Below are 83,815 nucleotides of genomic sequence, written 5' to 3'. Positions count from 1 at the left end.
TATCAAGCGCTGTAGCAGCTTTACAGGGTGGTGATAGAATGGTGTCATCTCAATGTCATTATGTGGGATAAAAAGGCTAAACAGTCTGCATCTGCTTTTTGTTCAATGTTAAGACGTAGTGGTTGGTACTTTGTTCCGTGTAAGTATGATCATTAGCGTATTATAGCTTCATTACCAATGCAATTAGTTGAACAAGGATCAAAATATAATTGGTCAAAAGCGGGTTATAGGACTTGGAACAGCCCTTTCTAGCTTAGGTAGAGGTATAAAGACCGTTTCATCAGAAAGTAAAGTTTATTACCAATAATTGGTGAATGGAAAGGAGATTTAAGCTCTCCAGGGAGGCTATTAACTGGCAGACGAGGTCAGATAAAGTATTGGTCACGTTGTGGTGGCGCATTATTACCAGCATTACATGCAACAGCTCCAAATGAGAACTTCAACCTCTGTATAGCAGGAGTTCCTGGATCTGGAAAATCTGTTTTTATGCAAGAAATGATGCTATCAGTTCTGGGCATTGGGGGTAAGGTTTTTGTCCTTGATTATGGAAGATCATTTAAGCGTACATGCTTGATTCTAGGTGGCAGCTACATAGAATTTGATATGAAAAACCCAATGTCAATTAATCCATTTTCAGAAGTACCAGAAAACGATACTGAAAAAGCTATAGAAGCTAGATCAGACTTTTTATCAAGTTTTCCATCTATTTTAGCAACCATGGCTGCTCCTCAATATGGAACAAGTGATTTGCAGCAGCCTATGTTACAAAAAGCTCTGATATCAGTGTGGCAGAATAAGGGCTCTAAGGCTGAAATAACTGATATTGCCGACTGGTTACTAGCTAGAAAAGAATCATATGCTCAGGAGCTTGGCAATATTTCCTTTTACTAAAGATGGACAACATGGTAAGTTTTTTAGTGGCAAAGCTGAGTTGTCATTGAACTCAGATATAGTAGTAATTGAAACTGATCATTTAAGGTCTGTACCGGAGCTACTAGCAGTGATTGTACAAATAATGATTGTTCATATCAATCAAACTATGGTTAAGGGAGATAGAAGTAGACCATTTTTAATTATGATTGATGAAGCCTGGAAGTTACTAGCTGGAAAGCGTTCAGGAGAATTTATTGAAGAAGCTGGCAGAATAGCTAGAAAATATAATGGTTCAATTACTTTAGCTACTCAACACCGGTAAAAAATTTAACTAAAGCTACTGAAAATAGAAGCTGGATATATGATCCAACCTATGTTCAAAAATCTGATATTAAAACAAAAAGTGGTATAATATAGCTAAACCACTATAAAACAGTTATGTTATATACTTTTCGAACAGAGTGTCAACGCCACAATGATATTTCATTCTTCTAGATTTAGCTTGAAACCATTTTTTTTCAATAGGATTTAAATCAGGAGAATAAGGGGGTAAATACTCTATGCCCTTCTTTTTCTAGCATAGTTTTTAAATACGGGCTTTTATGAAAACTTGCATTATCCATCACAACTATAGAATTATTAGGTAATTTCAGTATTAAATCATGTTTTACCCAACCGTTAAAATAGCAGTATTAACAGTCAAAATTGATACGGTTAGCAGCGATTTATTTACTAATGTGCCTATAACTCTTTTTGATGGATGCCAATCATGCATTCCGTAACATCTCATACCTTTTGCTGTATATCCGTAGTTCTAGGAGCACTAGAAATAAAACCGCTCTCTCTAAGACAATAACCTTTCCTTATACCTTTTTATCTTATCCTGAAATTCTAATCTCTCTTCTTCTTTTGCCTTCGGGTGTTGTAAGTTTTTTTTATACGTTCAATCTCTTTAATGCTTTTTGTATACCAGATTTACTTACTCCTAGCCGCTCAGCTCTTTCATATTGGATGGTCACTATATTGTGACACTTTATCAATAGAAATTTTTGTTGGAGCTCGTTCTTTAACGGCAATCTTACTCCATACAAATACTTTTCTCCAAAACCTTTTGATACTCATTCAAAGCTCATTTTCTCTATTTCCCTTATAGCCTTTTTTCTAAAATCTATCGTCATACTAATTTCATTGCATCTTATTATTACTCACTGTTTTATACTAGTTTCGCTATAGTACTCACTTTTTACAGTGTATGATGCGAGTGCTTTTTGAACTACTTTTAGTATATTTAGTTGTAAATTTGAAGTATGATAAGGATTTAAAGAGCTTTGAACTTCTTTTCAAGAAGTTGCCGATTTTTCATAGTTAATATACCTGTAGTTTTTTTGCTAAATAATAGTGTGCCTTCAAAATTTGAATAATATTCTCATTGCATATCTGTTGTATAATAGAACTATTAATAGAATCAATGAATGGCTGTGGTATTTGAATATTAGAGTTGCATAGAATATTTAATGTACATATTGCATAAATAGAATTAGATAAGTCTTGAGGATTAAAGTGTTCAATTATATTAGTGGCCTGATTTATCCAAGCCTGAAGGAATGGCTCTGATGGCTTGATTTTTAATGCCCTAATAATGCCCATATAGAATTAGCTAAAGCTTTATATCGAACTCTGTGGTTTATAATAGATTTTATTCAAAGTATCTGTTTTTAATTTATAATATTTTCATACATTTAGTTGGGTATAGCTATTAGTGCATAGCGTGTTATTCAGTATAGTAGTATTACTTAATAACGCTTTTATAGAGATGAGTAATAGTGAACAACGACAACTGTAAGACGAATTTTGTCATTAAAGCAGCCAATCGTGATAATGTTATTATCAGTGGATATGCTACTGTTTTTAATATTGTTGATAGTTCTGGAGACTGTATCCTTAAAGGAGCATTTAAAAATATTTATCAAAACTATAATCAATCCGATATTAAGTTACTCTGGCAACATGACATGGATTTTCCTATTGGATTAATTACTAATATTATAGAAGATGAATATGGAGTTGAAATTGAAGCAAGTATTAATCAGCATATTCAAAAAGGGCAGGAAGCTATAGCACTAATTCAACAAGGAGTAATTAACAATTTTAGTATTGGTTTTACTATTGAGGATTTTAGTTATAACGAGCAAGGTAATAGAATAATAAAATCTGCATTACTATGGGAGGTGAGTCTAGTTACTTTTCCAGCCAATAAATATGCTAAAATACACAATCTTAAAAACGCTTCAATACTTAACTTTAATCAGCAGCAGCTTATACTGAACTTATTAAGTGAAGCACAAAAATCACTAAACAACATTATCTAAATATATATTATGCAAATCGAACAAATTAATAATAAGATTTTAGAATTATCAAATGATTGGGCTAAACATAAAAATGAATTAGCATCAAAAAATATGATTCAAAAACTTGAGAATAAAATACATAACCTTGAAACTATCATAGCTAGGCAAGATTTTTTAACTAATAGTTATGTTGGCTCAAATTATAGCACCAAGGGATTAAATGAATTTATTAGATTTGGGGAACTAGCTGCTACTCAACTTAATACCAAATCAACTCAACTTACAGCTAGTGGTGAAGAAGGAGGCTACTATTTGACACAGCCAACTTTACATCAAAAAATTATTGGCGGTATTAAACATAAATCTCCAATGCGCCAACTTGCTAATATTGAATCAATATCTGGTAGTGTATTAGATATAGTAATTGAAGATAATGAGTTTGCAACTGGCTGGGTTGCAGAACAAGATGATCGTGTAAGTACTAATTCTTCTGTTCTATTACGTCGTAAAATTGCAGTACATGAACTCTATGCTCAACCTAAAGCTACTCAAAAGCTTTTAGATGATTCTAACATCAATATTGAGAACTGGCTAATTGAGAGATTAGAAGAAAGCTTTGCTAATGCTGAAAATAGAAGTTTTATTTTTGGAAATGGTATTAGCCAACCACGTGGTATATTATATAAGCCTGAAGAATATGCTATTGAAATTATAAAGTGCAATAAAATAGATCTTGAAGCATTACTATTACTAATTAATTCACTTGATGATTATTATCATGCCAATTCAACATTGTTAATGCATCGTACTACTCTATCAAAAATTCAAACTATTCAAGATTCTTTAGGTAGATTTATTTGGCAACCTAAATTATCAACAAGTTTACCACAAACAATCTTAGGAATACCGGTAATATGCGCAAGTGATATGCCAATTGCTCAGCTAACTGATGATGCTACATTTTGTTATCCTATTGTATTAGCTGATTTTAAACTGGCATATAAAATTGTTGATCATGCTACTAACATTAAAATGACACGTGATCCATATACTGAAAAGCCTTTTATAAAATTTTATGCAGTAAAACGAGTTGGAGGAGATATTATTGTTTCTAAAGCAATAAGAATTCTACAACTCAATAAAGACAAGTAATTATATCATTAAAGAGAAGTTTTATTATGGGTGACAATTATTACTACACTATTAGTAGAATACATGAACAACAACTGCTATCTATAGCAGAAATTAAAAATTATTTACGCATAAATAGCAATGACTTTCAGAACGAAGTAGAGAACTCTCTTTTAAATACACTAACTATAGCTGCTATTAGTTATGCAGAGAGATTTTTGCACGCCAGCTTAATTGAAAAAGATATTTGTTATATAATTGAAAGAATTAAAAATACTATGATTTTGCTACCGATTGTGCCAGCAAAAAAAATTCTTATCATTAAAAATGAGAGCGATAATTCTATTATTGATCAGCAACTTTATCAGTTAAATTATAATGGTACTAATATTCAATTTTTAAGCAATAAGTTTATTAATAAGTCGGTTAAGGTTGAATATACTACTGCTACAGCTGTAGATTTTTCGATTATTAACGCAATTAAACCTGGGCTATTACTGCATATAAGTGAGTTGTATGATCGAAGAATTTTAGAGTCAAAAGTCTTTGCTAGTATTAACCAAATATATCAAAGTTATAAAAAAATATTAGTATAAAATACATATTATACAGTAGATTAGAACACAATATTACTTTGAATAATAAATAGCTTGAACAAAATTACTATCTAGAAATTTTCACTCTTAAACTTCATCATAATAAAGAGCCAGAATAATGTATTTATCAGTATTACAACAATTTCAAAATGATTTGTATAATTTACTTAGTACTAACTTAATTTTAAAAAAAAATATTAAAAATATTTATCTTAAATTACAAAAAAATAATCATACTCCATTTATAGTAGTAGAATTTTTAACAGCTAATAATTTAACTAGTGTAGATTTAATAACATATGAATTGAGTTTTAACATAGCCATTTTTACTCATGATTTAACTCATGATAGAATTATGGAAATAGGAGAACAAATTTTAAAAACTGTTACTTCATTATACTTTAATAAACAAAAAAACAAATATTTAGTAGTAAATCTTAGATTTCAAAGCATATCTTGGCATGTTGATAAGCTATTTATTACTGATAAATTTAATATACATTACAAATCAATTTTACAATACTGCGAAAGATATAATGACTAATTTTCACGATGTTAGAATACCAGATTTTATAGCAATACATGCTTATGGAGGGCCGGTATTTAATACTTATCATATATCTACAGTCTCAGGACATGAATATAGATATATAACTGGCCTTATCCGATACAAAAATATACTATTAAAAATTGCTACCTAAGCGAGGAACAGCTTAACTCGCTTAACAGTTTTTTTCGTTCTAGAAAAGGTAAGGCATTTTCCTTTCGTTTAAAAGACCATGCAGACTTTGCTGTTAACAGACAATTAATTAACCCTATATTTATTAAGGATAATATCTTTCAATTAATCAAAATTTATGAAGATGAATGTGAAATAGCTTACCGTAAAATTACCAAGCCAGTAAAAGAATCTATAAAAATAGAGAGCGAAAATAATGAAATAGTCAAATTTGAAGCTGATTATAATACTGGAATTGTGTATTTTGCAAATTCGCTTAATTTAACTAAAAATTTGTATATTACCTACCAATTTGATGTACAAGTGCGCTTTGATAATGATTCATTAGTTTATAGTATTAACTCTGATCAAACAATAATAATAAGTAATCTTGAATTGATAGAAGTTATATAAATTATGCACGTTTTTTCTGATGAATTTGCTAAAAAAATTAGTAGTTCAAACAACATCAACTTTTGTTATAAAATTACCTTATCAACGGGAGAAAAACTATATTTAACCTCATCCCATACTTCAATATTACTTGATAATAATTTGTATTTACCTAACTCAGGATTAATTATTAATAGTATTAGCATAAATGATTCAGGAGAAGCTATAGCTGAAATTGAAGGTATTTTTGATGATTATGGTATAAAATACGATCAGATACTTCATGATTTAAAAATTGAAATATTTGTTACTATCGATCAGGATACTTATAGTGATTTTTTTACTTTCTACTGTACTGAGATTAATCATAACAAAGTTAAATTTTACCTTTATTTATCATCTATTAGCTTCAAACTGTATCAAACTATATTAAAAACATATAGTAAAAGCTGCAGGGCTAATTTAGGTGATAAATATTGCAAAGTTAAGATTGATCAATAATTCAAACCTATAAAGTTGAATGCATTCAAGCTAATAAGATTACAGTTATTAATTGTTGCTCACAAAGCACAAATTACATTTATGGTAAAGCTATATTTTCTTCTCAACAAAATTTGCATTATAAATTTAATATTATTAAACATTATAACATTTCATTGATGAATAGCATAATCGAGACTAATATTACTATTCCTAAGTTTTTATATAATACTACAGATATCAAGCTAATTACTGGCTGTGATAAAACTTTTAGCAGTTGTATTAAAAAATTTAATAATGCAATCAATTTTCGAGGAGAGCCATTTATCGATGCTCTTAAAACTTATAAATAAACAAAGTTAGTTATGTACTTTTTAGCCTATTTGTATAAAATAAATTGGTATTGTAAGCTATTACCTTAAATCATAGCTTTAAGCACAAACAAAATTTATAAAAAATCAGTATGGTACAGGAAGTAAAGCGCAGTTATTTTTTTTATGATGAAAATACTTTAAATAAGGGTTATTCAAAAGATAGCAACTATAAGCATAACTACTATAATCATCCTAGTTCTATTGAATCAATTAAAAATCAGCATAAGTTAGTTTTAAATGCTACGCAGAATATAATTATCAGCTCATTTAAAAAAATGAATTTGATATTTTTATTTGTATCATTAACTATTATTGTTGTTACTTCTTTATATTTAGTTAGTAGTCAGTTATTTAATGAACTCTATATTTTTATTCTAAGCTCTCTTACAATAATGCTGATAGGGTATTTAATTAATATTTATAAAATACAAAAACTAACAAGAATAGAATTAATGTATGATCAGCTTTATAATTCTTCAAACAGCTGTCACTTGCACAATAATTTAAAGTTATAAAAAACGATACCTTAAAGTAAAATTATAGCATATTCAAATAATGGCGTGTTATAGATACAATTATAGGTAGTTATCAAATATCTTAGATTCATTTGTCTTGACACAGTTTTTAACTTTCTTGTATTATTAAAGTTTAAAGCATAGGTTTAGGTCAAATCCCTTAAATATTTTAATAAAATGAAAAGAATTTTTATAGTTGTAATACTGCCAATAATTTTTGCCTATTTTATTATAGAAAAAACTGGTATACTGGAATATATGAAAAAGTCAGATTTGCATGATGAGGATTTTATGATTTACGATGACGATAGTATATATGTTTACACTAAGCCAAACTGTCCATATTGTGTAAATGCAAAGTTGCTTTTAAAGCAAAAATCAGTAGCATTTAAAGAAATAGATATTAGTAGTAATCAGCAACTACATGAAAAACTAAAGCAAGAGACTTTTCAAAATACTGTACCATATATATTTATATATGGACAATTTATTGGTGGTTATCTTCAATTACAAGATCTTGATAATACCAAAAAATTGGATGAATTATTGGCTCAGAAATAAAATTTTTAAGCAAGAGTTTTTACTTCTTTTTTATTAACTTTTGGACAGTAAAGTAATTCTTGTTTAAATCTATATTTTTAATTAATTATGTTTTTTCTTGCAACTGTCTGAGATCCAATTTAGATATTCATTGCTGCCATTTGTTAATTTTAACTGAACAACTTGTGGATTGTCATAATTGCTAAATTGACGAATCACTTGTTCAACTTTTTCATAATTAATATTCATAGTTTTAATCATTAATCTATATTCATTTGACTTGCAAATATTATGCTTCCAAAAATATATGCTACATATCTTATCAATTTGTACACATGCTACAAGATGTAACTCTATAAGCTTATGAGCAATTTTTTTTGCTTTTTGATTAGTGTCAATAGTAGTTAATATAATGCTATAATCTTCTGCATTTACTATATTATTTTCAGAGTTAATCATATATTTCAATTTTGCGCAGAGTCTTTATTGTATTATGGTTATGTTCTTAACATTTTTGCTTATTTAATCTTAGAAAAAATTTTTAAAATTGTTGAATTTATCTAGCATGTCACTACCTTTTATTCCCTTCATTCCCTTTTTAGCAAAAGAAGTTATATTTTGCAATTTTTTTAATAACATATTGACCCTTTGAACTGATGTCCCAGAACCATCTGCAATGCGTTTTTTACGTTTAGCATTAATTATATCTGGATTTAATTTTTCTTGCTTAGTCATAGATAAAATTATTGCTTGCTCTAACTTTATGCTGTCTTGATCAAATGGATTTTGGTTAATTTGTGGCAAAATTTTATTTATTCCGGGTAGAAGATTAAGTATAGCTGCCATTCCACCAATTTTATTAATATTTTGCAATTGATGATAGTAGTCTTCGAGGTTAAAGTTACCTTTTTTTAACTTTTCAACTGATTTAATTGCATTATCTTTACTAATTACTTTAGCTGCTTTCTCTACTAGTGAAACAATATCGCCCTTACCTAATATACGTGAGGCAATTCTTTCTGGATGAAATTCTTCTAAATCATTAGTTTTTTCTCCTGTACCAAGAAATTTTATTGGTTTACCAGTAACATATTTAATACTTAATGCAGCTCCTCCTCTAGAATCTCCATCAATTTTAGTTAATATTATACCAGAAATATTCAGCTTTTGATTGAAATTATGAGCGACATTTACTGCTTCTTGACCAATTAGGGAATCCACTACTAAAAGTATTTCCTTAGGATCAATTATCTTTTTTATATTATCTAATTCTTGCAACATTATTTCATCAATATGTAGACGCCCTGCAGTATCATAAATTACTATATCATAACCAAGTAATTTTGCTTCTTTAGTACTTCGTGCTATAATTTGAAAAATATCTTCATTTGAAATTATAGGTAATGATAATATAGTTTCATGATTTTGTACTAATTTTTCTAGCTGTTCCTTAGCAGCAGGACGATAAGTATCTAGTGAAACCACCATCACTTTTTTGTTTTGTTTAGCTAGTTTCATTGCTAATTTAGCTGTTGTAGTAGTTTTACCACTGCCTTGTAGACCAATCATCATGATGTTAACTGGTGGTTCAAATTGAATATGTAGTGCTTGCTCTGTTTCTGTGCTACTAAGAACCTTTATCATTTCATCACTGATGATTTTAATAACCATTTGTCCAGGTGTTACAGAACGAATAACTTCTTGCCCTGTTGCCCGTTCTACAACATTATTCATAAAGTCTTTAATAACTTTTAACGAAACATCTGCTTCTAGCAGTGCAATTCTGACTTCCCGTGTAATTGTTAAGATTTGTTGTTCAGATAAATAAGCACTACCTTTAATTTTATCAAAGATATCACTAAGTTTTTGAGTTAAAGTTTGAAACATGATTTTCCTTTGAGCTAATTAAATGTATTAAAATATTTTACTGTATATTCTTTTATTTATTACAATATAGCAAATTTTTGCTACCAATACAAAATAATATAGTCTTATAAAATTAAGAATAATATTATCCTTCTCCTTCGTTATATAACTTAATAAGCCTCTGACTTGAACATTTTTCTCCTTTTGAGTACATGCATCCTCTTGAGTGCTTGTAACACCTTCTTCCTCAAAATGCAGCAGCTTTTCAATTCTTCGTTATTTAAATTGTGTATTATTTTTTGTTTCATTTCACTTGGTAAATGAGACCAAGATGCTGTATTTGTTTCCTGTAATTTTAGTCCTCATCCAATGATGTAGTTGCGTCAAGTTTAGCTCTTTCCATTTCTTCTTCAAGATGCCTTTCAATATAAGTCTATATATAGAGAATTTCTTTACTATATTAATATTGAAGCTATAACTCTTAAGCTTAATAATATGAATAACCAATAACTTTATTAGTTGTAGACCTTAGTGGATTTTCAGGAAATTCAGCACAAACCTGCTCTAATGGAGTTTTATTATTGCTTTATTCTTGTATATTAGTGATCTAACAAAATATCTACAAGATTTACATAACCTAACGAAATAGTCTAACTGAAAACGGAAATAGAATCTAAATCAATGGATTACATATAATCTTTACAATGTCCGAGTTACCATTTTCAATAACATAACATATTATTATAGTATACTTGATGTATTTAGTGTATTAAGACTTCTACTAGATAATAAAAGCTTTACTTGATCAACTCTTTGCATTTTACATGTCAAGTATAAAGCGCTATTATTAAAACACAATCTTGTAGGTTAGTATTAACTCTAGAGTTTAATAATAACTTTGCAATATCTGTGCATTATGGTTGAGTAGCCAAATACAAAATAGAGAACACAACCTCATCCGGCAGGTTTATATTGCTATTATCTATCTTAAGTAGTCGTGTTACTTCAGCTAGATTTCTACTTTTAATAGCTAAAAGCAAGTCTACCCATTTGGATTCCTCATGATACCTTTATTTAGTTATTAAAAAATCTGTATAGGATTATGTAGCAATTAAGGACCATTAATATAACTTACTAATCGATCCTATGCAAAACTATATAAATAATAACTATTATTAAGTTGAGCCAAGTAAAAAAGCAATAACAGATATTGTTTCTAAATTTCTACTGTACTTCTATTTTCCTACTTTTTCTATATTCTAAAATTCATATTGCACTCAAATTAAACAAGCATATAAAATATTAAGAATGTTTAAATGAAATAGTTCCCTCGCTGCACTTCTGAATTTGAGGAATTTGCTGTATAGATTCATCTTGTATTAGTTTTGAGTATCCAGTTTGGTCAATATTTCCACCAGAGATAATAACTAAAACCTTTTTAGCAGTATTCTGTCTTAAAAGCCAGTTACATACTGCAGCCATATTAATTGCACTTGAAGGTTCGCAAGTAACTTTTAGTAAAGAAGTAATCCAAGTTGTCCAATAATAGATAGCTTGCTCTGATACAAGTACCATATCATCTAGTTCTTTTATATATTGAAAAGTTCGTTCTGATATATTTAAGGCACTAAGACCATCAGCAAGAGTATTTGGAGATTTTGGTAAGGTGAAAATGCTATTTTGACACAATGATGTAAAAGCATCATTAGCATGTAGTGGTTCTGATCCTATGATTTGAACTGAAGGATAAGTTCTAATTTTAGCTATATATGTTCCTGATAATAACCCTCCTCCACCGCAAGAAGCAAATACTGCATTTGGAACAAAAGGTAATTGCTGTAAAGCTTCATAGTACACAGTTCCAGCCCCAGCAATGATACTATCACTATCTGAGGGATGCAGGTAATAAAATCCATTATTTTTCTCAAACTTAGCTAGTTGTTCTGCTTCAATTCTTTTTTTAGTTAAAATTACTGTTGCTCCAAAATACTTTGCCATATTTAATTTTGTTTTAGAAATACAGTTGGAATATATTTTAACTTTATTTAAGTTTAGTAATTTTGCAACAAGTGCTACTGCTATTCCATGATTGCCAGTAGTATAAGTAGCAATATTCATTGGGAGTAATTGCTTTTCTTGCAATATAAGTAAATGATTAAGTACTCCTCTTATCTTAAATGAGCCAGATTTTTGTAATGATTCAACTTTAAAGTATATTTCATGCCCCAAAATTTTGTTAAGGTAATCTGAATATAAAATTGGAGTTTGATAGATATATGGCTTAATTCGATTATAAGCTTTAGTAATGCTCAACATAATTTTTTCTAGCTAAAAATATGCTTATTATGCAAAATATTCATGTTTAAGAGATATAAGATAATTGAATTTAATTGCATGTGTGATTATATAGATTATCATGATATACTAGTAAATAAAAATTCAATTATATTTAGTGACGCAAATTGATGATATTGATAATAGTGTTTTACCATTATTTCCAATAAGAAACACAGTATTATTTCCTGGACTGGTATTGCCTATATTTATTGGCAGAGATGAGTCGGTTAAAAATTTATTGAGGTTAGGCAATGATTTTGAGGATCAGAATACTATCTTACTTACTGCTCAAAAAAGTCCTGATGATGTAAAACCATCAATAAGTTCCTTATATGAAATTGGAGTATTAGCCAAAATAATTGAGCTAGTTAAATTACCTAATAATAATTACAAAATCTTGATAGAAGTATTGGATCGGGTTAAGCTAACAGTAAGCCATTCACAAGAGCTTTTAGTAGCTAAATATGTAGTTATTCCAGACGATGAAATTAATAATTCTGATGAAGTAAAGGATAAGTTAGCAAATGTAATAGTTCTTTTTAATAAGTATATTAGGTTAAGTAAAAAAATTAATCCAGATTTATTAGTTCATGTTTTATCATATACTAATCAAAGCCATATAGTTAATGCTTTAGCTGCAAATTTGATTTGTAGTATTGCTAGCAAGCAGTCTTTGTTAGAAACAACTAATATTAAGGAGAGGATAGAAAAGCTAACTGAAAACGTCGCCAAAGAGATTGTTATCCTGGAAACAGATGAATTAATTACTTCTAAAGCGCAGAAAAATCTAGAAAAAATGCAACGTGATTGCTTTCTTAATGAAAAAATGAAAATCATTAAGAATGTTTTAGGAGTAGATGATGAAAAATCAGATATTGCTGAATTACAAAAAAAAATCAATAGCTTACGCCTATCGAAAGAAGCAAAAGCAAAAGCTGAAAGTGAATTGAAAAAATTAAAGATGATGAATCCAATTTCAGCAGAAGCAGCATTAACACGTAATTACTTAGATATTTTATTAGGGCTTCCATGGAATAAAGAAAAAGAAGGTAAGGTTAACATTAATATTGATAAAGCTTTACAGGTTTTAAATGCGGATCATCATGGACTAGAAAAAGTAAAAGAAAGAATAACTGAATATTTAGCAGTATTACAGAGAACAAAAAAATCTATAGGAACAATCTTATGTTTTGTGGGCCCTCCTGGAGTCGGAAAAACATCTTTAGTAAAATCAATCGCAAATGCTATAAAACGTAAGTATGCTAAATTTGCACTAGGTGGAGTGCGAGATGAGGCAGAAATTCGTGGACATAGAAAAACTTATATTGGTGCAATGCCAGGTAAAATTATTTCCTTAATAAAAAGAGAGAATAGTAATAATCTTGTTATGTTATTAGATGAAATTGATAAGATTTCTAGAGATTCTCGAGGTGATCCAGCATTTGCTTTATTAGAGGCCTTAGATCCAGAACAAAATAGCCGCTTTCAAGATAATTATCTAGAAGTTGAATATGATCTTTCAAAGGTTATTTTTGTTGCTACAGCAAATAGTTTTAATTTTCCATTACCTTTGCGTGATCGCATGGAAATAATTCAGATCTCTGGATATATTGAAGATGAAAAATTGGCAATAGCTAAACATCATCTTATTCCTAAACAAATGGAAATTAATGGTTTAACAGATACAGAAATTAGTTTTTCTGATGAAGCAATACTAGAACTAATAAGATACTATACACGAGAAGCTGGAGTTAGATCTTTAGAGAGAAATATTGGAGGGTTATGCCGTAAAGTTCTTAAGAAAATTTTAAGTATTCAGGATATAAAATCAGAAAATATTAGCCAAGAAAATATTAAAGATTATCTTGGACCTAGAAAGTATAAGTATGGTCTTATTGAAGATAATAATCAAGTAGGTATTACTGTTGGACTAGCATATACTGAAACAGGTGGAGATTTAATTTGGGTTGAAGCAGTAATGATACCTGGTAAAGGGAAAATTAAAGCTACAGGAAAATTAGGAGATGTCATGAAGGAATCAAGTCAAACTGCATTTAGTTATTTTTGCTCTAGAGCTCAAAAATACAATGTAGAGTATGAGCGGTATCATAAGTATGATATTCACCTGCATTTTCCAGAAGGAGCTACACCGAAAGATGGGCCATCTGCAGGTATAGCTATCTTTACTACAATAGTATCTTTAATGATAGGAGTACCTGTAAAACTTTCTGTAGCAATGACTGGAGAAATTACCTTAAGAGGTAGAATACTACCTATTGGCGGACTTAAAGAAAAATTAATGGCAGCAAAGCGAGGAGGAATTAAAACAGTAATTATTCCAGAAGGTAATACAAGTGATTTAGACGAGATACCTGATAGTATTAAAAATGATTTAGATATTATTCCACTATCAGAAGCTGATCAAGTACTTGATATTGCTTTTGCTAGCCCAGTAATAGATTTACCTGCTAAGAAAAATGGCTTAATTAATGAATTAAAACAATAAAAAAGTATACAAAAAGTTTGTCTATTTAAGAAATTTTTTGAGTAAATGAATAGTGATGTTGCGTTTATACTCTAATGAGTACTTATCAAGTAGTTCTACTGTTTGTTGAATTACACTAAATTCTCTAGTTAGTCTAAGGGCTAAATAGTTAATTATTTTTGTTGATACTTTTAATGAGCGCTCAGAGAATAATTTCATTAAAATAATTTTCGTCATTTCATTGTCTGGCTGATAAAGTTTTATAGTTAAAATAGAACTTATTCTAGAGGCAAGATCTGCTAATATAAAATTAGTAGGATAAGTACAACATGTTAGCATTAAAAATTTATTATTTTCATGTAACATATTAAAAATATGTAATAATTTTTTTTCTGACCAAGGTTTTTTATCTATATCTTCTATAATAAAACTTTGTTTAGCTTGATAAAATTGATCAATATTATTATTAGAGCTAGATATAAAAACTGCATTAGCACATTTCTGCCAGATATTTGCTAAGTAAGTTTTACCAGAAGAAGGTGGACCATAAACAAGTAATGATTTAGAGTATGGTGCTATTCCCCATCTAGAAGGCCAGTTTTTTATTAAATTATATGCGTTAAAGTTAGAGCTTGAGATGATATAGTCATCTTCTAAATATTGAGGATTATTTTGAAAATTTATAATATGCTGCATATTTTTAAACATTAAAACTTTAAAGATAATAGTATATACTTGCTGTAAAGATAGTTTTTATAGCATAAGTTTAGAATAGAGAAAAGATAGAAACAAGAATAACTTTATATTTAAGATATAAATTATAAATTTAGCAATTTAAAAATTATGTCAAAAAAAAGAGCTCCTAAGCTTTTTATTTTCTAAGGTATAAAACTCCAAGGCTATATACAATAACTGCAGTTTAGGCTGTTAGCTATCATATTTAATTGGTCTAAAAATACTACCATGGATAAATTGTTGTACAAACTCATTGCTACAATTTTTAAGATCCTGTGTTTTACCATGCCAAATTATCTTGCCTTTGTAGAGTATAACAGTGTTATTAGCAATTTTATAAACACTGTTTATATCATGAGTAATAATAATAGTAGTTGATTTTAATGTTTTTTGTATTTTTTCAATTAGATTATTAATTATATTAGTCATGACTGGATCTAATCCTGTAGTAGGTTCGTCTAAAAAAATTATTTTAGGATTAGTGCAAATTGTTCTTGCAAAAGAAACACGTTTTTGCATACCTCCTGATAGCTGTGAGGGATACAGATTTACTATATCTTCAGATAATTCAACTAATTTTAATTTTTCAATCGCAAGTTGCCTTTTTTCTGACTTGGATAATTTATATAATCTTTGAGCATAAAATGTAATGTTATCTTCTACTGATAATGAATCAAATAATGCATTACCTTGAAATAGAAAACCACAACTTGGCATTAGTTTAAATTTTTGGTTTATAGATAATTTAGTTATATCGTGACCGTCAACAATAATTTCTCCAGCATCTGGTCGAATCAAGCCAATTATCATTTTAATTAATATTGACTTCCCAGAACCAGATCTTCCTAAAATAGCTGTAGATTGCTTGGTTTTAAATTCCAAGTTTATATTATTTAGGACTACTTTTGATTCAAATATCTTGGAAAGATTTTTAATTATTATACTCATGTAGATTTTATAATATAGTTTATGATACGTATTGAGAAATAAACAATTCTGTCATTATATAATTACTGAGTAGTATTAATATAGATGAATGAACTACTCCATGAGTTGTAGCTATTCCCACGCCTTTTGCACCTTTGCTACAATAGTATCCATGAAAGCAGCTTGTTATTCCGATAATAACACCAAATACAAGCGCTTTAATCAATCCAGAAATTACATCAGTTAAAGTTAAGTGATAAATTGTACTTTGAATATATTCATAACTATTAAAGTTAAGTCTATATACTGCAACTAAGTATCCACCAAATACTCCAATAACGTCACTAGTTAATAAAAGAAGTGGTAATGATAACATTGTAGCTATTAACCGTGGAGTAACTAAATATTTTATTGGATCAGTAGCTAGTGTAAATAATGCGTCTATTTGCTCAGTTACTCTCATAGTTCCTATTTCTGCTACTATGGAAGCTCCTATTCTTCCTACTACCATTAGACCTACTATTACAGGCCCTAATTCTCTAGTAATTGATGTTACTATTATCATTGGTATAGCATGTATGGCAGAAGAACGAACGCCTTCATATGTTTGTAGTGCTAATACTGCCCCAGAAAATATAGATGTTATTGCTACTATTGGTAAAGAGTAGAATCCAATATTAATGATTGCTTGTATTGTAATATTATAATAGTAAGGTGGTGTAAAAATTCCTTTTATAGCTGTAAAGAAAAATTTTTGAAATAGAATTATATTATTAAATATTTTAATGGTTCTTTTCCCAATTATATTTAAGATAAACATTATGCTCATCATTTTTTTAGATTATAGTATTTAAAACTGGCATAGATGATATAAATGAAACTTGAAAAAAGCAATACTCATTTGCATGTTAAAAAATCAAGTAACTGTGTAATAATACATAAAATACAAATTAGAGAGTATATAAATCAAGGTTTAGGTATTGCAGAAGTGATAGAAGATACTATATATAAGTTTTTGAACAAATTAGTACCTGTTAAAGAAAGATATAACAACACTATATTTTGTCTATGATTTTGTTAAAAGTAGTAATTAATGGATTAATAATTCATATGTATCTAAATAATACCAGAAAGCATATATCTGGAATAAGATATTCACAGATTTTAACAATCGTATCTTAATCCAAAACTTTGGTATAAAATATTCTTTTGCTCTTTGCAAACCATTTTATTAAGCTGTTTTTTTTATAATTTGCCTCTCTAAGCCTTCTACCTGTCCAATTTCTAATTCAAAGCCTGTGGGATACAATGTCTTCTATACTCTGTATTTACAGTTTCTTATCTCATTTGCTTATTATTACAATGATCTTAGCTAATCACGTAAAATTATTCAATTTCTATCTTGTGACTATATGTACTAGAGGTATTCATATGCAGTATTTCAACTTAAACTTGCATTTTTTTTCTAAATATATATTATTATTTTATTAGTTCAGGAAGTTTCAAATGATGAATAATCAGATCATAGAAAGCGTATTAGCTAAGCAACTATTTGAAGATTTAGCACTTGTAGGTCTATCGAAAGCTACAAATGAAAATATTCTATTTTTAAGTAAAAATCTTGCTAAAACCTTAAATAGTATTTCTGAAAATCCTTCCACATTGAGTCTAGAAGAATACCAAAAATGTTTTTCTGATTTAAATGATCAGGACTTAAAAAAAGTATTGAAAGTACTGAAAGATATATTTGCAGAAGATGAGCATGAAGAGTTAAGAGAAATTATTGAGTTACCACTTTTAGATAGAATAACTGCAAAATCTAAAATCGAACGTACAAAAGAATTAAGTAATCAACAAGCAAGAAAATTTAACAGTAGTATTATTGAAGAACTACTGCGTGATAAAAACGTTTCTAAACAGAGTGAATTCTCTCAAATAGGAGCTAAGCAACTTGGAGTATCTGCAGGATATGTTGCTAATGAAAAATTAAGTAGTAATACTTTTCTTCTTAAGAAATTTTATAAAAGCGAAGATAGCATTTCAGCCATAACAGATTTAGCAGAAAGAAAAAAAGCTCAGAACGATAGAAGAGATGCAATACAAGAATTACTAGCTTCTTCTATATACCAGTTATTATTATACAATCGCGCTCCTAAAGAAGCATTAGTAATGCCAGATACAGTTAACTCAGATTTACTTTATATTAGATCTAAATTTTTTGATAATGTAGTACTACTTTCAGAATTTTCTGGCTCAAGAAGTTCTGCCCGTATTAATGCAGAGGCGAAAAATCTACAAATATTAGAAGGATTTGAAAAAATGATTGCCTCTTGTCATATTTTAGGAGAAGCAGATTATCATGCTGGTAATGTAATGGTACAAGATGGCAAAACTGTAGTTAAAATAGACCATGGCAGATCTATGATGCAATTTCATAAAGATTTTGAAAGTGTTGTTAAGTCTACATATAACATTTTTAAACACAGTCTAATAGGCTATAATTCAGCAATACAAGCAGGTAACTTATCTTTTAGTATTGAAAAATATAATTCTGCATTAAACCAAATGCTTGCTCAGCTTAATGAAAACCAAATAGATTCTATAATAGAACAAAAAGCTTTTGAGCTAAAAAAAGCTGGATTTAATCCAAAAGGATTAATTGCTAAGGTTAGGTTTGATGATAAAACATTTATAGATACTACAATTAATGGTTATCAAGACTTTATAAAATTTTATAAAGACAATGTAAAAGAAAATCTTAAAAATATGAAAGGAATAGCACAAACAACTGATATAATAAGTAAGTTTAGTAGTGTATCACCTGAATTTAAACATGGAGGATGGTTAAAAGATTTTGCGATTTCTGAGATTAAAGATCCAGTGGTATATGCGTTCTTTCATAATATTGAAATTGAAGGAAAAAATGCTTTAGAATGGGCTAACTTAAATAAGTATCATGCGGTAGAAAATGTTATTAAAGCAGAAAATTTCTAAAAGATCTTGAAGAAGAATTAGATCCTTTAATTCAAAGACTACAAGATGCTCCCATGAAGAAATTAACTTCAAAAGAAATAAAGAAATTTTATGATTCAGTGTTGACTAATTTGGAACAAAAACAATATTTAACTGAACAAGAAATTAAGAATATACAACAATGTTTAGACTATAAAAAACACATTGAAAGTACTACCGCGTTTATAAAGCTAAAAGTAGGATCTATACCGATAGATGATAAAATGCGTTATAAACTAGCAAAGTTTTGTAAAATAATATCTTTGCCTAATAAAGCAAAATATTTTATTAGCAAAATTACTCCTGAAAGTTTATACACAATACAGCAGCTAAAAAAAGATATTGCAAATAGTTCAAGATTTAAACAAATTCTGTTAAAATCTGGTATAGATTACCAATCAAATTTTCCAAGAACAGATTTAATATCTAAATCTAAAAATTATAGCAATAATCAGAAAGGCAAAACAATTACAAAATTATAAGTTATTGTATTAGTTTAACTTGATATAATAACAGCATATTGGAAATTATTACAACAATAGTAATGTTTAGATTAAGTCATTATCATGTATTTAATGATTTTTTTTATTTTTTATGTATCAATATCCATAGAATTTCAGTTTTAGACTAGGAAGTATTAGGCATAGAGATGTAAATTGTGAATAAACAATAACTTAACAAAGCAATTTACAAATGAGAATCTCTATGGAAGATTAAAAAAATTCGCAAAGAGAGAGAATCTTATAAAAAAAGGAATATACATACTATAACTATGTTTTATTACTGACGGGTGTAGAGTCAACTCAGTAACTTTACTATGTGATGATAATAATACCATTCAAGTAAAATATTATGGTTTTTGGCGCAATAAAATAGCAGTATAAAGATACATTAAGATCAGATTTATATAACTATAAATAGCTCATACAAAAATATTTAAAGTTTTTGCAAGGAGAGGCTGATGATATTATAATACTATTGTTAGAATCTATAAATAAATTATTCTAGCATTCTAGTAGGCTTTATTAGTATAAAGTATCCTGGAAAAAGCGCGAATTATTTTGTTGTTAGTGCTGATATACTGCAAACTAAGATGGAGCAGAAAGGTACTGCATAATTTTTTATTTATGAGCACCGCAAATCAAAAAAATTAGCTTTTTCTCTCAAGAGAAATTAATGTAGTGATAACAATTAGGTTTTTATACTGTGTTATTTTAGGCTATTTTTTCATCTACGATGATTTAGTAATAGCATGTATATTATGCCTTCTTATCTTGCTTGCAGAAGGCATAACCAGTGTTACATATTCGATAATAATTTCAGTGTTATGTATACAGTTACTGCATGGCAGTTTAAGTATTTCATCATTTTTTATAATTTGTATTGTTTGTAAACTACCAAGCTCCATATGCTTAACTCTAAAATTAAAATGAGGAGGAATATTATGAACTGCGGCAGGATAAATAGTCATAAAATAGAAATTACCATTGTTATTTGTTGTAGTCATACCTGAGCCAGTGAAAGTGCTTTCTAAATTGTTACTTATTAAAGATTGATCGATAGCGCTTTTTAGTGGAATATAAGGATATTTACCATTAGCATCTACTTGCCACAAATATACTTTTGCATCTAAAACTGGAACACAATTTTTGTCAACAACTGTGCCTCTTATAATAACTATTTTATCTTTTAATTTATAATTTTGTCCAACGTGCCGCAATAAATTATTGGTACTATTGAAAATACCCGGTTCATAATTATTAGTAACTATTTTTGTAGCTTGGCAGGCATTAATCTTATCATTCACATTAATACGTGAGTTAAGATTAGTATTATTATTTATTTCAATAGGAATTGCTTGAATATTGCAAATTGCTAGATAGCAAAATAAATATAAAATCAGCTGCTTTTTAGGGTTGAGCATATTATAATATATGTAATTTAACCATTTATTAATAAAGAAATCTAGCAATAAAAAAGTACTTTATCATATATATTATGTTCCATCAATCTTTAATTCTAAATATTTAAGAGCATAATGATTTAATTTTTAATCTAAATAATTAGCCTTTTTTTTATATAAATATATTCCTATTAAACTTATAACTGAGCAGCTAGCAATGTAATAAGCTACAGAATGAAGGGACCCTGTAGTTTGTACTAAATATTCAAAAATAATTGGAGCTGTTCCACCAAAAATACTTACTGAAATATTATATGATAAAGATAATGCTGTATTTCTAATATTACTGCAATATAGTGCACTTTGCATAGCTGGCTCTGCTCCTATATATAATGCAGCCAAAATTGCTACTGCGATTTGAGCAAAAATAGCTACATTAAAATTTCCTTGTTCAAGTAATTGAGTTATAAATCCAATGGATAATATTACTGATATAATAATTGTTGTGTATAATTTTTTTGCTCCTATTCTATCATATAGCCATCCACTAAGAAGTGTAACTACAGCCATGATTATACAACAAAATTTGTTTAGGTAATCAATTTCTGTTTTGTCAAATCCTTTACTAAATTCTAAGTAGTGTATCAAATAAGCTGCTTCAAAGTAAAATATCACTGAACCAGTAGAGTTAATCATAATGGAGATTAATATATCTCGCCAATGTGATCTTAAAGTTTTTCTAAAAGGAGATTTTTCAATTTTATTAGTGGTTTGCATTTGCTTAAATATTGGAGTATCCTGAATAGCATATTTAATATATATACCTAGCAAAATTATTGGAGAGCCAAGTAAAAATGGAATGCGCCATCCCCAATTATTAAACTGTTCTGAAGTAAGGTTTGCTTTCATTAAGTATGATGTTAATAATCCTAGAAATATACCAATGCATAAACTAAACATCAACAAGCTACCAAGCAGTCCATGATTTTTTTTATTACTGTTTTCAATTAAAAATGATACTGAACCTGTTAAATTACCTCCGACAGATAATCCTTGTAATAATCTAGTTATAGTAATAATAATAGTAGCACTAACACCTATTGATTGATATGTAGGCAAAATGCCAATTATTGTTGTTGGTAAAGAAATGCATATAACTGACATTGCTACTGCTTCCTTTCTACCAAATTTATCTCCTATAATACCAAAAAATATGCCTCCAATTGGCCTAACTAAATATCCAACTGCAAAAACCAGCAATGCTTCTAATAAAGTAGCTGACTGATTAGCTTTTGGAAAAAAATTATTAGCAATTGTAACAGCAAAATGAATGGATAATGTGTAGTCATACCATTCAAAAATAGTAGCAATACAGCTACTTAAAATAATCTTGTAATTTTTACTTAGCATTTCAAAATTAGAATTTTGAGCATATCTTGATATTGTTTTTTTCAGTATAAAATATAAAAGTGGTTGAAAATATTAAAACGACTCCTCCAAGCCAAATATAATGGCTTACTGTTTCGTTAAAGAATAAGAATCCAGCTATGGCAGCAAGTACTAATTCTATGTAACGATAAGGAGCAACAGCGCTGCTATCAACTAAACTAAAAGATTTAAGAAGAAAATAGAGAATTAAATTAGCGCTGCTGCCTAAAACAAAAATTAACGATAGATCAATATAATTCAGAGATCTCCATGAGTGATATGTAAATGGTAATGCTACAATAGTTGAAAAGAAAGAGGAATAGAATAACATTGAAATCATTGATTCACTATTAACAAATTTTTTATTAATAATATCAAGTGTAGAGAAAATAAAAGCTGATAATAACAAAACTATCATTCTAATATCAAATACTGTTTTAGTTGGATACATAGCAATTATTACGCCTATAAATCCTAATATAGTTGCAACCCATCTATACCATTTAACATCTTCATTGAGTACTAAGTTAGCTAAAATTAGTGTAATTGCAGGAATAGAAAAAGATATAATTGTCATAGAAGCTACAGAGGTAATTGTTAGCCCATATACCCATGTTGATAGAGCAAAAAATAATAATATCCCTCTTAAAAAATGTATTTTTAATTTTTTAGTTTTAAGGGTTTTTATGCCACTAAATAATATAAATGGTATCAGTGTTAGAGTACTTCCTAAAGATCTGAGAAATGATATTTGAGTAAAGCTAAATTCTAATCCTATTTTTTTTGATATTATATCATTTAATACACTGCTTAATAATGCTAATAAAAACCAGCTAACTCCTTTAAAATAATTACTTAAGTTAGAATTCATAATTTTGATTTATAAATACATATTTATTTAACTTATCTAGGTTTTATATATCAAAATTAACTTCTATAAAGCAAAATTTTATTTTTAATGTACATAAAAAAGTTATTTTATAGTAATTTTCTAGATAATTTTATCAATCACAAAATTATAGCTTGACACAATGCTAGTAAGTGCTAGTATTTAATGAATTCAGGTATATAAATGGTTAAATATTCAAGGTCAGCATGTCAAGAGTATGTGAATTAACAGGTATAGCTGTGCAATCAGGTAATAATGTATCTCATTCTCAAAGAAAAACTAAGCGTAAATTTTTACCTAATTTACAGAATGTATCTTTATTTAGCGATATTTTAAAAAAAACATTTAAATTTAAAGTTGCCGCTAGAGCAATGAGGACTCTGGATAAGGTAGGAGGGTTGGATTGTTATCTTTTATCTACTAGTGATAAAGTTTTATCTAAGTCAGCTCTTGCAATAAAGAATATTATTAAAAATAACAACAGTTAAATTTATGAAAAAGAATATTCATCCTACTTATAAGAGATTGTTAGTTAAAATTAATGGTGATACTTTTGAAACTATGTCAACATACCCTGGTGATGAATTTTTAATGGATGTAGATTATAGAACCCATCCAGCATGGACCGGAAAAGGCAGAAATATATTTGATACATCTAATAAAGTTGTTAATGAATTTAATAGTAAGTTTCCAGGATTATTTACTCCTAAAAAATAGTTGCTTTTAGTATCATATTATTATACACTGCACTGTAGCATTAGCTTTGCAAGTTTAGGCTGAATGCATATACTAAGTTTTTTTTAGCGCGGAGTGGAGCAGTGGTAGCTCGTCAGGCTCATAACCTGAAGGTCATAGGTTCAAGTCCTATCTCCGCAACCAATTTTTCTTTAAACATAAAATTTAGCAGTACTTTAGTTTTAAATGTAAATATCAATTAAGGCAATTTGTATTGTTAAGCAGAAATAATATTAACTAGGAGTAAAAATGTCTAAAAAAGCTAAAACGGCATCTAGGAATAATCCAACTGTTCGTGAAGTAGCAAAGGAGTATTTTTATAATAAACAAAAAATTAAGCCTGTAAAATTAATAACTTCGTCGAGTTCTTTTTTAGCAGCTGAGTACGAAGATACTGGTGAGGTAGTGTTAGGACCAAGTGGTCAGCCAATTACTTGGCAACAGGCCGCATTGTCTATTGATTAATTAGATAAGCAATTAGATTTTTCTAAAAAAATCATAAGAAATCTTATCATATTTAAGTATCTATATTTTAAAAAATTTTGATCTATTAGATAATATCTTAGAAAAGGCTAGTTATGAAAATTTCGCCTAAGCTTCTCAAAATTTTAGTATGCCCAGTTACTAAAACTCGGTTATTTTATGATGAAAAAAATAATATTTTAATAAGTAGCGAGGCTAGCTTAGCTTATCCCATTAAAAATGGGATACCAATATTATTGCCAGATCAAGCTATAAAAATCAATTGAGAAGTGTTTAAAAACCATAATACTGTCTAAGTAGCAAAAATTTAACAAATTTTTTCTTTTAATTATAGAATACTAAAGTTGAAATATTTAAAATTATAAAGTTTAATAATGCAAAAAACTTAGATATTAGAATATATAAATACAACTCCTCATTTATTAGCATTTTCTTTTAAGAATTTAATTACATCTGCTATATTTTTAGCATCAGAAAACCCAATAAATGACATTCTAGTGCCTGGTATGTATTTAATTGGTTTATGTAAATACAAAAATAGTGATCTTTCATCCCAGCTTCCATTTTGAGCAATCATTGCAGCAGAATAATTATAATTTGGATGACTAGCTTTAATTCTGTTTACAACATTATATAAATTAGGACCAACTCTGTTAGCTCCATCTTTATTGCTAGTATGGCAGGAAGAGCATTTTTGCTTAAAAAGCTTACTTCCAGAATCTGAGCTGGCATTTTTTATTAATTGAGCGATTGTTTGTTCGTTAAAATCAAATATAGAATCCTTAACTGATTTGCTAGAATTATCTTGTTGAGTATTTGTAATAGTAACAGAATAACCACGCTTAGCTGAAGTTAGAAGTGGCTCATACAAAGCGTCAGTTAATATAGTTACTGACATTATTATTACTCCTGTTAATAAAATAGATGCAGCTACTTTATTTAATTCAAAGCCATCCATACTTAAATTATTTTACTTTAAAATATAATCCTTAATCTGTAAAAATTATTTTACTAGTATAAATTAAATTGTTCTTGTAACTAAGTTGATTTTCACTAGTTAGCATAATGATGCATGTTATTAATATGCAACTTATGTTACAATGAATTATATATTCTTGACAATGCAGCATAATTTATTAAAGTATATATAGCAAATTTAAATTAAATTCTAGCAAAACCATCTTACTTAATTGCATCTACATTAGTATTATGGTTTCATAGTAGGTTTTATAGCATTCATAGGCAGGGTATCAGTATGGATATGTTTATATTAGTGGTATTAATCATATTAATTATTATATTTTTTAATACATTTAAAATTGTACCTCAACAGCAAGCTTGGGTAGTAGAAAGATTAGGTAAGATGTATCGAGTCTTACCTGCCGGATTAAACTTTATCATACCAGTAATAGATAGAGTGGCATATAAGCACACTTTAAAGGAGCGAGTAATTGATATTAATGCTCAAACAGCTATTTCTAATGATAACGTTACCTTATCTATTGATGGAGTGCTATATGTTAAAATCGAAGATCCGATAGCAGCTTCTTATGGAGTTAGTGATCCATATTATGCTATTATTCAATTAGCTCAAACTACTATGCGTTCTGAAATAGGAAAGATTACACTAGACAAAACTTTTGAAGAACGTGAAAATTTAAATATAGCTATTGTAACAGCTATCAATCATGCAGCTGCAAACTGGGGAATTCAGTGTATGAGGTATGAGATTAAAGATATTAATCCTCCACAGTCTGTTGTAAAAGCAATGGAGCTTCAGGTAGCAGCAGAAAGACAAAAACGTGCACAAGTACTTGAATCAGAAGGAAAGCGCCAGTCACAAATTAACCTAGCAGAAGCGGGAAAAGCTGAGGTAGTGCTTAGTTCTGAAGCTGCTAAAATCGATCAAGCTAACAGAGCTGCAGGTGAAGCTGAAGCCATATTATTAGTAGCAAAAGCTACATCAGAAGGAATAGAACAGCTTGCAAGAGCGATAAATAATAATGGAGGAAGTGAAGCAGTATCACTACGTATTGCAGAACAGTATATTGATGCTTTATCTAAAATAGCTAAAGAAACTAATACAGTAATTATACCATCAAATCTTAATGATAGTGGTTCAATAGTTACTCAGGCTTTATCGATTTTTGATGCAATAAATCTTTCGAAGTCAAAAAAGACTACAAGTGCAAAATAGCGTACATTATATGATGCATAAAAATACTAACATGCAGTATTACATATAACGTTTCAGAGTTAGTGGTCAAATTTTTTAATAAGGTTTTTATTTTTAATCTTTAATATTTATTAAAAATCAAAGAATATATGAACAAAAAATAATAAAATGTTTATTTCTAATAAAGCATTAAATAACTGTTTCTCTAACGTCTTTTTAGTTAGTTACATTGGTTTTTAAAATATCCATATGTTCCTTTTAAACATATAAAATACAGTTCAATATAGAATGCTTTCGTTATATACTATCTTCCTTATTTACTTATTGCTTTAAGCATACTAAGCATTCTATTAATTCTGAATTTCTAATCCAAAACTTGATGTTTAAAAGTAGCATGGTATAACGACAAAGATGTACTAAAATCATACTAGCATAAGCCTATTTTCCTGAGAGAGCTACTATGTAGCCTAAAATCTTGTGATAGTATGCACTAACTATTATATCTAGTGTTATTATTTATACCAGTAATTAAGTCTTTTATTACGAATTGTACTTCTTCTCTACCATGCCAATAGTTAACCTTAATATTGCCTATTAAATCAACTGGTTCAGTATAACTATTTAACAAGGCATCAAATAGCTGAGCTCTGGGATTAAAAGCAATTGCTTTAGTTGTTTTAACAGTATTAATATTTCCCCACTCAGATAAAGTACAATGAACATATTTGTTAGACAATGAATTTACATACTTTAATTTAATACTAGTTAATTTAAATATCGGTTCTGGATTACCATTACCAAATGGTGCAAGCTTTTGAATTTCATGAACAGTGTTAATATTTAAACTAGCAAGTGAAAGATCTATAACATAATTCTTAGTGTTACAACTAGTTAAATTCTGTATAGCTAAAGCTAATTTCTGATTTAAAAAATTTTTCAAATCATTAATCAAATGGCGTTCAATAGTAAATCCAGCTGCCATAGCATGTCCCCCTCCAGTAATTAATAATCCTTGTAACTTTGCTTCAGCAATTTTACTACCAATATCTATACCTTTAATTGATCTGCATGATGCATGCCCTATGTTATTATTCAAACTTATAACTACTGTTGGTTTTTGAAATAAATCTTTTAATCTACTAGCAATAATGCCAATAACTCCAGGATGCCAATTATTTTTAGCAACAACAATGATATTGTTGCTTGTTTGTTCAAGGGCTATAGAAACTGCTTCTTCAAGCATTATTTTTTCTATTAATTTTCGTTCTGAATTATAACTTTCTAATTCAGAAGCAATATTATACGCTTCTATTTGACATTTGGTAGATAATAATTTACTGCCTAAGTATGATTTTCCAATACGACCACCTGCATTTATTCTAGGCCCTAAAACAAATCCTAAATAGTAACAATCAGAAGAAAATTTTGCTTCACTTAAGTAACTTAAAGCCTTTATGCCAATATTTTGCTGTTGAGCAATGACCTCTAGCCCTTTAGATACAAATGCTCTATTTAAGCCAACTAGTGCCATAACATCACAAACTGTTCCAAGTGCTACTAAGTCTAAATATTTAATTAGACTCGGTTCAGATTTATTAATAAAATATTGTTGCTTACGCAATACAGACCTAAGAGCAATTAAAAATAAAAATGATACTCCAACTGCAGCAAGATAGTTATATGTACTTGTTTCATCTAACCTATTAGGATTTACTATTGCTACAGCATTAGGCAACTGCTCAACGCTTAAATGATGATCAATCACAATAACGTCTATACACTGTTTTTTAGCTTCAGCTAATGCTTCATAAGCACTAGTACCACAATCAACAGTAATAATTAAATTAACATTAGCAGATTTAAGCTTTTTCATAGCAGAAACTGATGGACCATAACCTTCAGTAAGCCTTTCAGGTATATATATAGTAGGTTCTATTTCCAATTCACAAAAATAGTTCTTTAATAAAGCGGCAGAAGTAGCTCCATCGACGTCATAATCTCCTAAAATACATATATGCTCCTGCTGATTAATTGCTTGAATAACTCTATTAACAGCTTTATCCATATCAATTAGATGAAAAGGATCAGGTAAATATTCTTTAAGAGAAGGAGTTAAAAAATGTTCTATCTGTTCTAGATCAATGTTTTGAGCATATAATAATCTTGCTAAAAAATCACTTACTCCATGTTTTTGTCTAATGGTTTCTATGATATATTCATTAAACTCAGTTTTATTCCAATAATTATCTAATACCGATTTTTTATTCTCAGATTTCATAATTTATGATTTTTTAAAATTAAATTGATTTTTAGAATTTTGCATTCGTTTTAAAACTCCTTCAAGAATTATACTTGCAGCAACTCTATCATCTAAGGCATTACGAATTTTGCGTTTAATATTTTGTATTTTAAGCAAATTATTTGCAGCTTTAGATGTTAGTCTTTCATCGTATAAAAATATTGGTAGTAATAATTTATCAGCTAACTTATTAGCAAAGATCTCTACTTTATGAGTTTGAGGTGTTGCAATACCATTTAGCTTAAATGGTAGCCCAATAACTATAGCTCCAATATTATTGGTATTAGCAAGTTCTTGTATTTTATCAAAATTATTCTGCTGTTGAGTAACAAATATAGTTTCTAATGGCATTGCAACAGTATGCTCAACATTAGATATAGCAACTCCTATTTTTTTTTCACCAAAATCTATACCTAAGATCTGCTTTTTGCTATCAACAGCTTCAAGAAACTTAATTATATTATCAATAATCATATTTTTTCTTGCTGTATTAGACTGGCCATTGCAATAAAATTACACCAGATTTGTATATAACCACTAATCCATAAGTATTTTGAGTTAATAGCAATAGTAATAATAGCTATTAATATTGCTGGAGCTGAGGAAAAAGCTCCAAGCCTACAAATATCTTGAAAAGAACATCGTTGTAGAAAAAAGTTAATCAGAGTACCAATAGTTACAATTATTATAATTTTTTTTAATGCTATAAATACTAAAAAACCTAGCGCAACTAATGGACATAACATTAGAATACATACTAAGATTATATTATATTTTTTTTGTAAAGTTTCTGTTAATAAGTTTTTAATAAAAAAACTATCTATTAGTAACTTTTTATTACCTAAGATTGAGTTATAAAATATTTTAGTAGAATGACCAGTTGCTTGATCTACTATCTGAATATTATTCCTGGCCATAACAATGATAGCATTAGATAGTTCTGCACTAGTCATTTTTGATTCAGGATCAATAGCAATTAATATAGTTTGATTATCATCTACGATCAAATATGGAGTTGGTTCAAATAATGAAATCTGCTGATTTTCATAGTATATCTCCGGCCACTTATTTAGTATACTGTCAATTATTACTCCTGCTTGTGATTCTAATTTATTTTTAGTTAAGTAATCATTAATATCTTTAAACATACTTAACTTAACAAGTAGCCAAAATATTGCCCCTAGGCATACTATTGATATAGTATAACGAAATCCATAACCAGTATATCTTTTTCTAACATTATTAGAAAAATCTAGACTCCAAAATGCCATGTAAAGGTTATATATAATTAGCTTTATTGGGTTTATCATATTGTTAGTTATCATAAGACAATTAGTTTTAAATATATCTTAATATTAAAGATTGTAAGCTTAAAAGTAGTAAATATTAATGAATTAACTTTTACTGCTTTCAGGTGGCATATATCTTTCATCGTGTTTTGCTAACAAATTATCAGCTATAAATAATTTTTGACTCATATATCCTTTGGCTACTACTTCTTGCCCTTCCTTGAATAAAGGAGGTAATATTCCCTTAAAGTAAACTTGCAATTCGCTTGTACCATCAGTAATTATAAACTTATTCTCATTGAATGAAATCTTGCTAACTGATCCATATTTGACTTTACCTCCAACTCTAGCAACTATCCCATCTTTACTTTGTGACAGTATTACTGTAGGAGTATAAAAAAATATTATGTTCTGAGAAAAGGCATATAAAATTAACAATACTCCACAACTAATACTCAAGATAAGAAAACAAATAATTTTAAATCTAGAATTTATTTTACAGTACATTTAGTAGTTTCCAAATATTGGCAAAATGAAATTATAAATAAGGCAGCTAATATTGTTAAACTAATACCATAAGAAGCTAATACATGAATCATAAAATTACAATAAATTGGCACATAATGCTAACAATATATATATTATTCAATAAGCTAACAACATATATTTGATATTCCTAGATGAATACATAAAATGTTTGTATATTAAATAATAAGCGCTAATAACAACAATTTTATTTACTATAAAAGTATTTACTATTAAGGAGCAAATTAATAAATAAATTATTATGAATAAACAGAAATTATACCGTATTACCTATGGTAACAGTAAACCAAGTTTTGATTTAGTAGAAGCAAATATTCCAGTTCCAGAAGACAATGAAATATTAATTAAGCATACTGCTATAGGAATTAATTTTCAAGATTATGAACACTATAAAAAAACTTTGACTCCTATATCTTCTATACCTAACCAAACAGATAGTGGACATAAAGTATATACCAATGTTAGGCAAGTAATTAAATCTTTTCTATGTAGTTCTTTTAAAAATGAGAACAAGGCTAATATAGTAAATAATAATATTGTTATAGATAATAAATTTAGTAATATAGTGCAAATTACACCTGGAATAGAAGCTGTTGGTATAGTGCAAAAAATAGGAAAATTTGTTAAAGATTTTCAAGTAGGACAACGTGTTGGTTATTGCACTGTTACAGATGGGGCATATAGCCAATATAGAACCATAAATTCTAACTATGTTTTTAAGATTCAAGATTCAATATCTGATGAGGCTGCAGCAACAAATTTAGTTAAGGGAATGACTGCGCATTATTTGATGAGAAGAACCTTTTATGTACAACCGAACATGACTATATTAATTCATGCTGCTAGCAGTGCGGTTGGCCAAACAATGCTTAGACTTGCAAAAGAATATAAAGCTATAACAATAGCTACTATAGGCAGTGATGATCAAGAAAAGAAGTCAATTCTTAAAAATCTGAAATGTGATTATATATTAAATTACAACAAATCAGATTGGGTAAAGCAGGTAAAAGAAATTACCAATAATAAAGGAGTAAATGTAGTTTATGATTGCTTAGGTGCACAAACTATTTTAGAATCTGTTAGCTGTTTAATGCCATTTGGGCTAATGGTTCTCTTTGGTCAAATTACAGGTAATGTCAATGTTATCAATCCACAATTACTAACTCAAAAATCTCTATTCTTTACAATGCCACAGTTACAATATTATAAGCAGGATGGAATAGAACTTTTGCTTAGTGCGCTTGAAGTATTTGCTCTGATAGAAAAAGGAGTCTTACCTAAGAAAGCAGATAAAATTTATAAGTTTGATAATATACTACAGGCAATGTATGATATAGAAAATCATAGGAATCCAGGTACTAAAGTTGTTCTGTTATAAGTTTTTTTTATAATTGCGACCAAATTTTAATATTTTACTTAACTTAAGTATTTTTCTATGTTGGTTATAAAAAATTATTCTAAACATGTATTGCAATAAGCAAAGCTAAATTTTATGCAGAGACACTAACTCCCAGCTGAGAAACAGAAATAATCTTTTACAATCAATGCTATTAAATATGAAAATTAAAACCTGCTGTTTTGGTTATATCGAGCAGATACTATATTTTTTAATATAGGATTGATTCCATATAGAACAGGATAACATTTTCCTACAATATTATAGTAACGCTCATTAGTATCAATAATACCGTAAAGAGTAAAGCTTAACGAACTACCTGTAGCTTTTCCTTCATGGATTTGAATTACTCCTTTATCATAATCAAATTTAGTATACATATTAGAGAAATATACAGTATCTTGTAAGGTTACAAAGTTAATTAATCCGTGAATAGAAAAGAGAGAAACTAGCCTTGTTAAAAATGATGTTCTTTTTGTAGTAAAGTTCTTCATTATTAAATTACCAGTAATTTTCTCTTGTAGATTATGAGGTATATTAAGTTGTAAAATTAGTTCTCCCTTAATTATATCTTTGCTAATTTTTAATTCTTGAATTAAATTGCTAGCGTTTGGAGTAGTAAGCTCTAGTTTTGTATAATTATCTGCTGTTGTTAACTCTGCAATTAAATTCTGTCCTCCTATCTTTGCTAGCAACTGCCCAGTCAAGTTATTGTTTTGATTCAACGTTAAATAGAAATCTGTTAGTATTATGTTATCCTTAAGTGCTACTTTATTTACATCAACTATAGTATTGCTGTTGTTGAATGACTGAAAAGGTCTATGACCAATTAAATCTTTTAAGTTAATATCAGATAAATCTAAAATATTTCCCTTGATTTTTGTTATAATTTGGTCATCGATTAAGTTAACTTTCACTATAAGATCATTGTTTGCATATTGAAAAACTGGAAAATTAAATTTAGCAGTTTTATTATCATAGTTTATAATACCCTGAATATTTAAATTATTACTACCATGTAATTGAACAGATAATTGGTATGAATCTGAATTAGAAAATTTAGTTAAAATATGCAATCTAGCCTTTTGACCAGCATTTTTAGTAACTAAATTATCATATATTGTAAAGCCTAAATTAGTTAAATCATCATCAATTGAGATTGTAGAATAATTTGACTTTGACTGAATTTTTAAGTTAACAATTGCGCTACCACCTATAATTTGTAAAAAATCAGCATTGAAATTACTTTGATTATTTACTAAGAGTGCAAGGTTTAAAGCATCGCAGAATTTATTTTCTGTATCGACTAGTGCTTTATAATTAAGATTACAATTCATATTGTTAATTTTGCCATTAGCAACAATCATTACTGTGTGACCATCATAGCCTACTTCCATTAATTCATAGAATAACTTAAATTTTTCTTTTAATTTAAGATGAAAATTGCTAACTTGAGTTTTTACACTGTATTTATTTTTAAATTCTGCTGCTATAGGTATTACAATATTAAACTTTGTTGCTGCTGTTCCATAGGCGTCTGCTAAATTAATCTCTGCAGATCGCATTTTGTCAATAAATTCTGTAGGGATAAAGCCAGTAATTAAATCATGAACACAGCCATTTGCTTTTCCAGTAATGTAGATTTTTGTATTTAGAAATTTTTTCCAATCTAAGTGAATTTGAGTTTCAGTAATGCTAGTTTCTAATAACCTGGCTGTTAAGTTTGTAAAGTATAATTTACTGCCTAAAATTTGAACATTTGATTTAATATCTGTAATTCTAGGAATAACATCATATTTAATTGAGGTATTACTTATTGTCATTTGACCATATAAATTATGGTCTTCAATTATACCATTATTGAAAAATTCGTTTCCTAAGTCAAAACTTATTCTAGCATTTGTAATTTGCCCGTGTTCGATTAAATTGGTAACTTTTTTCCATATGTTGTTGTTAGGAAATAAAAAACTAAATTTTTTACTTATTATTAATGGTAGTGATTGACTTTCTACAGTACCATTACATTGAGTTAGAACTCCATTTAAAAATTTAGTTGCAACATTAATATCCAAAATTAATGACTTGCTTCTTCCATAAAATTTACAAGAATTTGTTATTAATGAATTATTTGAATCGACCTCGAAATTACAGATGTTTGTTTTCACCAAGTTGCTAAAACGAGAGTCCGTTAGATTTAATATGCCACTTTCTATATTTCGAATATTTATAGTGCCTATATATTTTCTATCGTGGCTTTGAGTAGAATGAGCATAATCAGCATCAAATGAAACATTGATTAGTGGGGTATCATTGAAGGTAGAATATAGTTTTACTTTATCTAATACAGCATGAATTGTTATTAACCTATTTGGAATTAAAAAGTCTATAAAGTTAATATTTATTCTTATAGAATTAATATTGATACTGTAATTTTTATAAATATCATAGTTAATATTATGCAATTCAATAGTGCTATTCTTAATACTAATATCTTTACTTAGAGAACTGATACTAATTTTATATCCGTAAATACGAGCAGCATAAACTACTATATACTTGATGCTATGATCAAATATTGTAGTCTTTACTATTAAAACCAATAATATGGTAATAATAATTCCAGATATCCATAAAGCTTTAAATAGTTTTTTCATCTAATTTACGGATTATATTAATTTATATTATAGCAGTAATCCAAGATCGCATAGATTTAATTTTTACTTAAATTAAGTAGTTTTTGAAATTTAATGATATACTACAAGGCTAGTAAAATATTGTTATATGTAGTACTTCAAAATTTATTTATAGATAGAATAAATTTTGAATCAAGTTATTTTGCTTAAATGTTTTAACAATTTTTTAAGCTCATTACTAAGTTCCAAATAACTAGCTTTAATAATATGCCTGTGTGGAATAATTAGATATGCTCTAGATAATAACGAGCTATTAGACCTTTTAGTAATATAGCAATCATTATGCTTGATATAACCTTGAGTTGATAATGTACAAGAAATATCATGAGCATTATTTTTATCCCCAAAATTCTCACTAATCACTTGTCTCATGCAAGCTTTTACTCTACGCTTAATTACATTTCTTATAACAGCAGTGCGGCCACACTTTTTACTAACTTTAAGCCCTAAATAAATTTTCATTGGTAAAAGCTGTAACAGCTTTTGTGTTATCTTTCTCTTCTCATAAACTTCTAGAGCTTTAAAATTATCTTGTAGTGAATGAGATATCAAAATTAGGTTTTTACTAACTATCCTTTGTCCATATTTATTGATAACTTTAAAAGCTAACTGACTTTTAAGTGAATCAATAATTAGCCTTCTACAAATCTCCATTTAGGCTGATAAGATACTTCTGCCTTTCATACGGCGTCTCATTAGAACTCTTCTACCACATACACTAGACATACGCTCTAAAAACCCATGTCTTCTTTTTCTAACTAATTTACTAGGTTGATAAGTACGTTTCATAAATTTAAACAGTAATAAATTTAATTTTTTCTACGTTAGCATAAAATATTAGTCTATGCAATGGTATAAAACTAAATAACACAAGTATTTTATAACTAATATGCCATTAATTATAGTCTTATGTTATAATTTTGTGGTAGTAAATTTTATAATTAACAAACATGTTATAATTTATGATCAATGAATTAAAAGATATTTTAAATACTTTAGCAAAAATATGGAGCTTTCCATTAGTTCACATTAGCCAAGATGCGGATATTTATGTAGGCAATATATTTTTGGCTATAATATTGTTATTAATTGGTATAAGGAACTATAAAAGACTTAAAAAATTTGTTAAAACAGCTATAGTTGATCATATTACCACTGAACTTCATACGGCAAAGGTTTTAGGAAGAATATTTGAGTGGTTAATTTCTGCAATTTATTTAATAACAATCTTGCAAATATCTAATATTCCACTCAGCGCCTTTGCTGTTATTAGTGGGGGAATTGGTATTGGTATTGGTCTTGGAGCAAAAAATTTTTTTAATAATTTTATGAGTAGTGTGATTGTTATGGTTGAACGGCCATTTAAAATTGGTGATATAATCAGCATTGCTGGAGTAAGTGGAGTAGTTAGCTCAATTGGAGGAAGATGTATTACTATTATTAATGAAAACAATGTAAAAGTTTTAATTCCTAATAGTAAAATTATACAAGAGAATTTAGTTAACTGGACTTCAGCTACTCAAATAATAAAATGTAGAGCTGAGGTTAAAATTACTAAGCTAGAAAGTGATAAAGATAATCCAAACTATTGCGAAGATATAATTAAGGCTCTTGAAAAGATTATGAAAGAATCTTCACTTATAATTAATACACATATGCCAAGGGTTTTTTTAACTAATATTGATTCCAACAGTTATATTTATCAACTTGAGTTTTTTTGTAGTATAGTAGATATGTCATCAATTTACATGGTAGAAAATGATATTAGTTGTAGCATTTTTAAACACTTAAAAAGTGAATTTACTATTTCATATCATACTGTACTAAAGTAGTTTTTTAAATAAGTATAATTAAATACTTATTTTAATTAGTCTATAATAGCTTTTTAAATGGTATTATTTATTTCTGATACAATATAAAATTAATTTTGTTTAAATATTAAAGTATTAATTTATTTGACAAATTCAGCAAATTTTGCTATTCACTGTATTAAAGCTTCTTGCTTGGTGATGTATAGGTCTTATAAACCTGTTTCTGAAAATGATTATGATTTACCTTATTTAAGAAATTTTTCACCAAGAATTGCAGCGGGGTTATTGGCTTAAATAAAGTTACAAAGGGATTATTTTTTTCATTTTAAATGTTTTATTATATATCCTAAAAGTAGCTAATTTCTATTCCACGCTGGAAAGCTAATACATTATATCCAGCAGTTTAATTAATCCTTAAAAATTATGACCGAAAAAGAACTTACAACCAAAAAACCATCTACAGCTGTAGCTATCATTAATAGAAAACTACCTAGTAGTGAAACTGCAACCTTCCCAGTTGAAATAACAATTCACTTAAGTGAATTAAAGGGAAAGTCTCCTAAAGCACTACAATGCTATGCTGAAAGTTTGGGAATCGATGATGCAAATTTACTATCTAAAGATGAGCTAATATCAGCTATTTTAAAAACAGTAGTAGGACATAATGGTACAGTTGTTGAAGAAGGAGTAATTGAAATCTTAAATGGTGGATTTGGATTTTTGAGGTCGCCAAAGAACAATTATTTATCAGGACAAGGAGATATTTATGTGTCTTTAAGTCAAATTAAACGTTGTGAATTGCGTACTGGAGATGTTGTTGAAGGGCAAATTCGAGCTCCTAAGCCTGGAGAACGCTATTTTTCTTTATTAAAAGTACTAAAAGTAAATGGCGAAGATATTAAAAAATCTATTCAGCGAGTACATTTTGATGATTTAGTAGCTTTATATCCAGAGGAAAAAATTTCTCTTGAATCGAATTTGGATCATAAAAATCTTAGTACCAGAGTTATTGAGCTAGTTGCTCCTATGGGCAAAGGTCAAAGAGCTCTTATAGTTGCTCCTCCTCGTACAGGTAAAACAATCTTATTACAAAGTATCGCACATTCTATTTCTACTAATCATCCTGAAATTTATCTTATAGTATTGCTAATAGGTGAAAGGCCTGAAGAGGTTACTGACATGATTAGATCAGTTAAAGGAGAAGTTGTAAGTTCTACCTTTGACGAACCAGCAGTACGACACACGCAATTAGCTGAAATTGTCATTGAGAAAGCAAAAAGATTAGTTGAGCAAAAAAGAGATGTAGTAATATTACTAGATTCTATCACTAGACTAGCTAGAGCATATAATACTGTTGTTCCATCTTCAGGTAAAGTACTTACTGGCGGAGTCGACGCAAATGCTTTACAAAAACCTAAAAGCTTTTTTGGAGCAGCTCGTAACATTGAAAACGGTGGTTCTTTAACTATTATTGGTACTGCATTAGTTGATACAGGATCTAGAATGGATGAAGTAATTTTCGAAGAATTTAAGGGAACAGGTAATTCAGAAATTGTATTAGATAGAAAGATAGCTGATAAAAGAGTTTTTCCTGCAATTGATATTAATAAATCTGGGACTAGAAGAGAAGATTTATTAGTTGATAAGCCTATATTAGTAAAAATGTGGATGATTAGAAAAATTATTCATTCAATGAGTGCTATAGAAGCTATTGAGTTTTTACTTAGTAAGCTTAAAAGTACTAAATCTAATAGCGAGTTCTTTGATTTGATGAATTCATAGTATTAAATTTTAAAACAGACTTAAAAAAATTAAGATTTTAGCTATCAAATGTGACTTTAATTATCTCGCTAGCAGGAGGTAAAACCTATAAGATAAGATATTTTAATAGCAGGTATATTGATTAGATTTTTCAAGATGTGTATATAAATCCTGGAAGACAAGTAATAAATTCCTGTTTCTTTGCAGATTTTATAAAGAAATTTTTATAGCCCCTTATAGCAAGGTACAAAACAATTGTTAAACAATGATTAAAAGATTCTTTGACTTAATAAATTTATTACTAATTTTAGAATGAATTTTTATAACATTACTATCTATACTATCTATGAAAAATAAATATTATATTACTACTCCCATATATTACGTTAATGATATACCCCATATTGGGCATGCATATACTAGCATTATAGCAGATGTTTATGCCAGATTTATGAGGCTCTTAGGAAAAGAAGTAATATTTTTAACTGGTACTGATGAACATGGGCAAAAAGTTGAAAAAGCAGCTAGTAGTGCAGGAATTTTGCCTCAAGAATTTGTTGATAAGATAGCATCCTCCTTTATAAAACTTAGTATTGACTTGAATTTATCAAACAATGACTTTATTAGAACAACTGAAATAAGGCACGTTAAAGCAGTACAGAAGTTTTGGAATATTCTTAATCAACGAGGGGATATATATCTTGGTAAGTATTGTGGATGGTATTCAATTAAAGATGAAGCTTTCTATTCAGAAGCCGAGCTTACTGCTGATGGTAAAGCCCCAACTGGCACTGAAGTAGAATGGGTAGAGGAATCTAGCTATTTTTTTACATTATCAAAATGGCAGCAAAAATTACTGCATTGGTATGAAAATAATGATAATATTATTAAACCTGCATTTTTCAGAAATGAAGTAATCAATTTTATTAAAAATGGTCTTACTGATCTTTCAATTTCACGTACTACATTTAAATGGGGAATAGCAGTACCTAATGATCCACTACATGTGATTTATGTTTGGCTCGATGCATTGGTAAACTATGTTTCAGCATTAGAATATGCAAGTGATAATAGCACATTAATGGCTAATTTCTGGCCAGCAAATCTTCATATAGTTGGTAAGGATATATTAAGGTTTCATGCTGTTTATTGGCCAGCATTTCTTATGTCTGCTGATTTACCTTTACCTAAAACTATTTTAGTACATGGATGGTGGACTAACGAAGGACAAAAAATTTCTAAATCTGTAGGAAATGTTATTAATCCTGTTGACCTAGTTAATAAATTTGGAGTTGATCAGGTACGTTATTTCTTATTAAAAGAAATTACAGTTGGTAAAGATGGTAATTTTAGCCAAAGTGGTTTTATCAATAGAATTAATAGTGAACTGTGCAATAAACTTGGTAATTTAGTCCATAGAACTTTATCTTTTATTTACAAATATAATAAAGCTAAAATACCACTATTAGATGAAATAAATATTATTGATCTATATAAATCTGAACCGCTGTTAATAAATACTGTTACGTTAAGTAATAGTCTTGTTAGTCTTATTAATAATGAGAACATAACTATCATTCTAAGCAAAATTATGGAAATTGTGAATCAAGCTAATATGTACTTTGATCAACAAGCTCCTTGGAAATTTAAAGATAGCAATGCTCAAAAGGTCGCAAAGATATTATATACATTAATAGAAACTATAAGAGGTATAGCAATTTTATTACAGCCTTTTATACCTGAATCAGCAAGTAAAATTTTAGATTTAATAGCTGTAGATAAAACAGAGAGAAAATTTAATTATATTGATAGTTCTTATGCTCTAAAACCAGGCAAGGTTATTTCTGAACCAATACCAATATTTGTTAAAATTGAAGAAAAAAGTAATAATATATGTTAATTGATTCTCATTGTCATTTAAATATGCTTACTGAGCAAAATACAGTAATTAAAAATGCAAAAGCTAATGGAGTTAAATATATGTTAACTGTTAGTACCAACCTAAATGAATTTCCAGAAATATGTGCTATAACTCGAAAATATTCCAATATATTTTCCTCAGTTGGAGTTCATCCGACTGAAGTGATGAACTATCCGCAAGTTAGTGCTGAGCTATTATCAGACTTAGCTCAAAACCCTACAACTATTGCTTTTGGGGAAACAGGCCTAGATTATTTTCATAATATTTCAAATGAACACAAGTTACTACAAAAAAAATCCTTTATTGAGCACATAAAGGCAGCTCATATAAGTAGACTGCCTGTGATTGTACATACTAGAGATTCTGAAAGTGATACTTATGAAATCTTATATAATGCACGTAAGAAGTATACTTTTAAAGCAGTGATCCATTGTTTTACAGCATCGCAAGATTTTGCTGTTAAAATGCTAGAACTAGGAATTTACATTTCAGTTTCTGGCATCATAACTTTTAAAAATGCAGAAAATCTAAGAAAGACTATTTATAATAATGTACCAACATCAAGCTTGTTGATAGAAACAGATTCCCCTTATCTAGCTCCAGTACCGATGCGTAGTAAACAAAATGAGCCTGCTTATTTGGTGTATATTGCAGATATGGTAAGTAAAATAAAAAATCTTTCAGTTAGCGAATTGGCTAAAATAACTACTAATAATTTTCAAGACCTATTTTTAAAAGCAGTTATAATATAATGATTGATTGTTTAATAATATTTGTGTTCATATTAAATTTGCTATTTAACTAGTATTTTAAACTGCTAATAAGGCATTTATATATGTTTTTGTTGAAGCTCAAGTAAGTCCAGATTATTCGATTGTATTAAGATTGTGAAAATTACGCTTTATCATTACTGGAAAAATATCAAAAAGAAAGAAATAAATTACCACTAGTTATATCTATGGTAGTATATCATAGAAAAAATCCATACAATTTTCCAAGAAAAGCTTATGGGAACTGTTTGATTCCCCTGAATTAGCTAAATAGTTTATGGGCTCTGAATATAAATTAACAGATTGGCAAGCAGGCCAGACACTGAAATCAAGAAAAAATCAACAGTAAGCACTAGCATATTTTATGAAATATGTACATTCAATGCTAGCCAATGGGAAAAATTTTTTGAATTATACAAAGATGCAGTCTTAATAGACTAAAAACGTGGATATATTTACATGACTTCACTTATGGTACACTGGAAATAAGGTTAGTAAAAATGAGCAAAGTAAGTTAGAACAAATACTAGCCAAGAATTTATCAAAGGAGGAGACAGAAACTCTTGTGGGAACAATTGCTGAAAAATATATTGATGAAGGCAGAGCTGAAGGTGTAGAATTTGGCAAAATAGAGACAAAAAAAAGAGCTGGCAATGAAGTTATTAAAATCTGGCTTTCCGAATGAATTTGTATCCGAAAATACTGGTTTATCAAAACAGGAAATATTGGCGCTAAAAGCTCGATTAATTAATATAACATTGTCTACTGAAAAGGCGTCAAGAGGCATATTCAATACAAAGAAGAAGAATTGTAATTCATAATTCTGGCTGTATTTTTGTTGTACCACAGCAAGGTAAAGACAAGCTTTATTTAACATTTACTTGATACTCTTAAACAAGTCCTCTTTTGATCTCTATAAACTGTTTTTTCATTCGGAGTCTACTTAGTAATCTATTTGTAAACTTTAATGCTATTGAAGACATAATTACTATATAATTGATATTATTATTAATAAATACTACATTGTAGTTAAATAACTGATCAATAATTATGCTTTTTTTAGCAATTTTTTTGTGCTAATTCATTCATAATACATCTGACTTGAAAATAGCTGAATTAGCCTTAAGTTACATGCGTTTCTAGATCATTAATTCAACTTTTGAGTTAAAAATTAGCGCTAAATTTCCTAAATTTTATTCTCCTTATATTCGACCTTTTGCATTAATTTTTTTATAATATTGACAAATTTTGCAAATTTAATACAGTTAAGGTTGAATATTAATTACAAAAATTAATAAAAGTTAACACAAGTTAATAGCAGGTTCTATAAAGTGCGAAAGTTAACAAAATTAACTTTTCTTCTTCTTTAGATTGAATATGCCTTTGAGGCCTTTTCAGTAGACAATGTTATAATACTATATATGTACCTGAAAAAAGTTTCAGGTTGACCTGAAATTTCTTTCGCGTTGGAGCGAAAATTTTTTCTGGTAAGGCTTTTCTTTGCTTTTTTCTATACTGCTGAAAATTTTTAATAAGTTTTATACATGGAGTATTACGCTATTTAAGGTTATTTTTATTGTTGTCCTATTTTCAACTTCAATAAAACCAGTGTCTCTTAATTCTACAAACATTGCTTAACCTTGCGTTGACAAACATTTAACTTATCCTCAAAAAGCTTATAACTCTCCTGTAATTCCTCTATATCTTTAATTGTAATAGATCTATAGCCTGTATACTATCAATGATAGAAGTTGTTTAGATGTTTTGCTTAAGGTTTTTCCATTATCTCCTGTTAACTTTCTCCATTCTGAGGAAATAAAATTGCCAATAAAACGATAAAAAATTATACCAATATTGCTGCTGTTATTCTTAGCAATATTACAACCATTAATTATAATATCGTATACTGTATGTTGCATTTTGTGCCTCCAAAAATACAGCTATAGCAGTGATTTTAGAATATTTTTACAAATTATTCTAAAATTTTTATTCAAAAGGTTGAATATAGGGGTCATAATCATTCTTATGCAAAACCTATTTTCATCGTCATACTGATTCTATCTGCCTTACAAGATCAATTTTGCCTATACAATGATACTTGCCATAACATATACTAAATTATATTAGAACTGAGAGAATATATGACAAAAATTACCAAAATGGAGATTGCAGAAGTAGCTTGTTCTTCCTGCTTTATATTACGATCTGGTTAAAGAAAGAAAGTAAATAATAGCAGATTTATAAAGTTTATATATAAGTTAAGAAAATTAATTTTTTTGCTTTTTGGTAGGCAATAGCTTTTTAATAAAAAAAATACTAAGTGATATTATCATCGTTAAAATTATAAAGTGCTTAATTTTTTATAATTTTATTGATATTATTTATATAGTAGATAGTAGTAGGTTAATAATAATATCAACTGCACCGCATGTAAATTATGGAGTATTTAATATGACTTTTTCTAAAATTGCTAATCAAGCAGGTTATCCATTTAAGTTAATGGAGTTACCATATTCAAAAAATTCAATGAAACAATATATATCAAGTGAAGCATTTGATTACCACTATGGTAAACACCATGCCGCATATGTTAATAATTTGAATCGATTGCTTGAACATAATACTGAAATGCAACAAAAATCTTTAGAAGATATCATCTTAACTACTTTTGATAATAAAGAAAGTGCTGCTATATTTAATAATGCAGCCCAAATTTGGAATCATAATTTTTTTTGGCATTCAATAGGTAATAACAGTATTTTTAAACCTAAAGGTGATTTTTTAAAACAAATTACCCAGGATTTTGGTAGCTATGAAGATTTTGCTGATCAGTTTCAAGCATCAGCAGTTTCTAAATTTGGTAGTGGTTGGGCTTGGTTAGTATTGGAAGATAGCAGTTAAAAATTACAACCACATCTAATGCTGAATTACCAATAATTTATAATCAAATTCCATTATTAACTTGTGATGTATGGGAACATTCTTATTATATTGATTATCGTAATAATAGAGCAAAATATTTGCAGCAGTTTATTGAACATTTAGTGAATTGGAAATTTGCTGAACAAAATTTTTTGAATTCTATGTTAAAAGTATAAAGTAAAAAAATAGATAAGAGGACTATGTGATCAGCGATGATTTTTTATTTATCCAGAATGCTGAATATATTGAGTATTTGCATCAAAAATATATTAAAGATCCATTTTCTGTAGATAATAGCTGGATTACTTTTTTCCAGAAATATAATGAGTACAAGTATCCTATTATTAATAAGCCTAATTTTTCAAATTTAGGGTTAGCTACTGATGATTTTGTAGAGGCAAATATATCTCCGTCTGAAAGTCACCATAATAAATATTTAATTCAACTAAGGCAGTTTCAAACTCAGAAATTAATTGCAGCTTACAGAGCTAATGGGCATTTATGTGCTAAGCTTGATCCTTTAGGTTTACAAAAACCAAAAACTAAGGAACAAGCACAACTTAGTTTAAATTATTTTGGATTATCAGAGTTTGATCTTGATGAAAATTTTTGTTTTTCACTGCCTAATAACTTTGTAAAAGTATCAAATTTTAGAACATTGATTAATTATTTAGAACAAATTTACTGTAATAACATTGCTGTTGAATTTAATCATATAACTGATCAAAATGAAATTGATTGGTTATATAATCAATTAGAGCAGATATCTTTAGATTTAGATAATATTGATAGAAATCTATTACTAAAAAATTTAATATCAATTACAGGGTTTGAAGAATTTTTACATACTAAATTTGTAGGTGCAAAGCGCTTTTCTAGTCAAGGAGCTGAAACTGCAGTAGCAGCAATTATTGCAGCTATTGAACAAGCAATTAGTTATGGCCTGAAAGAAGTAGTAATAGGTATGGCCCATAGAGGGAGATTGGTGACATTAGCTGAGGTAGCTAAGAAACCGCATTATGCTATAATAGCAGAATTTATAAATGATGTTCATATAAAAGAAAAAGGCCTTTCTGGAGATGTTAAATATCATATGGGATATTCTGGTATATATACAGGTAAAAATAATAATAATATTAGAATATCTCTAACTTCTAATCCTTCCCATCTTGAAGCTGTAAATTCAATAGTGGCTGGCCAAGTTAGAGCAAAGCAAGATGTATTTAATGATATAACTCGTAAAAATTTTATGGGAATTCTAATTCATGGTGATGCTGCTTTTAGTGGGCAAGGTGTTGTAGCTGAAAGTTTGCTATTATCAGCACTTAAATCTTATAGTGCTGGCGGTATATTGCACTATATTATTAGTAATCAGATAGGATTTACAGCTAATATTGATGAGATTTATCCAGGACAATATACCACTGAAGTAGCAAAGACTATTAAAGCACCTATTTTCCATGTTAATGGAGATGATCCAGAATCAGTACTAAAAGTAACATCAATTGCTATGGCTTATAGACAAAAATTTGCTAAAGATGTTGTTATAGATATAATTTGTTATCGTAAATATGGGCATAATGAAGGTGATGAACCAATGTTTACTCAAGCTACAATGTATAATGTTATTAAAAATAAGGTAAGTGTTACTGAATTGTATGCCCAAAAACTTATTGATCAGAAGTTTATACTTGAATCTGATTATAAAGACATAAGAAATAAATTTAAAAATTTTTTAAATGAACAGTTTGAGATAGCAAAAACTTGTCAACCAATTTTACCATCAAATTATAATAACAATACGTACCAAACAATTTGTTCAAAAGAGTCAGAAAATATATTAACTGGAGTAGAAGGAGATACTTTACTAGCACTTAATGAAAAATTATGCACTATTCCATCTGAGTTTATTATTCATTCACGGCTAAAGAAATTACTGAGTGATCGTTTAAATAAAGTAGCTCTCAATGAGCAAATTGATTGGGCTACAGCAGAACAATTAGCTTTTGCTAGCTTGTTAATTGAAAAAATTCCAATAAGGTTAACAGGTCAGGATGCAATAAGAGGAACTTTTTCTCATAGACATGCAGTATTATATAGTCAATTGAATCAAAGTAATTATATTCCTCTGAATAATTTATCATCAGATCAAGCATATCTGCAAATAGCTAATAGCCCACTATCTGAATATGCAGTACTAGGTTTTGAGTATGGTTATTCGCTAGTTAATTCAAAGCAATTAGTGATATGGGAAGCGCAATTTGGAGATTTTGCAAATGGAGCTCAAATAGTTTTTGATCAATTTATTAGTTCAGCTGAAACAAAATGGCAAATGCAGAGTAATATAGTTTTATTATTACCTCACGGATATGAAGGGCAGGGGCCGGAGCATAGTTCAGCTAGAATTGAAAGATATTTACAGTTAGCAGTTAATAATAATATACTGGTAGTGTATCCAACTACACCAGCGTCATTTTTTCATTTGTTGCGCAGGCAAATTATTAGCACAGATTCTAAACCATTAATAGTTATGTCTCCAAAATCATTATTAAGGCATAAATTGGTAGTATCAAAATTAGCTGATTTGGGTCCTCGAAATTATTTTCAGTTAGTGATTGATGAAGTGGATACGCTTGCAAAAGGAAAAATAAAAAGAATAATTATCTGTAGTGGTAAGTTATTTTACGAACTTTACGATTTTAGAAGTAAACATAAAATTACAGATGTTGCAATTATTAGAATTGAGCAGTATTTTCCTTTTCCAACTAAATTATTATCAGCAATTTTAGCAAAATACTCAGCATACAATGAAATTATATGGTGTCAAGAAGAGCCGCAAAATATGGGTGCTTGGACGTTTATTAAGCCTTATTTAGAAGATATTATTGATAAAGCAAAAAAACTTGTTAAGTTAAAGTATATTGGCAGAGATCAGGCTGCTGCTCCTGCAGTAGGGTATAATAATCTTCATAATCAGCAACAGCAAGAATTAATACGGTGTGCTTTTAATATAGGAGAAAATTTATAATGAAAGAAACAAATATAGTATTGCCATCTCTTGGAGAATCAGTGTCATCAGGAACTATATCTAAATGGTGTAAAAAAGAAGGTGATATAGTTGAACTAGATGAAAAAATTGCGGAAGTAGAAAGTGATAAAGTAGGGATAGATATTAATGCTAATGTACATGGCAAAATAACAAAAATTCTAAAAAATGAGGGGGATGATGTTGAAGTTGGAGAGATAATTTGTGTTATTAGCTCAGATGTTGCACAGAAAAGTGATACTAATATAGATGATAATGAAGATAAAAAAGATGTAAATCTATCACATCTGGAAACTGTCACAAATAAAAAATTATCACCTTCTGTTATTAAAATGGTTACAGAGCATAAAATCAATCTTGAAGATGTTAATGGTAGTGGAAAAAATAATAGAATTACCAAAGGAGATATTATTAATGTTATAAATAATATGAAATTAACAGATGATGTACAGACTCAACAATTGAAAACATCACAGTTAACATCTCAGATGGTATCACCATTAGCTGCAATAAAGTCTGGTAGAATGATAGAGCGTATTAGAATGACTAAGTTGAGACGTACTATTGCACAACGCTTAAAAAACTCTCAAAATAATGCTGCTATTCTTTCTACTTTTAATGAAGTGGATATGTTTAACATCACAGAATTGAGGAAAAAATATAGAGAAGAATTTGAAAAAAAGCATGGAATTAAACTTGGTTTTATGTCTTTTTTTGTTAAAGCAGCAGTTGCTGCTTTGCAAGAACTTCCAATAATTAATGCTCAAGTTGATGGTAGTGACATATTATATCATAATTACTATGATATAGGAGTAGCTGTAAGCACTAATTCAGGATTAGTAGTACCAATAATACGAAATGCAGAGCATCTTTCTTTTTCTGAAATAGAAATGGAAATTTCTCAGTTAGGTAAAAAAGCCAAAGAGGGAAATTTATCCATTAATGAACTTAGCGGAGGGACATTCTCTATTACAAATGGAGGAGTATTTGGATCATTACTATCGACGCCTATTATTAATCCACCACAATCTGCAATAATGGGAATGCATAAAATACAGGATAGGCCTGTAGTAATTAATAGTACAATACAAATTAGACCAATGATGTATATAGTTTTATCTTATGATCATAGAATTATTGATGGTAAGGAAGCAGTAACATTTTTAACAAAGGTAAAAAATTACATAGAGTCACCAGAGAGATTGCTGCTTAGTATTTAATTAATTTATGAAAGGAAGAATTAATGTTGTTGTTATAGTTTTAGTAGCTTTAATTATTACTAGCTTTTTGTTATTGATACAGGTAAAGGGGGTTGTGTTATCTAATTTTCACTAGCAGCTAGAAACTAGGTTTTAATGGTTATAAACACTAAACTTAACAGTAAGTAGAGAGAAGCATCAATAGGCTCTTTTATGTGTATTGCAAGAGCAGGCTATTTTTAACCTAAGCAATTATGGCAAGCTATTAATGCTTTAAAAGTTAAAGATTCTATAACAACTTTTAAGCAAATGTATTTTATTGTAAAAATATCTGGAGCTAATCAAGATGATTCTGCTAAGTTTGATGCTAAAATATTACGTAAAAATTTAGGAGAAGGGACAGAGTTAGATGTACAAGATATTATGGATTAAATTATTTATTTGGCTCAAAGCGCTTTTAATAGAAAAATTGGCGAAGAACGTGGTGAAATAAATGCACAAAGTTGGATGAAAAAGTATAAAAAAGAGTATTTAAAGATAGCAGAAGCTTTACAACTTATAGATCGTGAAAAAAACACCAAGCATCAAAATTATAATGCTGCTTGGATTGCTGGAGCATCTTGTATTAGTACGATATCTAGTATCATCGACTACTATTATACAATATCAAATATAATGTTAAAGTTAATGGTGAAGTAGTAATATTAACAGGAAATCGCAAATTATGGGCTAACATTGATGGTATTGTGCCTTCTGTATTAACAATTAATATTAGCGTATAAAAAAAATCTAGATTTAAATATGTTAAACATTAGTAATTTAGGTGTAGAAAGCCTTGATGAAGGCAAAAAGTATATTATTAAGTTGGCAAAAAATATCATGTAAAAATAAATTCGTTAACACCTTTTACTCAACTAGCTTAGGTGAATGTCCTTCTGGATATTTTTCAAATAGATTATATCCTAATGATAGTGGAGAGATAAAGTTGACTGAAGCCTTAACTGAAGCCTTAATGGTCTATGATTTAGTAGAGACTATTTTCAGTTCTAAAGTTATACTGTAATTGATGAAACAGTAGCTGAAGATTTGCATAGGCCTACTACAGAAAGCACTGCATGTGAAGCAACAATAAAATTTCTTGACAAAGTTAGTGATATTAATGAATATGGCAGTAAGAAGGAATTTATCATCTTGTTTCAAAGTAATAATCCATTTGTGTCAAACAGTTGCTATACAGAGATAGGTAAATGATATGGTAGATTATTATAATAAGTTACATGGAGTATTCAATAAAAATTGATGGTATAGGTTTTAGAAGACATATATAATTCATTCTGAGTTTGCAGCGTTGATATTAGAAAAATGGAAGGATGCTGCTAATATAGGTGGAAGAATATCTTTAAAGCAATCTATTAGTGATTTACAATTCCAAACTCGAGATTTTTCAAGAAAAATTCCAACTATCCCAGTTTAAATCTTAATTTAAGTGTACTAATCTTAGTAGTGACTCATGTTTATTAGAGTACTTTTACCAAAGCTAAAGTTATTTCCGCTAGAGTATAAATCAACTACATGCTTGCTCCACATTGGAGATTTAGTTGTTGTTCCTTTTCGAAATAAGCAAATTACTGGTATTGTATGGGAGATTAATATTATTCCTCAGTGCAAAAATATTAAGGAAATTATAGCCAAGCTATTTCAAATAGAGAATGTTAGACTTTCCAATCTCAAGTTCATTAATATTGCAGCAAGATATTATATGGTGGATTTAGGAACTGTAGCTAAAATGGTTTTACCTGTTGAGTTAAATGAGAAGCCATATGTTGCTCAATTACAAGATATTAACTATAGTTTATTTCAAATGTCAAACTTATCTCTAGAGCAGCAGTTAGCATTTGATACTATTAGAAAGACTACAGGTACGATTTTGCTGCAAGGTATTACTGGATCTGGAAAAACAGAGATATATTTTCATTTAATAGCTGAAGTATTACGACAAAAGGCACAGGTACTTTTATTAATGCCAGAAATTAATCTTGCCAGTCACATAGCACTTAGATTTGCTGATAGATTCAAATTTAATGCAGCTATGTGGAATTCATCTATTAGTAAAGCTTCTAAGAAAAAAATACTACGGGGAATATTAACTAATAAAATAAAGGTAGTTATTGGTACACGTAGTAGTTTATTTTTACCATATTCATCGCTTGGATTAATTATAGTAGATGAAGAACATGATCAATCCTATAAACAAGAGAATAACATAATGTATAATGCTAGAGATATGGCAGTTATGAGAGGGCATATTGCTAATATACCAGTGATTCTAGCTTCAGCAACTCCATCTCTTGAGAGTATATATAATACTTATAATAAAAAATACCGCCTTATTAAGCTTAAAAGTAGATTTGGAGATGCTACTTTACCTCATATTAATATTATTGATATGAGAAAGGAGCATTTACAAACTGGAATGTGGTTATCTAATAGTTTAAAAAATGCCATGATGCAAACTTTAAAACAGAATAAACAAATATTATTATTTTTAAATCGTAAAGGTTATGCTCCTATAATACTTTGCCGTAATTGTGGTTTTCGATTTACATGCACATCTTGTTCTTCATGTTTAGTTTTTCATAAATCTAAAAATATATTACAGTGCCATCACTGTGGTATCTTTAAAGTATTTACATCATATTGCCTTGAATGTAAGAAACAAACATTATCAGCCTATGGGCCTGGAATTGAGAGAATTGCTGAAGAAGTAAAAACTTATTTTCCTAAATATAGGATAGCTGTTGTTAGTAGAGATACTGCCACTGATGATAGTACTAACATTTTGCAAAAAATAGTCAATAGTGAAGTGGATATTATCATTGGTACACAAATGCTTACAAAAGGCTATCATTTTCCAAATCTAAACTTAGTAGGAATCATTGACGCTGATTTAGGGTATGGTGGTGATTTAAGAGCTAATGAAAAAACATATCAATTGCTTAACCAAGTAGCAGGAAGATCAGGCAGAGAAGAAGTGAAAGGGCATGTTTATATACAAACTTATTATCCTGACAGTGCTTTATTAAATTATCTGATTAATTATAAAGATGAAGATTTCATTAATTATGAGATGAACTTACGTATTAACAATAATATGCCACCAGTAACTAAATTTGTTGCTATTAGTGTAATATCTACTTTAGAACAAAATGCTCAATCAGTAGCAGAAAGTATTGTCAAAACAGCTCAACCATGTCAACATTTACGAATATTAGGGCCAGCTCCAGCTTTGTTATATAAATTGAAGAATAAATATCGTTTTAGAATATTGTTGATTTTTAATCGACAACTTAATATTCATAGTTATATTAAGGACTGGAATATTTTGTCTCTACATTCTAAAACTGTTAGCTTGAAAATAGATATTGATCCATATAATTTTTTTTAGATTTTACTAATATATGCGACATAATAAAAATTCGACAGAGACTGTGAAGGTAGCAAGATAGAGTCAAGCATTAATGAAAAAATTTTATAAAATTATTTTTTAGATAAAATGTAATATTAAATTATTGATAGTTTTTTTAATGTTAATGATCTCTTAGTATTGCATCAAATGCTTTCTCTATTGTTGAGATTATATTGCTGCTGATTTCTTTTATTATTAGTTCAGTTAAGGTTTGTTCGTTAGATTGTATTGTTACTCTAAATGCTAAGGATTTTTTATTATTATCTATTTTTTCGCCACTATAGACATCAAACACTTCAACCTTTTTTATTAAATTTTTATTAACTTCCTTAATAGAGGCTGCTATTTCTAATGCTGGTATAAATTTATCCACTATAAAGGCAAAATCTCTTTCAATATGTGGATAATTAGATAGTATGATTTGTTTTTTAGGTTGAGATTTTTTTATTTGCAATGAGTCAATATTTAGCTCTAACGCCATAACTCTATTGTTAATGTTAACATTAGCTAAAATTTCAGGGTGTATCTCACCAAAACAACCGATGCATGTGTTACTTAGCATAATACTGCCAAATCTGCCTGGATGATAGTATTGTCTAGTAGCATTAGTAATAATTTTACAGTTTTCAATATTGATCCCTAACTCAAAAAGGATATTTTCTAAGTCAGCCTTAATATCAAAAATATCCCACTCAAGAATTTGATTATGTGGGTGTATAAGTTCTTTATTGCCGCATTTTACAGCAGCTAGCACGCATTGTTCTTGTCCTATTTTTTTTTCAGAAAAAACTGGCCCTACTTCAAAAAAAGCTTGGTTTTTAATTGATCTAGCTTGATTTTTTGCGATAGACTCAAGCAAATTGGGAATAATAGTAGGTCTCATATAGTCAAGTTCCTGACTGATAGGGTTCAAGATTTTTAATTTTTCATTATAAGTACTAAAATATTTAACTATTTTACTACTAATAAATGACCAAGTAACAACTTCATTATATCCACAAGTTGCTGTAACTTTTTTGAGAGTTGATATTTTTTGTTGTTTATTAGGTAGTACTATGCATGACTGTTGATTTGATTTGATTGGTATTTCAGGTAGAAGATCATAGCCACTTACTCTTAGTAATTCCTCTACTATATCTTCTTTAATGGCAATATCAGAGCGCCACGATGGTATTTTAATTTTTAAAGTGCTAGAAGTGGCATTACAAATAGTAAATCCCAAATTAACTAAGATATTTATTATTGTTGATGTTTCTAACTTAATTCCAGTTTTTTTTTCAAATTCATTAATTGGAAACTCTAATATTTTCGCTGGTGTTATGCTTATATTATCAAATACTATAGTTTCCGATATTTCTCCGCCGCAAATTGAAGTAATTAAATTTAGTGCAATAGTATGAACTTTACTAGCTATACTATAATCAACATGTCTTTCAAAACGATGGCGTGCATCGCTTTCAATATTTAATCTTCGGCCAGTAGTTATAATTTTATTGGGTACAAAATAACCAGTTTCTAAGATTATGTTGTTAGTTTTAGAATTACAGCTGCTATTTAATCCTCCAATAATACCAGCTAATGCAATAATTTTACTACCACAACTTACAACTAAATCTTTAGGTGTTAATTTATAAGTTTGATTGTTTAATGCTGTTATATTCTCATTTGCATAAGCTGTTCTAATTTCAATTTCATTATTTAACAGCTTATCTTTATCATAAGCATGTATTGGATAACCGAAACTGTAACAAACATAATTAGTAACGTCAATGGTGGGAGAGATTGACTTAAGACCGATATTATGTAAAAAATGTTGCAGCCATAATGGACTACTACAAGCAGTATTAATGTTTTGGACTTCAGTAGCAATAAATAATGGACAAGCATCTTTAGCTGATACATGCAATTTTATATTGCTTTGAAAATGTGTATTGTGAATTTTATGAAAACTATTCTCTACTAATTTGCCTAATCCTTTTGCTTGTAGTTCTCTAGCAATGCCATAAACTCCTAAGCAGTCTCCACGATTTGGTGTGACATTAATTTGAATAACTGAATCATCATATCCAAAATCTTCTGCAAATGAGTTGCCTACAATTGCAGTATTTGGTAATTCTATTATACAATTATTATTGCTATTACTGATAAGTAATTCTTTTTCTGAGCATAACATTCCCTGACTTGTAATTCCTCGAATATTAGTTGTTTTGATGATAAAATCACCATTAGGAATTTTAGTGCCTGGTATAGCAAGAACTACCTTAAGTCCTGTTCTTGCATTTGAAGCTCCACAAACAATTTGCAATATTTTTTTTCCGGAATTAACTTCACAAATTTGTAATTTGGTAGCGTTGGGATGAGGTTTTACATCTATAATCTCAGCAATGATAAAATCTTTTAATTCAACAGACCGATCTATTATTGATTCAACCTCTAAACCTAGATTTGTTAATGCTTGAGTGATATCAGTTAAATTTGCATTGGTAGCTAAAAATTGTTTTAGCCACTTTAGTGTAAATTTCATCTGCTTAAACCATATAACATTGTATGTATATCGAAGGCTGAAAAACTATAATATTGTAACCACCTTTGATCATTTTCAAAGAATTTTCTTAAGTCTGTAATACCATACTTTAGCATTGCAAATCTCTCAATTCCTAGCCCAAAAGCTATTGCTTGATATTCGTCAGGGTCAATATTAACATTACGTAGAACATTAGGATGTATCATACCACATCCTAAAACTTCTAACCATTTATTGTTAATCGAACATTTAATATCTACTTCAGCCGAAGGTTCAGTAAATGGGAAAAAACTTGGTCTAAATATTATTTCAATATCTTTCTTCTCAAAAAACATTTTTATGAAATTAATAATTATATATTTTAGATGCCCCATATGAATATTTTTATCTACTATTATTCCATCTATTTGATGAAACATAGGTGTATGAGTTGCGTCAAAATCTGAACGGTAGACACGCCCTGGGGCAACGAGATATATTGGTGGTTTTTGTTGTTCCATAATTCGTATAGAAACATTAGAAGTATGCGTTCTTAATAGCATTTGATTGCTAGTAGCGCTGTTATTTAAATAAAACGTGTCATGCATCTGTCTCGCAGCATGATTACTTCCAATATTCAATGCGCTGAAATTATACCAATCACTTTCTATATTAGGGCCATCAAAAACTTTAAGGTTGAACATGGAAAATATGCTTAACAATTCTTCAGTAACTTGAGAAATTGGATGAATACTACCATGAAATTTTTTTCTTGAGGGCAGAGTTACATCTATTTTTTCGCTATCAAGCAATTTTATCATCTCTTGCTTTTGAATTTCAGCTAATTTTGTGGAAATTAATGTTTCAATTTCTGTTTTGACTAAACTTACTTTACTTTTGTAATCCCTTCTGTGCTCAATATCCAGTTCTGCTATATTTTTAAATTGTAAGGTAATAATGCCTGACTTTCCTAAATAGCGCAATTTAAGGTTATTTAGTGCCTTTTTTTCATTAATATTACTAATTTCTTCTCTAAATTTAGATAAAATTTGATTAAGCATAGAATGAATTAATTGAAGTTAATAAAAAAAGTTAGTCTAACTTCTTTTGATTGTCAACTGAATATAGCCAAAGAGGCAGCAATAAAAACAAACTTTACTTATACCAAAAATTAAAGCTTATGATTATTTCAATAACTAAAAGAAAAAAAGTGATAATCTTTTATTGGAACATTATTCTTTGGATTAAAGCATACAGAATAAAACAATATGGTGAGCCTGCCGGGATTCGAACCCGGGACCCCGTGATTAAAAGTCAAGTGCTCTACCAACTGAGCTACAGGCTCATATAGCTTGATATGAATTACTTCTTTACTTAATGCTATTAAGCTTGAATTAAACCTATTTTTAATAAGCTACATCATATAAACATTATAATAGTTTAAATAATTTAAGATTCTAGATAAACATTTATACACTTTCATATGCTATACTGCTCGGCAAGCATGGAATAAATTTGATATAGAGTCAAGATTTATTATGAAAATTTGTTGTATGTTAAAGATAGAATTGATATTATTACATCTAGTATTTAATATTTAAAAAAATTTAGAGTTAAGGAGTAAACAGAATAAATTCGTAAATTAAATTCAAAATGCTGAAAATATTGGGTATATTTTGAAATATTAAATTTTAAAGCTTTAGTATAATTTTCTGAAAGTGAGTATATAGTTAAGTAATGCAATGATAAACAATAAATTCATTATAGTTACATATTTAATTTTTGTATTGCTAATTTTAGGATCTTGGGGATTAAATAGTGATGTTGTAGTGTGCAAACTTGCTATAAAAGATCATGTATTTGAACCTAAAGAAATACATGCTCAGGCTAATAAAAGAATAGAATTAATAATAGAAAATTTTGATGATTCTGTGGAAGAATTTGAAAGTAAAGATTTGAAACGAGAAAAAATCATTCCTGCTCATAGCACAATTAAATTAATGTTGCCACCTCTTAAGCCAGGTAGATACAAGTTTTTTGGAGAATTTCATGAAGAAACAGCTCAAGGAGTAATTATTGTAGAGTGAAACAAGTAAAATTAAGAAAAGTATTATGGCTAAAGTGTCAGTAATAATTTTTCGAGAAATGTTAGAAATTTCTATTTTCATTAGCATTATTAGTGCTGCTACTTTAGGTATTGCGAATTCTCGAAATTATATTATTTTTGGAATTGTGATTGGTAGCATGATATCTATACTGCTTGCATTCATTTTTGCTCAAATATCACTTATGTTTGATGGGTTCGGGGCAGAGATTTTTTCTATTGCAATAATTTTTTTAACTATAGTTATGGTTGCATATACTATTGTAAAGGTTGTAAACTATAACAGTAAGCTAAAGCAATGGTTCGGTAATTTACAAAATGAGATTTGTATTGGAACTACTTCAAAATGGGCAATATCGTTAATGGTAGCTGCTACCATTATTCGTGAAGGAATTGAGATAATTCTTTTTCTTGGTAGTATCATTGCTACTGATAGAGCAGTATATGTTACTGATTATTTAATAGGTAGTATAATAGGTAGTATAGCAGCTTTGTTAATAGGATATAGTATATATAATGGTTTGATGGTAATTTCCCCGAAATATTTTTTTAAAGTGTCTTTTTGGTTATTGCTATTTATAGCTGCAGCTCTGTCATCGGAAGCTGCTGTTATTATGACCTCATCTGGTATAATCATAAGTGGTTCAGAAGTTTTATGGAATTCTGCATGGTTTATATCTGATGAAAGTTTGTTAGGTAGAGTTCTAAAAGCATTAATTGGATACACTACTACTCCAAATATGGCGCAAGTTGTATTTTATATTTCGACTTTGTTAGGGTTGTATACTCTACATTACTATTGTTCAATAAATGATTGTAATCAATATCAAGAAAAAAGGAAAAGATAAAAAATGTTAAAGATTTTATTAGAATCTGGGCCTGTAATAGTGTTTTTTATAACTTATAATATTGGTAGTGATATGGGTAAGGCAACCTTATTTATTATGATATCTACTTGTATATCACTTCTGATTAATTTTTTTATTTATAAGCAAGTTTCATTGCCGCTATTAATTTCAGGGGGAGTGTTACTTATTTCAGGTATAGCTTCAATATGGTTAAACGATTTTAAATATGTTAAAATGAAGCCAACGATATTATATATGGTTTTAGCAATAATATTATATATTGGCTATTTAAAGAAGCGTCCTCTGTTAAAACCAATGTTCTCTTCAGTATTTCAAATGGATGATCAGCATTGGTTGGTTTTTTCATTACGTTCTGCTTGCTATCTTGTTTTTATGGCAGTAATAAATGAGGTTGTATGGCGCTATTACTCGGAATCTTGTTGGGTTGCTTTTAAAGTATTTGGAGTATTTCCGTTAACTGTATTATTTTTTTTGACACAATTACCATTTTTGCTAAAACATCAAAAGAAGATTGATAAAATTTAAAACTTTTAAGATAGAATATTTTTTGAGTAGTAAAAATTATATAAAAAAGCGCAAAGTGTTGTTGTAATGCATAATGGTTCTAATATAATAGAGGGGTTAATACTTTCTTTAGCACAATTACCAGGATTGGGGCATCGTTCTGCCAGAAGGATAGTACTTTATTTAATGCAGGACAAGGAAATTAGGATAAAAAATCTTTGTAATCAATTGGGTTCTGTACTTGCTAATATTGTAGAATGTCAGTGCTGTGGGAATTTGGATGTTTTTTCTGTTTGTGGGATTTGTCAAGATTCTGCACGTGATTCGTCAATCATAGCAGTAGTTGAATCTGTGGCAGATCTTTGGGCTTTAGAGCGGAGTAGAGTTTTTAAGGGTTGGTATCATGTTTTAGGAAAGACTTTATCTGCTGTTAATGGTAATGATGCTCTTAATAGCTTAAAATTGCCTAAACTATTGAATCGTATTCATAAGCATAAAGTACAAGAAATAATTTTAGCTACTAACTCTACGATAGATGGGCAGATGACTGCTTTTTTTGTTATTGATTATCTAAAAGATGAGAATTTAAAAATATCAAAATTGGCTGCAGGAATTCCGCTAGGAGGAGAGTTAGATTATTTAGATGAGGGGACTTTATTGGCAGCTTTTAAGGCTAGGCAATCTCATGATTTATTATAGTATTAAGACTTTTTCAAATTTTGAAGGAAGTAGAAATTAAGTATATGCTATAAGTTATAAGTAATATTAGATGTTAAAAATGTGATTACTTCTATGAAATTGAAGTCTGCTATTATAGCTTACTTTTGCACTATTTTATTTTTTTTAATCATAGCCATTATAAGTATAGTATTTTTACTTATTATGTTGATTGCGATATTGTTTTCGAGAAATAATTATAAAGTAAAATATTTTATAGCTAAGTTATATGTAAAGTTTTTTGTTACTCTTTTAAGAGTAATTTGTGGATTAAGTTTTCAGGTTCAGTATGATGCTAAATTACCGTTAGGGCCAGCAGTAGTATTATCTAATCATCAGTCTTTTTGGGAAAATGCGGCAGTATTACTACTATTTCCTATGCAAAGTTGGGTAGTAAAACAAGAATTATTTAATATTCCAGTATTTGGCTGGGGGTTGAAGTTAATGGATCCAGTTCATGTTAATCGGAATGATTTTTGGTCAGTAAAAAAAATATTAACTATTGGTCAGCAAAAGATTAAAAATGGTTTATGGATGATAATGTTTCCTGAGTCAAGTCGAATACCAACAAATATAGATAAAAGATTTAAGCCTAGTGGAGTGAAATTAGCTAGCTTAGCTAAAGCACCGATTGTGTTAATGGCGCATAATGCTGGAGTATTTTGGCCTGCAAGAACTTTATTGATTAGGCCAGGAATAATAAAAGTTATATTAGGTCCTGTAATAGAATATAATGATTATAGAATGCTTTCTATTCGAGAATTGAATAATTTAGTCGAGTTTTTAATTACTAAGCGAAAAAAACTTTTATTGAATAATGTTGATAATTAATAAAGAATTGTATATTAATCAATAATAATGCAAAAATTAATTCTTGCAATTGGAGTAAATATTTTGTATTTGTATTAAGTTGAATTTTTCTAAACAATGGTATTTATATACAATAAATATGGAAAACATTATAGTTAATTAGGAATTAAAAATATTATGGCAGAAGCATATTGTAGGGATAAGCCACATTGTAATATAGGGACAATAGGGCATGTTGATCATGGTAAAACATCGCTATCAGCAGCGATAAGCATGGTAGCATCAGAACTTAGTAATGGGGCTATAAAAGTAAAAGGATATGGTGAGATTGATTCAGCTCCAGAAGAGAAAGCTAGGGGGATTACAATACAAACAGCACATGTAGAGTTTATAAGTAAGAAAAGGCATTATGCTCTTGTAGATTGTCCTGGGCATGTGGATTACATTAAAAATATGATTACAGGTGCTTCTCAAACCGATGGTTTGATATTAGTTGTATCTGGTGTTGATGGTGTTATGCCGCAAACAAGAGAGCATGTATTATTAGCAAAACAGGTTGGAGTACCAAGTATTTTAGTATGTATAAATAAGATAGATCAAGCTGATCCAGAGTTGTTGGAATTGATTGAGATGGAAGTAAGGGAGTTATTAACTAAATATGGTTTTCCTGGTGATACTACGCCTATAGTTAGATGTTCAGCTTTAAAAGCATTAAATGGTGATGCAGAGGCTAAAAAAGGTATATTAGAGCTAATGGATGCTATAGATGATTATATACCACAGCCTGCTAGAGTTTTGGATCAGCCTTTCTTAATGCCAATAGAGGATGTATTTTCAATATTAGGGCGTGGAACAGTAGTAACAGGTAGAATTGAAAGAGGTGTTATAAAAGTTGGAGATGAAATAGAAATAGTAGGATTGCGAAGTACACAAAAGACAATATGTACTGGAGTTGAGATGTTTAAGAAGGAATTGGATCAGGGACAAGCTGGAGATAATGTAGGAATATTATTACGTGGAATAAAGCGTGAAGATGTAGAAAGAGGGCAGGTTTTAGCGAAACCAGGCACTATTACTCCGCACGATAGTTTTGAGGCTGAAGTTTATGTATTAACAAAAGAAGAAGGGGGAAGGCATACTCCATTTTTTCAGAATTACAGGCCTCAGTTTTATTGTAGAACAACAGATGTAACTGGAGAAATAACATTATTATCTGGAAAAGAGATGGTAATGCCAGGTGATCATGCAACATTAAGTATTAATTTAGTAGCTCCAATTGCTATGGATCAAGGGTTATCTTTTGCTATTCGCGAAGGTGGTAAAACTATTGGTGCAGGTAAAGTTTCTAAAATTATAAAATAGTTTGCTTGTTTTATAAAAAGGAAAAAATACTCGATATGTTTTTATCTTTTATGTGTGCAATATATAATTTGTTATTGTGCTTTATATGTGATTAGGAGTGTAGCTTAATGGTAGAGCACCGGTCTCCAAAACCGGGTGTTGCGGGTTCAAGTCCTGCCTCTCCTGCCAGCTTTATATAACAATTTTATGAAATAAACTCAATAGGTATAGTGTTGAAAAATGAGAAAAATAATTGAGTTTTATAGACAAGTTAAAAATGAAGCTATGAGAGTAATATGGGTAGATATTAGGGAAGTTTGTATATCTACATTAGTAATTTTAATATCTATAGCTTTTTTTAGTGTATTATGTTTAATTCTTGATTATAGTATTTATAATATTGTACAGCTATTTCTTAATATAGGAAAATAAAATTTTGGTTACTATAAAAAGTTGTTGGATAAGGTAGAAATTGTGGCATATCAATGGTATATAATTCGTACATCAGGTTCCGAGAGTAATGTTAAGCAAATTATTTTAGATAAAGCTGCTAAGAAAGGAATTAGTCATTGTTTTGAAGAAATAATTATACCTGGTATACAGGTAGTAAAAATGAAAAGAGGGAAAGTTATTAATGTTAATAAAAAGATGATGCCAGGTTATATTCTAATTAAAATGGATATGATTGATCAAGTGAAAGATTTTATACAGAAAGTAGTAAAATTAAATCGTTTTCCTGGCAGTGAAAGTAAGATAGTACCAATTGCTGAAAAAGAAGTGCATGAAATGATAGCGCAATTAGGTAATAAAGCGCAAGATTTTTCTTTTGCAGAAAGGTATCAAGTTGGAGAAGAAGTAAAGGTTAATGATGGCCCTTTTGAGACTTTTATTGGTCGAATTGAAGAAATTGATTATGTAAAGAAAATTTTAAAGCTTTCAATTAGTATTTTTCAGCGTTCTACTGAGTTAACTGTAGATTTCTCTCAAGTAGAAAAAGTAAAAGATGACTAAAAAGTTACTGTATTGAAATGCTTATTATTTATGATCATATATAGTGAATTAAGTTAATAAAAATGAAAAAAAAAGCAATTAGTAAAGTCGTAGCTTTAATAAAACTTATTATACCAGCTGGTAAAGCTAATCCTTCTCCACCTATAGGCCCAGCTTTAGGGCAAAGAGGATTAAACATTATGGATTTTTGCAAAGCTTTTAATGCTGATACTCAATCAATGGAGCCTGGTATTCCAGTTCCGGTAGAAATTACTGCTTATGAAAATAAAAGTTTTACTTATATTATTAAAATTTCACCAGTATCTTATTATTTAAAAAAATATGCTAATATTGATAAGGGCTCTGCTGCACCTAAGAAAGATCCTTATATTGCTAAAATTACTATGTCGAAATGTGAAGAAATTGCCAAAATAAAAATGAAAGATCTTAATGCTAATAGTTTAATAACAGCAATTAAAATCATAAAAGGATCAGCTGAATCTATGGGTTTAGAAGTAGTGGAGGATTAGAAAATGTTGAATATAAATACTAATAAAATGATTAAAGAAGATTATGCTTATAGTAAAAATACTAAGCTAGCTAAATCGAAAATTGATAAAAATAAGTACTATGATTTATATGAAGCTTGCTCTATTATTAAGGAAATAGCATTTGCTAAATTTAACGAAACTATAGATATTGCAGTAAAATTAGGAGTTAATCCTAGTCATTCTAATCAGATAGTGCGTGGAATAGCTGCAATGCCATCTGGTACCGGGAAAATAGTAAAAATTGCAGTTATCTGTCAAGAGGAAAAAATTGATGAGTTCAAAACTACAGGAGCTGATATTGTTAGTTCTTTTAATCTTATTGAACAAATTAAATTAGGTAATATCGATTATGATGTTTATATTGCAACTCCTGCTATGATGGTTGCAGTTAGTCAAGTTGCGAGAATTTTAGGGCCTAAGGGATTAATGCCTAATCCTAAGTTAGGTACTGTTACTAATGATATTGCTACAGTTGTAAAAAAAATTAAGAGCGGTCAAGTAGAATTCAAAGTTGATAAGGGTAGTAATATTCATGCTGGAATTGGTAAAGTTTCATTTTCTATTGATGAAATAATAGCTAATGTGAATGCATTAGTTACAGCAATAATAAAAAGCAAACCTTCTGAAGCAAAAGGAGTTTATTTGAAAGGCATCTATTTATCTACAACTATGGGTCCTTCTATTAAATTAGATACTTCTAGTTTTGTTGAAGAAAGTAATAGTAGGAGATAGTTAAATGTTATATTCTAAAAAGAAGGAAGCTGTTAAATTTTTAGAAGAACTGTATAAAAATGTTAATATAATTGTTGTTTTGCATTACCATGGGTTGACTGTGGCTCAGCTAACTCAAATACGTAAAGATTTACGTGTGACTGGTGCTAAACTAAAAATTATTAAAAATACTCTTGCAAAAATTGCAGTAAAAAATTTAAATATAAAGCAAGTTGATATGTTTTCTGGACCAGTAGCTATAGCTTATTCTAAAGAATATATTACTGTTCCTAAAGTTATTTTTAAGTTTACTAATCAGTATCCAAATTTGAAAATAATAGGTGGTTTTGTTGATCAAAAAGTTGCTACAATAGATAATATAAAACAATTAGCTAGTTTTGCTACATCTGAATCTCACAAAATTAATTTTGTAAATTTGCTGCAGTTACCAATAAGAAGATTTGTAGTAGTTTCGCAGTCTTCATTGGTAAAGTTAGTAACTGTACTGAAAAATTATGTAAATAAATCTTAATATTTATCAAGGTAAAAATTATGTCAAAAACTGTATCTGAGAATGTAAAGAAAGCTGTTGATATATTATCAACTTTTTCTGTGATTGAATTATTAGAATTAACAAAAATTCTTGAAGAAGAATGGGGCGTATCATCTATTCCTAGTGGTGTTGCAGTGGCTGCTGCTCCTGCAGTTACTCAAGAAGCTGTAGAAGAAAAAAGTGAGTTTGATGTTATACTTACAGCTATCCCAGAGAAAAAAGTTGATGTTATTAAGATAGTAAAAAATATTACTGGGCTTGCATTAAAGGAAGCTAAAGAAATGGTGGATAGTGCTCCGAAAATTATAAAAGCATCTGTTAGTAAAACAGAAGCTGAAGATATTAAGTCTCAATTAGAGAATGTTGGAGCTAAAGTAGAGTTAAAATAGAATAGAAAAGAATTTATTACGATATATAAGTTTGCTTAACTTTTTTAATTCTATTTACATTGAATATAATAAGGAAATTTTAATTTCTTTATTAAAATCTAAATTAGTTTGCAGAAAATTACATATAGAAAGTTTTTAGTATAAATTTATATATATAACAGAAGACATAAAATATAAAATTAGCTTTTAAAAAGGCCTTAGTTTATACTTATTAGCTATTTGGAAAAATAATATATTATATATGCAATACTCATTATCTAAGAAGCGTATTAGAAAGAATTTTGGAAAAATAAATCTAGTATCTTCAATACCTAATCTGATTGAGGTACAAAAACAATCTTATAATAAAGAATTTTTACAGCTAGATATACCTATAAACTGTCGTGAAAACAAAGGATTGCAAGGAGTATTAAATTCTATTTTTCCTATTTATGATTTAGATGAAAATGCAATATTAGAGTTTGTAAAATATGATTTTGACGAGCCTAAATATGATGTTGAAGAATGTGTTCAGAGAGGAATAAGTTATACAGCTGCTTTAAAAATCACTTTAAGTCTTATTATATTTGATGACAGTGATAGTAAGATTGAATCTAAAGAAATTAAAGGCATAAAAGAGCAAGTAGTTTATTTTGGAGACATTCCATTAATGACTACTAATGGTACTTTTATTATTAATGGCACTGAGAGAGTGGTAGTATCACAGATGCATAGATCTCCTGGGGTGTTTTTTGATCATGATGAAGGGAAAACTCATTCTACTGGTAAATTAATATATTCAGCAAGAGTTATTCCTTATCGTGGCTCATGGTTGGATTTTGAATTTGATGCTAAAGATTTGTTGTATTTTAGAATTGATCGTAAGCGGAAATTGTATGTTACTACTCTGCTTAGAGCTTTAGGTATGTCATTGCATGACATACTAGATTTTTATTACGAATCTGTGGTTTATAAAAAAAGTCAAAATATGTGGATTGTTGACTTTTTACCTGAATTAGTTAGTACCAAATATTTAGTATATAATTTAACTGATGCCCAGACTGGTAAAGTAGTATTGAATGCAGGACAAAAAATTACCTTTAGAATAGCAAAAATGCTTTTTGAAAAAGGAGTAAAACAAATAGTAGTAAATAATGATAGTTTAGTTGGAAAATTATTAGCTGAGGATTTAGTTAATAACCAAACTGGTGAAGTATTATTAGGCGCAGGGGAGGAAATTACTAATGAGGTTTTGACAGTAGTTAATGATTTACAAATTACAACTGTTAAGGTTTTAGCAATAGGGCCTCAATGTGGCCCTTATATTCGAAATACTTTATTTGTAGATAAAAATAAAGATCAAAAATCTTCACTAATTGAAATATTTAAAGTATTAAAGCCTGGTGAAATAGCTACAGTATCAGCTAGTCGTGGACTATTTGATAGTTTATTTTTTGATTTGAATAGATATGACCTTTCTGAGGTAGGAAGAATTAAAATTAATTCTAGACTAAATCTAGATATAGACTTAAAAAATACCTGTATAACTGTGGAAGATATTAAAAGTATAATCAAGCTTTTAATTAATATTAAAGATGGTAAAGCATCAGTAGATGATATCGATCATTTAGGTAACCGTCGAGTTAGATCAGTAGGTGAGTTAGTTGAAAATCAGTTTAGAATTGGTTTGATTAGAATTGCAAAATTTATTGTAGAGAGAATGGGAAATGTTGAGATTGATACTGTCATACCCAATGATTTAGTGAATGCTAAATTGTTGACATCTGTAATAAAAGAATTTTTTGGAACTTCTCAATTGTCTCAATTTATGGATCAAACTAATGCTTTATCTCAGATAACTCATATTAGAAGATTATCTGCACTTGGTCCAGGAGGACTAAATCGTGATAGAGCTGCTTTGGAAGTTAGAGACGTTCATCCAACTCATTATGGCCGTATTTGTCCAATTGAAACTCCTGAAGGGCAGAATGTTGGATTAATTAATTCGTTAGCTATTTTTGCTAAAATTAATAAATATGGGTTTATAGAAAGTCCTTATCGCCGGGTTATAAATAGGAAAATTACAGATGAGGTAGTATATCTTTCTGCACTTGAGGAAGGAAAATATAAGATAGCTCAGGCAGATACATCTTTATATACTAATAATTGTATTGTTGATGAATTAGTTAGTTGTCGCTATGAAGGTAATTTTGTTATTGTTCCTGCTCAAGAAGTAGATTTTATTGATTTAACACCTATGCAAGTTGTATCAGTAGCTGCTTCAATGATTCCATTTTTGGAAAATGATGATGCAAATCGTGCTTTAATGGGAGCTAATATGCAAAGGCAAGCTGTACCATTACTAAGGAGTGAAGCGCCTTTTGTAGGTACCGGAATTGAATCTATAGTTGCTTGTGATTCTGGGACAGTTATTGTTGCTTTACATGATGGTATTGTAGAGCAAGTTGAATCAACTAGAGTAGTGGTAAAAACTTTAATGAAAAATGATATTGTTACTCCTGGAGTAGATATATATAACCTTAAAAAATTTCAAAGGTCAAATTATAATACTTGTATTAATCAAAAGGTGTTAGTAAATGTTGGAGATATAGTTAAAAAAGGAGATGTTATTGCTGATGGTGTAGCTACTAATAAGGGAGAAATAGCTTTAGGAAGTAACGTATTAGTAGCATTTATTGCTTGGAATGGTTATAATTTTGAAGATTCTATATTAGTTTCTGAGAGAATTGTTAAAGAAGATATATATACTTCAATTCACATTGAGGAGCTAGAGCTTGTTGCTAGGGACACACGTTTGGGTCCTGAGGAAATTACTAGAGATATTCCTAATGTTAGTGAAGAAAATTTACACCATTTAGATGAGGTAGGTATTGTAAATATTGGAGCTCAAGTGCGAACTGGAGATGTTTTAGTTGGTAAAGTAACTCCAAAAAATGAATCTCCAATTACACCAGAAGAAAAATTATTAAGAGCTATATTTGGTGAAAAAGCTTCTGAAGTAAAAGATTCATCACTTTATGTTCCTCCTGGAATTACTGGTACTATAATTGATGTGCGAATTTTTTCACGTCGTGGTATTGATAAAGATCAAAGAGCTTTAGCAATTGAGAAACAAAAAATTAGAAAATTAGTTAAAGATTATGAAGATGAATTAGCAGTTATAAAGCGCTTTGCTATTATTAGAGTTAAAGAGCTTTTAATAGGGCAGATATGTGCTGATACTTTAGATAATATTTTGATTGGTGATAAGCTTGATGAAGCCATGCTTAGTAATTTAACTGATGAGCAATTATTTCAATTAAAAATAGCGAGCTCTGGTATTATGACTGAAATCTCAGAAATTAAGAAGCATTATAAAACTACATGTACTCAATTAACAAATCAGTTAAATAGTAAAATAGAGAAAATTCAGGGTGGGGATGATTTACCTCAAGGAGTCTTAAAAATTGTTAAAGTTTTTATTGCAATAAAGCATAGACTTCAGCCTGGAGATAAGATGGCTGGAAGGCATGGTAATAAAGGTGTAGTTTCAAAAGTAGTGCCTGAGGAAGATATGCCATTTCTTGAAGACGGTACTATTATTGATATAGTATTAAATCCACTAGGATTACCAGGTAGAATGAATGTTGGACAAATTTTAGAGACTCATTTAGGTTGGGCAGGAGTAAACTTAGGATATAAAATCGGGAAAATGGTTGATAATTATTATTCTAGTAATAGTCAATGTACTGATCAAATTAGAGATTTTATAAAAAAGATATATACAAATAGTGATATTGCTAATACTATTGATAAAGTAAACGATCAACAATTAATGGAAATATGTCAAGAATTGCGCCAAGGAATATATTTTTCAACACCGGTGTTTGATGGAGCTAAAATTGCAGATATAAAACAAATGTTAGAGTTAGCTGATGTAGATAGATCTGGTCAAGTGAAGCTTATTGATGGTAGAACTGGAGAATATTTTGATAGAAGATGTACTGTAGGTTATCAATATTTACTAAAATTACATCATTTAGTTGATGAAAAAATTCATGCTCGTTCTATTGGACCTTATAGTCTTGTTACACAGCAACCCTTAGGAGGTAAATCTCATTTTGGAGGGCAAAGATTTGGAGAAATGGAATGTTGGGCATTAGAAGCTTATGGGGCTGCTTATATATTGCAGGAGCTTTTAACAACCAAATCTGACTCTGTGGAAGGTAGAATTAAAATGTATCAAGCAATAATACGTGGAGATAATAATTTTGTATCTGGTGTACCAGAATCTTTAAATGTAATGATTAAAGAATTGAGATCTTTATGTCTTAATATTCAGTTAGAAGAGAAGGAAAATGATGAAGATGAAAATTATTAGTAGTATTTTTTCAGTACTTACTTATAGTTAATAAAAAAAAGTTTAAATAAAATTTAATAGTGATTTTTTAGAAAGTATTGTTATGGTTGATATTACGGGGTTTTTTAAAAGGACTAGCAAAGTTAGTGGATCACAATTTAATCAGGTTAGGATTAATATTGCTAGTCCTGAACAAATACGTTCGTGGTCTCATGGAGAAGTGACAAAACCAGAGACAATTAATTATCGTACATTTAAGCCTGAAAAGGATGGTTTATTTTGCGCTAAAATATTTGGCCCAGTTAAAGATTATGAATGTTTGTGTGGCAAATATAAAAGAATGAAATATCGTGGTATTGTTTGTGAAAAATGTGGTGTAGAGGTTACTACTTCAAAAGTTAGACGCGACAGAATGGGGCACATAGAATTGGCTAGTCCAGTTGCTCATATTTGGTTTGTAAGATCATTACCTTCTCGTATAAGTATTTTATTAGATATGAATCTTAAGGATTTAGAACGGATAATATATTTTGAAGCTTATATAGTTATGGATCCTGGGTTATCTCCATTGCATAAAGGTGACTTATTAACTGAAGAAATGTTGCAACAAGCACAGAATGAGTATGGTGAGGATAATTTTACAGTTGGAATAGGAGCTGAAGCTATACATACATTGTTAGCTGAATTAGATTTAAAAAATTTACGTAATATGCTTCAAGAAGAAGTTAATAATGTTATTAGCTCTGATTTTAAAAGAAAAAAGATTCTTAGACGGTTAAAACTAATTGAAGATTTTATAAGCTCTGGTAATAAACCAGAGTGGATGATAGTTACTGTATTACCTGTTATTCCACCTGAACTTAGGCCATTGGTAATGCTGGATGCTGGGCGATTTGCGTCTTCAGACTTAAATGAACTTTACAGAAGGTTAATTAACCGTAATAATCGCTTAAAGTATCTAAAAAAAGAAGAGGACGGAGTTCCTGGTATCGTTCTACGTAATGAACAAAGAATGGTTCAATTATCAGTAGATACTTTATTTGATAACGGAAAACGCGGTAAAGCTGTTAAAAACAGCAATAAGCGTCCCTTTAAATCTTTGAGTGATATGCTTAAAGGAAAACAAGGTCGTTTTAGACAAAATTTACTTGGTAAAAGAGTAGATTACTCCGGACGCTCTGTAATAGTAGTTGGGCCAGAATTAAAATTACATCAATGTGGTTTACCTAAACAAATGGCTTTAGAATTATTTAAGCCATTTGTTTATGCAGAACTTGAGCGTTGTGGTATTGCTACTACTATTAAGGCAGCTAAGAGAATAGTTGAGTTAGGTACTGCAGATGTTTGGAATGCCTTAGCAAAAGTAATAAAAAATCATCCAGTATTATTAAATCGTGCTCCTACATTGCATTGCTTAAGTATACAAGCATTTGAGCCTGTATTGATTGAAGATAAAGCAATACAGTTACATCCTTTAGTTTGTACAGCTTTTAATGCTGATTTTGATGGTGATCAAATGGCTGTTCATGTTCCTCTTTCTATTGAAGCTCAGCTAGAAGCAAGAGTATTGATGATGTCAACTAATAATATTCTTAGTCCAGCAAATGGGAGACCTGTTATTGTTCCTGATAAGGATATAGTACTAGGTCTTTATTATTTAACTTTATCTATTGATGGAGAAATTGGAGAAGGTAAGTTATTTACTGATATAGCAGAAATACATCATGCTTTATTTAATAAAATTGTAAGTTTGCATAGCAAGATAAAATTTAGAAAGCTTATTATTAATCCGGATGGAAATGAAGTTATGGCTTTAGTTAATACGACTCCAGGAAGATTAATTTTAGGTGAATTGTTGCCTGATGGTAATAGTATAAGTTTTGATGTAGTAAATAAGGTGATGACTAAAAAAGGTATTTCAGCGGTTGTTGATATGGTATATCGTTATTATGGACAAAAAGCAACTGTTGTTTTTGCTGATAAACTTATGAAGCTTGGATTTAAGTATGCTTGTATTTCAGGGATTTCATTTGGTATGGATGATATGGTGGTACCTGAAACTAAATCCAAACATGTTAATGATACTTTACTTGAGGTACAGGAGTTTGAGAGGCAGTATTCTGAAGGGCTAATTACCTCTGGGGAAAAATATAATAAAGTGATCGATGCATGGTCAAAATATACTGATAAGATAGGAAATGATATAATGAAAGGCATTGCTGTTGGAGATCAAGTTTCTGTTGGATTAACTAATCAAGAAAGATTAAATTCAATTTTTATGATGGCAGATTCTGAAGCTAGATCTTCTGTTACTCAGATTAAACAACTGATAGGAAGTAAAGGTTTAATATCTAAATCTTCAGGAGAAATTATAGATAGGCCTATTCTTTCCAATTTTTGTGAAGGTTTGACAGTTTTTGAGTGTTTTATTGGAATTCCAGGAACTCGTAAAGGGTTAGCTGATACTGCTGTAAAAACAAAAGTTTCAGGCCACCTATCTCGGAAATTAAGCGAGTCAGCACATGGTTACTTTGTAAAAAGAGAGGATTGTGGTACTGCAAATGGGCTTATTATTACTGCTATTGTTGAGGGAGGTATGGTTGTAGTTACTCTAGCAGAACAAGTTTTAGGAAGAGTAGCAGTGAGCAATGTTTATTGTCCAATTACAAAAGCATTAATATTGCAGCCAGGGGAAATAATAGATGAACATAAAGTTGAACTAATTAATACAGCAGGAATAAACTCTATTAAGGTACGTTCAGTACTTACTTGTGAACTAGAAGAGGAAGGAGTATGTGCTAAATGTTATGGTCGTGATTTATCTACTGGTAAGTTAGTTGCCATAGGAACAGCAGTTGGTATCATTGCAGCACAATCTATTGGTGAACCTGGAACTCAGTTAACTATGAGAACATTTCATATTGGAGGTGCAGCAACTAGGGGAGTTGAAGCTTCATCCTTTGAGGCAATAATGGATGGCAAAGTTAAAATTTTAAATCCAAATTTTGTAATAAACTCAGATAATAAGTCTGTTATTATGAGTAGATCATGTGAGGTAATATTACTTGATAATATAGGTCAAGAAATAACAAGATATAAGGCTCAATATGGTTCTATACTACTAGTTACTGATGGTCAAAAAGTAACTAAAGGTATGACTTTAGTGGTATGGGACCCATATGCAATGCCAATAGTTACTGAAAAGTCTGGCTATATTATGTTTAAAGATATGATTGATGGAGTTTCGGTTAAAGATATAATGGATGAGTCTACTGGTATTGTTAATAGAGTAATTATTGAACCTAAACATGGTAGGGGGGAAGTTATCTTAAGGCCTAGAATTTGTTTATTAGATCAGAATGGAGAACAACTTACTTTATCAAACGGATTAGAAGCTGAATACTTTCTTCCAGTAAATTCAATATTAAGTGTTGAAGAAAAAACTCAAGTCAGGGCTGGAGATATTTTAGCTCGTGTTCCCCGAGAGTCTACTGGTACTAAAGATATTACTGGTGGTTTACCAAGAGTGATAGAGTTATTTGAAGCCCGTAAACCTAAAAATCATGCTGTTATAGCTGAGATAGATGGTTGTGTGAAATTTGGAAAAGATTATAAGTCTAAGCGTTCTTTAATACTGCAACCTAATGATAAAAGTCAGCATTCTGTTGAATATATTTTGCCTAAAGGGAGATATATAACAGTAAATGAAGGAGATTTTGTTAAAAAAGGGGATATGTTAATTGAAGGAAGTCCAGTATTACAAGATATTTTAAAAGTTATGGGGGTTGAAGCGTTAGGGTTATATATAGTTAATGAAATCCAAGCTGTTTATAGGCTTCAAGGAGTTAAAATTGATAATAAGCATATTGAAGTTATTATTACACGAATGTTACAAAAAGTAGAAATTACTGACTCAGGTGATAGCAATTTTGTTATTGAGGAGAAAGTTAATAGAAGGGAAGTAATTAGGACTAATAAAAAATTAAAGGCTAATGGATTAAGGGAAGCCAAATACTGTCCGATATTGCAGGGAATTACCAAAGCATCATTGCAAACACAATCATTTATATCAGCTGCTTCATTTCAGGAAACTACAAAAGTGCTTACTGAAGCAGCTATTGCTGGTAAAGTAGATAAACTTGAAGGATTGAAAGAAAATGTTATTGTAGGGCAAACAATTCCTGCTGGAACTGGTTTTTATATAAAAGAAATAAAAAGAATAGCTCGTCAACGTGATAAAGGAGTTATTGCAACAGAAGAGTTACAAAATAATGCTGAAGAAGATACAAGTTTAACTTGATATGTACCTATGTATGATTAGAGGAATTTTGCCTGATAATTTTTTTTATCATAATAAAGGAATTTGAGTAATGCAATTAATGGTTTAATATGCATAAATACAGAACACATACATGCGGGGAGCTTAGTTTAGCACATGTTGGCCTGCAAGTTAAATTATCAGGTTGGTTATATAGAAGGCGTAATCATGGTGGTTTATTATTTATAGATTTACGAGATCATTATGGTATTACTCAACTTGTCTTTAATAATGATTGTTCTTTATTTCAGGCTGAAGCTAGTAAAGTAAAATTTGAAACTGTAATTACTGTTAAGGGGACGGTGGTTGCTAGAAGTAGTGAAACTATTAATAAAAATATTAGTACTGGTACTATTGAAGTAGTAGTAAATAGTTATAGCATTGAATCATTAGCTGAAGAATTGCCATTACAAATTAATGGAGAATATGAAGCTCCAGAAGAAACTAGATTAAAGTATCGGTTTCTTGATTTACGCAGAGACAAGTTACACAAAAATATTATTTTGAGATCGCAGGTAATTCAAGAATTAAGAAATCAAATGCTTAGTCAAGGTTTTATTGAGTTTCAAACTCCTATACTTACAGCTAGCTCTCCTGAAGGAGCTCGAGATTTTTTAGTACCAAGTAGGCTACATCCTGGCAAATTTTATGCCTTGCCGCAAGCTCCTCAACAGTTTAAGCAGTTAATAATGATATCAGGATTTGATAAATATTTTCAAATTGCTCCTTGTTTTAGAGATGAGGATGCAAGAGCTGATCGATCTCCAGGAGAATTTTATCAGTTAGATATTGAAATGTCTTTTGTTACTCAAGAAGATGTTTTTAACTTAGTTGAACCAGTTCTTTATAATACTTTCAGAAAATTTTCGCATAATGGTATTACTAATATACCATTTCCACGTATTACATATAATGAGTCAATGTTAAGATATGGTTCAGATAAACCAGATTTACGTAATCCTATTCAGATTAGTGACGTTACAGATATTTTTAAGTACTCTGATTTTACAGCCTTAAAAAATAGTATTAATATTGGAGCTGTTGTAAGAGCAATTCCAGCGTTAATGTCAGCTAATAAGTCTCGTGGATTTTTTGATAAAATAGTTGAATATGCTAAACAGCTTGGGGCAAGTGGGCTAGCTTATATTAAGTTTACTAGTAATGGTGCTAAGGGGCCCATAGTTAAATTTTTAAATGATGCATTATTAGTTCAGATTAAAAAAGTAGTAAAATGTCAGGACGGAGATGCTGTATTTTTTATTTGTGATAAAGAAAATGATGCTACTAAAATTGCAGCAAAAATTAGAGCTAAATTAGGAGAAGAACTGAATATAATAGAAACAGATTGTTATAAGTTTTGTTGGGTTATTGATTTTCCATTTTTCCAGTTTGATTCTAAGGCAAATAAAATAACATTTAGCCATAATCCATTTTCAATGCCGCAAGGGGGAATAAATGCTTTGAATCAAGCTAAAACTGTTGAGGATTTACTGAGAATTAAAGCATTTCAATATGATATAGTATGTAATGGAATAGAGATATCTAGTGGAGCTATTAGAAATCATCAGCTAGATCTAATGTATAAAGCTTTTGCAATAGCTGGTTATACAAAAGACAGTGTTAAAAAACAGTTTGAAGCAATGATTAAAGCTTTAAGTTATGGTGCTCCACCTCATGGAGGCATTGCTCCTGGAATTGATAGAATAATAATGTTGTTAACTAATGCTGTTAATATTCGTGAGGTAATTGCTTTTCCAATGAATCAACAAGCTGAGGATTTATTAATGTGTGCTCCAGCTATTGTGGGTGAGCAGCAATTACAGGAATTACAGCTAAAATTAATATCTAAATAGTTGAGAGTAAGCTAATGAGAGTTATGAGATTTTTAAATAATTTATTAATACCAATATTAATCTATGTGTTTCCACTACTAATGCAAAAAGCAATAAAAATATTGCTAGAGATATTAGTCGCTACTTAAAGAATATGAATATTAATGCTAGTTATTATATTGCAACTAATAAAATTATTGCTCAAGGAGCAGTAGGATATTTAGATTGCAGTACTAGACATTATAAAATTAAACATGATACTTTAATGCCAATTGCTTCTATTACAAAATCAATGACAGCTGCTGCAATTATGATTTTATATGAGCAAGAAAAATTAAAGCTTAATGATTGTATTACTAAGCATATACCTGAAAATTATTGGCCTGATAATAAACCTCCTACTTGGGCTAATACAGTAAGCATTCATCAATTATTAAGTCATACTAGCGGTATAATAGATCCTCAAGGTATAAATAATTCTGATATTTCTAAAAAATTATTTACACCAGAAATGAGTGATATGGAAATTAAGCAAACTGTATTAAAGACTATTGTTAACCAGCAGCTTCAATCTGCTGGAAAGTATCATTATTCTAATCTAGGATATTTTATTTTGGGCTTAATTATTGAGAATACAAGCAAACAAGATCTAAAAGATTTTTTTTCCGAGAAATTTTTCAAACCTTTACAAATGAATAATACGTATTTGTTAACCTTCCAAGAGGGTTTCAGAATACAAGCGTTAGGTAGTAAAAAAATTCCAGATACATGCATTATTCAGTATAATAAAAATCAACAAGATGTTTCATTAGTAAAAGTACATGGTAGGGTGCTTGCTACTTTTTCAGCTGGAGGAGTTATATCTAATGTTCAAGATTTGCATAAGTGGAATTTAGCTTTACATAATATGCGTGTTGTTAGTAATGATTCTTATAAAAAAATGACAACATCGCATGTTATAGTTGATGATCCAGAAGAAAATAATAAGTTATTCGTAAAGTCACACTATGGATATGGGCTAAAGATTGGATTATTGGCTAATGGAAATAAAATTTATGGTCATAGTGGTAATTATTGCGCTAGAAGTGAGTTATGGTATATGCCATCTAAGTCAGTTAGCATTGCAATATTAAGTAATATTTTTATACCACAGCCATTAGTTAATAATCCTGTTGCAGTGCGGTTTAATGTTCAATCATTATTGAAGTATATAGTAAATAGACTCTAGACTGAGTCTGTTATTTTTTTGTATTTTTGTGTAAGCATATATTTTAACATTTAACAGCCTAGTTTTTCATTGTGTATGGGGTTCACTTTTAACTTGCACAAATAGGTTGTTCTAAAAATTCTTGAAAGTAGTTGTTTTACCATATGTTTGCTTTGCTCTATTTTCAAAAGCTATCATTGTTTTGTATGCAATATCATCAGCTACTAATTTTATAAATTTTTCTAATATTATAGACTTAAGGGTAAGTTTCAAGTCTAAAGTTACTAAAGTATTTTGCTGCTCTTGAAATTGAAATTTCCATATATTACTCAAATGTAATATTGGTCCTTCCCCAATAGACTTTACTATAATGCTATAGTTTTTGTTATTACTTTGCAGCATTACTAAAGAACGGTATCTATCAGAAAATAATTTAAATTTAATAGTTAAATCAGCAATAATAAATTTGCTATTTTTTTTAATTATTTCTACTGCTGAACAGTAAGGTATAAATTGAGGATAAGATTCAATATCAAGCACTAACTGATAAAGATTTTTAGAACTATAAGGTAGAAACTTAGCTTTATTAAAAAACAGCATTTTTATTTTTTAGCCTTATTTGTTTTAATTTCTTAAAATGTTCTTCAGCATGATATGAAGATCTAGTTAGAGGGCTTGAAGAAACCATTAAAAACCCTTTAGCTTGAGCAGCTCTAGCATAATAATCAAATTCTTCAGGGGGAACATAACGATCTACATCTATATGTCTAACGCTAGGACGCAAATACTGTCCAATAGTTAAAAAATCCACTTCAGCGGCTCTTAAATCATCCATGACTTGCAGTATTTCATGTTTGGTTTCTCCTAATCCAACCATAATACCAGATTTTGTAAAAATACTATTATCAAATGTTTTAACCTTATGTAGCAAATTTAATGAGTTATAATAACGAGCTCCTGGCCTAACTTTTGAATATAGAGATGGTACAGTTTCAATGTTATGATTATATACATCTGGATGTGCTTTTGCAATTACTTTCCAAGCATCATGCTTACGTAAAAAGTCTGGTGTTAGTACTTCTATTGAGGTAGCAGCAGATCTTTCCCTAATACAAGTTATACATTTAGCAAAGTGATTGGCCCCACCATCACTAAGATCATCTCTATCTACTGAAGTAATAACTACATGCTTAAGTCCTAGCTTCATTACTGCTTCAGATAATCTATATGGTTCATATTCATCTACTTGTTCTGGTTTTCCTGTATTTACATTGCAAAATGCACAAGCCCTAGTACAAATCGAACCAAGAATCATAACTGTTGCATGCTTTTTAGACCAGCACTCACCTATATTAGGACATGCTGCCTCCTTGCATACTGTATTTAATTTCAAGCTTCTAATAAGCTCACTAGTGCTTTGATATTCATCAGAAAAAGGAGCTTTAACTCGCAACCAACTAGGCTTTGTTAAGCTTGCTGTTGTAATATTGCTATTCATACTTATTTTTTTATAGCAAAAAAATCTTAATAAAATTATTTTGTATTAACTTTCAAAACTTATTTCTCATTATTCTTGCTTGTTGTTTTTTCCACTCCTGCTCTTTGAGAGCATAACGTTTATCATAATGTTTTTTCCCCTTAGCTAACCCAAGCTCAACCTTTAATATATTTTTGCTATTAAAGTAAATAGATAATGGCACTAATGTATATCCTTGAACACTTAGCTTACCAATAATCTTTCTTATTTCTTTTCTATGAAGCAATAGTTTTCTGACTCTACGAGGGATATGATTAAATCTATTAGCTTGCTTGTACTCTGCTATATAAGCATTATATAGAAATATTTCATTACTATTATCTGCAGCATAACTATCTTCAATACTTACTTTTCCACTTCTTATAGATTTTAATTCACTGCCCTGCAATACTATTCCTGCTTCAATTTTATCCTGAATAGAGTAATTAAATTTAGCTTTTCTATTTTGAGCAATTATTTTGTGATAACTCTCCATAATTCAAATCTACTAGTAGTAACTTAGGCTATAAAATATTCTTCCTAGTTATTATACCTAACTTTTTAGCAATCACAAATAATAGTGTTTATTTAAATAAATACATTTTAAAGTATTTATTTAGCAAGAGGTACAGTATTTTGTGACTGCAACTTATCAGTAAGAATTATATTTTTTGAAGATGATAAATTAGCAAGTATAATAGCATTAATAAAAAAGCAGGTTGCTAACACAATAATTACCTGTGTTAAAAAACTATTGGTAGATTTTGGTGTTACAATTCCCATGCTATCACTTCTACTAGATAGCCCACTTAAACTATCTGCTCCAGTTTTATGAAGTAATATTGCTGTAACTAATAATATTGATATTACAATATGTATAAAGAGTAATATATTCATCATTTTATTAATTCAACCCTTGAATTGTTTTTATTATTGTAATTAAATTTTCAAATTTTAAAGATGCGCTACCAACTAATACTCCATCAACTCCAACTTCTATAATTTGACCAACATTGCTAGCTGAAACAGAACCACCATACACTATTTTAACACTATTTTCAATATTATAAGGCCTATATTTATTTCGTATTTCTCTAATCATAGCTACTATCTCATAAATATCTTCAACAGTAGGGATTATACCGCTACCAATTGACCATATTGGTTCATAAGCAATAATGATGTTCTTAGTAAAACAAAAAGAAATATTGTTTAACTGTTCAGCTATATATTGAAGATATGTTTTGTTTTTTCGAATTTCAATTGGTTCCCCCACACAGATAATTGGAACTATTCCATTATTAATACAATTACTTACTTTTAATGCTGTTGTATTATCATCTTCATAAAATAATTGTCTTCGTTCTGAATGTCCTATTATAGCATAGTTTATATCTAAACTTTTTAACATGTTAGCACTAATCTCGCCAGTATATGGCCCGCTATTCTTTGCAACTACGCTTACATCTTGAGCTGAAAAAGTATTGTTAAACTTTAATTTAAGTCCTGATAAATATAAATTTGGTACAGCAAATATTACGTTAGCAACATTTAAGCTGCTATCTGTATTGTTTATTGAGTTAAAATAATTGCATGCTTCAGAAAAAGTAAAATGCATTTTCCAGTTAGAAATTACAATTGATTTCATGTAAATAAAAAAATTACTTGCAGATTTATAATACTTAAATATTGTATTATGTAAATTTCATATATACAAATTTATTAGAGTTGCAATGTTAACTAAACTAAGAGCAGCCTCACGCAGTATTGCATTTAAAATCTTAGTATTAATTCTAGTACTATCATCTATCTGCTGGACTATAGGAACTATGCTTAATACAAGTGATAACACTGACATTATTACTTTTACTAGAGCTAAAAATATTACTAAAAGTGAGTTTATGCAAGCATTAAAACTAGCAATGAGCAAAATGCCACAAACTTCTGATCAAAACCACCTTAATAATATACAAGAACTAGTATTAAATAATTTAATAAATGCTCATGTACTAGAGCAAGTTGCAAATGATTATAACTTAGTTTTAAGCACATTAGCAATTTCAAAGTTTATTCAAAATTCAAAAGTTTTTAATAATAACGATCAGCATTTTGATATTAATATTTTTAAAAGCATGCTAAAAAGTTTGAATATCAGTGAAGATCAATATCTAAAACAAGCGGCAAGACAGCAACTATCAGAAATAATATCCCATCATTTTATTGATAATAATTATGTTCCTAGAACACTTGCTCAAAATATTATTAATTTATCTGCTGAAACAAGAAATATTCAGCTAGTAAGTATAGATTTAGAAAATGAACAACTGCAATCGAGTCTTGTTTCTCCTACAAATGAGCAATTACAAGAATTTTATAATAATAATAAATCTAAGTTTGAAAAACCTGAGCAACGTCACATTAGATATATAGTTCTCGATTATAATTATTTTAAAAATAAAATTGTAATTGATAACAAATTATTAGAAGAGTTTTATCAAACATATAGTGATCAATTCCAAGAAAAAAGTAATTTTGCTAATAATATTGCTGAGGTTAAGGAAAAATATATTAGCTATCAAATGAACAAATTATTTACTGATACTATGACCTTATTAGAGGATGAAGTAGCCTCAGGTAGTAATTTATCTGAAATAGCTAAAATGCTAAATGTAAAAGTATTGACACTAAGCAATATAACTAAGAAAAAATTATCTAGCAATAGAATTTTGGGTAATGTAACTGATGCTATTTTTTCTTTACAAGAACATGAAACATCATATCCACTTGATATTTCATCAAGAATGTTGGTTGTTATAAATATTCAAAAAATCATTCCTAGTACAGTTGAAGAATTTGATAATATACGTAATGATGTGCAGGAAGAATGGAAAAAAAATACTATAAAGAAACTTAACCTTGAGCTTATACATAAATTTCAGCAAACTACAAATGCTGATAATTTTATTACTGAAGCTAAAAAATATAAATTAACTGTTAATCCAAATTTAACAATAACTAGATTAAATAAAAATGCAGTTGATCTTCCTAAAGATTTTGTTGAACAGCTGCTAACTTTAAAGAAAGATGAAGTTTCAGATGTTTATATATCACCACAACATGCTTATGTAGCTCTTGTATCTAAAGTTACAATAGACCGCAACTTAGTAGTTAAACTTTTACTGTCAATGGATGATATTAGAAGAAGTTTTAAGAACTTAATGCATCAAGAGTTGATTGCCTATCTATTTAATTTATATAAAGGAGAAGCTAGATAATACGCCTTCTCCTTTTTTATAGGTATAATTTTAGTAGCTTTATGATATTTCTGGATTAGAATTTAGTATCATAATGTATACTAGGAGCACCCATTGGTCCTGCCTCTATATCACTATCAGAACATTCAACATCAGCATCATAATTAGGACTGCAAGGACTGCATACTGGGCTACTACTATTGTGATCAATGATGTGATGTGTATGTTGTTGACTTGAGCTAATCATACCTGCTGCAGCAGTATAAGTTAGCACCATTGTAGGAGTTGTAGGAGTTGTAGGAGTACTTTTTGATGATGATGATGAATCTGATCCGTCATGATCCTCATCCTTTAGTGGGAAAATAAAGCCCAATTTAGGATGGCATATAGGATCCGTATGATTAAATACCTTAACAGATGAACCACCAAACGAAACATGTTTTCCAGTTTTTGATGTTTGACTTTTTTGATTTTCTTCTTTTGGTGTCTGTTTTTGCGCAGCTTCCATTGCAGCTTGAGAACTAACTGGATGGAAACCTTTTGGTGATAATTTTAAGCATTTTCTTGCTTTTCTCATGCAGACCTTTTTATTAAGTGATAAAATTCAATTAATTTAATCAAAACTTATTACTAGACTATACTTAAATCTAAGTCAAAACTTAACTTTTGATTGAGAATAGTAGAGCAACTACTTAATAAAATCAATAAATATTATTATTATTTCCATAATTATTATAATGCAAAAAAAGAATGCAGATATCATATAATTTGACTTAAATGCTATTCATATTGACATTGCCTAATGAAAAAGCTTTCAAAGCATATCAAATATTAAAAAAGAATTGCTATAAAAAAAAGCATAATTATGGATTAGATTATTTAATGACAGTGTAATATTTATTAATAACATATCGATTATTTTATAAATGAAAAAAAGTTTATAGCTAAGACAGATAAAGGCAACGAAATTAGCTTTGATCCAAGTAAAATCAGCCTTAAACACGGTGATGCTAGTACAATTTATAAGGTACAGGGAGCATCTATAAAAGATGTATTACATGATGGCATAAGCAATAAAAGAAGCTCTTATGTAGCTATGAGAAGGCATATAGAGGATTAAAATTATATTGTAATAAGGAAGCTACTTCAAATTTTAATAGCTTAATTTATCAATTAAGTAAAGATCAAAGCATGAATTTGAAAACTGCTGCAAAATTAGGTGAAGAAACAGTTTTAGGTAAAATTAGTGATTGGTTTAAGTTGTAATATAGCGAAACTAGTATAAAACAGTGAGTAATAATAAGATGCAATGAGATTAGTATGACGATAGATTTTAGAAAAAAGGCTATAAGGGAAAGAGAGAAAATGAGCTTTGAATGAGTATCAAAAGGTTTTGGAGAAAAGTATTTGTATGGAGTAAGATTGCCGTTAAAGAATGAGCTCCAACAAAAATTTCTATTGATAAAGTGTCACAATATAGTGACGCATACCAATATGAAAGAGCTGAAGGAGTAAGTAAATCTGGTATACAAAAAACATTAAAGAGATTGAGCGTATAAAAAAAACTGTACAACACCCGAAGGCAAAAGAAGAAGAGAGATTAGAATTTCAGGATAAGATAAAAAGGTATAAAGGAAAGGTTATTGTCTATGAGAGCGGTTTTATTTCTAGTGCTCCTAGAACTGACGGATATGAAGGCATGAGATGTTATGGAATTCATGATTGGCATCCGTCAAAAAGGAACTATAAGCACATAATAAATCGCTGCTAACCGTATCAATTTATTATTTAACGGTTGGGTAAAACATGATTTAATACCGAAATTACCTAATAATTCTGTAGTTGTGATGGACAATGCAAGTTTTCATAAAAGCCCGTATTTAAAAACTATGCTAGAAAAAGAAGGGCATAGAGTATTTACTCCCTTATTCTCTAAATCCTAGCTAAGGCTGTACTAGTCACTGGAGTCGTTGTAGGTACTGGAACTAACAGCTCGTCATCACCAGACCCAATAGTACTTCAGCTGTTGAATCCAGCTAGTCTTTATGATGAATATAAAACTGATCAAATAAAAAAAGCAATTTTAATTGGCTCTTGTAATGGAGATGTTGCCTCAGAGAGAGCAAAATCCCGATTGGGAACTCTTTCAGTAATCAATAATACCGGAGACATCATCGAAAAGAAAGTTGAAGGCTGGTTGATAGGAGAAGATGGTCGTCCAGGTATTAAAGGAATGGTAGTGGAGAAGTCCTCTAATGCAGTTAGAATGGCAGCGTTAAACGGTGTATTTAGTAGTATAGCTAAATTTCTTCAGGCTAAAGCCAATAATATTTAGTAATGCTTTTGATAAACTAGCCGATTTTGCTATTAAGCGAGCTGACTCCATGAGTCCAGTTATTGTTGTTGCCTCAGATAGAGTTGTGGATGTTGTATTTAAAAAAGGTTTTGACTTATTGGAGCATAATCAAAATTCAACTTATACGATACCAGATGTTAATCAAGCACAACAGGAGAGCAGGTTAAGTTATTACCTTTGTTATTGGTCTGTATAAGCTTAATTGGCTTCTATAGAAGTGATTTTGACTGTAAAATTCCTAAAGGTGTAAAATGTATATCAAAAATAAAGGAAATGGTGCTCAAGGATTTTTTAATTCCGATAAAGTTGTTGAAAAATCAAAACCAAAAAGAGACTGTATTATAAGGCTAATCAAGTTAAATCAAAACATAGAAATACTAGTCTAAAGAAAAAATACCTTATTAATTTATTTAAATCAAAGCGGATCAAAAGTGAGCATACATAAGGATTTTGATCGAGAAAGATTATCAAAACATTTTGTTTATGAATCGTATGATGAAGAGACTCAATTGTTTTTTAATCGTAGTTCAATAGGCTTTGTATTACTTGCTTGGCCACTAGTAGGAGCAACGGTTCAGGCTCAGAATGAAATTGCTGAATTTTTAAAAAACGATGAAAATCTACCAGCTGAAAGCAGCTTACAAGTATTAATGATTGGTAACCATCATATAGAGCATTTTTTGAATAATTGGCAGTCTTATCGTAAAGGTAATATATTTGTTGAGCTAGCAAAAAGAAGAGCTGAATTTTTACATGATAGAGCTAAAAATGCAGGTATGATAAAGGATACAGTGCTTTTGATTTCAGTAACAATACCTGATTTAAATACTGATATCGATGATATGATTCGAAGAAAGGAAGCTCTGCAAGACACGTTTAAGTCGA

Annotated in this window: 79 protein-coding genes, 3 tRNA genes and 4 pseudogenes; 56 read left to right on the top strand and 30 right to left on the bottom strand. The window is 29.2% G+C overall.

Annotated elements, in window-relative coordinates:
• Positions 1 to 1,186 (top strand): annotated as a pseudogene (locus tag OCHUTO_RS05955) (TraG/VirB4 family ATPase); the annotation flags it as partial.
• A 123-nt stretch (positions 1,187 to 1,309) separates the two neighbouring features.
• Here OCHUTO_RS05955 and OCHUTO_RS06990 read toward each other — a convergent pair.
• Together OCHUTO_RS06990 and OCHUTO_RS00375 are read right to left on the bottom strand one after the other, a co-directional pair.
• Positions 1,310 to 1,435, bottom strand: coding sequence for a transposase (locus OCHUTO_RS06990; protein WP_198139645.1), 126 nt, complete (start codon positions 1,433 to 1,435; stop codon positions 1,310 to 1,312).
• Positions 1,436 to 2,238: 803 nt separating this feature from the next.
• Complete coding sequence (locus tag OCHUTO_RS00375; RefSeq protein ID WP_045796906.1) at positions 2,239 to 2,520, bottom strand: hypothetical protein; 282 nt, start codon at positions 2,518 to 2,520, stop codon at positions 2,239 to 2,241.
• Positions 2,521 to 2,696: 176 nt separating this feature from the next.
• Between OCHUTO_RS00375 and OCHUTO_RS00370 the strand changes: the two genes are divergently transcribed.
• The 10 genes from OCHUTO_RS00370 (at position 2,697) to OCHUTO_RS00330 (ending at position 7,992) form a co-directional block, all read left to right on the top strand.
• Positions 2,697 to 3,242, top strand: coding sequence for an HK97 family phage prohead protease (locus OCHUTO_RS00370; RefSeq protein WP_045796905.1), 546 nt, complete (start codon positions 2,697 to 2,699; stop codon positions 3,240 to 3,242).
• A 9-nt stretch (positions 3,243 to 3,251) separates the two neighbouring features.
• Positions 3,252 to 4,376, top strand: a complete 1,125-nt coding sequence (locus OCHUTO_RS00365; RefSeq protein ID WP_045796904.1) for a phage major capsid protein — start codon at positions 3,252 to 3,254, stop codon at positions 4,374 to 4,376.
• Positions 4,377 to 4,402: 26 nt separating this feature from the next.
• The gene (locus tag OCHUTO_RS00360) at positions 4,403 to 4,951 is read left to right on the top strand and encodes a head-tail connector protein (RefSeq protein ID WP_045796903.1); all 549 of its coding nucleotides are present in this window, start codon (positions 4,403 to 4,405) and stop codon (positions 4,949 to 4,951) included.
• Positions 4,952 to 5,069: 118 nt separating this feature from the next.
• Complete coding sequence (locus OCHUTO_RS00355) at positions 5,070 to 5,495, top strand: hypothetical protein (protein WP_045796902.1); 426 nt, start codon at positions 5,070 to 5,072, stop codon at positions 5,493 to 5,495.
• The gene (locus OCHUTO_RS06140) at positions 5,488 to 5,652 is read left to right on the top strand and encodes a DUF2460 domain-containing protein (protein WP_232296884.1); all 165 of its coding nucleotides are present in this window, start codon (positions 5,488 to 5,490) and stop codon (positions 5,650 to 5,652) included. The genes OCHUTO_RS00355 and OCHUTO_RS06140 overlap by 8 nt, the downstream gene beginning before the upstream one ends.
• The gene (locus OCHUTO_RS00350) at positions 5,598 to 6,083 is read left to right on the top strand and encodes a DUF2460 domain-containing protein (protein WP_306305430.1); all 486 of its coding nucleotides are present in this window, start codon (positions 5,598 to 5,600) and stop codon (positions 6,081 to 6,083) included. Before OCHUTO_RS06140 ends, OCHUTO_RS00350 begins: the two co-directional genes overlap by 55 nt.
• 3 nt (positions 6,084 to 6,086) lie before the next feature.
• Positions 6,087 to 6,563 (top strand): DUF2163 domain-containing protein, encoded by a 477-nt coding sequence (locus OCHUTO_RS00345; protein ID WP_045796901.1) that lies wholly within the window; start codon positions 6,087 to 6,089, stop codon positions 6,561 to 6,563.
• 113 nt (positions 6,564 to 6,676) lie between these two features.
• Positions 6,677 to 6,895 carry a phage BR0599 family protein gene (locus OCHUTO_RS00340; protein ID WP_045796900.1) on the top strand — a complete coding sequence of 73 codons (219 nt, stop codon included), beginning with the start codon at positions 6,677 to 6,679 and terminating at the stop codon, positions 6,893 to 6,895.
• 110 nt (positions 6,896 to 7,005) lie between these two features.
• Positions 7,006 to 7,431 carry a hypothetical protein gene (locus tag OCHUTO_RS00335; RefSeq protein ID WP_045796899.1) on the top strand — a complete coding sequence of 142 codons (426 nt, stop codon included), beginning with the start codon at positions 7,006 to 7,008 and terminating at the stop codon, positions 7,429 to 7,431.
• A gap of 177 nt (positions 7,432 to 7,608) precedes the next feature.
• A complete protein-coding gene (locus tag OCHUTO_RS00330) occupies positions 7,609 to 7,992 on the top strand; it encodes a glutaredoxin domain-containing protein (RefSeq protein ID WP_052694596.1) in 384 nt (127 codons plus the stop codon).
• A gap of 81 nt (positions 7,993 to 8,073) precedes the next feature.
• On the opposite strand, the gene cutA is transcribed toward OCHUTO_RS00330, so the two are convergent.
• The 4 genes and pseudogenes from cutA to OCHUTO_RS00315 form a co-directional block, all read right to left on the bottom strand.
• Complete coding sequence (cutA, locus tag OCHUTO_RS00325; protein ID WP_045796898.1) at positions 8,074 to 8,430, bottom strand: divalent-cation tolerance protein CutA; 357 nt, start codon at positions 8,428 to 8,430, stop codon at positions 8,074 to 8,076.
• Between the two features lie 69 nt (positions 8,431 to 8,499).
• Positions 8,500 to 9,858: a signal recognition particle protein gene (gene ffh / locus OCHUTO_RS00320; RefSeq protein ID WP_045796897.1), complete on the bottom strand. Its 1,359-nt coding sequence runs from the start codon at positions 9,856 to 9,858 to the stop codon at positions 8,500 to 8,502.
• A 149-nt stretch (positions 9,859 to 10,007) separates the two neighbouring features.
• Positions 10,008 to 10,166 (bottom strand): annotated as a pseudogene (locus OCHUTO_RS06985) (hypothetical protein); the annotation flags it as partial.
• 973 nt (positions 10,167 to 11,139) lie between these two features.
• Positions 11,140 to 12,153, bottom strand: a complete 1,014-nt coding sequence (locus OCHUTO_RS00315; RefSeq protein WP_045796896.1) for a serine/threonine dehydratase — start codon at positions 12,151 to 12,153, stop codon at positions 11,140 to 11,142.
• A 154-nt stretch (positions 12,154 to 12,307) separates the two neighbouring features.
• Between OCHUTO_RS00315 and lon the strand changes: the two genes are divergently transcribed.
• Positions 12,308 to 14,680 (top strand): endopeptidase La, encoded by a 2,373-nt coding sequence (gene lon / locus OCHUTO_RS00310; protein WP_045796912.1) that lies wholly within the window; start codon positions 12,308 to 12,310, stop codon positions 14,678 to 14,680.
• 21 nt (positions 14,681 to 14,701) lie between these two features.
• Here lon and OCHUTO_RS00305 read toward each other — a convergent pair whose 3' ends face one another.
• The 3 genes from OCHUTO_RS00305 to OCHUTO_RS00295 all read right to left on the bottom strand — a co-directional run bounded on the left by OCHUTO_RS00305 (position 14,702) and on the right by OCHUTO_RS00295 (position 17,150).
• Positions 14,702 to 15,355, bottom strand: a complete 654-nt coding sequence (locus OCHUTO_RS00305) for an HdaA/DnaA family protein (RefSeq protein ID WP_045796911.1) — start codon at positions 15,353 to 15,355, stop codon at positions 14,702 to 14,704.
• Between the two features lie 231 nt (positions 15,356 to 15,586).
• The gene (locus OCHUTO_RS00300; protein WP_045796895.1) at positions 15,587 to 16,342 is read right to left on the bottom strand and encodes an ABC transporter ATP-binding protein; all 756 of its coding nucleotides are present in this window, start codon (positions 16,340 to 16,342) and stop codon (positions 15,587 to 15,589) included.
• Positions 16,343 to 16,361: 19 nt separating this feature from the next.
• The gene (locus tag OCHUTO_RS00295; RefSeq protein ID WP_045796910.1) at positions 16,362 to 17,150 is read right to left on the bottom strand and encodes an MlaE family ABC transporter permease; all 789 of its coding nucleotides are present in this window, start codon (positions 17,148 to 17,150) and stop codon (positions 16,362 to 16,364) included.
• Between the two features lie 45 nt (positions 17,151 to 17,195).
• On the opposite strand from OCHUTO_RS00295, the gene OCHUTO_RS00290 reads away from it, so the two are divergent.
• The 3 genes from OCHUTO_RS00290 to OCHUTO_RS06135 all read left to right on the top strand — a co-directional run bounded on the left by OCHUTO_RS00290 (position 17,196) and on the right by OCHUTO_RS06135 (position 19,815).
• Entirely contained in the window at positions 17,196 to 17,393 is a 198-nt protein-coding gene (locus OCHUTO_RS00290) for a hypothetical protein (protein WP_045796894.1), read from the top strand.
• 434 nt (positions 17,394 to 17,827) lie between these two features.
• A complete protein-coding gene (locus OCHUTO_RS00285; protein WP_232296883.1) occupies positions 17,828 to 19,315 on the top strand; it encodes a hypothetical protein in 1,488 nt (495 codons plus the stop codon).
• Positions 19,316 to 19,368: 53 nt separating this feature from the next.
• On the top strand, positions 19,369 to 19,815 hold the full coding sequence (locus OCHUTO_RS06135; protein WP_232296882.1) for a hypothetical protein: 447 nt from the start codon (positions 19,369 to 19,371) through the stop codon (positions 19,813 to 19,815).
• Between the two features lie 749 nt (positions 19,816 to 20,564).
• On the opposite strand, the gene OCHUTO_RS00280 is transcribed toward OCHUTO_RS06135, so the two are convergent.
• From OCHUTO_RS00280 to OCHUTO_RS00270, 3 genes are all read right to left on the bottom strand, one after another.
• Positions 20,565 to 21,257, bottom strand: coding sequence for a dioxygenase family protein (locus OCHUTO_RS00280; RefSeq protein ID WP_052694595.1), 693 nt, complete (start codon positions 21,255 to 21,257; stop codon positions 20,565 to 20,567).
• 126 nt (positions 21,258 to 21,383) lie between these two features.
• A complete protein-coding gene (locus OCHUTO_RS00275) occupies positions 21,384 to 22,646 on the bottom strand; it encodes an MFS transporter (RefSeq protein WP_045796893.1) in 1,263 nt (420 codons plus the stop codon).
• Between the two features lie 7 nt (positions 22,647 to 22,653).
• Complete coding sequence (locus OCHUTO_RS00270) at positions 22,654 to 23,535, bottom strand: DMT family transporter (RefSeq protein WP_045796892.1); 882 nt, start codon at positions 23,533 to 23,535, stop codon at positions 22,654 to 22,656.
• Positions 23,536 to 23,759: 224 nt separating this feature from the next.
• On the opposite strand from OCHUTO_RS00270, the gene rpmB reads away from it, so the two are divergent.
• The 5 genes from rpmB to OCHUTO_RS00245 all read left to right on the top strand — a co-directional run bounded on the left by rpmB (position 23,760) and on the right by OCHUTO_RS00245 (position 25,037).
• Positions 23,760 to 24,041 carry a 50S ribosomal protein L28 gene (gene rpmB, locus OCHUTO_RS00265; RefSeq protein ID WP_045796891.1) on the top strand — a complete coding sequence of 94 codons (282 nt, stop codon included), beginning with the start codon at positions 23,760 to 23,762 and terminating at the stop codon, positions 24,039 to 24,041.
• Positions 24,042 to 24,045: 4 nt separating this feature from the next.
• A complete protein-coding gene (gene rpmE, locus OCHUTO_RS00260) occupies positions 24,046 to 24,270 on the top strand; it encodes a 50S ribosomal protein L31 (RefSeq protein WP_045796890.1) in 225 nt (74 codons plus the stop codon).
• 87 nt (positions 24,271 to 24,357) lie between these two features.
• Positions 24,358 to 24,432 (top strand) — tRNA-Met (locus tag OCHUTO_RS00255).
• Between the two features lie 105 nt (positions 24,433 to 24,537).
• On the top strand, positions 24,538 to 24,753 hold the full coding sequence (locus OCHUTO_RS00250) for a hypothetical protein (RefSeq protein ID WP_045796889.1): 216 nt from the start codon (positions 24,538 to 24,540) through the stop codon (positions 24,751 to 24,753).
• Between the two features lie 113 nt (positions 24,754 to 24,866).
• The gene (locus OCHUTO_RS00245; protein WP_045796888.1) at positions 24,867 to 25,037 is read left to right on the top strand and encodes a Trm112 family protein; all 171 of its coding nucleotides are present in this window, start codon (positions 24,867 to 24,869) and stop codon (positions 25,035 to 25,037) included.
• A gap of 149 nt (positions 25,038 to 25,186) precedes the next feature.
• Here the strand turns inward: OCHUTO_RS00245 and OCHUTO_RS00240 are convergent, their stop codons facing one another.
• The gene (locus tag OCHUTO_RS00240) at positions 25,187 to 25,729 is read right to left on the bottom strand and encodes a c-type cytochrome (protein ID WP_045796887.1); all 543 of its coding nucleotides are present in this window, start codon (positions 25,727 to 25,729) and stop codon (positions 25,187 to 25,189) included.
• A gap of 297 nt (positions 25,730 to 26,026) precedes the next feature.
• Here OCHUTO_RS00240 and OCHUTO_RS00235 point away from each other — a divergent pair, with 297 nt between their 5' ends.
• Entirely contained in the window at positions 26,027 to 26,968 is a 942-nt protein-coding gene (locus OCHUTO_RS00235; RefSeq protein WP_045796886.1) for an SPFH domain-containing protein, read from the top strand.
• 469 nt (positions 26,969 to 27,437) lie between these two features.
• Here the strand turns inward: OCHUTO_RS00235 and recJ are convergent, their stop codons facing one another.
• From recJ to ccmE, 4 genes are all read right to left on the bottom strand, one after another.
• Entirely contained in the window at positions 27,438 to 29,225 is a 1,788-nt protein-coding gene (gene recJ, locus OCHUTO_RS00230; RefSeq protein WP_045796885.1) for a single-stranded-DNA-specific exonuclease RecJ, read from the bottom strand.
• 3 nt (positions 29,226 to 29,228) lie between these two features.
• Positions 29,229 to 29,720 (bottom strand): Holliday junction resolvase RuvX, encoded by a 492-nt coding sequence (gene ruvX / locus OCHUTO_RS00225; protein WP_045796884.1) that lies wholly within the window; start codon positions 29,718 to 29,720, stop codon positions 29,229 to 29,231.
• Entirely contained in the window at positions 29,717 to 30,517 is an 801-nt protein-coding gene (locus OCHUTO_RS00220) for a DUF1189 family protein (RefSeq protein WP_232296881.1), read from the bottom strand. The genes ruvX and OCHUTO_RS00220 overlap by 4 nt, the downstream gene beginning before the upstream one ends.
• A 123-nt stretch (positions 30,518 to 30,640) precedes the next feature.
• Complete coding sequence (ccmE, locus tag OCHUTO_RS00215; protein ID WP_045796883.1) at positions 30,641 to 31,042, bottom strand: cytochrome c maturation protein CcmE; 402 nt, start codon at positions 31,040 to 31,042, stop codon at positions 30,641 to 30,643.
• A 280-nt stretch (positions 31,043 to 31,322) separates the two neighbouring features.
• On the opposite strand from ccmE, the gene OCHUTO_RS00210 reads away from it, so the two are divergent.
• Complete coding sequence (locus tag OCHUTO_RS00210) at positions 31,323 to 32,459, top strand: zinc-binding dehydrogenase (protein ID WP_045796882.1); 1,137 nt, start codon at positions 31,323 to 31,325, stop codon at positions 32,457 to 32,459.
• A 185-nt stretch (positions 32,460 to 32,644) separates the two neighbouring features.
• Here the strand turns inward: OCHUTO_RS00210 and OCHUTO_RS00205 are convergent, their stop codons facing one another.
• The 3 genes from OCHUTO_RS00205 to rpmH all read right to left on the bottom strand — a co-directional run bounded on the left by OCHUTO_RS00205 (position 32,645) and on the right by rpmH (position 35,959).
• Positions 32,645 to 35,131 (bottom strand): hypothetical protein, encoded by a 2,487-nt coding sequence (locus OCHUTO_RS00205; protein WP_045796881.1) that lies wholly within the window; start codon positions 35,129 to 35,131, stop codon positions 32,645 to 32,647.
• 171 nt (positions 35,132 to 35,302) lie between these two features.
• Positions 35,303 to 35,824, bottom strand: coding sequence for a ribonuclease P protein component (locus tag OCHUTO_RS00200; RefSeq protein ID WP_045796880.1), 522 nt, complete (start codon positions 35,822 to 35,824; stop codon positions 35,303 to 35,305).
• Positions 35,825 to 35,959, bottom strand: a complete 135-nt coding sequence (gene rpmH, locus OCHUTO_RS05000; RefSeq protein WP_084215294.1) for a 50S ribosomal protein L34 — start codon at positions 35,957 to 35,959, stop codon at positions 35,825 to 35,827.
• A 173-nt stretch (positions 35,960 to 36,132) separates the two neighbouring features.
• Here rpmH and OCHUTO_RS00195 point away from each other — a divergent pair, with 173 nt between their 5' ends.
• The 5 genes and pseudogenes from OCHUTO_RS00195 to OCHUTO_RS06980 form a co-directional block, all read left to right on the top strand.
• The gene (locus OCHUTO_RS00195; RefSeq protein WP_045796879.1) at positions 36,133 to 37,002 is read left to right on the top strand and encodes a mechanosensitive ion channel family protein; all 870 of its coding nucleotides are present in this window, start codon (positions 36,133 to 36,135) and stop codon (positions 37,000 to 37,002) included.
• Positions 37,003 to 37,404: 402 nt separating this feature from the next.
• Positions 37,405 to 38,763, top strand: a complete 1,359-nt coding sequence (gene rho, locus OCHUTO_RS00190; RefSeq protein WP_084215292.1) for a transcription termination factor Rho — start codon at positions 37,405 to 37,407, stop codon at positions 38,761 to 38,763.
• A 325-nt stretch (positions 38,764 to 39,088) separates the two neighbouring features.
• On the top strand, positions 39,089 to 40,642 hold the full coding sequence (gene metG / locus OCHUTO_RS00185; RefSeq protein WP_045796878.1) for a methionine--tRNA ligase: 1,554 nt from the start codon (positions 39,089 to 39,091) through the stop codon (positions 40,640 to 40,642).
• Positions 40,636 to 41,415: a TatD family hydrolase gene (locus OCHUTO_RS00180; RefSeq protein WP_045796877.1), complete on the top strand. Its 780-nt coding sequence runs from the start codon at positions 40,636 to 40,638 to the stop codon at positions 41,413 to 41,415. Before metG ends, OCHUTO_RS00180 begins: the two co-directional genes overlap by 7 nt.
• Before the next feature lie 155 nt (positions 41,416 to 41,570).
• A pseudogene (locus tag OCHUTO_RS06980) lies at positions 41,571 to 41,699 on the top strand (Rpn family recombination-promoting nuclease/putative transposase); the annotation flags it as partial.
• 1,455 nt (positions 41,700 to 43,154) lie between these two features.
• Here OCHUTO_RS06980 and OCHUTO_RS06130 read toward each other — a convergent pair.
• Positions 43,155 to 43,352 carry a hypothetical protein gene (locus OCHUTO_RS06130; RefSeq protein WP_045796876.1) on the bottom strand — a complete coding sequence of 66 codons (198 nt, stop codon included), beginning with the start codon at positions 43,350 to 43,352 and terminating at the stop codon, positions 43,155 to 43,157.
• Between the two features lie 532 nt (positions 43,353 to 43,884).
• On the opposite strand from OCHUTO_RS06130, the pseudogene OCHUTO_RS00170 reads away from it, so the two are divergent.
• The 8 genes and pseudogenes from OCHUTO_RS00170 to OCHUTO_RS00150 all read left to right on the top strand — a co-directional run bounded on the left by OCHUTO_RS00170 (position 43,885) and on the right by OCHUTO_RS00150 (position 52,045).
• A pseudogene (locus OCHUTO_RS00170) lies at positions 43,885 to 44,531 on the top strand (superoxide dismutase).
• A gap of 26 nt (positions 44,532 to 44,557) precedes the next feature.
• A complete protein-coding gene (locus tag OCHUTO_RS00165) occupies positions 44,558 to 47,383 on the top strand; it encodes a 2-oxoglutarate dehydrogenase E1 component (RefSeq protein WP_045796875.1) in 2,826 nt (941 codons plus the stop codon).
• Positions 47,383 to 48,621, top strand: coding sequence for a 2-oxoglutarate dehydrogenase complex dihydrolipoyllysine-residue succinyltransferase (odhB, locus tag OCHUTO_RS00160; RefSeq protein WP_045796874.1), 1,239 nt, complete (start codon positions 47,383 to 47,385; stop codon positions 48,619 to 48,621). The genes OCHUTO_RS00165 and odhB overlap by 1 nt, the downstream gene beginning before the upstream one ends.
• A 288-nt stretch (positions 48,622 to 48,909) precedes the next feature.
• Positions 48,910 to 49,032 carry a hypothetical protein gene (locus tag OCHUTO_RS06735; RefSeq protein ID WP_269745465.1) on the top strand — a complete coding sequence of 41 codons (123 nt, stop codon included), beginning with the start codon at positions 48,910 to 48,912 and terminating at the stop codon, positions 49,030 to 49,032.
• Between the two features lie 9 nt (positions 49,033 to 49,041).
• On the top strand, positions 49,042 to 49,299 hold the full coding sequence (locus OCHUTO_RS06125; protein WP_052694594.1) for a hypothetical protein: 258 nt from the start codon (positions 49,042 to 49,044) through the stop codon (positions 49,297 to 49,299).
• A 139-nt stretch (positions 49,300 to 49,438) separates the two neighbouring features.
• Positions 49,439 to 49,663: a hypothetical protein gene (locus OCHUTO_RS06120; protein ID WP_052694593.1), complete on the top strand. Its 225-nt coding sequence runs from the start codon at positions 49,439 to 49,441 to the stop codon at positions 49,661 to 49,663.
• Positions 49,664 to 49,686: 23 nt separating this feature from the next.
• On the top strand, positions 49,687 to 49,851 hold the full coding sequence (locus tag OCHUTO_RS06115; RefSeq protein ID WP_232296880.1) for a hypothetical protein: 165 nt from the start codon (positions 49,687 to 49,689) through the stop codon (positions 49,849 to 49,851).
• A gap of 259 nt (positions 49,852 to 50,110) precedes the next feature.
• Positions 50,111 to 52,045, top strand: coding sequence for a primosomal protein N' (locus OCHUTO_RS00150; protein ID WP_045796873.1), 1,935 nt, complete (start codon positions 50,111 to 50,113; stop codon positions 52,043 to 52,045).
• Between the two features lie 142 nt (positions 52,046 to 52,187).
• Here OCHUTO_RS00150 and pheT read toward each other — a convergent pair whose 3' ends face one another.
• The 3 genes from pheT to OCHUTO_RS00135 form a co-directional block, all read right to left on the bottom strand.
• Complete coding sequence (pheT, locus tag OCHUTO_RS00145) at positions 52,188 to 54,590, bottom strand: phenylalanine--tRNA ligase subunit beta (protein WP_045796872.1); 2,403 nt, start codon at positions 54,588 to 54,590, stop codon at positions 52,188 to 52,190.
• A complete protein-coding gene (gene pheS, locus OCHUTO_RS00140) occupies positions 54,587 to 55,630 on the bottom strand; it encodes a phenylalanine--tRNA ligase subunit alpha (protein WP_045796871.1) in 1,044 nt (347 codons plus the stop codon). Before pheS ends, pheT begins: the two co-directional genes overlap by 4 nt.
• A gap of 208 nt (positions 55,631 to 55,838) precedes the next feature.
• Positions 55,839 to 55,914: transfer RNA gene (locus OCHUTO_RS00135), tRNA-Lys, on the bottom strand.
• Between the two features lie 397 nt (positions 55,915 to 56,311).
• On the opposite strand from OCHUTO_RS00135, the gene OCHUTO_RS00130 reads away from it, so the two are divergent.
• From OCHUTO_RS00130 to OCHUTO_RS00050, 17 genes are all read left to right on the top strand, one after another.
• Complete coding sequence (locus OCHUTO_RS00130; RefSeq protein ID WP_045796870.1) at positions 56,312 to 56,656, top strand: cupredoxin domain-containing protein; 345 nt, start codon at positions 56,312 to 56,314, stop codon at positions 56,654 to 56,656.
• Positions 56,657 to 56,681: 25 nt separating this feature from the next.
• Entirely contained in the window at positions 56,682 to 57,521 is an 840-nt protein-coding gene (locus OCHUTO_RS00125) for an FTR1 family iron permease (protein ID WP_045796869.1), read from the top strand.
• A gap of 3 nt (positions 57,522 to 57,524) precedes the next feature.
• Positions 57,525 to 58,067 carry a septation protein A gene (locus OCHUTO_RS00120; protein WP_045796868.1) on the top strand — a complete coding sequence of 181 codons (543 nt, stop codon included), beginning with the start codon at positions 57,525 to 57,527 and terminating at the stop codon, positions 58,065 to 58,067.
• A gap of 66 nt (positions 58,068 to 58,133) precedes the next feature.
• Positions 58,134 to 58,745: a recombination mediator RecR gene (gene recR, locus OCHUTO_RS00115; protein WP_045796867.1), complete on the top strand. Its 612-nt coding sequence runs from the start codon at positions 58,134 to 58,136 to the stop codon at positions 58,743 to 58,745.
• 93 nt (positions 58,746 to 58,838) lie between these two features.
• Complete coding sequence (locus tag OCHUTO_RS00110; protein WP_045796866.1) at positions 58,839 to 59,594, top strand: lysophospholipid acyltransferase family protein; 756 nt, start codon at positions 58,839 to 58,841, stop codon at positions 59,592 to 59,594.
• A gap of 156 nt (positions 59,595 to 59,750) precedes the next feature.
• Complete coding sequence (gene tuf, locus OCHUTO_RS00105) at positions 59,751 to 60,935, top strand: elongation factor Tu (RefSeq protein ID WP_045796865.1); 1,185 nt, start codon at positions 59,751 to 59,753, stop codon at positions 60,933 to 60,935.
• A 93-nt stretch (positions 60,936 to 61,028) separates the two neighbouring features.
• Positions 61,029 to 61,103, top strand: a tRNA-Trp gene (locus OCHUTO_RS00100).
• Between the two features lie 51 nt (positions 61,104 to 61,154).
• Positions 61,155 to 61,346: a preprotein translocase subunit SecE gene (gene secE / locus OCHUTO_RS00095; RefSeq protein ID WP_045796864.1), complete on the top strand. Its 192-nt coding sequence runs from the start codon at positions 61,155 to 61,157 to the stop codon at positions 61,344 to 61,346.
• Between the two features lie 42 nt (positions 61,347 to 61,388).
• Complete coding sequence (nusG, locus tag OCHUTO_RS00090) at positions 61,389 to 61,925, top strand: transcription termination/antitermination protein NusG (protein ID WP_045796863.1); 537 nt, start codon at positions 61,389 to 61,391, stop codon at positions 61,923 to 61,925.
• A gap of 62 nt (positions 61,926 to 61,987) precedes the next feature.
• Positions 61,988 to 62,434 carry a 50S ribosomal protein L11 gene (gene rplK, locus OCHUTO_RS00085; protein WP_045796862.1) on the top strand — a complete coding sequence of 149 codons (447 nt, stop codon included), beginning with the start codon at positions 61,988 to 61,990 and terminating at the stop codon, positions 62,432 to 62,434.
• A gap of 3 nt (positions 62,435 to 62,437) precedes the next feature.
• The gene (gene rplA, locus OCHUTO_RS00080; RefSeq protein WP_084215290.1) at positions 62,438 to 63,187 is read left to right on the top strand and encodes a 50S ribosomal protein L1; all 750 of its coding nucleotides are present in this window, start codon (positions 62,438 to 62,440) and stop codon (positions 63,185 to 63,187) included.
• A gap of 4 nt (positions 63,188 to 63,191) precedes the next feature.
• Positions 63,192 to 63,698: a 50S ribosomal protein L10 gene (gene rplJ, locus OCHUTO_RS00075; protein ID WP_045796861.1), complete on the top strand. Its 507-nt coding sequence runs from the start codon at positions 63,192 to 63,194 to the stop codon at positions 63,696 to 63,698.
• Positions 63,699 to 63,718: 20 nt separating this feature from the next.
• Complete coding sequence (gene rplL, locus OCHUTO_RS00070; RefSeq protein ID WP_045796860.1) at positions 63,719 to 64,108, top strand: 50S ribosomal protein L7/L12; 390 nt, start codon at positions 63,719 to 63,721, stop codon at positions 64,106 to 64,108.
• 241 nt (positions 64,109 to 64,349) lie between these two features.
• The gene (gene rpoB / locus OCHUTO_RS00065; RefSeq protein WP_045796859.1) at positions 64,350 to 68,468 is read left to right on the top strand and encodes a DNA-directed RNA polymerase subunit beta; all 4,119 of its coding nucleotides are present in this window, start codon (positions 64,350 to 64,352) and stop codon (positions 68,466 to 68,468) included.
• Between the two features lie 82 nt (positions 68,469 to 68,550).
• Complete coding sequence (gene rpoC / locus OCHUTO_RS00060; protein WP_045796858.1) at positions 68,551 to 72,747, top strand: DNA-directed RNA polymerase subunit beta'; 4,197 nt, start codon at positions 68,551 to 68,553, stop codon at positions 72,745 to 72,747.
• A gap of 89 nt (positions 72,748 to 72,836) precedes the next feature.
• Positions 72,837 to 74,618: an aspartate--tRNA ligase gene (gene aspS, locus OCHUTO_RS00055; RefSeq protein ID WP_045796857.1), complete on the top strand. Its 1,782-nt coding sequence runs from the start codon at positions 72,837 to 72,839 to the stop codon at positions 74,616 to 74,618.
• A gap of 133 nt (positions 74,619 to 74,751) precedes the next feature.
• Positions 74,752 to 75,825 (top strand): serine hydrolase domain-containing protein, encoded by a 1,074-nt coding sequence (locus tag OCHUTO_RS00050; protein ID WP_232296879.1) that lies wholly within the window; start codon positions 74,752 to 74,754, stop codon positions 75,823 to 75,825.
• A gap of 111 nt (positions 75,826 to 75,936) precedes the next feature.
• On the opposite strand, the gene OCHUTO_RS00045 is transcribed toward OCHUTO_RS00050, so the two are convergent.
• The 5 genes from OCHUTO_RS00045 to tpiA form a co-directional block, all read right to left on the bottom strand.
• Positions 75,937 to 76,404 carry a type II toxin-antitoxin system RatA family toxin gene (locus OCHUTO_RS00045; RefSeq protein ID WP_045796856.1) on the bottom strand — a complete coding sequence of 156 codons (468 nt, stop codon included), beginning with the start codon at positions 76,402 to 76,404 and terminating at the stop codon, positions 75,937 to 75,939.
• The gene (lipA, locus tag OCHUTO_RS00040; RefSeq protein ID WP_045796855.1) at positions 76,391 to 77,302 is read right to left on the bottom strand and encodes a lipoyl synthase; all 912 of its coding nucleotides are present in this window, start codon (positions 77,300 to 77,302) and stop codon (positions 76,391 to 76,393) included. The genes OCHUTO_RS00045 and lipA overlap by 14 nt, the downstream gene beginning before the upstream one ends.
• A 52-nt stretch (positions 77,303 to 77,354) precedes the next feature.
• On the bottom strand, positions 77,355 to 77,816 hold the full coding sequence (gene smpB, locus OCHUTO_RS00035) for an SsrA-binding protein SmpB (protein WP_045796854.1): 462 nt from the start codon (positions 77,814 to 77,816) through the stop codon (positions 77,355 to 77,357).
• 116 nt (positions 77,817 to 77,932) lie between these two features.
• The gene (secG, locus tag OCHUTO_RS00030) at positions 77,933 to 78,220 is read right to left on the bottom strand and encodes a preprotein translocase subunit SecG (protein ID WP_045796853.1); all 288 of its coding nucleotides are present in this window, start codon (positions 78,218 to 78,220) and stop codon (positions 77,933 to 77,935) included.
• 4 nt (positions 78,221 to 78,224) lie between these two features.
• Positions 78,225 to 78,968 (bottom strand): triose-phosphate isomerase, encoded by a 744-nt coding sequence (gene tpiA, locus OCHUTO_RS00025; protein WP_045796852.1) that lies wholly within the window; start codon positions 78,966 to 78,968, stop codon positions 78,225 to 78,227.
• 85 nt (positions 78,969 to 79,053) lie between these two features.
• On the opposite strand from tpiA, the gene OCHUTO_RS00020 reads away from it, so the two are divergent.
• Positions 79,054 to 80,595 carry a SurA N-terminal domain-containing protein gene (locus OCHUTO_RS00020; RefSeq protein ID WP_045796851.1) on the top strand — a complete coding sequence of 514 codons (1,542 nt, stop codon included), beginning with the start codon at positions 79,054 to 79,056 and terminating at the stop codon, positions 80,593 to 80,595.
• A gap of 55 nt (positions 80,596 to 80,650) precedes the next feature.
• Here OCHUTO_RS00020 and OCHUTO_RS00015 read toward each other — a convergent pair whose 3' ends face one another.
• Positions 80,651 to 81,151: a hypothetical protein gene (locus tag OCHUTO_RS00015; protein WP_045796850.1), complete on the bottom strand. Its 501-nt coding sequence runs from the start codon at positions 81,149 to 81,151 to the stop codon at positions 80,651 to 80,653.
• A gap of 1,359 nt (positions 81,152 to 82,510) precedes the next feature.
• Between OCHUTO_RS00015 and OCHUTO_RS06975 the strand changes: the two genes are divergently transcribed.
• From OCHUTO_RS06975 to OCHUTO_RS00005, 3 genes are all read left to right on the top strand, one after another.
• Positions 82,511 to 82,909, top strand: a complete 399-nt coding sequence (locus OCHUTO_RS06975) for a TrbI/VirB10 family protein (protein ID WP_410518037.1) — start codon at positions 82,511 to 82,513, stop codon at positions 82,907 to 82,909.
• 49 nt (positions 82,910 to 82,958) lie between these two features.
• Positions 82,959 to 83,126, top strand: coding sequence for a hypothetical protein (locus OCHUTO_RS06970; protein ID WP_370664233.1), 168 nt, complete (start codon positions 82,959 to 82,961; stop codon positions 83,124 to 83,126).
• 235 nt (positions 83,127 to 83,361) lie between these two features.
• Positions 83,362 to 83,815, top strand: a 454-nt coding sequence (locus OCHUTO_RS00005) for a TraC family protein (protein WP_045796849.1), incomplete at its 3' end; no start/stop codon positions are given.

It is taken from the genome of Orientia chuto str. Dubai, assembly GCF_000964595.1.
GTDB lineage: Bacteria > Pseudomonadota > Alphaproteobacteria > Rickettsiales > Rickettsiaceae > Orientia > Orientia mediorientalis.
This window is presented reverse-complemented; position numbering and strand designations above follow the sequence as displayed.

Coding starts and splice junctions, on each gene's coding strand:
- secG (WP_045796853.1), bottom strand. CDS start 78,220: ATGATGAATATATTACTCTTTATACATATTGTAATATCAATATTATTA.
- OCHUTO_RS00220 (WP_232296881.1), bottom strand. CDS start 30,517: ATGGCATTTTGGAGTCTAGATTTTTCTAATAATGTTAGAAAAAGATAT.
- OCHUTO_RS06735 (WP_269745465.1), top strand. CDS start 48,910: ATGTATTTTATTGTAAAAATATCTGGAGCTAATCAAGATGATTCTGCT.
- odhB (WP_045796874.1), top strand. CDS start 47,383: ATGAAAGAAACAAATATAGTATTGCCATCTCTTGGAGAATCAGTGTCA.
- OCHUTO_RS00285 (WP_232296883.1), top strand. CDS start 17,828: ATGATGAATAATCAGATCATAGAAAGCGTATTAGCTAAGCAACTATTT.
- OCHUTO_RS00180 (WP_045796877.1), top strand. CDS start 40,636: ATGTTAATTGATTCTCATTGTCATTTAAATATGCTTACTGAGCAAAAT.
- OCHUTO_RS00345 (WP_045796901.1), top strand. CDS start 6,087: ATGCACGTTTTTTCTGATGAATTTGCTAAAAAAATTAGTAGTTCAAAC.
- OCHUTO_RS00335 (WP_045796899.1), top strand. CDS start 7,006: ATGGTACAGGAAGTAAAGCGCAGTTATTTTTTTTATGATGAAAATACT.
- OCHUTO_RS00280 (WP_052694595.1), bottom strand. CDS start 21,257: ATGCTCAACCCTAAAAAGCAGCTGATTTTATATTTATTTTGCTATCTA.
- OCHUTO_RS00330 (WP_052694596.1), top strand. CDS start 7,609: ATGAAAAGAATTTTTATAGTTGTAATACTGCCAATAATTTTTGCCTAT.
- OCHUTO_RS00015 (WP_045796850.1), bottom strand. CDS start 81,151: ATGAGAAAAGCAAGAAAATGCTTAAAATTATCACCAAAAGGTTTCCAT.
- ccmE (WP_045796883.1), bottom strand. CDS start 31,042: ATGTACTGTAAAATAAATTCTAGATTTAAAATTATTTGTTTTCTTATC.
- OCHUTO_RS00360 (WP_045796903.1), top strand. CDS start 4,403: ATGGGTGACAATTATTACTACACTATTAGTAGAATACATGAACAACAA.
- rpmE (WP_045796890.1), top strand. CDS start 24,046: ATGAAAAAGAATATTCATCCTACTTATAAGAGATTGTTAGTTAAAATT.
- OCHUTO_RS00125 (WP_045796869.1), top strand. CDS start 56,682: ATGGCTAAAGTGTCAGTAATAATTTTTCGAGAAATGTTAGAAATTTCT.
- OCHUTO_RS00365 (WP_045796904.1), top strand. CDS start 3,252: ATGCAAATCGAACAAATTAATAATAAGATTTTAGAATTATCAAATGAT.
- rpmH (WP_084215294.1), bottom strand. CDS start 35,959: ATGAAACGTACTTATCAACCTAGTAAATTAGTTAGAAAAAGAAGACAT.
- OCHUTO_RS00235 (WP_045796886.1), top strand. CDS start 26,027: ATGGATATGTTTATATTAGTGGTATTAATCATATTAATTATTATATTT.
- rplK (WP_045796862.1), top strand. CDS start 61,988: ATGAAAAAAAAAGCAATTAGTAAAGTCGTAGCTTTAATAAAACTTATT.
- OCHUTO_RS00150 (WP_045796873.1), top strand. CDS start 50,111: ATGTTTATTAGAGTACTTTTACCAAAGCTAAAGTTATTTCCGCTAGAG.
- OCHUTO_RS00275 (WP_045796893.1), bottom strand. CDS start 22,646: ATGCTAAGTAAAAATTACAAGATTATTTTAAGTAGCTGTATTGCTACT.
- OCHUTO_RS00270 (WP_045796892.1), bottom strand. CDS start 23,535: ATGAATTCTAACTTAAGTAATTATTTTAAAGGAGTTAGCTGGTTTTTA.
- rpmB (WP_045796891.1), top strand. CDS start 23,760: ATGTCAAGAGTATGTGAATTAACAGGTATAGCTGTGCAATCAGGTAAT.
- rpoB (WP_045796859.1), top strand. CDS start 64,350: ATGCAATACTCATTATCTAAGAAGCGTATTAGAAAGAATTTTGGAAAA.
- OCHUTO_RS00245 (WP_045796888.1), top strand. CDS start 24,867: ATGAAAATTTCGCCTAAGCTTCTCAAAATTTTAGTATGCCCAGTTACT.
- OCHUTO_RS00130 (WP_045796870.1), top strand. CDS start 56,312: ATGATAAACAATAAATTCATTATAGTTACATATTTAATTTTTGTATTG.
- OCHUTO_RS00375 (WP_045796906.1), bottom strand. CDS start 2,520: ATGGGCATTATTAGGGCATTAAAAATCAAGCCATCAGAGCCATTCCTT.
- cutA (WP_045796898.1), bottom strand. CDS start 8,430: ATGATTAACTCTGAAAATAATATAGTAAATGCAGAAGATTATAGCATT.
- OCHUTO_RS00045 (WP_045796856.1), bottom strand. CDS start 76,404: ATGCTGTTTTTTAATAAAGCTAAGTTTCTACCTTATAGTTCTAAAAAT.
- ffh (WP_045796897.1), bottom strand. CDS start 9,858: ATGTTTCAAACTTTAACTCAAAAACTTAGTGATATCTTTGATAAAATT.
- OCHUTO_RS00300 (WP_045796895.1), bottom strand. CDS start 16,342: ATGAGTATAATAATTAAAAATCTTTCCAAGATATTTGAATCAAAAGTA.
- recJ (WP_045796885.1), bottom strand. CDS start 29,225: ATGAAATCTGAGAATAAAAAATCGGTATTAGATAATTATTGGAATAAA.
- ruvX (WP_045796884.1), bottom strand. CDS start 29,720: ATGATTATTGATAATATAATTAAGTTTCTTGAAGCTGTTGATAGCAAA.
- tuf (WP_045796865.1), top strand. CDS start 59,751: ATGGCAGAAGCATATTGTAGGGATAAGCCACATTGTAATATAGGGACA.
- rho (WP_084215292.1), top strand. CDS start 37,405: ATGACCGAAAAAGAACTTACAACCAAAAAACCATCTACAGCTGTAGCT.
- OCHUTO_RS00120 (WP_045796868.1), top strand. CDS start 57,525: ATGTTAAAGATTTTATTAGAATCTGGGCCTGTAATAGTGTTTTTTATA.
- OCHUTO_RS00200 (WP_045796880.1), bottom strand. CDS start 35,824: ATGGAGATTTGTAGAAGGCTAATTATTGATTCACTTAAAAGTCAGTTA.
- secE (WP_045796864.1), top strand. CDS start 61,155: ATGAGAAAAATAATTGAGTTTTATAGACAAGTTAAAAATGAAGCTATG.
- OCHUTO_RS00290 (WP_045796894.1), top strand. CDS start 17,196: ATGAAACTTGAAAAAAGCAATACTCATTTGCATGTTAAAAAATCAAGT.
- OCHUTO_RS00205 (WP_045796881.1), bottom strand. CDS start 35,131: ATGAAAAAACTATTTAAAGCTTTATGGATATCTGGAATTATTATTACC.
- OCHUTO_RS06130 (WP_045796876.1), bottom strand. CDS start 43,352: ATGCAACATACAGTATACGATATTATAATTAATGGTTGTAATATTGCT.
- pheS (WP_045796871.1), bottom strand. CDS start 55,630: ATGCTTAATCAAATTTTATCTAAATTTAGAGAAGAAATTAGTAATATT.
- metG (WP_045796878.1), top strand. CDS start 39,089: ATGAAAAATAAATATTATATTACTACTCCCATATATTACGTTAATGAT.
- OCHUTO_RS00250 (WP_045796889.1), top strand. CDS start 24,538: ATGTCTAAAAAAGCTAAAACGGCATCTAGGAATAATCCAACTGTTCGT.
- OCHUTO_RS00210 (WP_045796882.1), top strand. CDS start 31,323: ATGAATAAACAGAAATTATACCGTATTACCTATGGTAACAGTAAACCA.
- lipA (WP_045796855.1), bottom strand. CDS start 77,302: ATGAATAGCAATATTACAACAGCAAGCTTAACAAAGCCTAGTTGGTTG.
- recR (WP_045796867.1), top strand. CDS start 58,134: ATGCATAATGGTTCTAATATAATAGAGGGGTTAATACTTTCTTTAGCA.
- OCHUTO_RS00195 (WP_045796879.1), top strand. CDS start 36,133: ATGATCAATGAATTAAAAGATATTTTAAATACTTTAGCAAAAATATGG.
- rpoC (WP_045796858.1), top strand. CDS start 68,551: ATGGTTGATATTACGGGGTTTTTTAAAAGGACTAGCAAAGTTAGTGGA.
- pheT (WP_045796872.1), bottom strand. CDS start 54,590: ATGAAATTTACACTAAAGTGGCTAAAACAATTTTTAGCTACCAATGCA.
- tpiA (WP_045796852.1), bottom strand. CDS start 78,968: ATGAAATCAATTGTAATTTCTAACTGGAAAATGCATTTTACTTTTTCT.
- OCHUTO_RS00305 (WP_045796911.1), bottom strand. CDS start 15,355: ATGCAGCATATTATAAATTTTCAAAATAATCCTCAATATTTAGAAGAT.
- OCHUTO_RS00295 (WP_045796910.1), bottom strand. CDS start 17,150: ATGAGCATAATGTTTATCTTAAATATAATTGGGAAAAGAACCATTAAA.
- OCHUTO_RS00355 (WP_045796902.1), top strand. CDS start 5,070: ATGTATTTATCAGTATTACAACAATTTCAAAATGATTTGTATAATTTA.
- smpB (WP_045796854.1), bottom strand. CDS start 77,816: ATGGAGAGTTATCACAAAATAATTGCTCAAAATAGAAAAGCTAAATTT.
- OCHUTO_RS06140 (WP_232296884.1), top strand. CDS start 5,488: ATGACTAATTTTCACGATGTTAGAATACCAGATTTTATAGCAATACAT.
- OCHUTO_RS06970 (WP_370664233.1), top strand. CDS start 82,959: ATGAGTCCAGTTATTGTTGTTGCCTCAGATAGAGTTGTGGATGTTGTA.
- OCHUTO_RS00240 (WP_045796887.1), bottom strand. CDS start 25,729: ATGGATGGCTTTGAATTAAATAAAGTAGCTGCATCTATTTTATTAACA.
- OCHUTO_RS00020 (WP_045796851.1), top strand. CDS start 79,054: ATGTTAACTAAACTAAGAGCAGCCTCACGCAGTATTGCATTTAAAATC.
- OCHUTO_RS06135 (WP_232296882.1), top strand. CDS start 19,369: ATGAAGAAATTAACTTCAAAAGAAATAAAGAAATTTTATGATTCAGTG.
- rplL (WP_045796860.1), top strand. CDS start 63,719: ATGTCAAAAACTGTATCTGAGAATGTAAAGAAAGCTGTTGATATATTA.
- rplJ (WP_045796861.1), top strand. CDS start 63,192: ATGTTATATTCTAAAAAGAAGGAAGCTGTTAAATTTTTAGAAGAACTG.
- OCHUTO_RS00110 (WP_045796866.1), top strand. CDS start 58,839: ATGAAATTGAAGTCTGCTATTATAGCTTACTTTTGCACTATTTTATTT.
- rplA (WP_084215290.1), top strand. CDS start 62,438: ATGTTGAATATAAATACTAATAAAATGATTAAAGAAGATTATGCTTAT.
- aspS (WP_045796857.1), top strand. CDS start 72,837: ATGCATAAATACAGAACACATACATGCGGGGAGCTTAGTTTAGCACAT.
- OCHUTO_RS00050 (WP_232296879.1), top strand. CDS start 74,752: ATGAATATTAATGCTAGTTATTATATTGCAACTAATAAAATTATTGCT.
- OCHUTO_RS00315 (WP_045796896.1), bottom strand. CDS start 12,153: ATGTTGAGCATTACTAAAGCTTATAATCGAATTAAGCCATATATCTAT.
- OCHUTO_RS06120 (WP_052694593.1), top strand. CDS start 49,439: ATGAAGGCAAAAAGTATATTATTAAGTTGGCAAAAAATATCATGTAAA.